Origin of the sequence: Bacillus nitratireducens (assembly GCF_001884135.1) — a bacterium.
Classification (GTDB): Bacteria; Bacillota; Bacilli; order Bacillales; family Bacillaceae_G; genus Bacillus_A; species Bacillus_A nitratireducens.
The window spans coordinates 1-85,092 of record NZ_MAOC01000009.1; the positions used below are offsets into that span (position 1 = coordinate 1).

Genomic DNA, 85,092 nt, shown 5'->3' on the forward strand with positions numbered 1-85,092 from the left:
AAAGAAGAAATTGAAGTCGTTGTGGAAGCGAACAAAGTAGTACAAGTACAAGTAGAAAACGCAAAAGAACTAGGAAGCTTACAAGTAATCAAGAAGGATGCAGAAAGTGGAAAAGTTCTAGCAGGTGCAGAATTTAAATTAAAGAACGAAGCTGGTCAAGTAGTTGGAGAAGCGAAAACAACAAATAAAGATGGTGTTGTGAAATTCGAAAACGTAGTACCAGGAAAATACACGTTAGAAGAAACGAAAGCGCCAGAAGGTTACAAAGCAGTAGAAGTAACAGTAGAAGTAAACATTGTTGCAAATGAAGTAGTAAAACAAGAAGTATTGAATGAAAAAGTGAAAGAAAAAATTACAGGCCAAGTAGAGATTACAAAGGTAGATGCTAATGATACAGATAAAACATTAGCAGGCGCAGTCTTTGAAATTTTGAAAGACGGAACAAAAATAGACACATTAACAACAGATAAAAATGGTAAAGTAACTTCGAAAGAATTGGAGCCAGGAGATTATATTTTAAAAGAAGTTCAAGCTCCAGAAGGATACACTTTATCTGATAAAGAAATCAGATTTACGATTTCTAATCAAAAAATTGAAGCTATAAAACTTCAAATTACAAATCAAAAAGAGCCAGGCGAAGGAACGGAAACACCAGGTGAAGGAACGGAAACACCAGGTGAAGGAACGGAAACACCAGGTGAAGGAACGGAAACACCAGGTGAAGGAACAGAAAAGCCAGGTGAAGGAACAGAAAAGCCAGGCGAAGGAACAGAAAAGCCAGGTGAAGAAACAGGAAAGCCTAATTTACCAGAAAAAGGACCGGGTTCTTCTAATAATCAACAACTGCCAGCTACAGGGCATGATATGAATTATCTTCCATTCGTCGGTTTTGTTCTTCTGTTATTAGGAATACGTTTAAGATTTATGACTAAAAATAGTTAATAGATGTATAAAAGGCATAAGAGGAATGTTATCTCTTATGCCTTTAAGTTATTAATAGAAGAAATAAGGTAAAACCTTCTGTATTGACCTGCAAACGCCCTTCAAGTAAACTAAAGAGAGTTTGCAAATGAAAAGGTGATAATGTTGTTAATTTCAATTAAAACGTTACAAGACGATCGTTTTTTACGTCCTCTACAAAATATTGGCGGTTTATTTTTTGAAGAGAGCACGATAGGGTTTGATAAAGAAGAAGCAAATCTTATCGTTGATATACAGATAGAAGGTAATGTGACAGCATCGGCTCGTTTAACAGATGTTGCGACTGGAAATGTATATGAAGAAACATTCTCGAAAGATTTATCTGCTTTCACAGAAGAAAAAGAACGTATGAAGCAAGTGAAACATGTTGTTTCTTACGTATATCTTTCTGTACTTCAACAGCTAACTGGACTTGAACAGAGCTGGGGAATTTTAACTGGGGTACGCCCAACGAAGCTTCTTCACAAACTGCTTCAAAATGGTATGTCAAAAGAAGAAGCGCACCAAGAACTTCGTGAAAGTTATTTAATTCATGAAGAGAAAATTGAACTTCTTCAGCGCATTGTTGATTGCCAATTAGCGGTGGTTCCAGATTTATACCGCTTGAAAGAAGAAGTAAGTATTTATATCGGTATTCCGTTTTGTCCTACAAAATGTGCGTACTGTACGTTCCCTGCTTACGCAATTAACGGACGCCAAGGATCAGTTGATTCGTTCTTAGGCGGGTTACATTATGAAGTTCGTGAAATTGGTAAGTTTTTAAAAGAAAAAGGTGTTACAGTTACGACGATTTATTACGGCGGCGGTACACCGACGAGTATTACAGCAGAAGAGATGGATATGTTGTATGAAGAAATGTACCAAGCTTTCCCTGATGTGAAAGATGTACGTGAAGTAACAGTTGAGGCGGGTCGTCCAGATACGATCACACCAGCGAAGCTAGAAGTGTTAAATAAATGGAACATTGACCGTATTAGTATTAATCCGCAGTCATACCATCAAGAAACACTAAAAGCAATTGGACGTCATCATACTGTAGAAGAAACAATTGAGAAGTATCATTTAGCACGTGAAATGGGAATGAACAATATTAACATGGACTTAATTATTGGTCTTCCTGGTGAAGGGTTAGATATCTTCAAGCATACGTTAGACGAAACTGAAAAGTTAATGCCAGAATCGTTAACAGTTCATACTTTATCATTTAAACGTGCTTCTGAAATGACGCAAAACAAACGTAAATATAAAGTAGCAGGTCGCGAAGAAATCACTGCGATGATGCATGAGGCGGAAGAGTGGACGAAGAACCACAATTACGTGCCATACTATTTATATCGTCAAAAAAATATTTTAGGTAACTTAGAAAACGTTGGGTATGCAATGCCTACGCAAGAAAGTATCTACAATATTGTTATTATGGAAGAAGTACAATCGATTATCGGACTTGGTTGCGGGGCATCAAGTAAATTTGTTCACCCACAAACAGGAGCAATTACACACTTTGCGAATCCGAAAGATCCAAAATCATATAACGATGGCTTTGTGAAATATACAGAAGATAAACTGAAAATTTTAGAAGAGCTATTCGTGTAAGAAGAAGGCTATCCCAATTTTGGGATGGCCTCTTTTTAATATAGGGGGCTATTGCCCACCATTTTTGTTGGTAACTCGATATATTTTGAATATCGACGACATAATTTCATTCACCAAGATACCGCACTGTTTGTAAAACTATGTCGATAATAATCAGAAAAATTAGTCGGATTATTAAAGGACAATGTCTACTTATAGACGAAATGATAGATTTATGAAAGAGAAAAGGGGGAAATTGTTGGCATGTACATGACGATAGGGAGAATTTTTGATTTAGCAGTTGGCAAGTATCCGAATAAAGAGGCGTTAGTAGAACCAGAAAAAAATATTCGCTGGACATATAAACAGTGGGATGAGCAAATAAATAAAACGGCGCAAGCTCTATTGAAAGAAGGAGTAAGAAAAGGAGACTCTGTATCTGTTTACTTATATAACTGTCGTGAATTTGTAAACGTTTACTTAGCCTGTGCCAAAATTGGGGCGATCTTTAACCCGATTAATTTCCGCTTAAAAGCAAAAGAATTATCGTATATCCTCCAAGATGCAGCCTCGAAAGTAGTTGTCTTTGAAAAAGCAGTCGAATCAACTGTTGCTATGATTGAACGAGATTTTCCAAGTACGTCTTTTTGGTATGTAGAAGACGATACACCTTCCTATGCGAGTTCTTACCATGAAAAAGTAAATGAAGCATCAGCTGAAAAAGTAGATATTGTAGTAGATGAAATGGATTATTGTTCTATGCTTTATACGAGCGGTACGACTGGTCATCCGAAAGGTGTACTACATCGCCATCGTGATATGGCTGAGCATAGTATGATTTGTACGTATTTCATAAAATATAACAGGGATAGCGCCGGACTTGTGGTAGCGCCTTTATATCATTGCGGCGAGTTAAATGCTGGAATCATACCGCGCATTCAAGTTGGCGGAAAGAATGTTATTTTACATCATTTTGATACGGATAGAGTGTTACATACAATTCAAGAAGAGAAGATTACGACGTTTTTTGCAGCACCAACGATGTGGAATATGTTACTGCAAAAAGATTTATCCCAGTATGATTTAACTTCGATGAAAATCGGTGTATATGGCGGGGCTGCGATGGCTCCGGCACTAGTGAAGGAATGTAAAGAGCGTCTTTATATTGATCTTGTCCAAATTTACGGAATGACAGAAATGGGACCGGTTGTTGCGTTTCTCGTGGAAGAGGATCAAATTACGAAAGCTGGTTCAGCTGGAACACCGTGCTTTAGCCATGAAATTAGAATTGTTAAACCGAACGAAGATGCACCAGCAGAGCCAGATGATGTATTGCCTCCTTATGAAGTAGGGGAAATTATTTTGCGCGGCCCGACTATGATGGCTGGATATCATAATCGAGAAGAAGCAAATGCAAAATCGATGTATAAAGGCTGGTATCATTCTGGTGATTTAGGCTATTTCGATAAAGACGGTTATTTATTCGTTGCAGATCGCGTTGATGATATGGTAATTAGCGGTGGTGTAAATATTTATCCACGTGAAATTGAAGATTTCCTTCATAGTCACCCTGGTGTATTAGATGTTGCAGTACTTGGTGAGCCAGATGAATTATGGGGAGAACGTGTTGTTGCGGTCGTTGTAAAGAAAGATGAAAATATTTCAGAAGCCGATTTAGAAACGTATTGTAAAGAAAGTGATGAATTAGCAGATTATAAACGTCCGCGTCATTACTTATTTGTAGATGAACTTCCTCGTAATGCGAGCGGAAAATTACAAAAATTTGTGCTAAGAGAGTCGTTGAAAGGCGCAAAACAATAGGGGGCTATCTTTACAAATAAGATTATCTTTCTTAATAAGGAAATAGTGTCAAGCTCTTCTGTTTTTAGTTTGAGAACGGGCTGTATATAAAAAGTGGAGACTATGTGTCTCCGCTTTTTATTATTCTTGTACGCATATAAGTTTGTTGATGAAAGATTTAATTTATACCTTTTAAAATCGCATGTTTTATTTTTTTGCGAAATCGAGTGATTAGCGTGATGATAATAATACCGAAAATAATTTTCCAAATGTGTTGTTCAAGTACTAGGAATATATTTTCTAAGTTTTCCCCTAACCAGTAACCACCGATTAAGAAGAATGATACCCAAAATAGGGCGCCTGCATAAATTGTCATCGCAAAGCGGCGAAACGGTAAGTTAATAATTCCTGCAAAGTAGCCTGTGAAGTGGCGAACGCCTGGAATGAAAAAAGCGATAAAGATTAGAAAATATCCGTATTTATCAAACCACATTTTCGTTAAATTAATTTTTCTTTCTGTTAAAAATACATACTTCCCGTATTTCTGAATGAAAGGCATACCCAGTTTATTCCCTAAAAAGTATTGGAACGTCATACCTGCGCTTGTCCCAATAAAGGATAAAACAATTAAAATTGGTAAACTTAAATCACCTTGATGTGATAAAAATCCTGCATAAGCTAATGTTGGCTCTCCTGGAAACGGAAGAGCAATATATTCTAATAGTAATCCGACAAGTACTACATAATACCCATATTGCTGAAATAATTCGTGAATCCATTCCATATTGTGCGCTCCTTTTTATATTGAAGTTGTTATACATCTTCCTCTCTTTCGCACTAATCGAACTGAACCAATAGTAGTAGAGTTTGGCTGGAGGATCTAGGTTAGTATGATTTTTGACAACTACTCACGATCATACTGAATATAGCTCTTTGCTAAGTAGCAAAGAGCATCGAAGTGTACATGCTACGATTAGTTAAAGTCATAGCGGTATAAAAATACGTTGAAAGCTTCTTCTTTTGGCCCGAAATTCACTGCTTTTTCTTGTATACGTTGGAAGTTTTGTTTGTCATAAAATGTATAGTTACATTCATTATCTGTATATAAATATAAAGATGTTACATCTTCTTTTGTCATGTATTGGAATAAATGGTTCAATAAATGTTTTCCAACTCCAAGACCTCTCGATTCTTCGGATACGATGAATAATTGTATACAGCCTTGAAAATGATCTTCTTTTCCTTGAATGAGTTCTTTATATGTTTTTTGAACCTTTATAAATGCCTTTAAAAATTCTCTATTCTCTTTATTCGTTATGAATAGTTTCATCGTGTTAAAGGCAAAGCTAACAGTATTATGGAATTTCTTTAAACGGTTTTTATCTTTTTCGGAATCGCCTAAAATGACACCGATAACTTTATTATCTTTTTCAGCTACCTTACTAAAGGAACTTCCTAAAATGCAACTGTGTAGATAGAAGTTTAATATTGAATTTAAAAATTTTTTATCTGTAATGAATTCATTAAACCCAAATGCCTCACCAATTAAATGTTTTATAGGCTCATAGTCTTCCTTAACAAGACTTCTATATTTTACTGTGTTCATAATTGTATACTCCCTTTATCAATATAAATGACTTATTATAAATAGTAAGGTCTCCTCTTAGGGGAGAGTCAATGGTTGCATGCGAAAAAATATAAGGGAAGAGATGCAAATGAAAAAGTTATTTTCTATTGGAGAAGTTGCAAAAATAAAGGATATTACGATAAAAGCGCTAAGATACTATCATAAGATGGGGATTCTTATTCCAAAACATATTGATGAATCAACGGGGTATAGATATTATTCTATAGATCAATTTATTCACATCGACATTATAAAAAGCTGTAGAGAGTTGAACACCAGTATAGTAGAACTGCAAGAGATTTTTAAGGAATGTAATACGGATAAATTGCTGCGATTTTTACAATTAAAGAGAGCGGAAGCGGAAGAACATATAAAGAAAATGAAAGAGGTAATGGAAACGATTGATGACTTACATGCGAAAGTAGGGAGTTCACAGGAAATATTAAAGAATGATGAAATCTCTATTGAATTTTTTGAACAGCGTTATGTCGTTGTTGCGCCTTGTAAAGAAGTAGGGAGTTTACAGGAATTACTGTATTATTCCGATTTAGAGAAAATCGTGCAAGATTATGAAGAGAAAATGGCAATGGAGATGGGGATTCTATACAATGTCAATGAAAAGTGGGATGTAGAACCAAAGTATGTTTTTAATAAGGTACAAGATCATGTACATATGGAAGAGATGCCAAATATAAAAGTATTACCAGGCGGGAAATATGTAACATTAGCGTATAGTAAAGAAAATGAAGAAGCACGTCGAAATTTTATAATTGAATATACAAAAGAAAATAATATAGAAGTGGAGAGTTTTATTGAAGTGGAGTTAGTTAGTGATATTTTTAATACGGAGACGTATAGTTGTCAAATTCAAATTTTTATAGGGGATAGTGAGAATAAGAAGTTTTGATGCCATAAATTTAGGGATGGGACGATCCCTAAAGCCTAACCTTAAATACATCGACTTAACTGCAAAATAAGATAACGATAGCCTACTTATTAATAAGAGAGACCATCCCAAAAAAATTGGGACGGCCTCATTGGATCATATTATTTACGTGAGAAACCTTCTTCATCAAGGTATTCTGCAGCTTCTGGATAAGAGTTGAATGTACCGTCTAAGTTTACGCCAGCGTAAACGTTCCACATGTCATCCTCTTGAATAAGAGTTAGGATATGACCGTCTTCGTTACGCCATTCTTCTTCGGCAGCAGGTTCCATTGGTGCTACAATTTCCTCTGGCTCCTGTGATAGACGTTCAATTACTTTTTCAATTAATGAACGCAGTTCTTCTTCTGAAAACTCACGGATGTTAATCATGCCTTTATCATCTGTTTTATAACCTTTAATGAAGTTTGCATATACAAATCCGTTTCCATTTGGGTGTAAATGATATACAACGTTCTTTTTATCTAAACGACTTTCTTCAAAGTGAAAGTTGACGCGTTTTAATGATACGTTCTTTCTTTCTAATTCTGGGAAAGATTCAATAATCGATAATTTTTCTTCAAAAGTTAGCATAGTGCCTCCAAGTATATAGTAAAAGATTTAATTTGTTCATTATAGCATAGTTGCAATTGTTTCCAAAGGTAAGGAGGAAACTTTTATTTGGATGCGTTTACGTCACGATACTGTAAAAAGTGGGCTAACGAATGTATTCTTTTAGGTGTACAATGGAACGTGGACTTAATGAGAAGGTGGTTATTTATATGTTTCAAAAAATAGCAAAGGAATGTTTAGCAGGGTTTACTGTTGCGATTGTTGCTTTGCCGCTAGCAATTGCATTTGGTATTGCCGCAACGGGAACGTCTGAGGGAGCGCTAGTCGGATTGTATGGTGCGATTTTTGCAGGTTTGTTTGCGGCGTTATTTGGTGGTACACCGGGGCAAGTAACGGGTCCTACTGGGCCGATTACAGTTATTGCAACAGGTGTTATTGCAACTCACGGATTAGAGGCGAGTTTTATAGCCTTTATGATGGCAGGGTTATTTCAAATTTTATTTGGTGTATGTAAGCTAGGCTCTTACGTTCGGTATATTCCGTATCCTGTTGTTTCAGGGTTTATGAATGGGATTGCACTTATTATTATTTTAGGTGAAATGAAGCACGTACAAAATAGCTTTCTGCTTGTGTTGTTAACGATCATTGTAATGATCGTTTCTGGAAAATGGATTAAGGCCATTCCATCAAGTTTAGTAGCATTAGTAGGTGTTACAGTAGCGTTGCCGTTGTTTTCTTCTATGCTACAAGGAATTACGGTAAACTTACCAGTTGTAGGAACTCTTTCTTTAAATAAGATGATTGAAAAGATAGGTGCAATTCCAGAGGCGATGCCATCTCTTCACGTACCAACTTTAGACGCAAATGGTATGTTAGCACTTGTATTACCAGCACTTAGTATTGCTTTACTAGGATCAATTGACTCATTACTAACATCTGTTGTAATGGATAATGTGACGGGAACGCGTCATAAAAGCAATAAAGAGTTAATCGGACAAGGTATTGGTAATATCGCGAGTGGTTTGTTCGGCGGATTAGCAGGAGCAGGTGCAACTGTTAGATCCATCGTCAATATAAGAAGCGGGGGGAAGACGGCACTTTCAGCTTGTATGCATAGTGTCATCTTATTCATTTTCATTATGGGACTTGGTTCAGTGGTACAATATATTCCGCTTGCTGTATTATCAGGTATTTTAATTTTAACTGGTATTGGAATGTTTGATTGGGAAAGTATGAAGAAGATGCATGTAGCACCAAGAGGTGATGTAGTTGTAATGCTCGTGACGATGTTTGTGACAGTGAAATTTGATTTAATGGTTGCTGTTGCGTTTGGCATTATTCTTTCTTTCATTATATACATGGTGAAGTGTAAAGAACGTAAAGCTTCTATTATAAAAGAAAAAGAAGCGACGTATACAATTCAGGGACCACTTTCATTTCTAACAGTAGATCGTATTTTTGCTTCTTTACAAGATGTGAAGTCACCAGTTATTTTACGGATGAAAGATGTACGCTATATGGATGTATCAGGGGCTATGGCATTATTAAACTTTGTTGAGCAATCGGATAAAGCAGGAGCGAGTGTGACACTTGAACATATACATCCGCATGTTGAAAAGACGATAGTGATGATGGCGAATAATGAGCAAAAAGAGAAATTACGATTTTTAGAAACTAAAGCGATGTAATAATAAGGACTTTCACATGGAATGCTTTGTAGAGTGTGAAAGTTTTTATTATTTTTACTGTGTTTGTTATATTTGGGATTCGTATATCTGGATGTTGCAAGCTTGTTGATAATTGATTTTCTACACATTATAGTAACATCTTAGATTAGCAATGTGCTATTATAATAAGGTATGTGAATTTTGAGATTCCTTTATATTTAGAAGGAAGAGCTTTAAGCTGGAGGGAATATTTGATGTACAAACAGTTACCACATGGAGTGAAGATCGGGGTTACACGATCAATTGTTGTTTCTTTTGAGAGATATATGAAAGAAATTGAATGGAATGAAGAAAAATTTGATATGCAGCAATTTCTTGAACAGTGGAAACAATATTTATACACAAAATCAACTTGGATTAATAAAGTAGACGACGAGTTGAAAGGACATCCAGATTTCCATCAAGCATTAGCGATGAAAGTAAATGAAAAAATTAATGAGCTTATTAGTGAGAAACCAAACGAAGAACAATTAGAGCAGTTAAAACAGAGCGACGTAAAGCATGTTGATGAAATGTGTAAACTAGAAGCGGAGTATCATATGGAACGTTTATTAGTAACGAAGTAGATTTTACATAAAAATAGAGCCTATCCTAAAGAGGTGATGACCATCTTTTAGGATAGGCTTTTTTGTATATTAGTCTTGTGGTACAAATGCTGTCCAGCTAGATAAATCCATATTTTGTTTCAAGATGGATGAAGCAGGGAAAACAAATGACCATGGTTTTGTAGTATTCGCTTTAATTTCAAGATTCGGTAACGTGAAAGCACCTTTAACAACGACTTCTCCAGAAGCGTCCTCAATATGAAGGGGAAGTTGTTCTAGTTGAATGTTGTCTTTATAGCCGTTACGAATTAGCAGTGTTGTATGTAAATCGCCGTTCTCTTTCAGTGCGGCTTGTAAACCTAGGAAGTTAATTTCACCTTCACTTGGAGGCGTTAAATTGTCTACAAAATTACGTAAAGATTCTTTGCTTGCTTCAGGTAACTGCGCTTCCCAAGATGGATCTAAATCTAGTTCATGCTTACTTTCAAGTTCGAAAGCTAATTCCCAATCTGATTGAGATAGTTCAGCTTCAGTTATTGTTTCTTGCTCAAATGTAAATATGAAAGGCATATTCACATTTGCAGGAATATCTCCAAGAGCAGACAGGTTAAATGTTTTACGTGCGCACAGCTTTTTATCTTTGTTTAATAGAAGTAATGTAACTTCTTCGAAAGAAATCGGTTTTGGGACACTGCTGCGAATGAACGCAGCTACATCGTATGCACCATCACGTTTTTCAATTTCAATTCCTGATAAAGAAATTTGATATTCTTGTAAAAGTGGTAATTCTTTATGTAAGAATTGGTAAATGTATTTTTGTTCTTGTGCTACTTCACCCCAGCTAGGATGGAAGTAAAGAACAGGCTTTACTGCTTTATTTTGAGAAGTAGTTTCTTCTTGTCCAAATAATTGATTACTAGAAACAGTAGTATCTTTTCCTTTTTTCTTTGCCTTTTTCAGGAATGATAACATAAATTTTCACCTCATGATTGTACGTTTTCTGGGACTGCTAAATGTCTCGCGATATAGCGGCACATTTCTTTTTCAAAATTACCGTAAGTGTATAAGAAAATATCCAAACCTTCTTTTTGGTAAAGGCGAGTTGGATCTTCTTGTTGATATTGTCTTAAGCCAATACCTTCTTTTAAGTGAGTCATTGCATCTAAGTGACTTACCCAGTTTTGATCTAGGAAGTGTAAACCAACGTAGCGCAGTGATTGTTGTAAATCCGCATGGTTATTTAATTCTTGTACACGTTCGATATAGCTAGAAATTGTATCTTTTAAAACGATTTGTAAATCCTCAGGCGAATGTACGTCGTTCGCAGATAATAGCGGCAAAGTTTCAGCCGGTAAAATTTCTTTAATAGATGCTGTTAAACTAGTGAAATCCCATTCTTCAGGAAGCATTCCTTCGAAAAGGTGCTGTTTAGCAATTGCATCTACAGAATGTCCAATCATTGGAATAACAAGTTCTATCATATTTGTTTCTTCTTTTAATAAATTGTTGCGCAGTGTATAGATAACATTACGTTGATCATTAATTACATCATCTAGTTTTAAATTATATTCACGCATTGAGTAATGACTACCTTCACAAATTAATTGTGTACGGTTAATGAAATCATGGACCTTAGATGTATGAATAAGTCCTGTTTTGTCAGTTTTTAGTGATTTTTCCAACTTTTCTACTTCTTCGTGTGCGAAGCGCTTTAGCATCTCATCCTCTAAAGATAGGAGGAATTGAGAGCTTCCCGGATCACCTTGGCGACCAGCTCGTCCTTTAAGTTGGTTATCAACACGGCGGGATTCATGACGTTCTGTTCCAATTACATGTAATCCACCAAGGGCGTGGACACCCTCACCTAGTAAAATATCAGTACCTCGGCCTGCCATATTTGTAGCGATTGTAATTTGACCTTTTTGTCCAGCAGTTGCGATCAAATCGGCTTCTTGTTCTGCACTCTTCGCGTTTAATAATTGATATTTGATGTTTGCTTCATCTAAGTAACGAGCAACTGTTTCAGATTGCAAGATAGACATCGTCCCAATTAAAATAGGGCGTCCTTGCTTATGGTGTTTTAGAACTTCTTCACGCACAGCTTTATATTTATCATCAGCCGTTACATATACTACATCATTTTTATCTTCACGAAGAACAGGACGGTTCGTTGGAATTGGAAGAACTTCCATATTGTATACACGGTTGAATTCTTTTTCTTCTGTTTTTGCTGTACCTGTCATACCTGATAATGCTGGATACATACGGAAGAAGTTTTGAATTGTAATAGAAGCTTGTGTTTGGTTTTCTTCTGTAATTTCTAAACCTTCTTTTGCTTCTAGTGCTTGATGCAAGCCGTCACTTAAAGAGCGACCATCCATAACACGTCCTGTGAAAATATCTACAAGTAGTATTTTTTCATCATGCACAATATAGTCAACGTCAAGCTGGAAAGCGACATTGGCACGTAATGATTGAATCATATAATGGTATAGAGTTTGATGCTCTAAATCATATAAGTTATCGATATCAAATAAATCTTCTATTTTTGTAATACCGTCTTCTGTAAAACTAGCTGATTTCGATTCTGCATCGTATGTATAGTGAAGGGTATCTTGGAACGATTTAATAACTTTTGCACATAAATAATGCAAATCAGAGCTACTGGATTTCTTCCCAGCAATGATAAGTGGCGTTTTCGCCTCATCAATTAAAACGCTATCAATCTCATCGATAATAGCAAAGTGATAGGGGCGCTGAACTTGATCATTTTGTGAAGCAGCCATATTATCGCGAAGATAATCAAAACCAAACTCTGTTCCAATACCGTATGTAATATCAGCTTCGTATGCAAGTTTCTTTTCAGAAGGATCGATTTGAGGAATATTTAATCCAACTTGTAAACCGAGAAATTCATGGACTTGGCCAATTAACTCTTTATCACGCTTTGCTAAATAGTCGTTTACCGTAATAACATGAACGCCTTTTCCTTCAAGTGCACGTACATATGTTGGAAGAGACGAAACTAATGTTTTTCCTTCACCAGTTGGCATCTCTGCAATATTACCTTCTAGTAATACTAGTCCACCAATTAACTGTACATCGTAATGGCGTAATCCAAGCACGCGTTTTGCGGCTTCGCGTACAACAGCGAATGCTTCTACTTTTATGTCATCAACTGTTTTACCATCTTTAAGCATACTTTTGAATGTGACAGTTTTGCGACGTAATTCTTCGTCAGATAAATCAGACATTTGTTTTTCCAAATTATTAATATCTTGAACGAGTTGTTCATATTTTTTTAGCTTTCTCTTTTGAGAATCTCCTAACAATTTCTTTACCGAATTCAGCATGTTGTAAACACTCCTCTTACTGACAATAGCTACATTATAGCACATGTTTATCTTGAACAAGTAGAAGTAGTAAATTGAAGAAAATACTGGATAAAAATACGTGTATCATGCACATATTATATTTAAAGCATAAAAAGAAAGAGAGTATTCAATATATAAGAAATTTGGTATGATAACTAAATGAGATAAAGTGATGATTCTCAAGATGAATGAATAATATGGATTTAATATTTTATGTAGATTATATATTGAAAGAAAAGAGATAGAAGATGAATAAGAAGTTTGTAAAAGGCGCTGCGATTTTAACCGTTACAACGTTTTTATCGAAAGTAGTGGGGAGTTTTTTTCAAATCCCATTGCAAAATATAGCAGGGGATGAAGTACTTGGGATTTTTCGCCTTGTTTTTCCTGTATATATGATAGCCTTAACTTTATCAGTAGCGGGAGTCCCGCTAGCAATATCCCAGTTAATAGCTGATCTTCATGAAAAGAATGATCGTGATGGAATAGCGAAATTGTTTACGTCCGCATCTATTATAGGTGTTATATTTGGGGTTCTCGGATTTTTAATTATTATTATTGGATCAAGTAGCATTGCAAATATGCTTGGTGGGCAAGAGACGAGGCTAGCATTAATTGTTACTTCGTTTGCTTTATTAATCGCACCATATATGGCAGTGTACCGTGGATATTTCCAAGGGTTCGGAGATATGATACCTACTGGTGTATCACAAGTAATTGAACAGTTGATACGCGTATTCTTTATGCTAACAATTGCTTATGTATTTGTATATTGGAATAAAAGTAGTGATATCATAACAGGCGGAGCGATGATTGGTTCTTGTTTTGGTGTTATTACGTCACTCATATATTTGCGAATGAAATATGTGAAAAGCATGTATCGCTATAAGAGCGAAACATATTCATTACAAGATTTTAAGACAAACGCGAAAAACATACTCCGTGTTTCAATTCCAATTGCAATTGGAGCGTTATCGATGCCTGTTTTAAATTTAGTTGATTCTATAACAATTCCACATGTATTACATGAATCTTCTACAACGATTCAGGAACAGTTTGGTATATATAGCCGTGGTTTTGCATTTACGCAATTAATTGTTGTATTTGCAAGTGCGATAGTATTTCCGTTAATTCCATTATTAACAGCGGCTTTAACAAAAAAAGATATAGCTTTAGCTAAACTGACAGTAAAACGTACAAATGAGTTTGCGCACGTTTTAACAATGCCGATAACGATATGGCTTATGGCGCTCACAGTACCGCTTAATGTTGCATTATTTACAGATACAAAAGGAAGTGGTATGTTAGCTATTTTAATTGGTAGCTCGTATTTCACATCACTTATGGTATTATCAATAGGAATCTTGCAAGGGATTAATCGTTCGATGCAAGCAGCATGGATTGTCATCGGTGCAAGTTTCGTAAAAATTATATTAAATATAGCGCTAGTAAACCAATTCGGTATAAATGGAGCAGCGTATAGCACCCTAATTATTTATATAATGATTTGTATCGCAAATCATATTTATATTAGAAAAGATCTTTCTTATCCAATGGATATAGGGAAGTTTTTGGCGGTCATTGGAGTATCTAGTATTTTAGGTATAGCATTATACTTTGTGTCTACATTAATTAATGTGACAGATTCCAGGATTCTAGCAATGATATATAGTGCTGTGGCGCTAAGTGTAGCATCAGTATTATATGGCATATGTGCACTTAAACTAAACTGGATATCGAAAGAACAAATTCCATTTTTACGTAAATAAAATCGTTTGTTATAGAAAATGAACAATATTATAAATGGGCATGACTTGTTAGATGTTTGTGAAAGAAATCAATTTGAAGTTATCAAACCTTCCTCGGCAAGGAATGGATAACAATTTGTTTAATTACAAAAAGAGTTGATTGCGAAATGTTGGAGGAGATTAAGAGTGCGGTTAGTTTTATCAGGATATTATGGTTTTTATAATGTTGGGGACGAAGCAATTTTGCAATCAATTATTAAAGCGCTACATGAAGAGGATCCTACTCTTGAGCTTGTTGTACTTTCAAATGACCCCGACTATACAAGGAAAATGTACGGTGTAGAAGCAGTAAATCGCTGGGATATAAGAGCGATTTACCGAGAAATAAAGAGAAGTAATGGTTTAATTAGCGGAGGCGGAAGTCTCTTGCAAGATAAGACGAGTATTAAAAGTATTTTATACTATACGGGTATTATGCGACTTGCCCGTTTTTTGAAAAAGCCGTATTATATTTACGCCCAAGGAATCGGACCTATTACGAAGAAGCAAAATCGTTTATTAGTGAAATGGCATGTATCAAAGGCTGAATATATATCAGTGCGTGATGAAGACTCTTTTTTGTACTTAAAAGAAATTGGTATTAAGAAAGATATCGAACTTGTTCCAGATCCGGTATTAGCTTGTCAGCCAGAAGAAAAGAAATCCAATTGGCTTCAAAAACATTCTCTGCAAGGAAAAGTCGTTGCGGTTAGTGTAAGGTACTGGGATGCAAAAGAAGATTATATGAAGAAGTTAGCAGATACGCTGAAAAAGCTTAAGCAAGAGGGATACCATATTTTATTTGTACCGATGCATGGACCATTTGATCAAAATGCATCAAGGGATATCATTAATTTGATGGGAGAAGAAGCGCACATGCTCCCTTATAAAATGGATATTCATGAGAAAATCTCTATTTTATCAGAATGCTCCCTTTTAATAGGGATGAGACTGCATGCTCTTATATTATCGGCAGTTGCAAACACGCCTATGATTGGAATTTCATATGATCCAAAGATCGATTCGTTTTTACAACAAGTAAATCAGCCGATTATTGGGAATGTTGATGGAGACTGGACGACAGAAACATTACATAGTATGGCGATTAAACAATTAGAGCAAACAGAATATGTACAAGAAACGTTAGGACAAAGGGTAGAGGAATTGCGTGAGCAAATTTCCATAGCGTCCAAATATATTATTAATGACTTACATGCAAAAGAGTCTATAAAAAGAGGAATGGAATAGAGGCCATTCCTCTTTTAATTCAATAATTGAGTAGAAAAAAGAACAGAGGTTGTCTGTTCTTTTTTTGCTATGTAAGTAAGGATTTGAAAGAGAAGCGTATGAAAGAAAAAATGTCGAAAAAAACAACAGATTGAAGTTTTAGTTGTTCCTGAATAGGTGGGTTTTATCTTAAAATCTTAACGTTATTATATAAATAATATCGGTATAATGCGTTTTATATGAAAATAATTGGATAATGATGTCGGTTTTCTTCAAAAAAGCGATCTTAAGAATTATGTCGAACGCCAGAGAAATATAGCGTTAATTAATTTTATTATCTTTATATTTAGATGTTGAAATTATAAGTGTTTTTCTGCTATAGTTGTAAATGGTTATATAAATATTGTACAAATGTAGTTCTGACGTATTGTTTCGTACATTTAAGATATTCCGATTTTAAAATCGGGTTATTTAAAATAAAAGTCGAAAAAAAATGAACGTTAGAATTATGAGAATTCACTTTTTTGTCGAATTTAAGGATTTAAATTCGGGTAAAAATGCTTTGATGTCGTTATTATTCTGTATTACGGAATAATTTATATATATAGGATCTTAACTACATTTATATTTACTAGTTTCAACATTAAATAGAATATCTATTTAAAATATTATGGAACTAGTATTACATTCCTGAAGGAGGAAATATATAAAATGGCAAAGACTAACTCTTACAAAAAATTAATCGCTGGTACAATGACAGCAGCAATGGTAGCAGGTGTTGTATCTCCAGTAGCAGCAGCAGGTAAAACATTCCCAGACGTTCCAGCTGGTCATTGGGGAATTGATTCTATTAACTACTTAGCAGAAAAAGGCGCAATTGCAGGTAATGGCACAGGAATGTTCGAGCCTGAAAAAGAAATAACTCGTGCAGAAGCAGCTACAATGATGGCTAAAATCTTAAACTTACCAATCGAAGAGAACGCTAAACCATCTTACCCTGACGCTCAAGAAGGCTGGGCTACTTCAATCATCGCAGCAGTTGAAAAAGCTGGCGTAGTTAAAGGTAAAGATAACGGCAAATTCGAGCCAAACGGCAAAATCGACCGCGTTTCAATGGCATCTATGCTTATAGAAGCTTACAAATTAGATACTAAAGTAAACGGTACTCCAGAAACTAAATTCAAAGACTTAGAAGATAGCTGGGGCAAAGCAAAAGCTAACATCCTAGTTGAATTAGGAATCTCTGTAGGAACTGGCGACAAATGGGAGCCAAATAAAACTGTAACTAAAGCAGAAGCAGCTCAATTCATTGCTAAGACTGACAAGCAGTTCGGACAAAAATCAGAAGCTAAAGTTGAGTCTATTAAGGCAATCAACGCTAGAGAGATCGAAGTTAAACTTGGCGCTACAGTGAAAGAAGAAGATGTGAAGAACGCGAAATTCACAATTTCTCAAGGTGGTACTCCAGTAGCAGTTCCTGCAAAAATCGGTGAAGATAAAAAATCTGTAATCTTAACTCTAGAAGATGCTGATATGCTTAAAAATAACAATGCTTATGTTGTGACTGTTGAAAAATTAAAAACTGCTGAAGGCAAAGAAATTCCAAAAGCATTAGAAGTTATCTTCTTTAATGATGAAGTAGCTCCAATTGTATCTACAGTATCTACTCTAGAAGGAAAACTTAAAGTTGTATTCAGTGAAAAATTAAATGCAACAAAAGGTGCAACTGTAGTAGTTAACGGCCAAAAAGTTGAAGGTAAAGTGGAAAACAATACATTCACTTCTAATAACGCTTTAAATCTTGAAAACGGTAAAGAATTCTCAATCATCGTAACTGGTGCTACAGATTTAGTTAATAACACTATGGAAATGTACGAAGGTAAAGCTACTTATAAAGTAGAAAAAGATGTTACAGCTCCAGAAGTTAAAGATGTTAAAGTGAAAGAACTTGCTAAAGGAAACGCTACATTAGAAGTTACATTCTCTGAAGAGATGACTAACGCGGACCTAGGTACTGTAACAGTTAAAAAAGGCAAAGAAACTTTAGTAGCTACAATTTCTGCTGATGCTCAAGATAAAACAAAAGCAGTTGTTGAAGTAAAAGACGCTCTTAAAGCAGATGAAACAGCCACAAATCTTACAGTTGAACTTGTTGGTTATAAAGATGCAGCTAACAACGTAGGTCAAAAAGTATCTAAAGAAGTAAAAGTTACAAAAGATGTTGTAGCTCCTAACTTCGTAAAAGCTGTAGCAGAAAAAGAACAAAGCGTAGCAGCTACATTTACATTTGACAAAGAAGTAAATGTTGAAACAACTAAATTTGATAAAAAAGTTGTTCGTATTATTAATCAAGATACAAGTGAAGATGTAACAGAACAAGTAACTGCAGCAGTAGTTAAAGATAATAAAAAAGCAATCACTTTAACATTCCCAGCTGCAGGTAACTACAAAGTTGCTGCTTCAAAAGGATTTATTCAAGATACAGCTGGCAATAATTCAGCAGCATTTACTGCAGATGTAAAAGTTGATAAAAAGAAAGATGAAGAAGTAGTAAACGTAGATAAAGTAGCTCCAAAGGTAACAAGTGCAGCATTTAATAAGGCTGAAAATACTCTTGTAGTGAAATTTGACAAGGTAGTAAAAGGTGGTCAAGGTGCAGAGTCAGCAGCTAATGTAAGCAACTACACATTAGCAGGTGCTAAATTACCAGAAGGTACACTAATCACTTTATCTGGTGATACTGCAACTATCGAACTACCAAAAACATTCACTTTCGAAAAATCAGAAACAGTGAAGTTTACAGTAGCTAACGTTGCAAATGCATCTGGAGTAAAAATGGGTACAACAAACCTATTATTAGATGTTATTGATACAAAAGCTCCTGAATTCAAATCAGCTAAAGTTACAAATGTAGGGAAACAAGAAGTAACTCTTACATTCTCTGAAGCTGTAAACGTTGATGCAACTGACTTTGTATTTGACTTAAATGGTGTGCCATTTACAGTAACAGAAGAATCTGCTAATAAAGCAAAAGAAAGTGCTTCTAAAGAAGTAGCACTTAAGCTAACAACTACAGAGAATGTTAACTTTGCAACTGGTACATTAACGCTTAAAGCTAAAGAGCTTAAAGCGAATGAAACTTTAAATACAGTTGACGGCCTAGCAAATAACAAACTTGTTGCTTTCAAACCAGTAACAGTAGCTCGCTAATTGAAATAAATTTCAATAGAAAGAGTCCACATTATGTGGGCTCTTTTTTTATGGTTTAATTTTTATAAAGAACGATTTTTGAAAAATAAATCATATTTTGAAGATTTATAGTTAGTTTTATTGAGAAATAAATTGACAACGTTTTCAAAAGTGGAAAAACACCCCATTAATATGTGAAACTTTTGTAAATTCACTGCGTTTTTCGTTAAAAAAACATTCAAAAAAAAGAAGAAAATGTCGAATTATAATAATTTAAGTCGAATATAGTCCGAAAATTGAATTTATTGTAAAAAACATTTAGGTGATGAAGTGGAAATATGTGCTATAATTCCAATTGTGTATTCGATATGAAAAATATACGAAGCGCAGTGAGAGTGATTTATAGGGAAACAGTTTGTTCATTTCTATATTTTAGTATTATTGATATCTAAATAATACAATTAGAAGACTGAATTATCAGAATATGTCGAATCTTCTTTTGAGAAAGTTCTTGATAACGAATAGTTTTGTATAGTATGATGAATTTGTTTCAGAAAATGGTATTTAAACCTTATATTTACATCTTCCGGTTTATATCATTTTATTTTGTGAACTACTTTTCTTATGGTATTTTATGCTTTTGTTAATGTTTTTTATTGTTTTATGGCTTTTCTAACTAGCTAGTTTTCAAATTACATATGATATGAAACTAGTAGCATATTCCTGAAGGAGGAAAATTATAAAATGGCAAAGACTAACTCTTACAAAAAATTAATCGCAGGTACAATGACAGCAGCAATGGTAGCAGGTGTTGTATCTCCAGTAGCAGCAGCAGGTAAATCATTCCCGGACGTTCCAGCAGGTGATTGGGCGGAAGATTCTATTAATTATTTAGTAGAAAAAGGCGCAATTGTTGGTAAACCAGATGGTACATTTGGTCCAGCTGAATCAATCGATCGTTCTTCTGCAGCAGTAATTTTCACTAAAATTTTAGGATTACCAGTTGATGAAAATGCTCAACCATCTTTCAAAGATGCTAAAAATATTTGGTCTTCAAAATATATCGCAGCAGTTGAAAAAGCAGGTATCGTTAAAGGTGATGGAAAAGAAAACTTCTATCCAAACGGTAAAATCGATCGTGCTTCATTCGCGTCTATGTTAGTAAATGCTTATAACTTAAAAGACAAAGTTAACGGCGAGTTAGTTACAACATTTGAGGATTTATTAGATCATTGGGGTGAAGAAAAAGCAAACATCCTAATCAATCTTGGAATCTCTGTAGGAACAGGGAAAAAATGGGAGCCGAATAAATCTGTATCTCGTGCAGAAGCAGCTCAATTTATCGCATTAACAGATAAAAAATATGCAAAACCAGATAGCACACAAGCATATGTAACTGATGTGAAAATTTCTGAACCAACGAAATTAACATTAACAGGAACTGGTTTAGATAAACTTTCTGCTGATGAAGTAACTCTTGAAGGTGACAAAGCAGTTGCGATTGAAGCAACCGCTGGCGGTACATCTGCAACTGTAACACTTGGTGGTAAAGTTGCTCCAAATAAAGAACTTACTGTAAAAGTGAAAAATCAATCATTCGTAACGAAATTCGTATACGAAGTTAAAAAATTAGCTGTAGAAAAATTAACATTTGATGATGATCGTTCTGGTCAAGCAGTTGCCTTCAAATTAAACGATGAAAAAGGTAACGCTGATGTTGAGTACTTAAACTTAGCAGATCATGACGTCAAATTTGTTGCAAATAACTTAGACGGTTCACCAGCAGAAATCTTTGAGGATGGAAAGTCAACTTCTGCTACAGGTAAACTTGGTGTTGGTCTTTCACACGGTGATTACAAAGTAGAAGTACAAGTTACAAAACGTGGTGGTTTAACAGTTTCTAACACTGGTATTATTACAGTGAAAAACCTTGATACACCAGCTACTGCAATTAAAAATACTGTATTTGCAGTAGATGCTGATAAAAATGGTGTAGTATACGGTAATACACTTACTGGAAAAGACTTCAAGTTAAATAGCCAAAATTTAGTTGTTGGTGAAAAAGCACAAATCCATAACGTAGTTGCTACAATTGCTGGAGAAGATAAAGTAGTTGATCCAGGATCAATTAGCATTAAATCTTCAAACCACGGCATTATCTCTGTAGTAAACAACTACATTACTGCTGAAGCTGCTGGTGAAGCTACACTTACTATTAAAGTAGGCGATGTAACGAAAGACGTTAAATTTAAAGTAACTACTGATTCTCGTAAATTACAATCAGTAAAAGCTAATCCAGACAAATTACAAGTTGTTCAAAATAAAACATTACCTGTTACATTCGTAACAACTGACCAATATGGCGATCCATTTGGTGCTAACTCAGCTTCAATTAAAGAAGTTCTTCCAAAAACAGGTGTAGTTGCTGAAGGTGGATTAGATGTAGTAACAACTGATGCTGGTTCAATTGGTACAAAAACTGTTGGTATTACAGGTAACGAAGTAGGCGAAGGTACAGTTCACTTCCAAAACGGTAACGGTAATACTTTAGGTTCATTATACGTAAACGTAACAGAAGGTAACGTTGCATTTAAAAACTTTGAACTTGTATCTAAATTAGGTAAATACGGTGAATCACCTGATACAAAACTTGACCTAAATGTTTCTGATACAGTTGAGTATCAATTATCTAAGTACACTTCAGAGCGCGTATACTCTGATGCTGAAAACTTAGAAGGCTATGTAGTAGAGTCTAAAAATCCAGAAGTAGCTGATGCTAAAATTGTTGGAAATAAAGTTGTTGTTAAAGGTTTAAAACCAGGTAAAGTTGATATTCACTTAACGAAAAATGGTGCAACTGCTGGTAAAGCGACAATCGAAATCGTTCAAGAGAAAATCGCTATTAAATCTGTAAACTTCAAACCAGTTCAAACAGTAAACTTCGTTGAGAAGAAAATTAACATCGGTACTGTATTAGAACTTGAAGGAAGTAACCTTGATGATATCGTTAAAGGTATTAACTTAACGAAAGAAACACAACATAAAGTACGTGTTGTAAAATCTGGTGACAACCAAGGTAAACTTTATCTTGATACAAATGGCAATGCTCACTTCGATTTATTCGATCAAGAGCTTGGTCATGTAACAGTAAATCAAACAAGTGATTCTGCACTTCCAAACTTCAATCCGGACATCTATAATACTTTAACTACTAAGTACACTGACAAAGGTACATTAGTATTCAAAGTATTAAGAGATAAAGACGTTGTAACAAGCGAAATTGGTTCACAAGCTGTACACGTGAACGTGCTTAACAACCCAAATCTATAAGTTGATTATAGATAGAGTGAAAAATCAGTGGGGATTGATTCCCACTGATTTTTTTTCGCAAATATCGCAAAGAAACCTCTTGTAATTTTCACAAGAGGTTTCTTTTATTTTTTAAACTTAAACATATCCCCACTCAAGTTCGAATCACTATACACAAACAATACCATGTTAATGTTGTTGTCTTTAATGTATTGATATACATCCTTTTCGTGATAGTGACGAAGGTCGAGGATGGATGTGTGATTGAAGCTTTGTGCTAAGTGAGGCATGATTGCGTTTGCGAATGAGTCTTTTAGGACTAAAGCTCGTACATCATTTGGTGCATTGTTATTTTCGATGACGATTTCTGGATAGTCGTTTGCGTAATAGCCTGCGTATGATGTTGTGTCTTTTTGTTTTTCTACGCCATATAGTTCATCTAATGTGCGATATACGGTGCCGTTTACATCTTTGGCGACTACGCTCGTAAAGTTGAAGCCGTCTTTTGGTGTGTAGTAGCATAGTTTTTCTCCAGTTGCATCGATTAGTTGGTATAGCTGGTTGTTAAAGCTTCCGACTAGATGTTTATTTGGAGCACACGTACGAGTGTAATTTTCTTTTTTTATTTCTTTTCCTTTATATATAGAAGATTGTTGCGCGATTGTGTTCATTATATATTGATAGCCTAAGAAGGCACCATCCATATTCCAGTGGTGGTCTGTTTTGAAGTACATACTTTGTATTTCTTCATTTGTATAGTTTTTCTTAAAGTGTTCCATGAGTTTAATTGGTTTTACGTCCGCTGGAAGTTTATCTAGAAAATAATTTAAATTTTCCTGTGCATATGTGTGAATATGGGAAGGTAATTTAAATGATAATGCATTCGTTTTGGACGGTGGTAAGGCAAAGTAAAACTCAACGTTTTGTTCTTTTAAAAACTGAGATAAATCGTTTATAGCAGGCATGGATTGATCGATTTCATTATATTTTGTAGTCCATGCTGGGTTTTTTAGAAGCCATTTATCATCAGTTAAAATAATATCGTTAATGAGAGACTTGTCCATTTTAATTTGAGCAAGCGTATAGTTTTTTATGAGTTCATCTCTTCCGATTAATTGATCGTTTGTATATATCTCAAAGTCTTTAAAGAAGCTACCATTTACGACAGCTTCTTTTGTAAGAGCTGGTTTTTGAGCGAGCGGACGATTTTCAACGGGCGAAACTGCTCGGTCAGTTTTGAGAAGCGATAATATGCCAAATGAAAAGATAATGGTGAGAAAACCGATAAATAGGACGATGTTCCCCAATTTTTTCATAATAACGTTTCCTTCCTACATAAAGTGAAACTTTAATCAGTGGGGAGTGTTCATCCCCACTGATTATCAGCCTTAACCAATCGGGCTTTTCCGGGCAGCCCGGAAAATAGCGGGATAAGTTAAAACCTGAAATAAATAAATGGATTATACGTCGAATTAATTAAATAGATAATCGAGATCATAAATAATGTTAGTAATAATATAGGACGTACAACTTGCATCGTGAACATATATGTTTTGGGCGCAAGTTCTAGTATGTTTTTAACTCTCTTTAAAATCGGTGTCGCTGCGATAAAGGCAATGATAAAAATAATAATGTATTCATGTACGTATAACATTGTGTTGTCATCGATGAAAGATTGCCCCCCTATGCCAAACATCGCTTTTAAATATTGGAACGAGTAAGCGAAGTTATCAGCTCGGAAGAAGACCCAACCGATCATAACGATGATTAGTACATATGCATGTTGCAGCGGTTTCCATAGTTTATTTAATATTTTCTCGAATCCAGCTTTTTCAATGGAGATAATAAAGCCGTAATATAAGCCCCAGGCGATAAATGTCCAGCTTGCTCCGTGCCATAAACCGGTTAATCCCCATACGATGAAGAGGTTACGGTAATTTGCTAGTTTGGAAACGCGGTTTCCACCAAGCGGAATGTATATATAGTCGCGGAACCAAGAACCTAGTGTAATATGCCATCTTCTCCAAAATTCTGAAATGGACTTTGAGATGTATGGATAATCGAAGTTTTTTGGGAAATCAAACCCGAACATTTTTCCAAGTCCAATTGCCATATCGGAGTATCCTGAGAAATCGAAATAGATTTGAAGTGTATAGGCGATAATCCCGATCCAAGCTGTTCCAGCACTTATCTCAGACGGCGGTAAGGCGAAGATTTTATCTGCGACAAATCCGACCTGATTAGCGATTAATATTTTTTTCGCTAATCCTAGAATGAAAATTTGGAGACCTTCTGTAAATCGTTCAAAAGAATGGATGCGCGTTTTAATTTGATCAGCAACGATATTGTAACGAACGATTGGTCCGGCAATAAGCTGCGGGAAAATTGATATATATAACGCTAAGTTAAGTGGATTCTTTTGAACTGCGCCATCTTTACGGTATATATCGATGACGTATGACATCGCTTGGAACGTATAGAATGAAATTCCAATTGGTAGTGGAATAGGTTCCACATGAATAGATAAATGAAAAGTTTGATTTAAAATGTCTGTGAAAAAGGAAATGTATTTAAAATAAGAAAGTAATAAAATATTTCCGACCACAGCCATAATTAAAAATGTGACTTTCATATTTTTTCGTTTATCATAATGATGCACGAGTAGGCCGAAGCAGTAGTTTAAAAGAATAGAAAAGAGCATTAAGAGGACGAATCGAGGTTCTCCCCATGCATAGAAAATTAAACTAAATGCAAGTAATACGAAATTACGTAGCTCGGCACGCACTATAAAATAGAAAAATAATACGAGAGGTAAAAAGATAAATAAGAAAACAGAACTACTAAATACCAAAGGACTCTCCTCACTTTTTTCAAAAATACATTTCGTGCAAAAAAAACGACATTTCTATTATATATTCTTTTATATAAAAGTGCCTTTAATATTTTATCATGTTAATAATTCCATTAAAATGATTAATATATATAATAGAAGAAACGGGGAGCGGAACCCTTTTGACACTCACTATTTGGATAAGATAAGATGAATAAGGTGTGATTTGTTTGGAAGGGAAGAGATGGTGTGTTATTTAACTCATTTGAGTTTATTTTTTTATTTTTACCGATAGCATTTCTTTTATATTTTCTATTAAATAAATTTGGACATGCTACATTAGCGAAAGCTTGGCTCGTTGCGGCCTCTTTATTTTTCTATAGTTATTGGAATGTGAAATATTTACCGCTTATGTTAGTGTCGCTCATTGTGAACTACTTTATCGGAATGAGGCTCGTAAAACATAAGAGTAAACTTCTTTTAACGATAGGATTAATATTTAATATAGGAATGCTTAGTTATTTCAAGTATTATGATTTCTTCTTACAAAATGTGAATTCATTATTTGGAACTCAGTTTACATTATTATCTTTAACGTTACCGCTTGCGATTAGCTTCTATACGTTTCAAAAGATCGCATTTTTAGTAGATACGTATCGTGGTGAAACGAAGGCATGTCATTTTCTTGATTACGCATTGTTTGTAACGTTTTTTCCGCAGCTTATTGCAGGGCCGATTGTACATCATGCGCAAATTATGCCGCAGTTTGCTGACGATAGTAAAAAGCGCTGGCAATCGAAGTATATCGTTCTTGGTATATTCGTATTTGCAGTTGGTATTTTCAAAAAGGTAGGTATTGCAGATGTATTATCACCCCTTGTACATGAAGGGTTTGATGTGCAGCAATCATTAACATTTGTTGAAGCGTGGCTTTCGTCGTTAGCGTTTACGTTCCAATTGTATTTTGATTTTAGTGGATATAGTGATATGGCAATTGGAATCGCTTTAATGTTTAATGTTAAATTACCGCAAAACTTTAATTCACCGTATAAAGCAGTGAATATACAAGATTTTTGGCATCGTTGGCATATGACGCTTAGCCAGTTTTTAACGAAGTATGTATACATTTCTCTAGGAGGAAATCGAAAAGGAATTACGCGTACATACGTAAATATTATGATTGTATTTTTAATAAGTGGACTTTGGCATGGAGCTGGTTGGACATTTATTTTTTGGGGATTCTTGCACGGTTTAGCTTCTGTTATTCACCGATTATGGAGTAAAGCAGGAGGGCGTATGCCGGCCTTTGCTGGTTGGCTCGTTACGTTTTTCTTCATTAATATAACGTGGGTATTCTTTAGGGCAACATCTATACATGATGCGGTGAAGGTGTTAAAAGGAATGTTCGGACTAAATGGAATCGAATTAGCAAATAGTGTATTCCCATCATTTATAATAGAGAAGTTACAATTTTTAAAAGAGTACGGTGTTTCATTTACAGAAGGATACCATGTCTCTTTATTAGATCCGAAAATGGTAGCGTATATTTTCGGAGCGTTATGTATTAGTTTCTTCTTAAAAAATTCAATTCAGTTAAAAGATTCATTCCGTCCAAATGTGTGGACTGCTTTATTTACTGCAATATTGCTTGTATATAGCGTGTTACATTTAACGAGTATTAGTGAGTTTTTATACTTTAATTTCTAGGTGGAGAATATGAAAAACAAACATTGGCTTATTTTCGTTTTTGTATGTGTTTTTGTTCCTCTCGCAGGTGTCGGGATATTTAATAGCTATATAGATTCTCTTTGGTTATTCCCGCATAAAAATAAGTGGAATGATGTGCAGTACGGGTTTAACGAGAGACAACAGAAAACGAATTATATAACGTACCGTCCGTTTACATATGATGGAGTTATACTTGGAAGTAGTAGAACGACTTTTATTAATGAGAATGACTTCACCGGGTTAAACGCATTTAATTATGCGGTAAGTAGTACAGACCCGCGTGAGTATGATGCATATATTGAATATGCAAAAGAACAAAAAGGTAGTGAACTCGCATCTATTGTACTTGGTTTAGATTTCCTTGGAACGAACAAAAATAGGGAAATTGGTTTTGATAAACCAGAAGTGTATATTAATCAGGCGCAAAGCCTATTGTATCCGATTAAATCGTATGTAAGTATGGACGGAATTACTTATTCAAAGAATACAATTGCGAATTCTACTCATCATAGTACGAACATTGATCGGTATGATCGAGAGAATATAAAATCGATGCGCGATTATACGAAAGAAGAGCGTGATGCGCAAGTTACAGCGCAAGTAGATAAGTTTAGTAAAGAGATTTATGGCGGGAATTATGAGTATCAAAATATGAAAGAAATATTAGGAACAGTAAAGGCTCATAATCCGAACACGAAGTTTTATATTTTTACAACGCCTGTTTCAGGGCCACTATTCCGTACGATGATTCAATCAGGGCGATGGGAAGATTATAAAAGATGGCTTCATGACGCTGTAGATGTATTTGGAGAAGTTCATCATTTCATGTATCTTAATTCCGTTACAACGAATTTAGACAACTATATGGATGGGCATCATTTCAGACCAGAAATTGGAAAGCTGGTTGCGCATAAAGTTGTGAATGAAGAAGATAGCAATGTCCCGAAAGATTTCGGTATTGTTATTACGAAGGATAATATTGATGAGGTGCTAGAAGAGATTTGGGCGTCTTTTCAATAAAAAATAGGTCATAAATGTGGTCTAGTCTTTGCCGAGTAGACTGTATAAAAAAGAAGCAGCCACCGAGATCTGATGGCTGCTTCTTTTTTTGTAATAAAACCCATTATCGTTACAATAATAACAAATATTTCTTTTTATTACTAGAATTGTATTTTTTCTTACAGCCATATAAAATTTGTTTAACACAGGAAGATATATGATAAAGCGGTTGTTTATTCTACTATTTATCCAAAAGGTATAATTTATTACAACGGTAGTTCTTTTACTATTAATACTTAATAGTGAATGGGAGTGATGAAAGATGGAAAGCGGACAAATGAATTATATTGTTGTTAATCCTATAGGTGTTGTGATTTCTGTAATTATGATAATAGCTATATGTTTTGCTGTTATCCGTTTGGTAAAGTATTTCAAAAAATAAATAGTTCCTACCTTAAACTAGAGGGTTATTTAAATAACAAAGTTTGATTGTGAGATTTTTCAAAAGAAGAAGCAGCATCCAAATGGATGCTGCTTCTTTTATTCCGCTTCTAAATCAACAATTAAGTAAGCGAGTATAACAACGAAGAAAATACTAACGGAAGGCGCTGTTAATACGTGGCCGGACATAAAGCCGATTCCAAGTGATAGTACAACGGTGCTAGCTAATAGCATATATTTCACGGTTATTATTTTCTTAAAGTTTGTTATGACGCGAATGAATAATTTAATACCGAAGTATAGAAGCGGTATTAAGTAAATAAGGAAGCCGACGATTCCGAATGCAAAGAATAGATCGTGGAAGTCCATTTCGATTAATTTAATTTTAACCGTATAGTTACCAGCATAGCCCATTCCGAATAATTTTTGTGATAGCGGTGCGTCTTTATAGTATTGTTTGTATACTTTTAAAAACTTATCGCGATCACTGTAAATTAAACTTTTGACCTCAGAGTCTGTTAGCTCACCTTTTGCATGTTTTTTCTCTGCGTCTAGATCTTCTTTAATTACTTTTCCTTCTTTTCTATCCTTTTCTTCTTGTACTGATTTTTTGTATTCGTATATTTGCATGTGGATGCCCATATTTTTTGCAATAGGAGTATGTGGTGTAAGTGCAATTAAACCTCCTAAAACAATAGCGGCAACAACTGTATTTACGAGATATGTGAATCCGTTACCTTCTTTTTTGCGATGAATCATATATTCAATGAATGAGAATAAAAGTGCCACGCCAAGCGTTAGAACAATTGCACCATATCCTACTTTCGTTCCGACCATAATACTTGCATACATCGCAAGTATTGTTGGAATCCAGTAATAGATTTTCGAGAAAGAAGTTGTTTTATGAATCGAATATAACACTACGATTGGGAACATAATTGCAAAAATAGAACTTAAATCATTTCCAGCAAAGAACCAACCTCTTGAACCAATCTTTGAGTGAGGATAGCTTGGGAAATCTGTACCAGTTTGCATTGCAACAATCAGTGTGATGCTGAAAATTAAAGTTGCATATAAGAAATATGTAATGATTTTATGAAATGTATATTCTTTATTTTTTAACTCTTTAAAGACGATAATATATCCAAACAGTAGCACAATTGGATATACGCTTTTTAAAATAAATTTCACTTCTTCGCCAAATGAAACTGGAGATTTGACCATCATATTATTTACAAGACCAATTGCTAGTACGATCCCGAGTAGGCATAAATAGAGAATGTACTTTTTCGCCCCATGTTGTTTTCTATGAAGAAGTAGATAACCTAATGCAAGAAGCATAAAGGCGAAACGGACTACGATTCCAACTGTTGCGCTCATGTGTAATACATAGATTGAAAAAGATGTTAATAAATCTAAAATTGGTTGAAACACAATGAATAGCAATAGGAAATGCGGGAAGTAGTTATCCGTTTGTTTCAACTTAGTAACCATATGTTCCTCCATTTCTTCATTCCTTTATTTCAACACCCGAGAGATGGGTATAAAAGCCTTTTTTTGGCATAGTAAGGTGAATGAATTTCAATGTTTGTTTTTTGCATCAAACTTAAGAATACACCATTTCATTGCAATGGTAAATAGATGAAAAGCAATGATAAACCGACTTTAATTTCTATATTTTTTAACGAAATTGTATGTTTTATACGGATATATATACAAATTACGAGAATATTAGACAGAAAATTAAGAAAAAAGAAGGGTTTTTAACATGCTTTCTATAATTATAGAAGTATAATCTTTATGTGGAAAAGAGGGGTATATATAATGGAAGTAACAAGTAAAACAGAATCTGTTGTTGTGAAATATGAAGGGCGCGTAGCAACGGTTATGGTCAATCGCCCAGAGGTTTTAAATGCATTAGATGAACCAACGTTAAAAGAGTTATTACAAAAGTTGAAAGAAGTGGCGGAAAGTTCTGTTCACGTTGTTGTGTTATGCGGCAGTGGCCGTGGTTTTTCTGCGGGTGGAGATATTAAATCAATGCTTTCAAGTAATGATGAAAGTAAGTTTGAAGGTATCATGAATACAATTTCTGAAATCGTGGTGACGTTATATACGATGCCAAAGCTTGTTATTAGTGCAATTCATGGACCGACTGCTGGACTTGGATTAAGTATTGCATTAACAGCTGATTATGTTATGGCAGATATATCATCAGTTATTGCGATGAACTTTATTGGAATCGCTTTAATTCCAGATGGTGGTGGCCATTTCTTCCTTCAAAAGCGCGTCGGTGAAAATATGACGAAGAAAATCATTTGGGAAGGGAAGAAATTATCAGCGACAGAAGCATTAGATATCGGTTTAATTGATGAAGTAATCGGTGAGGATTTCCAAACGGCTGTGAAGCAAAAAATTAATGAATGGTTACACAAACCAATCAAGGCGATGATTCAAACGAAACAAATTTTATGTGAAGTCAATCGTTCTAATTTAGAACAAACGCTTCAGCTTGAAAAGCGTGGTCAATATACGATGAGACAAACAGCGGACCATAAAGAAGGTATTGCTGCTTTTCTAGAAAAACGTTTACCAGCATTTAAAGGGGAATAAAGTGAAACATTAATCCGTGGGGATTTGTTTATCCCCCGCGGATTATTAGTTTTACTGCCCGTTAATTCGAGATAAAGGGAAGAAAGTGCTAACACATTTTAGTATAATTGTGTTAGCACTTTTTTTAGGAGTATAAATGAAGAAAATTATCGGTGTTATCGTTATGATTTTACTTACGTATTATGCTTTGCATAGTACACCATCTCTTGTGGTACGGACTGCATTATTCTTTGAGGGACATCCAACTGTTGCTTTCTCAGGTGAAGTGAAGAAAGAACGGGATGTGAAAAAAGAGGCGATTCCTGATGAGTACCGGACCTTATATGGCGATAAGAAAGAAGAACCAGAGCATTACTTCTTTCCTGTAGTAAGGGCGCGCGGATCAGGAATTGATATGTTAAGTGCTTGTGTGGAAAAAGAGTGGTTTTTCTATAAAGTAAAACTTTAATCAGTGGGGGTTTTGTTCATCCCCCACTGATTTAGCCTTCACCAATCGGGCGTTTATGGGCAGTTAATCTCCCACCTAACTTCTTTGCTCCATCCGAATTTTGAGGTGGGAGCTTTACTGCCCGGCAAATAGCGGGATAAAGCAGAGCTTGGGTGTTATTAAAAATAGGAGGAACAGTGATGTCAACTTATAACAAATTAGTAAGAGACCGTGTCCCGGAGAAAATTTTAATGTCTGGAAAAACATATACAGCACAAAAATTAACAGGACAAGCTTACATACAAGCGTTAGCGAAAATTGGTACAGAAGAAATTCGTGAATTTGCTTCGATGAAAGAGCGTGAACATGCGCTAGATTCACTTGCAGATGCACTTGAAGTTATTATTTCATTAGCTCGTGCAGAAGGTGCAACAATTGAAGATATAGAGCGTCTTCGTAAGAAAAAAGAAGAAGAGCGCGGCGGATTTACAAGAGGGATTTATTTGATGGACGTTTCGGAAGAGTAGTTTTATAGAAAAAGCACAGCTTACTCAGTAGCGCTGTGCTTTTTTCCTGCAATTAGGCTAACGATTAAGAAGATAGCTGTTAATGTCCAGCCGATTGCAATAGAAGTAGTAGTGTGAATGGCATAAGAAACTTGTAAACATAGTAATGATGATAAAAACCAAATAAGTGCAATATGTACATGTTTTTTCGTTACATTCATTTTTGTTATCTCCTTTTAACTTATTAAACTAAATTTTACTATAATTTAGAAAATTAAACTATATGAGTAGAGGTTTTATCGTAATTTCGCTATACTAAATAGTAGAGAGAATGAGGAGGAAACGACAATGGCACATCATGCAAAAGAAACGATGGAATTAATTAAAGAGCTTGTCTCTATTCCAAGTCCATCTGGAAACACTGCGAAAATTATTAATTTTATTGAAAACTATGTAAGTGAGTGGAATGTAGAGACGAAGCGTAATAATAAAGGCGCTCTTATTTTAACGGTTAAAGGAAAGAATGATGATCAGCATCGTTTATTAACTGCACACGTTGATACGTTAGGTGCGATGGTGAAAGAAATTAAGTCTGACGGTCGTCTTCGTCTATCTATGATTGGTGGATTTCGCTGGAACTCTGTAGAAGGGGAATATTGCGAAATTGAAACGTCAAGCGGTAAGAAGTATACAGGTACAATTTTAATGCATCAAACTTCTGTCCATGTGTACAAAGATGCAGGGGAAGCGAAGCGCGATGAGCAAAATATTGAAGTTCGTATTGATGAGCGTGTTTCTTCGGCAAATGAAGTACGCGAATTAGGAATTGAAGTAGGAGACTTCGTTTCATTTGATCCACGCGTTCAAATTACAGAGAGTGGATACATAAAATCACGTCATTTAGACGATAAAGTAAGTGTAGCAATTCTATTAAAATTAATTAAAAGATTGCAAGATGAAAAGGTAACATTACCGTATACAACACATTTCTTAATTTCTAATAATGAAGAGATTGGGTACGGTGGAAACTCAAATATTCCAGAAGAGACGGTAGAATATTTAGCAGTTGATATGGGAGCGTTAGGTGACGGACAAGCATCTGATGAATATACAGTATCCATTTGTGCGAAAGATTCTAGCGGTCCATACCATTACGCTTTACGTAAGCATTTAGTTGAATTGGCGAAAGCGAATGCTATTGAATATAAAGTGGATATTTATCCCTACTACGGATCAGACGCATCAGCTGCGATTCGCGCTGGATTTGATGTGAAACATGCATTAATTGGAGCTGGTATTGATTCTTCTCACGCATTTGAGCGTACGCATGAAAGCTCGATTGTACATACAGAAGCACTTGTTTATGCATATGTGTTATCAGAAATGATAGCAGAATAGTGAGAGGGTGGTTGATTCTATGAATCAGCCACTTTTTTGTGCATAAAAACTACTTTAATTGTATTTTATTGTACAATATTAAGAAAGTAGGTTTACTACAGAATTCTAGTATTATAGAATGATAGAGGCGCACTAATTTTTTTTTGCTCGCATTTGTTATAATTTGTATATTAAGATTACGCGTTATTGTAAATGATTTTTGAGAGGAGTATTATTTTTATGAAGTATCGTGCAGTCGCGGCTGGTATTTTAGCCGCAAGTTTATTATCGTCTCCAGTTAGTAGTTTCGCAGCAGGGAAAAAGTTTTCGGATGTTCCTACATGGGCGCAGGAATCGGTTGACTATTTAGTAGGGAAAAAAGCACTTGATGGAAAACCAGATGGAACGTTTTCTCCATCTGAAGCAGTAGATAAAGGATCAGCTGCAAAAATATTAGCGGTAGTTCTTGGTTTACCAATTGATCCAAAAGCGAAACCATCTTTTAAAGATTCGCAAGATCATTGGGCAGCACCATATATTGCTGCGGTAGAAAAAGCAGGTGTAATTAGTGGAGATGGTACTGGAAAATTCAATCCATCAAGCCAAATTAACCGTGCATCTATGGCATCTATGCTTGTACAAGCATATTCATTAGACAATAAAATTATTGGAGAACTTCCAACACAGTTTAATGATTTAGAACCTCATTGGGGTAAGAAACAAGCTAATATTTTAGTAGCTTTAGAGATTTCAATGGGTACAGGAAATGGTTGGAAGCCTGACGGTACTGTAAGTCGTGCTGAAGCAGCTCAGTTCATCGCGATGGCAGATAAAAATAAAACAAATACATCGAAAAGAATGTATATGAACAGAAACTTTATTACATATCATCAGGCATCGTTATCATCTGGTATTACTGACACTCAACATAAGCCACAAATGCTTGAAGTGAAAGAGCAAAGAGCGGATGGTTGGTTGAAAGTTGTAACAAGTAAAGGTGAGAAGTGGACGCCTTTAACAGAGAAAACAGATGCTATTAATGAAGGATTTACTGCGTATGCAGAAGCTTCGCATCAATCTAAAGTGTCAGGTACATATAATGCACAAAAAGTAACTGTTATTGAAGAGAATGGTAGCTGGATTCGTATCCGTATGGGAGCTGGCTTCCAATGGGTGGATAAAAATCAATTAAACCCAGTGAAGCAAGGTAACTTCCTAGAAGGTAAAGCGATTATTATTGATCCAGGTCATGGTGGAATTGACTCGGGGAACCCTGGTTATTATGAGAAAGAAAGTAAAACCGTATTAGATGTATCATTACGATTACAGAAAATATTTGAGAAAAAGACACCGTTTACTGTGTTATTCACTCGTACAGATGATACACGTCCAGGAACAAGTGGTCCTGATTCTTTAAAAAAACGTGTAGAATTTGCACAGCAAAATAATGGAGATATTTTTGTAAGTATCCATGCTAATGGTTCTGAATTGAAAAATGGACAAGGTACAGAGACATTATATTATGACTCAGCACGAGCAAGAGTAACGAATCCAAATGTAGAAGAGAGTCGTTTATTAGCAGAAAAAATTCAAAAACGTCTTGTGAATGCACTTGGAACAAAAGATCGTGGCGCGAAACATCAGGACTTATACGTAACTAGAGAAAATACAATGCCAGCTGTATTAACAGAATTAGCATTTGTAGATAATAAAAGTGATGCAGATAAAATTGCTACACCAAAGCAGAGACAAAGTGCAGCAGAAGCTATTTATCAAGGTATTCTAGATTACTATGAAGCAATGGGGAATGACGTATCTTCTTTCCGTTAATAAATAAAAGAGATTGCCATAGGCAGTCTCTTTTTATTTATAAAACAAATTATAAAGGTTTCTCTTTATTTCGAGCATATGATATCATTTAATTTTATATGAAAAAAGTATTCGAGTAATTGTAATCATAACAATTTTAAACGATAAAGGATGATAATAGATTGAGTAATCATAGTAAAACACCTGCATGTATATATACGTATGCATTTCGCGAAGAGGAGCGTGCTTTATGTTACTTGGAAATGCGCTCGTTCTTTGGGATGGAGTCTCACGTTAATATTTTAAAAAGTGAAGTCAAGATTGCTCCGAGTAGAAGTCCGTTTATTAAAGAGCGCGTCGAGGTTATGTATGAAGGGGACGACTTAGAAAGCATTTTAAAACAAGTGGAACAAATTGATTTAGCGGGAGCGACATTCAAAGTTATCTTCGTTAAAATCAATGATCTTGGTAAAGAAAATAAAATTGAATATGGAGAAAGACGCCTTATTGAACGAGACCTCGGTATGCATATTGAAGGAGAAGCGGATGTTCGTAATCCAGAGCGTGTATTCGGGATTGTTCCTCTTGGAGGACGCTGGTACTTCGGACACTATGTAGAAAGTGATCCGGTTTGGTATCATCACATAAAAAAACCGCATAGCTATTCGACATCACTGAGCACACGTGTTGCTAGAGCTGTCGCAAATATCGCTGTACCAAACCCAGATGGAGTACGAGCAATTGACCCGTGCTGCGGTATTGGAACAGTAGTAGTAGAAGCACTTTCTATGGGGATTAACATCGTTGGTAGAGATATAAATCCACTTGTGGTGCTCGGAACGAGAAAAAACATCGCACATTTCGGGTTTGAAGGAACAGTAACAAAAGGTCCGATTGAAGAAATTACTGAGAACTACGACGTCGCAATTATCGATATGCCGTACGACCTATTTACGCACGCAACACCAGAAGATCAACTCTCAATTCTTTCAAGTGCGCGCCGTATTGCAAAAAAAGCAGTCGTTGTCACGATGGAAACAATGGACGACATGATTCATGAAGCGGGATTTGAAATTACAGACCGCTGTATCACAAGAAAAGGATCATTTTCTAGACAAATTCTTGTTTGTGAATAGGAAAGGTCACCCGTTTATTAAATTAATAAATTACAGGATAGTTAGTCCATTATGAGGCTGATTATCCTTTTTTATTTAACAACAAATATAAAAACTCCATTTTGAATAAAGATTGATCAAAATGGAGCTACCCTTTTTAGCTAAGTATGAGATTTTTATAAAAAAGTTTGATTATTTTACTGAGCCTTAATGAATAACATTTCAAGAATACCAATAAAAAGCATAATCAGTCATAACTGAAGAATCACCCAACTGATGTAACATAGCTGAAATATTCCCTCTATGATAGGTTCCATGATTCACAACGTGTAAGACCATTTCAGATATACTTGTTTCTCTTAATCCTGCCCATGGATTATCCAACATTATTCTCTTTTCCATATCTTCCTGTCTGTTCAAAAAGGTTTTAAACCGGGATGTTAAAGTGTGAAATTCCGTTTCTAAGTCTTCAATGGGCAGTTTCTCAATCTTTTCTTGAATTTGAAATGAAGATTGCATTGCTTCATTCATACTCTGACCCTCAAGGGTATGAAGCCATCCATATTCCACCAAATAGAGATGAGATAAAACCTTTGAAACAGAAGAAAAGACACTTTTCATTTCCTTTTGATATTTCTCAGGAGAAAGTGTCTTAAGATGATCAATAATCCGTTGATTTGCCCATACATGATAGTTATATAGATTTTCTACATGATTTGCCATACAATCGCCTCCTTACCATCACGTTTTTTAATGTTCTTTATCAGAATGAATTATTCCTTTAAATATCATTACTTATTTGATGAGATCTTCAACTAAATGGCCCAATTGTTGAACAAAGGTCAAAGCAATCTTCAACTAACCTGCCCCGTTAGTTGAATTACATTTCTTCACAATGTTTATCGTTAGATTAACATAAATATCCAACAAGAAAACATCAAACCTCTAAGAAATCTATAGAGGTTTGATGTTTTTAATCAATCTTTTTTACAAAGCTACACTTGTGACAAAAAAGCTTATTTTTTCATTTTGTGGTGATTCTGAATTCTTAAGTTGATGGGCATGCCTGTGTAGGTGACCTTTTTTGGTTTGTATCAATGTGTGATTAGTTGGTAGTTTAGATGGGAGATTTGACGGGATTTGTTGAATAGACGATATATCTCGAGAGTTGTTTTGTTAGTAAATTACTCTTCTTTTGTCTTCTCTTGTTGTGCAATTAGTAAATTGCGTAATACGTGTCCGCGGTAACTTTCTAGCTTTCGTCCTTCATGATAGCGAACACCTAATTTTTTAAGCTCAGCTACGTACCAGCCCTTTGTTCCGTAATACATGAGACCACTTCCTTTTTTCTTTTGAACAGTATATGTGCCTGGGCGAGAGAATTTTCTTTTTTTATTCATGAAATTTGTAGAATTTAATATTGAATATTCAGTTTATTTTTATTATGATTAACTTATTATCGGATGACAGTGATTAGCCTCGCTGTAAGCCCGGATTTATGTTTGAAAATGAAGAGAGTAATTTCTTTCCACTTGAGCTTCTTTAGCAGAAGTACGAGCTATAAGGATAAGGGTAGTAAAATTCAATGCAAATGTGTACATTGTTTTTCTGGCTCTTAACATAGTAACGGAGGATGAAATATGCGTAAAGGGACTTTTTTTATGGCAGGACATTCGAGACTTCCGAAAGGGATGGCTGTTCGCAGTATGTATGAAACATTAACGATTACAATTGAGGCAGATCATAAATATCACGTCATTATTGAAGCGTCATGTACGCTTGCGACAGAGCACGGTAGAGACTTCGTTTCTCAAATTTTGAGAGGACATAGTTTGCAAGATGGTATTGAAGAAATCGTTCAAGATATTATGGACCATTATCAAGGAAAAGCGCAAAATGCGATCGTCAGTGCGGTAAAAGATTTACATCGCCAATATGTAAGTTATTTAAATGATGAACAGCCCAGAGGAGAGTACGAGGAAACGACACCATAAAAACTGTCTAGTTTACAACCATAAACGAGAGCCAGTTGTATTTCTTTTTAAAGAGATACGACTGGCTTTTTATATTGAGGAGGCAAGAACTATGAAAAAGTTAAGTGAAGTTCAAGTTGTAAAACAAGAGACGAAAAAAAGAGGGTGCGCAGAAAGTAAAGGGATTTGTAAAATGTGTAAAGTATGTCGAGAAAATAATAAAAAACGAATTGACAGTTAGAATATTTTGAATTATTATTTAATTAATAAGATCCATACGAGAAATTAGCCTTCTCTATATCCGATCTTGCTTTCCTGTTTTACAAATATTTTCATACAAACTGTCTATTATTATTGTACTTTAAGAGATTAAAGAACATTCGTAATTATGAGCCAGTTGTACGTTTCTACGATTTTATGTCGTGGTATGCGTATAACTGGCTTTTTCGTTGTTAGGACAGTAAGACCGAATCTCAGCATAAGAAGATAAGGATAACTGTCTGTAAAAAGCGTCAATACGTTCTTCATATTTAAATTAGGGAGGAATTGAAATGTCGATTATTACAGAACAAAATGTGAAGATGAAATTTGCAAAGAAATATGAGGGGTATGAAATTGCTCCTCATCCAGAGCATAAACGTTTATATCATATTACGCTAAACCAGCAATTGCTTAAGCAGTTTTTTGAAGAGGTAAAAGAGCATTCAGAGCAGTCACTGCAATACATTCCTTATTCTCGGTTTAATCTTGCGGATGGAATGAGAAAGATTTTTGGGCAATCATTTATGGATAACATTCGCGGCATTATTCATGACCGTGAAACGGGCGGATTTACAATTGGGGTGCAAGGTGAAACGGCAGATCCAGCAGACTACGTGAAATTTGCAACAGCATTAACACATTTAATCGGGGAGCCAAACTTTGATGCAATGACAGGAACGTATTATGCTAGATTTAATGTGAAAGATACAGATAGTAGTGATTCTTATCTTCGTCAAGCGTACCGATTGTTTACACTTCATACAGACGGTACATTCGTTGATGAGCCGACAGATTGGCTTCTTATGATGAAAATTGAAGAGCAAAATGCAGTAGGCGGAGAATCTCGTTTACTACATTTAGACGATTGGGAAGACCTTCAGAAATTTAGAGAGCATTCACTCGCATCTGTTAAAATTACGTATAAAGCGCCACCAAGTAAAAATGCGCAAGAAATCGTCTATCGTGAAACATTTTTTGACGTAAATAACGCACCGTGTATTTGCTTTATTGATCAGTTCGCTTATCCAGATAATATTGAGCAAGCAAACTATTTGAAAGACTTATCATATTCTGTTGAAAATTCACCAGCAACACATGCATTGAAATTACCAATTGGTGACTTAGTTCTTTTAAACAACTTATTTTGGATGCACGGAAGAGCTGCATTTGAGAAAAATAAAGATTTATATAGAGAACTAATGCGTCAACGTGGTTGTTTTTCTAAATAAGTTTGTACGGCGGGTCTTAAAAAAGGCCTGCCTTTCATCATATTAAGGGGGAAGTAGGATGTATGACTTTATAATTATTGGCGGAGGAATTGTTGGGCTTTCAACGGGAATGGCTTTAACGAAAAAATTCCCTCGTGCGAAAATCGCGATCATTGAAAAAGAAAAGGAACTTGCACATCATCAAACTGGACATAATAGCGGAGTAATTCACTCTGGAATTTATTATAAACCAGGGAGTTATAAAGCGAAGTTTGCCAAAGAAGGAAACGCAGCTATGGTTCAATTTTGTAAAGAAAATGACATCGCTTATGACATGTGCGGAAAAGTAATTGTCGCTACAGAAAAGGACGAAATTCCTCTTTTACATAACTTATATGAGAGAGGCTTACAAAACGATTTACATATTGAAAAAATAGATAAGGAAGAATTAGCTGAAATTGAACCGCATGTAAAAGGACTTGGCGCAATCCGTGTTCCTTCTTGCGGGATTGCTGATTATAAAGGAGTAAGTTATGCATTTGCCCGTTTGATCCTAGAAAGCGGGGGAGAAGTACATTTAGGAACAGCGGCGGAGCGTATTACTGAGAAGAAAGACGCTGTAACAATTGAGACAAACAAAGGCACATTTAAAACGAAATTTCTCATTAACTGCGCCGGCTTACATAGTGATCGCATTGCGAAAAAGACAGGCATATTAACGGATATGAAAATTGTTCCGTTTCGTGGTGAATATTATGAACTTGTCCCAGAAAGACGCTATCTCGTAAAACATTTAATCTATCCAGTTCCAAATCCAGAATTCCCGTTTTTAGGTGTTCATTTCACAAGAATGATAAACGGCGACGTACATGCAGGACCAAACGCAGTATTAAGCTTTAAGCGAGAAGGCTATACGAAAACAGACTTCGATATAAAAGACTTCATGGAAACAATGACATACACAGGCTTTTGGAAAATGGCGATGCCAAATATGAAAGAAGGCATAAAAGAAATGGTGCGCTCATTCAGTAAACAATCATTCCTAAAAAGCTTACAGCGCTTAATACCAGAGCTAACAGACAAAGATATCGTCCCAACCCATGCAGGTGTAAGAGCACAAGCCATTTTATCAAACGGAAATATGGTTGATGACTTTTGTATTATCCCTGGCATCAATTCTCTGCACATTTGTAATGCGCCATCTCCAGCTGCAACGGCTAGTATAAAGATTGGTGAGGAGATTGCTAAGCAAGTGCCGGATGTGGTGGCGGTTAGGGTTTGATGGGTCCCTCGAGTGATTTGAGTCATAAATCCGCCTCACTTTGAACGATAATATTACCGTAAATCATGAATTTGAAGAACCCCTTCTCATAAAGTAAACCTTTAATCAGTGGTGGTTTTTCTGCAGCATTAGGGCTACGAAATTGAAAACTATTTAAAGAAAATACGACATCACTTCTATTTCTAGTTTATTAAAATAGGATTTATAATAAGAATTTCTAAAAATATAAAGGAGGGATATGCTTTGTTTCCAGGTACTTTATATGAAACACATGTTAAAACAAAAAATTTAGAAGTGGCAAAAGAGTTTTATACTAAACTTGGATTATTTCATGCTCACACTATTGAAGAACGCCGTGTAGCATTCTTTTGGTTTGATAAAGAAAATAAGAAGGAACAAATGCTGGGTATTTGGGAGGTATCGGAAGAAACATTCCATACAAGTCACTTTGCATTCAAGGTTAACTATGAAGAAATCATTCATGCAAGAGAATGGCTTCTTAATAAAGGAATAAGCCCAAGGGCTGCTTTCGGTCTTGAACCTTCCGAGCCTATGGTTCAAACGTGGACACCGACTGCAAACCTTTATTTTTACGATCCTGACGGCAATTCTTTAGAATTTCTATGTTTACTTCCTGAAAAGAAAAACGTAAAACAAGATGTCATGTATTTGAGTGAGTGGGAAAGCTTGGAGAGTGAAGAATAAATTCGATTTTTAACTCAAATCCCGCAAATCTATGGCTTAAATCACCCCCTGAGTTTTCGGGGGATTTTTTTGTTTTGGGGCCAATAATCACCTACTGTATAAAAAAGTAGACAGTGGTGTGTATTTTTCAAAAAATGTATACAGATTTATCCCGCTATTTGTGGGCAGTAAGACCCCCACCTCAAAATTCAGCGAAAGCAAAGGATTTAGGTGGGGATCAACTGCCCGTAAAAGCCCGATTGGTGTGGGCTAATAATCAGTGGGGATGGACAAAACCTCCACTGATTAAAGTTTCACTTTATACTCTATGCGTTGGCATGATACTTGCAATAAAAGGAGTATCAACATATAGGGGAGAGATAGAAATGAAGGTTAGTAAAGTGTACACGACAATTGATGCACACGTAGCTGGGGAACCGCTTCGAATTATTACGGGCGGAGTGCCAGAAATAAAAGGAGAAACGCAGCTAGAAAGACGCGCGTATTGCATGGAACATTTGGATCATCTTCGCGAGGTACTTATGTATGAACCGAGAGGACATCACGGCATGTACGGTTGTCTCATTACTCCGCCTGCGAGTGCTCATGCTGATTTTGGTGTATTATTTATGCACAATGAAGGCTGGAGTACGATGTGTGGTCACGGAATTATCGCTGTTATTACAGTAGGAATTGAAACTGGTATGTTTGAAGTGACAGGGGAAAAACAAAAATTCATTATTGATAGCCCTGCTGGGGAAGTTATTGCGTACGCAAAATTTAACGGGAGCGAAGTAGAGTCAGTATCATTTGAAAACGTTCCTTCGTTCGTATATAAGAAAGACGTTCCTATCAAAATAGATGACTATGAATTCCAAGTAGATATCGCATTTGGCGGAGCGTTCTACGCTGTTGTAGATAGTAAAGAATTTGGTTTGAAAGTTGATTTCAAAGATTTAGCTGCGATTCAAACGTGGGGAGGTAAAATTAAGCACTACATTGAGAGTCAAATGGAAGTAAAACATCCACTTGAAGAAGATTTAAAAGGAATATACGGCGTTATTTTCTCAGATGAACCGAAAGGGAAAGACGCTAGCTTACGAAATGTAACGATTTTCGCTGATGGGCAAGTAGACCGTTCTCCTTGCGGTACAGGAACCTCCGCAAGAATCGCAACTCTTTTTGAAAAAGATGCCTTACAAAAGGGAGAGATTTTCGTCCACGAATGCATTACTGACGGCCAATTTGAGGGAGAAGTATTATCCGTAACCGCAGTAGATACATATGAAGCTGTCATTCCGAAAGTAACGGGGAATGCATTTATTACAGGGTTTCATCAGTTCGTTGTAGACCCGAGAGATGATTTGAATCGAGGATTTTTGTTAAGCTAAAAGGAGGAGGTGAAAGATATGCTAGTCATAAGCGCAAACGAACAAAGAAACTTAGTAAATATGAACGAAGTCATTGAATGCGCGGCGCTTGCTTTAAAAGAATTTTCCGCAGAAAGAACGATCACACCAATTCGCGGCTCATTACCATTTGCGAACGAGAAAAATACGGCATTAATTATGCCTTCAGTAGCGGAAGGACTTGAGGCACTTGGCTTAAAAGTAGTAACAGTAGTCCCCGAGAACAAAAAGATAGGAAAGAAAACGATAAACGGGATTGTGATGCTATCAGACTTTCAAACGGGAGAACCGCTCGCACTTTTAGAAGGATCATACTTAACGATGATTCGAACAGGCGCCTTATCAGGAGTAGCGACAAAACATTTAGCTCGTCATAATGCAAAAAACTTGTGCATTATCGGAACAGGTGAACAAGCGAAAGGAATTGCAGAAGCGGTATTCGCGGTTAGAGATATCGAAAAAGTAATTTTATACAACCGAACGGAAGAAAAAGCCTATGCATTCGCGCAATATATACAAGAGAAATTTAACAAACCAGCGTACGTCTATGCAAGTCCAAATGAAGCAATAAGCGAAGCAGACATCATCGTCACAACAACGAATGCATCCACACCAGTCTTCTCAGAAAAACTACAAAAAGGCGTCCACATAAACGCCGTCGGTTCATTTAGACCGAGCATGCAAGAACTACCATCTCACGCCATCGCGGGCGCTAACAAAGTAATAGTCGAATCAAAAGAAGCAGCACTAGAAGAAACAGGTGATCTTCAAGTGCCTATAAAAGAAGGGTTATTTGAGGCAAGTGCGATCCACGCCGAACTTGGTCAAATTATAAGCGGAGAAAAAGCTGGTAGAGAGAATGATGAAGAGATTATTATTTTCAAATCGGTTGGTTTGGCGGTAGTGGATATAATTGTTGCGAAGTATTTGTATGAGAAAGCGGTGGAGAATGGGGTAGGGAATAGGATTGAGTTTTGAGGGACTGCCTTTTGGTGGTCTTTTTAATTTTGGGATAAGTTACTTTATTTGGTAATTTATAAATTTTTGTATATGAAAGTGTATTGGGGTTGTGGTGTCCTTTTGGTTTATAATGCGCTTTTGCATCTCAAATGTAATGCAAAAGCTAGGGGTTAAATGACGTCATAGGCAGTTGTTGAGCTTCTTCGTATGGGAGAACTCGAACTATAAGGAAGCGGCCGACTTTTATATAAAGAGTCAGCTATTTTTCTGTGTACAGTTTGAAATATAAAAAGCTAATTTAAAGTTTCCTGTTATATGAATGATAATCATGCTTAGTATATAAGGGGGACCTCACCTAGGTTGTGGTGTCATTTTATTAACTGTAATGAATGAAAGGTAAATAAAACAATATGAGGAGGGGTTTATTGCTTACTAATTCTTATGTGTATAAAATACTTTATTTGCAGCAGTAAAAACAGTACATAAAAGGCAGTTCCGTAAGCTTGGAACTGCCCAGAAGATTAAAATTCTTCTTTATTTCTTCATAAGTTTGTCTAATCTCAATTGTTTTTTATTGAGAACGTAAGTGTAATAAAAAGCCTATGTAAACCATTATAGAATGGTATATTATCTTTTTGCTAAGAAAAATTTACAATGGTTTATGATCACTTACCTTAAGTTTGTTATTTTCATCAACTATAAGCGTGTATTTATGCTCACCCTTATCCGCAGGTTTCTTTTTCCCATGATTATAAATATCATATTCTTCGTATGTGTATACTACGTATTCATTGGGTTTTTTTACTTCTACCTCTGTAACTTCACTCTTTAGTAGTTCCTTTGTGGTTTTGTTGGTGTAGTTTTCATCAATCTCCTGAAGTTGTGCTGCTTGAAAACTTCCTTTAGAAGTTAGATAACCTTTAACTTCATCCAAATCATTGTCATTTAGGACCCTTACATTTGCACTGTTATTTAGAGCGTGTACACTTGCGCGGTTATAGCGACTCATAAATTCATTAATTTCAGTTTTGGAAAATTTTTTTGTTTTTGCTATAACTTCACTTTGCTGTTGTTGAGTTTCTTTGAAAGGATTTTTATCAAGGACTTTCCCAATAAAATCTGTACCGTCATTTAAAAAGCCAAATAGAGCAGCACCACCTAAGATAATACCGCCTAGCGTCATTGTGTTCCCCCGTTTTTTTCAGAACGCATGAATCTTTATCTCCCCTTTTGTAAATATGAATGAATAAATTCTAGTGTAATTCTAACATGTCAACTTAGAGAAAAATAGAACTTTAGTTATTTTATGCCAAGTATATCTTTGTAAGAGAAAGTGGTGTTTATTTGATTCTTATGTTGCAAAGGTTACACATATCAAATGTAATGCAAAGGCTAGTGTTAAAGGGGATTCACAAGTAATTGTTGAACCCCTTCGCATGGGAGGGCTCGAATTCTAAGAAAGCAGCCGACTTTTATACAAAGAGTCGGCTATTTTTCTACTTATTTAATACTTTAAAGATACACATCTTAAAGAATATAAGATATTCATGTTCAAAATGCCTTGGTAATTGATTAGAGAAATGAGTTTGGAAAATAGATTAATTTTAGTTAGAGAAGAAGAACTTAGAAAAATATCAGTATTTGACTTTATTGGAGTTGTTTTTGTTTGTCCCTCATTTTCTAATTGGAGAATAAGGGACAAAGTTTTATGAAGGAGTAAATTTAGACACCAAGTATGCAGCTTTTTTACCATTCTCGCCATTCTTCTGTTATGTCTTCTTCGGATTCTAAGCCAGCTATTCGTGCTCCTGTATCGATAAATTCATAGAGATTTTCTCTTTCCATTGTTTCGATAAAATGGTCATGTTCGATATTTAATTCATTTATTTTAATAACTACCTCTTTAACAACTTGCATTACTTCGACTTCGGTTGGATTCTCACCTAATTGCTCTAAATTGTTAATGTAAGTGTCGAGAACTTTATTTGTTGCACTTATATTTTCTTCAGTGAAAAATTCCCCATCTTCATCATACTCAACCCATGAGGTTGTTGGTTTGTTTTTTTTCAATTCATCAAATGTCATGATAACCTCCTAAAAATGTTTTTTTATCTTTAATCTCATTCTACATTTTCAATTATATATAACAACCACTTCAGAGAAACTTTCTGTAGGCTGCTAGTTTTCTAACTCATTTTGCTAGGCCAGCTATTCGTGGTCTTTTTATTTTCTCCTCCGCATAAATATATTTTATCCCGCATTAACGGGCAGTAAGACTCCCACCTCAAAATTCGGCGAATGCGGAGGAGTTAGGTGGGAGATCAACTGCCCGTAAAAGCCCGATTGGTGAAGGCTAATAATCAGTGGGGGATGGACAAAACCCCCACTGATTAAAGTTTCACTTTATCGCAAGAATTCATTGATAGATTTCAAACTTTCTACCTTTGCGAAAAAGTTTGACAATACATACGGGTAGTGGTAATTTAAAACCTATAAGAAAACTCGGTATTAATTCCGAGTTTTCTTATAGGTGTAAATAGTCGAGAGGGGTCGAAATATGAAGAAGAAGTTGTTTGCATTACCATTTGTCCTACTATTACTTATTGCATTAGCGGCTTGCTCAGGGGAAAAAGATTCTTCGAAGCAAGCAGGAACTAGTACGTCAGGGACTCCGAAAGATGGAGGAACGTTAACAGTTGGTGTTAGTGATAATCCAGATACGATGAACCCGCTTTATGCGAATGATCGTGTGTCGTTAACCGTACAGCAAGCTTTATATGCACCGCTGTATCATATGGAAGACGGTAAGAAAAAGTTTGTTCTTGCTGAGAGCTTTACGCCTTCAGAGGATCAATTAACATGGACTTTAAAACTAAAAGATAATTTGAAATGGCATGATGGTAAGAAAATTACATCAGACGATATTGTATTTACATTTCAATCTATTTTAGATGAGAAGCAAAATAGTTCAAGCCGTGAAAACTTTATTTTTAAAGGAAAGCCGCTTGAGGTGAAAAAAGTGGATGAGCTAACGACTCAGTTCGTATTACCACAAGTAAGTGCATCTTTCGAAGGGGTTATGAATGATTTCTTCCCAATTCCGAAACATGTATTTGAAGGTGAAGCAGATTTAGTGAAGAGTAAGAAAAACCTACAACCTGTTGGATCAGGTCCATTTAAGTTTAAAGAGTATAAATCAGATGAGTACGTTGCATTAGATCGATTCGATGATTATGTCGGTGGTAAAGCTAAATTAGACTCTATCGTATATCGTGTTGTAAAAGACCGTAATACAGCAAATGTTTCACTACAAAATGGTCAAATCAACATGAAGATGATTGAGCCGCAAGACTTTAAGAAATTAGATAGCACGGGGAACTTCTCAATGGTGACATTCCCTGAAGGTAGATTATTCTACTTATCTTATAACCAAAATACAGATCTTATGAAGAAAAAAGAAGTGCGCCAAGCAATTGCGCATGCATTAGATAAGAAAGAAATGATTAACTCAGCATTCGTTTCTAGTCAATTTGCAGAACCAGCAAATTCAATCTTAACGCCAGACGCTATGTATTATGCAAAAGACATTAAAGATTATAAGTATGATAAAAAAGAAGCGAAAGATTTATTAGCGAAAGCTGGTGTAAAAGATAAAGAAAAAGTACGCGTTATGTATGTAACGAATAATAAAATTATGGAAAGCTTAGCGCTTTATACACAACAAAAATTACAAGAAGTTGGCTTAGAAGTTGAACTGAATGCATTAGATGCTAGTGCAGCAAGTGAAAAAAGCTTAGATAAAGCGAATAAAGAATATGATATTACATTCGGTGGTTACATAATGGGACCTGAGCCAGATTCATATAAGAGCTTATTCTTAAGCAATGCTGAATACAATTATGCACGTTATAAAAACGCTGATTTCGATAAGTTATGGGAAGAAGCTGCAGTTGAAACAGATAAAACGAAACGCGCAGAACTATACCATAAAATTCAAGAGACAGCTAGAGAAGATTTACCTTATCTACCAATCGCATATCCGAAAGCAGTTATTGCAGTAGATAAAAAGTTTGATGGATTAAAAGAAGCAAAAGCAATTCCAGTTACAATGTTTGAAGATCTATCTAAGATTTATGAAGTGAAATAAGAAACAGTAAAGAAGCTGGTGGAAATCAGCTTCTTTATCAAGTTAAAGCCTGATTGATGTGGGCTAATGAAAGTTTCACTTTATCCCGCATTAACGGGCAGTAAGACTCCCACCTCGAAATTCAACTGAAGCAAAGAAGTGAGGTGGGAGATCAACTGCTCGTAAATGCCCGATTGGTTCGGGCTAATAATCAGTGGGGATGAACACCCCCCACTGATTAAAGTTTCACTTTATCTTGAGGGGGGAAGTTTGTGTATAAAGTAATTGCAAAGAGGCTTTTAAATGCAATTCCGCTTTTATTTGTTATTTCTATTATTTCTTTTCTATTAATAAAACTAGCGCCGGGCGATCCCGTTCGAAACTTTGTAACGCCGAATATGAGTCCGATTGACGTCGAGCGTATTCGCAAAAGTTTAGGACTAGATCAACCGATTTACATGCAATATATTTTATGGTTGAAAAATATTTTAACAGGAAACTTTGGATACTCACTTCAAAATCACCGTCCTGTTTTAGAACTTATTACAGAAAGATTACCTGCAACAATCGGGTTAATGGGATCATCTTTACTCGTTTCATTTGTAATCGCAATACCACTTGGACTATTTACAGGGGTGAAAAAGAATTCTATCTTTGATCGCATCGTGAACTTTATCTCCTATGTGGGAATCTCAATGCCAGTCTTTTGGTTCGCGTTACTATTAATCTACTTATTCTCTCTAAAGTTGAACTTGCTTCCGAGTATGGGTATGCGCACAGTCGGTCAAGATTCCTTCTGGGATATTGTCCAGCACGGCATTTTACCTTGCATGGTGCTAGCGTTCCAAAACATCTCTGTTTATATGAGATATATTCGTTCCAGCACAATTCAGCAATTAGAAGAAGATTACGTACAAATTCAATATGCGTACGGTGCTTCAAAGAAAACAGTTTTATTTAATCACGTACTTCGAAACGTATTAATACCGATCATTACAATTTTCGGATTATCCATTCCAAGTTTAGTAGGCGGAGCGTTCATTACGGAAACAGTATTCTCATGGCCGGGACTTGGTTCACTTGGGGTAAATGCTATTTTTAGATTTGATTATCCAATTATTATGGCAATCACATTATTATCATCGTTCATGTTAATTCTCGGTAATTTAATTGCTGATATTTTATATGGCGTAGTAGATCCGCGCATTCGAATGAGGGGGTGATTTGGAATGAATAATAGGAGATTTCAAACGATAAAAAATAGTTTTACGAAAAATAAGTTTGTACTAATGGGAGTTATTATACTTGCGGTTTTAACAATAGCGTCTCTTTTCGCATTCGTATCACCGTATGATCCTAGCAAAATGTCGATTCCAGATCGTTTACAAGAACCAAGTTTAAGTCATCCTTTCGGCACGGATGATTACGGAAGGGATTACTTAACGAGAGCGTTATATGGCGGACGAGTTTCGCTTGCGGTTGGTTTTCTAGCGATGGTTGTTTCTATTACAATCGGGACCGCAGTAGGAACAATAAGTGGATACTTTGGCGGAAAGTTAGATAACTTCTTAATGCGAATTGTTGAAGTTTTAATGTCGATTCCATCATTCTTTTTAATGCTGTTATTAAATGCTTATTTAAAACCAGGAATTACAACACTTGTTCTTATTATCGGATTATTAACGTGGATGGACACCGCGCGTATCGTAAGGGCAGAAACGTTATCTGTAAAAGAGCGTGAGTACGTTTTATATGCAAAAGTATCTGGACAAAAATCACTCATGATTATTGTAAGACACATCATTCCTAACATTTTATCGACCATTATAATCGCAGCGACATTAACAATTGCGACATCTATTTTAATGGAATCATCACTTAGCTTCTTAGGATTAGGTATTAGAGAACCAGATTCTTCTTGGGGCAGCATGCTAAATAATGCGCAAGGGTATATAGGTGAAGCTTGGTATTTAACACTCTTCCCAGGGTTCCTTATTTTATTAACAGTACTAAGTTTTAACGTAATCGGTGAAGCGTTGAAAAAAGCTTTCGCACCAAAAGGGGCTCATCATGAGAACTAATGCTTTAAGTGAGGGGGAGTGAAAAGCGTGTCTGAAAAACTATTAGAAGTAAAAAACTTAAAGACTTCTTTTTTCATAGAAGACGGCGAAGTAGAAGCGGTTCGCGGCGTTTCATTTAGTCTGAAAAAGGGTGAAGTCGTTGGGATTGTTGGCGAATCGGGAAGCGGAAAGAGCGTTATGGCGAAATCCGTTATGGCCCTCGTTACGCCTCCGGGGAAAGTGAAAGAAGGAGAGATTCTTTTTCAAAATGAAAACGTGCTTTCTAAATCGGAGAAAGAATTACGCTCTATTAGAGGGAATCAAATTTCACTTATCTCCCAAGATCCAATGTCGGCATTAAATCCAGTTGTGAAAATTGGAAAGCAAATGACGGAAGTAATTATTCGGCATCAAAAAGTGAAAAAGAAAGAAGCACAAAATATCGCGGTCAATTTGCTAAAACAAGTTGGTCTTTCTTCACCGGAAGAAAGGGTAAAACAATATCCGCATGAACTAAGCGGCGGAATGAAGCAGCGGGTTATGATCGCAATGGCGATGTCTTGTAACCCAGACCTTCTCATTGCGGACGAACCGACGACAGCACTTGATGTAACGATACAAGCGCAAATACTAGACTTAATGAAAAACTTAAAAAATGAAACGAATATGTCGTTATTGCTCATCACGCATGATCTTGGAATTGTTGCGCAAAACTGTACACGCGTCATCGTTATGTACGGCGGACTTATTATGGAAGAAGGGCATGTACTTGATATTTTCCAATCGCCGAATCATCCATATACGAAAGGGCTATTAAACTCTCTGCCAAAAATATCGAACGGCGTAAAAGAAAGACTAGCGCCAATTCAAGGTGTAACGCCAAACTTACTACACCCGCCGAAAGGTTGCCCATTCGCAGAGCGTTGCCCACATAAAATGGACATTTGTGAAAAAGAACGTCCACCATATTTTGAAATCGGAAACGGAAGACGCTCTATGTGCTGGCTAAACGATAGGGCGGTAGGTGATTCCCATGCATGAAGAAAACTTAATTGAAGTTCGGAACTTAAAAAAGTATTTTCCTATTAAAAAAGGACTATTCGGCAGAAAAACAGAGCAATTAAAAGCAGTCGATGACCTAAGCTTCACAATTAAAAAGGGTGAAACATTTGGGCTAGTAGGAGAATCGGGCTGCGGAAAATCAACGACAGGAAGAAGCATCATTCGCTTACACGATGTCACTTCAGGTAATATCCTATTCGACGGAAAAGATATCGCAGATCTAAAAGAAAGTGAACTAAAAGAATATCGAAAAAGAATGCAAATCATTTTCCAAGATCCATACGCATCATTAAACCCGGCAATGAACGTATTCCAAATTATTAGCGAACCGATGAACATTCACGGCTCTTACACAGCCGAAGAAAGAAAAGAAATCATTCTAGACCTTCTCAAAAAAGTAGGCCTAAAAGAAGAACACCTATATCGCTACCCGCACGAATTTAGCGGAGGGCAAAGACAGCGCATCAGCATCGCGCGCGCACTATCTGTAAAACCTGACTTCATCCTATGTGACGAACCAATCTCAGCACTAGACGTCTCAGTCCAAGCACAAGTCGTAAACATGCTGCAAGACATCCAAGAAGAAACAGGCGTCACATACTTATTCATCGCACATGACCTATCCATGGTAAGACACATATCAGATAGAATCGGAGTCATGTACTTAGGAAACATAGTAGAAATTGCCGAAAGCGAAGACCTATACACAAAACCGGCACATCCATACACACAAGCACTACTCTCATCCATGCCAGAACCAGATCCAACAAACACAGGCAAAGAACGGATCATTCTAGAGGGTGAAGTACCAAGCCCACTCAACTCACCATCCGGCTGCAAATTCAGAACGCGTTGTAAATTCGCCACTGAAAAATGCGCGCAAGAAGTACCGAAGATGGTTGAGATTGCGAAGGGGCATGAGGTGGCTTGTCATTTGTTTTAGAGGGAGAGCATCGGGGGAACCTGGTGGTATTTCAGTTGGTAATATGATAGCTGGTATGGCTTGTAGCGTTAAATAATTTATATAATAAACAATTGATCATCTATTTTTCTTTACATAATCTCCAGATACAGTCCATATCAACTATAGATTCTTGTCTTATGCTAAATGTAATCAAAAAGCAAGTAGATAAAGATAATGATTAAAACATTAACTCTAGATACTTTTTTGATGAATATTACAAATAAACAGGAGGTAATGAAAAATGATTAAAACATTATTAGCAGGAGCACTTTTAAGTACAGGATTGGTAGCGGGAGGTGCAGTAGGTGCAGATGATACGAAAATGGACAATTTAAAGTCAAATGAAGATAGTTCAAATCAAGTAATTACACAAAGTGCAGATGGAACAACGTCTTTCTCACAAAACTTTGATTTACCTAAAGATGCAGTGCCAGCAACTCCTAAAGGAGACGCAAAAACTGTTGAAAGAACAGAAGGTACAGGTTCTCAAGAAGAAAAAATGGTACCAACAAAAGAAGGTACAGATTCTCAGCCTGGATTTGAAATGGGAGCCCCTGAAAAACCAGAACATGCAAAAACTGTTGAAAGAACAGAAGGTACAGGTTCTCAAGAAGGAAAAATGGTACCAACAAAAGAAGGTACAGATTCTCAATCTGGATTTGAAATGGGAGCCCCTGAAAAATCAGAACATGCAAAAACAGTTGAAAGAACAGAGGGTACAGACTCTCAAGAAGGAAAAATGGTACCAACAAAAGAAGGAAATTAAATAATATATAGTTATAACGAAGAGCATCCAAAAAGTGGTGCTCTTTTTATATTATAGGGATCCACTGGTTTTACTCAATATAGAACTGTAGTGGGAATTCAAACTAGAATATGGGTTACTGTCTCTTCAAATTATGGTGTTTGAAGCACTAGTTTTGGTGGTAACGTTACAACATAAACATTTTATTAGAGATTTTTTAAATTTACATACACTCTAGATAAACTACATATCAACTTCAGATACTTGTTTTATGATACAAGTAATCAAACAAAAGGAGGGCAATACAAAATGATTACAACAGTATTAACAGGGCACTCTTTTAAGTACAGGAGATTATTAACGGGTGGAGAAAATGTTGAAGATGTACAGACAGATAAACATATTCCATATGAACAAAATGAATTGCAGCAAACTCTAGAAAAGTACGATTCGAAGAAATTTGAGTTATAAAAAGAAAATAGATAAATATAGTGAAAATAGATAAATTGACAAGAGAAAAGCACTTTGTGTATATCACAGGTGCTTTTTATTTTCATTTTGATATAGGGCTTGAATTAAATTTTTACACTAAAATATATACGGCAAAAAAGGGGGGAGTTCATTGCACAAAGTTATTTATGGAATATTAATTTTAATTTATACTTTGTATTCATTTTTTGTAAGTGATGGAAGTGAAGTAAGGTTTATTATGGTGTTAACTATAGTACTTATCTTTTCTGTGGTTTTAGAAAAAGGAAATGCAAACAAAACGACTGATTAAAGGTCTTTTTGTTTGCATTTTTTAGTTGGCTATTAAAGTCCAGATGTTTTAGGGATAGCACCAAATCGCCATCAAGCTTAAAGAACGATTTATCCCCAAACAATAAAAATGATCCTTTTATTACAAGTTAGCACCAAATTTCGTTTTTGGGACACTATTAAATTTTTAGTTGATGAAAACACCCGCCTAAAATAGAAAACTTTTAACCTATTATCATTTATTCCGTAGCTTTTAAGGTATTTAACACGACTTTGGTTGCGTCTGCAATAAGTTTGTCATCGTATTTAGCATCTTCTTTATCATGATTAGAAAGTATAGCAAGAACAATCGGCTTTTTATTTGGTGGCCAAATAATTGCGATATCATTTCTTGTTCCGTAAGATCCCGCGCCTGTTTTATCAGCTACTTCCCATCCTTTTGGTACGCCCGCACGAATCAATTTATCTCCAGTTGTATTTCTCTTCATCCAATCTACTAATAGTTCACGTTTTTCTGTTGGAAGTGCATTTCCTAATGTAAATGATTGAAGTGTCTTAGCTATCGCTTCTGGTGTACTGGTATCATGTGTTTCTCCTGGATGCACTTCATTTAATTCAGGTTCAAATCGTTCTGAAGTAGTAACAGTATCTCCCATTTCTCTCAAGATTTTTTCAAATTCAGAGGGCCCTCCTAACTGTTTAAGAATCAAATTATGTGCTGTGCTGTCACTATATCGAACAGAAGCATCTGCAAGTTCTTTTAACGTCATTCCTGTATCAACATGCTTTTCAGTAATTGGATTATAATTAGAAAGATCTTCATGAGTATACGTAATCCTTTGATCAAGAGCTTCTAATGAGTTCTTGCGTAAAAGAGCGCCCACAGCTAATGATTTAGATGTAGATGCAAATGCAAAACGATCATCGGAATGATAAGCAACAGTTTGATTCGTACCTGTGTCCAGTGCATAAATACCAAGCTTAGCATCATATTCTTTTTCAAGTTTAGCGAAAGATTGATTACCTGTATTTTCTTGCTTAATTTGAGTAGCTTGATTCGTTTGTTTAGGTGGTTCAGATTGAGTGTTACTATTGGAACAACCTATAAGTGATACACATGAAAGTAATACTACAGGCACAATCTTTTTGTAATGTAAAATGTTAAAGAACTTGTTTAAAACGAACATAAATTTTCAACCTCTTTCAAGAATATATGGATTTTGTCTAGGTATTCTAAATACCAATGCAATTAAAGATGGCATAGGGTAACAATACTACTGTAGCTAAAATTTCACAGGTTAAAGGACATCCAAAACGTTTATCCCGCTATTTGTGGGCAGTAAGACCCCCACCTCAAAATTCAGCGGAAGCAAAGAAGTTAGGTGGGGGTCGGGCTGCCCGTAAAATCCCGATTGGTGAGGGCTGATAATCAGCGGGAGATGAACAAAACCCCCACTGATTAAAGTTTCACTTTATATGATTGATAAGTCACGGTTTGGGCTGTTTCTTTTTTGTTTCCACTTGTAATGGTTCACCTGTGAAAGTATTACAATACATACTTTTTACTTTTGGGAATAATAAGTCCTTTCTTTTTTTTGTAATACATAAAAATAGATGTCAAACGGGATATGTTGTATCCAATCTGGACAACTAGTATTAGAAATACACTTATTAGACACTCTAAGGGATAGATTTGTTCCACTTTAAGATGAGGAAGAATTTGGGGTTTGTAAAATAACAATGGAACTACGCGTTTTTTCGTCATACAAAAACCTCTACATATAAGTAGAGGTTTTTAAATTGTATATTAATGAATTATGCTTTTTTAGATAAAGCAAATCGAATTCAGGTAAACGAAGAACATAGAATACATAATTTTAACTAGATTTATTATTAGCTAGTTTATCTCCACCACTAAGCTCCGCCTCAATCTGCGAAGTCTTCGATGACTCATCCATACGCCAATACGTAATAAAGCTTATCGCGATACATCCAGCTACGTAGAAATAGAATAGTGATTCCATTCCGATACTTTTTAGCCATAATGCGATGAACTCGGCTGTTCCGCCGAATATCGCAACTGTTAGTGCATATGGTAAACCTACGCCAAGTGCGCGAATTTCAGTTGGGAAGAGTTCGGCTTTTACAATTGCGTTAATGGAAGTGTAACCAGTAACGATAATGAGGCCGACCATCATGAGTAAAAATGCTACGATTGGTTCTGTCGTTTTTTCCATAAAGAAGAAGATTGGTGCTGTTAGTAACGTTCCGAGAATACCGAAAGCCATTAATAGTGGGCGGCGTCCAATTTTATCGGATAATAGCCCTGCAATCGGTTGAAGTACAACGAATATAAGTAGTGCGACAAAGTTAATCCAGCTTACAACTTCTTTCGGGAGACCGACTGTGTTTACCATGAACTTTTGTAAATATGTTGTGTACGTATAGAATGCGACAGTGCCTCCTAGTGTTAGACCGACTACTGTTAAGACTGCTTTCGGGTGCTTCATAAGAGTGCGAACGGTTCCTGCGCTTTCGCGGTTTTTCGATTCCATATTTGAGAACTGCTCTGATTCATCCATTGTACGTCGAAGCCATAATACAGCTACTGCTCCCATCGCACCAATAATGAATGGAATACGCCATCCCCAAGCTTTCATATCTGGTTCGCTTAGTAATTGCTGAAGAACAATTTGAACGCCTAACGCAACCATCTGTCCAGCAACGAGCGTTACATATTGAAAACTTGAATAAAAACCACGGCGTCCACTACTAGCCATCTCAGATAAATATGTTGCGGAAGTTCCGTACTCTCCGCCAAGTGATAACCCTTGCAATAAACGGGCAAGAACTAAAATAATTGGTGCCATAATACCGATGCTTTCGTAACTAGGTGTACAGGCGATAATTAAAGAACCACCGGCCATAACTGTAATGGAAAGCGTTAATGCTGCCCGGCGTCCGTGCCGATCTGCATAGCGTCCCATTAATAAACTTCCGATAGGGCGCATTAAAAATCCGACTGCGAAAATAGCTGCTGTGTTCAGTAACTGACTCGTTGGATCTCCTTTAGGAAAGAACTCTGCTGAGAAGTAAACAGCGAAAGCAGAGTAAACGTACCAGTCGTACCATTCAATTAAATTGCCGACGGAACCTTTAAAGATATTGCCAGCGACTCGGTTAGATTTTACTTGAGCCATAATAATTCCTCCTCTTGCTTATAAATAAAATGATAATTATGAAAGCGTGTTCAATATAGTTGAATTGTACTGTTCTCGAGTTGAAATCTCAATATTATGACAATTTTATTCTTTTTGTACTTTATGTACATGGAGATTTTTAATAGTTGCTTCATTATTAGTTTTGTCATAATAATAGAAAAAGGAGATTGATAGTTTTGAATATTTTATCAAAGGATATGAAGTATGAAGAGATCACGCAAAGTATCATTGCAAACAAAAATAGTAAGCTTAATTATTACGTTAATTTTATTTGTCGTTCTCCTGTTAGCAGGAATATTTGTTTACATTCAGTCCGTTGATACGAAGCGCCAAGTAGAACAGTTAGCTCTGCAAACGGCTAAATCTTTGTCTTTTATGCCAGCTATAAAAGATGCTTTTCAATACAACGAGCATAAAAGTACGATTCAATCCATTGCGGAACAAGTTCGTGAGCAAGCTGGTGCAGATTATGTAATTGTGGAAGATCGTTATGGGGTTATGTATTCACATTCTAATTCTGAGTTGATTGGAACAAAAAGTAACAATCCATATAACTATGAAGCACTCACTTTTGGTGGCTATTATACACTCGAAGGAAATGGCGAAAGTGGTCCGGCTTTAATGGCGAAGGCACCCATTATTGTTCATAACGGAGACTACGATCAAGTCGTAGGCGTTGTGACAGTAGAGTTTTTAATAAAGGGTATTGAATCTAACATACTGAGCAGAACGAAAGAAATTATACTCTTTTCCTTAGCGGTATTACTAGTTGGAATCATTGGCGGCATTCTTTTAGCACGTAGCATTCGTAAAGATACACTCGGTTTGGAACCGAACGAAATTGCAGCGTTATACCGGGAACGAAGCGCGATACTACTATCTATAAAAGAAGGGATTATCGCTATTGATCAAAATGGTTTTATTACAATGATGAATACGTCGGCAGAAGAGATGCTGCATGTAAATGATGATTATATGCAGCAGCACATTTCAAAAGTTTTACCGGAATTTAATATGGAGAGAGTACTAGAAAACGATCAAGAAATAGCGTTTCAAGATAAAGTGTTTATTTTAAATAGGACACCGATACTCGAAAATAACAGTACGGTAGGTGTTGTATGTAGTTTTAGAGATAAAACAGAACTGCAAAATCTAGTGAATACAATATCTGAGGTAAGAAAATATTCCGAGGACTTACGTGCTCAAACGCATGAATTTACAAATAAGCTGTTCGTTTTATCAGGATTACTTCAGTTAGGACATTACAAAGAAGCGATTGAATTTATTCAACAAGAATCTAATATTCATCAAAGCCAAAATCATATTTTATTCCATCAAATTCATGATGCGAAAGTACAAGCTATTTTATTAGGAAAAATCGGAACAGCATCTGAGAAGAAAATTGATTTTCATATTGAAGGAGATAGTGCGCTTCAGCCATTACCAGACCATATAAAAGTTTCACACCTCATTACGATTGTTGGAAACATAATCGACAATGCGTTTGATGCGGTGAGTGCACAAGAAGAGAAGAATGTTTCCTTCTTTGTTACGGATATTGGACACGATATTGTGTTTGAAGTGATAGATAGTGGAGCGGGAGTACCGACAGAAAAAATCGCAACTATTTTTCAAAAAGGATTTTCAACGAAAGGAAATGATCGTGGTTACGGACTAGCAAATGTAAAAGAAATGGTAGATCTACTACAAGGAACAATTGAAATTCAAAACGAGAAAAATGGGGGAGCTATTTTTACAATTTACCTTCCAAAAACATTGAGAGAAAGTACATGACAAACAGGGGGATGGGCATATGTTGAAGGTTGCAATCGCAGAAGATGATTTCCGCGTCGCGCAAATTCAGGAAGAGTTTTTATCAAAAATAAAAGACGTAAAAGTGATTGGAAAAGCATTGAACGCAAAAGAAACGATGGAACTACTACAAAGGGAAGAAATCGATTTACTTCTATTAGATAATTATTTACCAGATGGAATTGGAACGGACTTATTACCGAAAATCCATGCTGACTTTCCAAACGTTGACGTCATTATGGTTACAGCGGCGAATGAAAACTATATGTTAGAAAAGGCAATTCGAAACGGCGTAAGCAATTACCTTATAAAACCGGTCACGTTAGATAAATTTGTTCGAACCATTGAAGACTATAAAAGAAAGAAGCAATTATTACATAGTAACAATGAAGTAAATCAAGCACTCATCGATAACTTCTTCGGTACCTCGCAAGTAACAGATATGAAAAACTTACCGACAGGTGTTGATCCATTAACACTGCAAAAGGTGAAAGGGATTATAAAAGGATTCGATGAGGGCATTACAATAGAAGAAATGGGAGAACAAATGGGAGCCTCCAGAACAACCGCAAGAAGATACCTAGAATACTTAGTAGCAACAAACGAATGCACAGTAGAGTACACATACGGCATTATCGGACGACCAGAACGAAAATATCGCATAGGACGAGGACTATGAAAAAACGATTATTACTATGTATATGGATCATGACAGGAGTAATAGCTGGTTGTTCTTCGGAAAAAACTCAAACGAATACAGTAAACATAGACAAAGTAGAAATCGTTGCACCAAACGTTCAAGGAGCAGGATGGGACTTAACAGCACGAGCGATGCAAAAAACGTTGACAGAAGAAAAAATCTTCACAAAACCAATCACAGTCACAAATAAAGTAGGCGGCAGTGGTGATGTCGGATGGAAATATACGAAACAAAAAGGCGGTCACGTACTGGCGATTAACTCAAGCTTACTCATAACGAACAACCTACTAGGCCACAGTAAACTAACATATAAAGACTTCACACCGCTCGCGCTACTTGCATCAGATTGGGAAGTCGTTGTCGTATCAAAAGAATCGAACATAGAAAACGCAAACGAACTAATGGAACAACTAAAACAAGACAAGAAAAACTTCAAAATCGGCGTTGCCCCAGGCCTAGGAAACGACGATCACCTATCATTTGTACAAGTAAGCAAAGCCTTCGGCATAAATCCTGCCGAACTACAATTCTTCGTCTACGAAAACAAAGAAAAAATTATAAACGCCCTAACGAACAAACAAATAGGCGCGGCAACAATGACCCTATCCGAAGCCGAAAAACAATACAAAGCCGGCAAAATAAAAATACTAGCCGTATCCGCACCAAAACGACTAGACCACCTACCAGAAATCCCAACATGGAAAGAACAAGGAATCAACGTCATCTTCCAGCACTGGAAAGGGATTATGGGCCTGAAAGATATGACGGAAGAAGAGGTTGCTTATTGGGATAGTATCATTAAGCAGATGGTGGAGAGTGATAGTTGGAAGGGGATTTTGAGGGAGAGAGGTTGGAATTCTTTTTATAAGAATAGTGGAGAGAGTAGGGTGTTTCTTGAGGAGAGTAGTCAGGAGTATGGGGAGCTAGTGGGTAATAATGGAAATTATTAAATCATACGGTATGGCGTATGATTTTTCTTTTATACATAGTTTGGTAAAATAGTAGTAATTGTAATTTATTGTAACGGTGGGGATGAAAATGTTAGAGCAACTCATAATTGAATTGGCTAAATCAACGAAGCAAGTTGAAAATATCCAGGGTGATAAAAATTATTTAATTATAAACAAGGATGATGAAGGATTAGACGTTGAGATTAAACTTTCACGCGAGCAATATGAAAAAGAAGAGGAAGTGTCGTCTTATTTTAAAGTGAGCTTTGAACTTCTTAAGAATGCTTGGGGAAAATTTATCAATATGCGTACGGTAAAGAGTGAGGATTTCGGACAAGTAAGTGAAAGTAATACGTTCTTGGTAGCTTTCTTCTCACAGATTCTATTTGTGAATGGTATGGAATCGAGAGCTATTACATTTAAAGAATTCCAAACCGATAATCTACCAAGTGAAAAATATGATAAAGTTATGCTCTTTTTAGAAGAGATAATGAATGGTACATATAATCCAAGTACGTTACGTGAACAAACGGATGAGAATTTATATAGAGTAAAATCGAACGCACGCCAAGATTTGAGATTATTAGGCTTTTTGAATGAATCTCATGAAATGAATGAACTTCTATTAAACGAATATGTTCATTCGGAAGATAAGAATACTTATATTGCACAGCTAGTTTTAAAACAGGAGTATTTCCGAAATGCTTTATTTGTTCTTGGAGTGTTAGAGAACTACTCAAAGGATGAAAAGAAAGAGGCTTTAGTAGATTTAGGAATGGCGATTGTCCGAAATTCATTAGGGGATAATTTGATGGTTGAATCAGTAGCGAAGTGGTGTACGAATAACTTACTAGATTGGCTTGAACAAGTAGGGTTAGTTAATAGTGAATGGATTCCATCTGAACAATACATAAAAAAGGATGAAGAAAAGGGCGGTAGTATGAACAGTAATTTACGTGAAAAGTTTTTAACTGTTATGGATGAGTATTTACAGGCAAGAACAGAAAGATTTGCGGGTCATAAAATGGGATCGGTTGTTAGGCATGAAATGACAACAGAAATAACGAGGCTACCATTTATTGATCATAATCAGTATGTTGTCACAGGATCAGTTGGACAAGGGAATTGGGCTGCTGTTCCGTGGCTTGCGATTATGAATAAAGATATTACAACATCCACACAGAGAGGGTATTATATCGTTTATTTATTTAGTGAAGATATGGAGCGATTATATTTAACGCTGGCCCAAGGTGTAACAGAAACAACTAAAGAAGAGATGCAAAAAATTAAAGAAGAGATTCGTGAACAAATACATATGTCCCAAAAGGTAAAAAAAGATGATGAGATTTTCCTAGGAACAAGTCCAAAAGCGAAAGGATATGCGAATTCAACAGCGGCTTATATTGCGTACGATGCTAATAAAATGCCAAGTGAAAAAGAGTTAGTAGAAGATCTAGAAGAAATGCTTGGTTATTATGAGGGATTTATTGCTTACAAAGAGGAAGGAACGAAATATGAAATGATTTATGAGAGGAAAGAAGTGTATTTAGATCAACAATCCATTATCGATCATGTGTCTTCTTATATTCAAAGTAAAGGTTTCTATTATGAGAAAAAGGATCTTATTAATTTCTTCCTTTCATTAAAGACGAAGCCGTTTGTAATTTTATCAGGTATTTCGGGTACAGGGAAAACGAAAATTGTTCAGTGGTTTGCAGAGAGTTTAGGGGCTACGGAAGAGAATGGACAATTTACGCTTATTCCGGTTCGACCTGATTGGAGTGATAGCTCTGATTTACTTGGTTATGTGAACCTTCAAGGGGAGTTTCAAGAAAGACCGTTAATTAAAGTTCTTGAAACTGCAGATGCAAATCCAAATAGGCCGTATTTTGTAGTGCTGGATGAAATGAACTTAGCTCGAGTGGAATACTACTTTAGTGACTTCTTAAGTGTAATGGAAAGTCGTAAATGGAAAGATGGAAAAATTGTTACGTCACCAGTGCTTCCAGAATCAATTACGAATAAGCATATTATGATTCCATCAAATGTATATATTATCGGAACTGTAAATATGGATGAAACGACACATCCGTTAAGTAAAAAAGTATTAGATCGTGCGAATACAATTGAGTTTAATACCGTTAACTTAGATTATTTTAATTTCTTAATGGATGTAGAAGAGAAGGAAGCTGAAATTGTTTCTAATAGCTCTTTAGCAGCTAAGTATCTGCATTTAAAAGAATGCTTTAAAGAAAACGAAGATCTTGTGAGAAATATATCGAGCGTTTTAATAGAAATAAATAAAACACTTGAATCAGTTGGGGCTCAAGTTGGATATCGTATACGAGATGAAATTTGTTTCTATATGGCATACAACGAACAAGGGAAGTTATTGTTATTCGATGAAGCACTTGATTATCAAATATATCAAAAGATTTTACCGCGTCTTGCAGGGAGCGATGGCAGAACAGAAGAGGTATTAAAACAGTTGTATGTATTATGTGCAAATGAAGAATACGATAGTGGCAATAATGCCGATTCCTATGCGAAGTATCCTCGTTCAGCTAACAAGCTGTCTCATATGTTAAGGAGGTTCGAGTATGATGGTTTCACCTCTTTCTGGATCTAATAATGAGATAGAGCTAGTTAAGATTGAAACAGAGGAGCTATCATTAACGATTAAAGGAAATCCTTATCATGAAAAATACGAGAGTTTAAAAGAATATCATGCTATGAACGTGGATGAAATGATGTATTTTCATGTAGATGGGAAGGCAGAAGCCGTTTCTGTATTTGATGCGAGGTTGCAGAGGTTGGATGAATGGAACGAACATCCACCAATCTTTTTTGAAAATAGAAGTTATCAGCTTGTTATTGTTCCGAAAAAGAACCAACAGCTTTCCTTTTATCATGAACATCCGGGTTTTCGAAAACAAGTTAGTTCTATTCAAATGGGGTCACTTCATGTGTTAATGGGGAATCTTTCGTTTCCAAATGAAGTAGGAAATACAACGTTTGAAATTAAAGATGCTAATGAAACTTTATTAACCGTTACATTTGAAGTTTTCCCGGCAAAGCTTGATTATAAGGATGATTACAGAGCCTTATTAGATGAAGTAAATGATGAAATTTATAATTTAGCCTTTCATTTACTAAAGAGAACTTACTTAGGAGCATCTGCAATTTACGCTACCAATCCATCGAAGAGTGAATTTTATCGTATTTTAAATGATTCCTTTGAGCGATTTATGAAGTCGATCTCTCATATAAAAAGGCAACCGCATCATACGCTTATGACTAGGCATCAACTTGTACGAGGAGAAAAAATTCGTAAATTGGATTCTGTCGGAATGAACTATTTGCGAAAGCGACCGCACTTACTGCAAGGAGAAAACAGTATACCGACTAAAGGGATTACAGCTTACAAGGAAGTGTCGTATGACACACTAGAAAATCGATTTGTTAAATGGATGATTCAAAGAGTTGTACATAAAATAGAAGAGTTACTTAAGGCGCTAGAGCCAAAGTCTAGATATGCACGTAGTGTAACTGATGAAGATTTATTAGAGCGTGTAAAAAATATGAAGTATCGAATGAAAAATGAATTGAACGATCCATTTTGGAGAGGAATCGGAAAATTGGATCGCTCAGTCTTTTCACTCGTTATACAAATGGCGGCAGGCTATAGAGATGCGTATCAAATTTTCTTAATGCTATCGCGAGGATTAACATTAAGAGGACAAATTTTTAAAATGTCGGTAAAAGATGTCGCAAGGTTATACGAATACTGGACATATTTAAAACTTGGACAAATTCTATCCAAAAAATATACACCGCTCCATCAAGATGTTATCCAAGTTAAACAAGACGGTTTATACGTAACGTTAGATGAAAGTAAAACCGCCAAAAGAACGTTCAAACACCCAGAAACAGACGAGGTAATCGAGCTTTATTTCCAAAAACGAAACGGTCGACTACCAACAGTTACACAAAAACCAGATACGATGCTCGCTATTGAGAAAAAGGGAAAGAACTATCAATATCAATACATTTTTGATGCGAAATACCGAATTGATTTTGCTGAAAGCTCTCATTATAAAAGGAAGTATGGCGCCCCTGGCCCAATGGAAGAAGACATTAACACAATGCATCGCTACAGAGACGCACTAGTAGTAGAACAAGAAGGACCATTTGAACGAACAGCTTACGGAGCATACGTACTATTCCCGTGGAACCAAGAGGAAGCATATGAGAACCATCCATTTTATAAAAGTATCGAAAAAGTAAATATCGGCGGCTTCCCGTTCTTACCAAACGCAACAAGACTGGTCGAACAATTTCTAGATCATCTCATTGAAAAAAGCCCAGAAGAAATTATAAGAGAAGGCATTCTTCCAAGAGGAACAAAAGAAGAATGGCACTCTTCATTAGAAGAAAAAGTATTAGTAGGCAGTGTGAAAACTGAAAATGACTATGAAACATATAGAAAGAATGGTGTATATCAGCTACCAGTCATACAGTTAAAACCAGGATGGCAAGAAGCAAAGTACATAGCATTATATGCACCGAAAAAATGGCACGGAGAAAATGGTGGCATTCAATACGTAGCAAAAATCAAACACATTCAAATGCAACAAAACGATGAGTATATACATTTCGAACTAGAGCCATGGAAAAAACTAGACCATCTCATCCGCCCAGTAGGATACGGCATTCAAACATACACAATAACAACTATGTCGTTATTAAAAGAAGTACAAGAACTCCCGGAACTCTTCATGAAATCAAAAGAAGAACGAATTCTTTGGAAAACGCTGCGTCGTTTTACGAAGCAAGTTAAAGTTGAGCTGGACCATAACAACTTAGATGAGGCTTCTTCTATTAAGAGTTATTATGTGCAGGATGTTCAGATTTGGGTTGATTATGAGAGTGGGGTTGTTATGGTTGGGAGAGATGGGCTAGTTAAAGAGGTTGCTTTGGAGTTGGTTGTTGGTAGGAGTTCGGTGTTGTTTAGGGAGGTTTTAGGGGTGTTAAATGTTAAGGAATAGCACTTAGATACAAAGGTGATTAAGTCATGGATAAAGGCCAAATTTATTTTTGCATGGAACTAATGATTTTAGGTGAAGTGGAGAAACATTTAAATATTATAGATAAATATTAGTTGGATAAAGTGTATTGTTAGCTATGGGAAGAAGAGCATATGAGGTATGTGCTCTTCTTTTTATTTGTAAATAAAGTGGATGTAAAATTAAAATGATGACCTCCACCCTGTCAAGATAAAGGTCATATTTTATTTATATTGGTGTTACTAAATTTAATCTATATAATCCTCTTGCACCTCCCCCAACGTCACCCCCTAACCTAAAGAAGACAAATCAAAAAGGGGGGACCAAACCAATCATGAAAACCACCACAAAAGAAAAAAGAAATACCATCATCATGTTACTACTATCAGCCGCAATAGGAATTTTTTCACCACTATTCATGTACATCACACTGGCACGTAAAAATGAAGTGTACACATATCATTGCCGAAAGGCGTTCAACTTTCATTTGTTAATCTTTCTTCTATTTAATATTAGTTCGCGTATTAGTGATGTTTTATTTTGGATTGTATTTGCCTTAGAGGTCGTTCAAGTGATCATTGTTGCGTGGAAAGTAATACGCGACGAGCCATATCGTTATTTCATTCGAGTTCCTTTATTTAAAGAAGATAAGTATATAGTGGAAGGAGAATAGGTGATGAAACAAGAAGTGGAGATAAAAGGGAAGCAAATCTTTATTATGATTGCAGTGTTGTTTATTGCGAGTTATATCGTTTTACGAAGACGAAAGTATGAGTACTTCTATGATGGTATTAGTGAGTATGAAAATCGTTATAGAGGGAATATTCCTTTTTTGTTACTTGCTGTGGGTTTGTTTCAATATTATCGGAAGAATGAGATGAGTTTTTCTCATATGTTTCAGTATGTGAGAGAGAAGTTAGCGGAGTAGGTGATGATATGGCGTGGACGATTAGTGAGTTTGCAAGTGTTGGGGATGTTACGGTGCGGACACTTCGTTATTATGACAAGATTAATTTATTAAAGCCGAGCGATTATACCGAAGGCGGGCATCGGTTATATACGAAAGATGATTTGTATGCGCTGCAGCAAATTCAATCGTTTAAGCATCTCGGTTTTTCGCTTGGGGAAATTCAAAATATTATATTGCAGCGTAATATTGGGACTGAAGACTTTTTAAGGAAAATACACTTTCAAAGAGAATTACTGTTGGCAGAGCAAGAAAGAATTGCGAAGGTGCTTTCGCATATGGATGAGATGACGAAGAAGTTTCAAAAGGAAGAACGAGTGGATGTTGCTTTGTTTTCTTCTTTTTTGCAAACTTTTATATGGGAGAAAGAAAATAAAGAATGGTTAGAGGAACACTTTTCAAATGAGTGTGTTCAAGCGTTTTATAGTAATAAGGAAGTTAAAGAAAAGTTCGATCGGCGATTTATGGATGTGATAGGGAAGTTGAAAAAGTGTAAGGAAGAAGAGAAGGATCCGAGTCATCATGAAGTTCAAGTTATCTTGAAGGAATTTTTCAATGTAATAGAAGAGGTAACGAACTATCTTGATACACCTCAAGGTGATATAGAGGATATAATCCAAAAATCAAGCCTCCCGCTATCCGAATTCCCAACCCTCTTCACAACTGAAGAAGAAAACTATATAAAAGAAGCAATGGAGCAGTTTAACACCTAGTTAAACTGCTTTTCCATTATAATAGAAGAAAAAACCAACGGAGGAAAATCCCATGCCAACCTACAACAAACTAATCCGGAACAAAATTCCACAAATAATAAAAGCTAACGGAAAAACACCAACAACAAGAATCCTACCCGAAGACGAATACATAAAAGAAATCTGCAAGAAAACACAAGAAGAATTAACAGAATACATCGAAGCAAAAACAAAATCCCATAAACTCGAAGAACTATCCGACCTCCTAGAACTAATAAACGCCTTAGCCGAACACGAAGGCACAACACTAGAAGAAATCAACAACATCCGTAAAAAGAAAGCAGAAGAACGAGGTGGCTTTTCAGATCGAGTCTTTTTAATCGAAGTAATCGACAACTAGCCCCTCATAAGCCCCTTGAAAGCCCCTACCAAGTAATAAATCACTAAGAAAAAACACAACAAAACAAAAACACCAACAAACACCGTAGTAGTAGTCGAAAAAAATTTTGAAATAACACGCCAAAAACCCGTCCCTCCTTCCTATATATAGTACAAAGAGGAATTTTTCGTTTTTGAATGGAGACAGGAGGAATTTGGATGGCGGTGTATCGTACTGTGCAGGTGAATTTTTGGCAGGATGATTTTGTTTTGGATTTGACGCCGGAGGAGCGATATTTTTATGTTTACTTATTAACTTGTTCGAAGACGACGCAGTGTGGGATTTTTCCGTTTCCGAAGCGGTTAGCTGAGATGGAGACGGGTTATAATCGGGAGACGATTGATAAGTTGGTGCAGCGCTTCATCGATTATGGAAAGATTCTTTATGATGCGGAGACGAGGGAGTTATTCATTTTAAATTGGCTTCGTTATAATCCTGTGACGAATACGAATGTGGAGAAGTGTGTGCTTCGTGAGCTTAAGGGTGTGAAGAATAAGGAGTTTGTACATATGTTTCTTCAGAAGTGCGTAGAGGAGGAGCTGAATGTTCCGATGCTTTTAGCTCATTTCGGTATGCCTAGTGATTCGGCCGTTCATGATGTTGATCCGGTTTGTGAAGAGGCGGAAGAAGAGGTTATAGAGGAAGAAACGGGAAGTCGCGTGTTTTCTTTTTTCGAGCAACATTTCGGTAGTTTGTCTCCTCATACGGTGGAGGAACTGAGTGCGTGGATGGATGATTTGTCAGAGGAGCTTGTGCTTAAGGCTCTTCAAATTGCGTTTGAGAATAATAAGCGGACGGTTGCTTATGTGAAAGGGATTTTGAGAGGGTGGCACGGGAAAGGATTTACGAAAGTGTCTGAGGTTGATGCGGATACGTCGAAGTTTCGGAAGAAGGAGTCGTTTGTTAGTACTGGGGAGACAGAGAATTTTTTGGCGAAGTGTGACGAGTGGGAGAAGAATGTGCCGTCAGAGGAAGAGTTGCAGCGCTTTTTAGCGGAGCGCGGGTGGCGTCCATGAGTATTCAAAATGTGGAGGCGGAGAAGACGGTGTTAGGTTCTCTATTACTTGATGGAGAGCTTATTAAGGAGTGCCGTTTGACGGAGCAGTATTTTTCTATGCCAGTGCACAAGTCTATATTTCAGTTGATGCGAAAAATGGAAGAAGAGGGGCAACCGATTGATCTTGTGACGTTCATTTCTAGGGTAGATCCGAAGTTTTTGCAGGGGATCGGGGGAATGGAGTATTTTATAGGGTTAATGGATGGTGTGCCTGCGACTAGTAACTTCTCTTATTACGAGGGGCTTGTTCGAGGTGCTTGGAAAATGTATCAGGCTGGCGTTCTCGGGCACAAGATGGGAGAGCGTCTTATTGCGGAGAAGAATGAGAAAATTATTGGTGAGACGATTACGGAACTTTGTGAGTTAGAAGAAAAGGACTGTGTATGTGAGTTTGATTTGAAGGATGCGTTAGTTGGTTTGTATGAAGAGCTTCATCAAGATACGAAAGAGAATACTGGTATTGAGACTGGTTATATATCGTTAAATAAGATGACGTGCGGATTGCAGGAAGGTGATTTTGTTGTTCTTGGAGCGCGTCCTTCTATGGGAAAAACGGCGTTTGCGTTAAATGTTGGACTACATGCGGCGAAATCTGGAGCGGCAGTTGGATTGTTTTCGTTAGAAATGAGTAGTAAGCAATTGTTAAAAAGGATGGCGTCGTGTGTAGGTGAAGTGTCAGGAGGTAGGCTGAAAAATCCGAAGCACCGTTTTGCGATGGAAGACTGGGAAAAGGTGAGTAAGGCGTTTGCGGAGATAGGGGAATTACCACTTGAGATTTACGATAATGCAGGCGTTACGGTGCAAGATATTTGGATGCAGACTCGTAAGTTAAAGAGGAAGCACGGTGATAAAAAGCTTTTAGTTATTGTAGATTATTTGCAGCTCATTACGGGCGATCCGAAGCATAAGGGCAATCGATTTCAAGAGATTAGTGAGATTTCACGTAAGCTTAAGCTGTTAGCGCGTGATTTAAATGTTTGTGTAGTAGCATTGTCGCAATTGTCTCGTTCTGTAGAGTCGCGTCAAGATAAGCGACCTCTTTTATCTGATTTAAGAGAGACAGGACAAATTGAGCAAGACGCGGATGTCATTATGCTTATGTATCGCGAAGATTATTACGATAAGGAAACGATGCAGAAAGAGATGACGGAGATTCATGTGGCGAAGCATCGGAATGGACCTATTGGCAGCTTTCAGTTGAGATTTTTGAAGGAGTTTGGGCGGTTTGTGGAGATTGGGCATTAGTTGGAGGGGGAATCTATCTTTTAATTTGAAATTTCTCAACAACTAACAAAATAGGAATATAGTACTTAAAAAGTCCCTACAAATATCACTTGTGGGGGCTTTATTTATGAGCTAATGCATCATATAGACACACTGTACAGCAACATTTAATCGGTGCCATTTGATCCAAATATAAATGAGTATTGATTTTTTAACTTTTTTAATATAAAAATATTAAGGTGTTAGTATATTGAAGGAAAATGGGGTTCATGTTTATGAAAGAAAATATTGTATTTTTACACGGGATAACAGGGGATCGAAATGCATTTAAAACAGAGTACGAATACTTGAAAACTTCATATGATTGTTGGTGGTATGATTTCCCTGGTTACGGTCTTGATACTTTAGGAAAGGATATACCTTTTTTCTTAGAGATTTTGGTTGAGCAATTAAATAGTGAATACGAGAAGGCGGGTATTGCAATAGCACATTTATGTGCCCTTAGTTTTGGATGTTTGCCGGCTTTAGCATTTGCGAATAAGTACCCTGAAAAAGTAGCAAGTTTAACTTTCTCGGGTGGCTATTGCAATGTTCCATCAGAATTTCAGGCAAATCTAATGCAACTATTGGAGCAGAAGAGTGAATATACAGATCAAGGTTGGTTAAAGCAGTACGCCGTTCTCCAAAATCCAAATAAAAAAGAAATACCTGAAGACTCGCAGTCTATTTTCTATAACTATGGGCAATTATTGCATCCGAATGTATTTGAAAAAGCAGTTCGAATACAAATGGAGTTTGATTCGGAAAAAATGTTGATGTCGCTTAAGCAACCCGTTTTATGGGTGATGGGCGAGTATGATAATTTGTATAAAGAAACGTTGTACAATATAAACTACTGGATTCCTCATGTTACATATATAGAATTAAAAAATGCTGGGCACGTTGCTCATATACATGAGCCTAAACAATTTATGGATGTATTCGAGAGTTTTCTTAAGGGAATCAAATGTGGTTCTCCAGATGTTATTGAGGAATTAGTTATTTAATTTATTACATTAATAATGTGGATGTTCTTTAAAAAATAGGGAAGGGCAAGAATTGTTAGCGCTACTTCTTTTGAAAATAAAATTTTCTCCTTTTAAACACACTATTCGCTTAAGAAAAGGCATAGTACGATATGCTAGGTTAAGCGAATAGTGCAAATGAAGCTCCTTAACGTGGATGTGTGTTTAATACTTACTCCACATTCCTCTTAAAACCAACCCGCAACAACCCCTTAAAATCCACCTCAGCAATCAACACACTTAACAATATAAGCGTCGCCCCTAAATATCCTTTTCCTGTGAGCGTTTCGCCTGTGAAAACAAAGGCAAATCCTGCGGAAAAGACAGGTTCTAATGAAAAGATAAGTCCCGTATGTGTTGGCGTCGTGTATTGCTGGGCGATAACTTGCACGATGAATGCGACTGCGGTACAAAATATGCTTAAGGCTAATATGATTAGCCATGAGTTGATCGTGCTAGGCAGTTTTGGGGTTTCCATCACTAATGAAAAAATAAGACTAAATAGGCCGACGAAACCGAGTTGTATTACTCCAAGTGCAATCGAGTTCACGTGTTTCGTTACATTTCCAGTAATGATGACGTGAATGGCATAAAATAAAGCAGACAATATGCAAAATATATCGCCATTACCGATCTTGAATTCACTAGTTAATGTTAATAAGCCAATTCCTATTATCGTTAACACAATTCCTAATATAACTTTCTTTTCAGGAATGTGTTTTAAAAATATAGCTGATAATATCGGAATGAAAATGACTGTGAGACATAGTAAGAAACCGGCATTAGAGACACTTGTATACTTTGTACCGAATGTCGCAAAAATGTAAACGATAAATAAAACAGAAGCTAGTATAAAGGCATATTTTACAGTTTTAAAATCGACTTTGAATAAATGTTTGTAAAATATTAAACCTGATAAAAGAAAGGCAATAATAAATCGTAATGCGATTAAATTATATTCTTCTATGCCATCAAGTCCAAGCTTTGTAAGTAGGATGGATGCACCCCAAAAAAATGTAACTAGTAGTAGCATTAAATCAGCTTTTAATTGAATTTTCATTTCTATTCCCTCGTTATGTATAATTTATGATTCCATACCCCTATCCCTATCGTTTATTTTAATATCAATTCTGAATATTTGGAACAAAAATTTATCGACGCTTTTTTCTCTGCATAATAAAGAGGCTATTTTATAATCATAATCCGGTTCAATCGGTTTATCCCGCATTAACGGGCAGTAAGATCCCTACCTCAAAATTCAGCGAAAACTAAGAAGTTAGGTGGGAGATCCACTGCCCGTAAATGCCCGATTGGTTCAACTAATAATCAGTGGGGGATGAACAAAACCCCCACTGATTATAGTTTCACTTTATCCCATAAGAAAAAGGATATTGTATAATCCGGTTCAATCGGTTTATACAATAGCCTTTTTTACTTAAAAGTTCCTATCTAGCAACATTCCCAGTTGCTCCGCAACAACCTCCGGCGGATCAGGAAGTCCCTTCATAAAGTATGTCTCTACGACTCCTACGATAGCGGATCCGAAGAATGTAATGATCATGTCTTCACTAAATCCTTTGTTTATTCCTTCTTTAATATCTACGTCATCTTTTATTTGTTCGATGATGTAATCGAAGAAGTGTTTGCGGAAAGCGGAAGCTCCTTTTCCAGCTAGCATCGTTGAGAAGAAGAAGTAGTGCTGTTCCATGTTTTCGAACCAAGCGATGCAAGCTTCTCTAAAGCTTAAATCATGGAGGGGAGCGCATAGTGTTTTTAGTGCTTCTATACGTTCTATAACGAGTTTATCAAGTAAATCAAATTTATCGAGGTAATGAAGATAGAACGTTCTATTTCCAACGTCTGCTCCGCTGCAAATGTCCTTTACTGTAATTTTATCAAATCCTTTTTCGGCCATTAGTTCAATAAAAGCGTTTTTTATTGCTTCTTTTGATTTAATGATCCTTCTATCGACTTTTTCCATTGTCGTCACCAAACTTTCCTCATAGTTAATACACAATTTTTATGGATGTGTGTATTAATGCGTGAATTCACTAAAATTGACGTTTGAAAACATCTCTTTTTCATTTTATATTATACACACGGGAGAGATAATACATCAACGTGCATTAATTCTTCCGAGTGTCATTTCTCAATAAAAGTGGGGGATAGAAGTCACATTTCGTGCTCTAAGTAACTTTATTCAAAAGAACAAATAACAAAATAATGACAATTTTATATATGAAAAACAACGAGAAAGAGGTCAATTATGAATCCGAAATATAACAACTTATTTGAAGCATTTACATTTAAATCTGGCGTTACTCTGAAAAATAAAGTCGTGATGGCGCCGATGACAACTTGGGCGGGTAATGATGATTATACGATTTCAGATGAAGAAGTAACGTATTACAAAAAGAGAGTGAACGGAGTCGGGCTTGTGATTACAGGATGTACACACGTACAGGCGAACGGTATCGGTTTTACAAATGAGTTTGCAGGTTATGCTGATACGTTTATCCCAAGTTTACGTAAGTTAGCGGATGCGGCTAAGAGCGGCGGAGCTCCGGCTATCCTTCAAATTTTCCATGCAGGGAACAAAGCATTACCTGATTTCACGCCGGGTAGGGATGTAGTAAGTTCAAGTGCTTTAGAAACAGAAGCTTCTCCGTTTGCGCCATCTGTATTACCAAGAGAACTTTCGCACGATGAAATTTTAGAAGTGATTCGTGATTTTGGAGAAGCGACGCGAAGAGCAATCGAAGCTGGTTTTGACGGTGTTGAAATTCACGGCGCGCACGGATTTTTACTACAAAACTTTTTCTCACCATTCTTTAATAGACGTGAAGATGAGTGGGGCGGTTCTTTAGAAAATCGCTTACGTTTCCCGCTAGCAGTTGTTCGTGAAATTCAATCCGTTATTAAAAAGCATGCGAAGAAGCCGTTCGCATTAGGTTACAGATTCTCACCTGACGAACCGCAAGAAGGTGCTTTAAGAATGAAAGACACGTATGAGTTAATTAACCATCTTATCGAATCAAATATTGATTACGTTCACGCTTCATTAGCGAGTGCTCTTACTGCAAAACCAGTTGATAATCAGGACGAGAAAACGTACCTTGAGTTAATCGCCGAACATGTAAACGGAAGAACTCCGTTAATGGTAGCAGGTTCTATCGTAACGCCAGATGATGCTTCGTTAGCGCTAGAAAAAGGAATCACACTTACGGCGATTGGCCACGGGTTAATTATGAATCCAGACTGGGTAGAGAAAGTGCAGGACGGAAAAGAAGATGAAATTCAAGCGTCAATTAAGAAATCAACAGTAAGTGAGCTGGAGCTTCCAGAAAAGCTGTGGAATGTCATTGGGGCTTCAGGAGCATGGTTTACGATTGAAGATTAATTATGAAAGTGTATCAATAAAAACGAATATGAAATGGAGAGATTTATATGAAAAAGCAAGTAACGTTTAAAAAATATAATTTGAATATGGCTGGTAATCTTCATGTACCAAACGAAATGGATCCTAACAAGAAATACCCGGCTCTTATCGTTTTACATCCGGCTGGTGGAGTGAAAGAACAAACAGCGGGTCTTTATGCTCAGAAGTTAGCTGATGAAGGATATGTTGCGTTAGCTTTCGATGCTGCTTATCAAGGGGAAAGTGAAGGGCTACCGCGCTATCTTGATGATCCAACATCTAGAGTAGAAGATGTGCGAGCGGCGGTAGATTATGTAACGACACTTTCTTTCGTTGATTCAGAGCGAATTGGTGTAGTTGGTATTTGCGCTGGTGGTGGTTATGCGATACGTGCAGCACAAACTGAACGTCGTATTAAAGCTGTTGTAGGAATTAGCGCGGCAGATATGGGAAGAACGTTCCGCGAGGGCTGGACTGGTGAAGCGCCGATATCTAGTGCAATCCAGACGCTTGATGCAGTCGCAAAGCAACGTACTGCTGAAGCAAATGGGGCGGAACCGATGTATCTTTCTTACGTACCGCATGAAATTGATGAAAATACGGATTCAGAAACAGCTGAAGGATATGAATATTACAGAACAGCTAGAGCGCATCATCCGAATTCAGTAAATAAATTGCTGTTTTCAAGCTTTGATAAAATTTTAGCGTTTACGGCAATCGATGAAAAAATGAGCACTTTATTAACGCAGCCACTTCTATTAGTTGCAGGAAGTAAAGCAGGGACACTTTGGCAAAGTAAAGAAGCTTATGAATTAGCGAACGAACCGAAAGCATTAGTCGTTCTGGAAGGTGGATCTCACTTTGATTTATACGATATTCCTGAGTATGTCGATCAAGCGGTAGTGAAGGCAACGGAGTTTCTTGGCAAGCATTTGTAATTTGATTTTTGCGAGGCAGTAGAAACACTTTCTACTGCTTCATAACAAATAGGAAAGGGAGTTTTGAATATGACGAACGTATTAATTCTTGGAGCGAACGGACAAATTGCGCGTCATGCGATTGATATATTTTTAAATGAAACGGATGCAAAGTTAACGTTATATTTACGAAATGCAGATCGAGTACAGCAATACGCTTCTGATCGTGTACGTATTGTGGAAGGTGACGTTTTAAATCGCGAAACGTTAAAAGAGGCGATGGTAAATCAAGATGTAGTGTATGCAAATTTAGCTGGTGACGATTTAGAAGAGCAGGCGAAAATTGTTGTGAGTGCGATGGAAGAGACTGAAGTGAAACGTCTTATTTTCATTAGCGCACTTGGCATTTATGATGAAGTGCCAGGAGAATTTGGTAAATGGAATAACCGTACGATTGGTCAATATTTAGGGCCATACCGAAAATCTGTTGATGTGATCGAAGCTTCAAATCTTCATTACACCGTATTACGACCAGCATGGTTAACGGATTATGATGAAGTGGAATATGAAATTACGGAAAAAGGTGAGCAGTATAAAGGAACGGAAGTATCACGTAAAAGTGTTGCAGCTTTCGTCGTGAAATTGGCAGGGGCACCAGATTTACACGTTGGCGGAAACTTAGGTGTAAATAAACCGAATACAGACGGTGATAAACCAGCCTTTCTATAAGGAGGATGCAAATGAAAGTTATAATTTTTGGAGCGACAGGTATGGTCGGCCAGAGTGTATTACGAGAAAGCTTATTAAATGATGAAGTAAAGGAAGTCGTAACGATCGTTAGAAAACGTACGAATGCGATGCATGAAAAATTAACCGAAATTGAGCTTACAAATGTGGCTGATTTATCGTCCATTGAAGAAAAAATAACCGGATTTGATGCATGTTTCTTTTGTTTAGGAGTATCCTCTCAAGGGATGAAAGAAAATGAGTATACAACAGTTACGTATGACCTAACGTTATCTACCGCAAAAACATTAGCGAAGTTAAATCCGAACATGACATTCATTTACGTATCCGGTAGCGGCACAGATAGTACAGAATCAGGACGTACGATGTGGGCGAGAGTGAAGGGACGAACGGAAAATGAGTTATTGCGTTTACCGTTCAAAGCTGCGTATATGTTCAGACCAGGATTAATCATCCCGGCAAACGGTGTGAAATCAAAAACGAAATCATATCAATTGATGTACGATGTGATGAAGCCATTTAACCCTCTTTTGAAGCGATTCGGCAGTGTTATAACTTCTGATCAATTAGGAAGAGCGATGGTACGAGTTGGGAAAGCTGGGTATACCCATTCGATTGTTGAAAGTTCGGATTTGAAGAAAATCGGTATGTAATATGTACAAAAACGCCTATTTCATATAGGCGTTTTTTGATGGTGAAGTTATTCCTCTTCAAACTGAAAAATATCCCGGTTAATAAGTTGGTGAAGATACCTATCCATTTCAGCAGCAGAAACTTTTCTTTCATTTTTAAACCACCATGCGCTTAATGAGGTAATTGCCCCTGAATAAAATTCAATGATTAAATCATTTGGCATCGTATGGTTTTTGCAAAGTTGATTTAACGCTTCTATTTCCTGTTTTCTCGTTTCGTGACTTAAATACTGTGTCCGGCTAATAAATTGTGCATCAGACATTTGCGTCTCTAATATTTTACCGATTTCTTCATGATGTAGAAATTGTTCCATTACTTGAAATGGTTTGCTTAATCGATCTGAAACTGGTATTCCCGCAATCATTTTGCTGTATCGTTTAAATCCAAATGCTAATAAAGCATCTTTATCCTCAAAGTGTTTATAAAAAGTTGTTCGATGTACCATCGCGCGATCACATATTTGGTTAATTGTGATGGTACTATATTTTTGTTTTGATTGCGTCATTAATTCAAATAAGGAATCCCAAAGTAATTTATGTGTACGTCTAATACGTAAATCAAGTTGTTGTTCATTATCGTTCATCTACAATTCTCCTTTTTTGTAGATTAAATATACAATGGCTGAAAATTGATTCTCCCTTTTTAATCTACATATGTATATTATATTACATGTGTTCCGGCGTATTTAAAACTTTTTAAGTAAGAAACAGGAGGAGAATCTGCAAATGAATATAACAACTAAGAGCCCTGCAAGTGGCAAAGTTGATACTTCTAATATGAAACATACCCCGATTTTAATTGCATTACTTTTAGGGGCAATGGTTGCATTATTAAACGAAACATTACTTGGTAATGCGTTAACGGTATTAATGAAAGAATTTAACGTAACAGCTTCAACTATTCAATGGCTTTCTACAGCTTACATGTTGGTGGTTGGTGTTTTAGTCCCAATTACAGCGTTACTTCAGCAATGGCTCACAACGAGACAAATGTTTTTGATCGCTATGGTAACGTTTTTAGTCGGTACGTTAATTGCGGGATTCGCACCGACATTTTCCGTTTTATTAGTCGGCCGTATCGTCCAAGCAGTAGCGACGGGGTTAATTTCACCGTTATTAATGAATACGATTTTAATTATTTGTCCGCCTGAAAAACGTGGTGCCACAATGGGATTAATCGCACTCGTTATGATGTCAGCTCCAGCAATTGGTCCTACATTATCTGGAGTAATCGTTGATTCACTAAATTGGCGCTGGTTATTCTACATTGTTATTCCGATCGTAATCATTTCCATTGTAATTGGAATGAAGTACATTCAAAATGTTTCAGAGTTAACAAGGCCAAAAGTAGATTATCCATCAATCCTTTTATCAACATTAGGATTTGGCGGGATTGTGTATAGTTTTAGTGCATCAGGTGATTTAGGATGGTCCGATACGAAAGTGTACGGTGCTTTAATTGTTGGGCTTATATCACTATGTATTTTTGTCGTGCGACAATTAAAAATTGAGAATCCAATTTTAGAATTACGCGCATTTAAAGTTCCGATGTTTACAATATCAGTTGGATTAATTGTCATTGTTATGATGTCGTTATTTTCAACGATGACTTTATTACCGATGTTTCTGCAAACAGTTTTACTCGTGACAGCCTTTAAATCAGGATTAATAATGCTTCCAGGAAGTATTATTAGCGCTATAATGGGACCAATCGCAGGTAAACTATTTGATAAATTTAGTCCGAAAGTTGTTATCGTTCCTGGTATTGTGTTAGTAGGGATTGCAATGTTCTTATTTAAAGGCATTACTCCTGATACATCAATGCTACAAATTATTGTCATGCATAGCGTATTAATGGTTGGACTCATGTTTGTCATGACAGCACAAACATATGGTTTAAATCAATTAACACCAGATCTATATCCGCACGGAACAGCGCTGTTTAATACGTTACAGCAAGTAGCTGGCGCAATTGGTACAGCTATCTTTATTTCGAAAATGTCTTCAGGAACAACTAAGTATATGGAAAGCTCCGCAAATCCAATGGATCCAGTAGAGAAGTTAAACGGTTTAACATCGGGATTCCAAGGTGCATTTACACTAGGGTTAATCTTTATCGTTATTGCTTTTATCGTATCGTTGTTCTTAAAAGAAGAGAAAGAGGAAGTAAAGGCAGCAGGGATTTTACAGAACGAAAATTAAGCTTCATATTAAAAAGACATCTTTACAAAATAAAGATGTCTTTTTACATTTCTTTCGTAATGTCATACTGCAGCAATTGCTTTTGATCGTAAAACTTTTCGAAAATAATACCCATTACGTAGAAGAACAATAGTCCGAAGCAAATGTGAATGAGTGTAAATGTAGCTCCGAATGAAGAAAATTCATACACCATAATTGGTAATTTCGCAGTTGTCCAAACGCCTAAGAAAAATACGATGTACCTAATGCTTGCGCCTTTTTTTAATAGTAGTGCTGCAATCGGAAAGGCAACATAGAGGGGACCAGCTGCAATTCCGCCTAATAATAGAGAGAATAAGATTCCATATATGCCGGACTTTTCTCCCATGTATTTCATGAGCGTCTCTTTCTTCACCCACTGATCGAGTAACCCTACAAATATTAGGACAGGGGGGAGTAGAAATAGCATATCTAAAATACTATTCCCTGTTAGTTGTAATGCGCTCCATCCTAAAGATTGGTTTATAAAAGTTAATAAGAGAAGCCCAAGCAGTAATATGAAAAAGAAGCGATATCTTTTTAGTTCTTTCATACCATCACCACCCAAATGATATAGGAGAATAGGAGTGACATGAGTAATGCAGATGCATTACGTGCGTAAGCAAAGCTTCGTCCGAATATCTTTTGTTCCATCGGCAAGGTTGTAATTCCTACTGACATGAGTGTAGACATAAGTGCCGCAACTTGAGGAAGGCCTGCACCGTGCTCTACTAACGTATTACCAAGAGGAAATACGACAAAGCTAGGGATAAGTGCCACAGAGCCGAGTATTGCAGAATAAATAACACCTAAAAATCCAGACTGTTCTCCAATGATGGAAGAGATGAAGGACGGCGTTAAGATAGAAAGTGATAGTCCAACGAAAAGCATGATGGAGAGCATGGCAGGGAGAAGGTTTTGAAATATTTTCCATGATTTTAATAGGGCAGCTTTCGTTTTATTCCGATCCTTCATAAAAGAAATCCCCGTAAGAATAATGGCCAAAGTGTAAAGAATAGCGCCATTAATCATGATTAGATTCCTTTAAGTCTTTATATTTGTTTAGGAAAAAGGTTAAGTTTTTCATTTTTTCCTCAATATCTATTTGAAAATCCGCCAATTGTTCCTTTCCAGCAGGCGTAATTTTGTATATCTTTCTCGGTTTGTCTTGATGATCTGTACTTACATAAGATTCAATAGCACCTTCGTTTTCTAATTTCTTCAGCGTGCGGTAAAGGATGGCACTATCGATTGGATTGACTGGAAGTTCTTCTTCACATTTCTGAAGTAGCTGTCCGCCATAGTTATCACCTTCTGCTAAAAATAACAAAAGAAATGCACCTGTATGTCTTCCTGTATGTTTCATGAATATACCTCCTAGAATTTATACTGTTAATGACAGTATACTATTAATAACAGTATATGGTGCATGAAGTGCTATGTCAATTTTAAAATGGTACGGAGGGGAAATGGCAATTCCTGTTTTAATCTTGTTAAATAACAAAATAAAAGCCACTGTTTTCTTGTGACAGTGGCTTTCATAGTTGGTAAACTACTATATTACGCTTAGGGAATCTCGCCTCTTGATAGTAACACATATATGTTAGCCCTATATTGAGAAATAAAAAAAGACACTCTCAAGAGTGCCTCTTATTAGCAGCTGATTCCGCCGCCCCAACAGCTAGCGCCAACGATGATTAATAAGATAAAAAGCACAACAAGTAAGGCGAATCCACCGCCAAAACCACAGCCTCCACCACAACTACCGCCATAACCCATATTAACTCCTCCTTCCATAAAGTCCATATATTAATGGATTTATATCACTTTATGTTTTTACGGATAAACTTGAGCAGGTCCCTTTGAAAAATAAAAGTACTCGGTATTTTAAGAGAGTTGACGAGTGTATTTTTGTCACGAGTATTCCGCTGATTACATATGTTATTTTATTCTGTGTATTGGGGGAAGGAGGATCTTTATGGCTAATTCTGAGATGATTTTACGTTTACTTACGGATTTAAAGATTGAACAGCAAGCTTTAAGAGAACAGCTAGAGAAAATGCAAACAGCTTTGACTATTCTTGAAGAAAAACAAACTACTCCTGAAGAGAAATCAACTATTCTTGAGGAAAAACCAGCTGCTCCAAAGCAAAGAGCTTATTCTGGACGCCCAACATCGTTTCGTGATTGGAGAGCATCTTCTCAAAAGAATTAAGGGATCCTGTGATAGTAAGTTACACAAAATCACAAATGAAAAAGTACAGTCTACTGTAGTTAATACAGAGGCTGTACTTTTTGTTGTGTTAGTAAAAGTGGTTTATCTATTTTATCCCGCATTAATGGGCAGTAAGACCTCCACCTCAAAATTCAGCGAAAGCAAAGAAGTTAGGTGGGGGATCAACTGCCCATAAAAGCCCGATTGGTTCAACTAATAATCAGTGGGGGATGAAGAAAACCCCCACTGATTAAAGTTTCACTTTATATTTTCTTTGACTATTCCACTTTTAACTCGATCCCTTTACCCAACATATCTCCATGAACTTTTAAAGTTAATCCTTGCGTATTTTTCGGTACATCGAATACAATGTTCCCTTCCGAATTTTCATGAGGATTAAGAACACCAAATTTAAAAGTAGCGGTATTAGCAGCTTTAAGTACTAATTGATATTCATTAGAAATGTGATATTCTCTTCCGGTTCCGTCAATTAATGTAAAGTTGTCGCTATGTAGTGTAATGGGTTCTTCTTTATCATTATGCACTCTGACGTCTAATACTTTAAATACACCTTGTGCTTGAACTTCTCCATTCCCTATAACGTCTAATGAATCGACAGGGCCTATAGAGATGTATACATCAGAAGAATTTCCACTAGTTGGAAATTCTTTTTGAGGATCCTTGTCGCTAAGGTCATCATTCTTTGTTTCTTTAGAAGTCTCCTGTTCGTTTTTCGTGTTACTGCTGGATGTATCATGTGAACCGCAAGCTGATAATCCAAATAAGAATGTGCTACATAATAATGATGTTAATAACCTTTTGTTCATAGTTTGTTCCTCCGAAATAAAAGTACTTTCATGGGTGCCATAATGATTTAATAAATCTGTATTTTTCTTTATATGTATTAAATGTTACATTTTATTATATTTATTTTGGAATAAAAAGGAAACTTGATACAAATAAACAAGACACTTTGCAGTGTCTTGTTTATTTAAGTTATGCGCATTACTTAATAAGACGTTAGTTGCTCATCCTGAACATGAGTAACTATGTAGGATGGTTTAATTATAACATTTTAACCAGTAATGGGTCTATATGGAATTTAAATAATGGGTACGTTTTGTTATTTGGAATGCGAGATGTTGTATATTATGTTGGGATTTGATCCATTAAAAGCAGTAGACAAGGTAAATGAGCATACCTTATTTCATAATTTACACAAATTGTGTAGAAAAGTATGGAGCTATATTTCCCTTTACACGAACATAAAGGTATAATATAGTTTAGTTAAGTTAACTAAACTAAACTATATTACGAAACGAAATAACAGCATGACTGGAGGAAGAATGCTATGACTAGATCGTATAAAGAAGTAATTAATGAAATGAATCGAGCCTACAATGACTTCTACATTTTACTATTTCAGGAGTTAAAGGATGAGTTCGGTCTTACAGGGCAGCAAGAGAGCATGCTATTTTATATCAATTTAAATGAAAACACGACAGCAAATAACATTGCGACTACTTTTAATATATCGAAAAGTGCTGTGAGCCAAGTATTATCGAAATTGGAAAAACAGAAGATGATTTCGAAACAAGTAAACCCTAATAATAAACGGGAGTATTTCCTTACACTTGGTACAAACGGTAGTAAGTATATAGAGCGGTTGTCTGAGTTAGATGACGTATTAATTGAGAAATATTTTTCTAAAATTGATATCGAAGCTTTAGAGCAAATGACTGATACGTTAACGAAAATAAATAAAGTGATATTGGAAGAAAAACAGAAGGGCATTAATCCAAATGAGTAAGAAAGTCCATATGAAGGGATTAGTAGAAAGGAGGAGAAGCGTGTTATGAGTTACATACCAAATATGATTACGATAGCAAATTTTGTATGTGGGCTTTTGGCTATTTATGCTGTTTTCGTTCACGATATGTATTTGGGAGCAGTTTTTATTATTACAGGAATGTTATTTGATTTTTTTGATGGCATGGTCGCTCGGAAACTTGATGCTGTTTCGGAAATTGGCGGAGAGTTAGACTCATTTGCGGATTTAGTTACCTTTGGTGTAGCACCGTCTATTCTTGCATATAGTGTCGCTTTAAAAGACTTACAGTTTATCGGGATGATATGTGCGCTTGCTTACAGTATTTGCGGAATGCTGCGGCTTGCGAGATTTAACACACAACAAAGTAAACTCCCGACATTTATAGGCATGCCCATTCCATTTGCGGCAATGTGTCTTCTCATTTTATGCTTTTTGAATAATCCAGTTTCCGTGGCGTTGGGTACATGTATACTCGCATATTTAATGGTGAGCAAAATCAAATTCCCACATTTTAAAAAAGATATATCGGAAAAATTGGAGTCTGAAAGATGGAATTAGTACAGCAGGTTATAACAGACTATGGTTACCTCGCTATTTTTTTGATGCTTCTTCTTGGGATTGTAGGATTACCAATCCCTGATGAAGTCATAATGACAGTAGTAGGTTACTTTACAAATATTAATGTCCTAAATTATGAACTTGCCATTTTAGTCAGTTTTGTAGGAGCGTTGTTGGGTACGGTGATCAGCTACATGATAGGCAAAAAGGCAGGGCGTCCTTTCATTGATAAGTATGGAAAATGGATTGGTTTGAAGGAAAAGAGAATGAACAAAGTTGCAAAATGGATGGAGAAATATGGACCCTATTCTCTTGTTTTTGGGTATTTCATTCCAGGCATTAGACATATAACATGTTACCTTTCAGGCGTTAGCAAAATGAATTTGAAAACGTATATATTGTTCGCTGCGATTGGTGCATTTTTATGGTGCTTCACTTTTATTACTATCGGCAGAGGTGTAGGAATTATTCGTGAATAAGAAGACGTTGAATGATCGAAAAGATTCTAACTGGAAAAATTAACTTTAAAATGTTTCAAGACAGTTTTGACAACATGGAACTGAATACTTGTAAGTTAGGGTTCTCACAAACTCCCCCGTGTTATTGGGGAGAGAGATAAAAGATGAATAGTAGCAGACATAATTAATGATACGTAAATACAATGAGAGAGGTAAAGGAGCATAACATGATTCGTATGGCACTAAAATCATTTAACATACAAATATATTGTTTGCTAGGCGTGATTTTATTGGGGTGGTTTATGACACCTTTCTCAGCCCAGTTTGTAGGGATAGGTATTGGCCTTTTGGTGAGTATGTACTGCGCATGGATTTTAGGAAGGCGTATTGAAAAGTTTGGAGATAGCATTGTAAAAAAAGAAAAAGCACCGATGCTTGGAATGATGAATCGATTTGCAGCCGCGATACTCGGTGCGATTATTATGTATGAAATTGAACATCATGATTTCATGTGGACATTTGCTGCTGGAATTATGGGTGGGTATTTCTTGATTATTATTAATTTAGGATATTACAGTATGAGAGATGCGAAGAAATAAAGTGTTGTGTAAATAACTAATTTGGATGACTTGAATGTATAAACCTAAAAACTTTCCTTTATGGAGAGCTTTTTTATTATAAAGAAAAGACACCCATATAAGAGTGTCTTTTCCAATAGTTTTTTAGCAGAAGCAAGAAGCTCCAACAATGATCAATAATATAAACAATACAACTAATAAAGCAAAGCCGCCGCCACAACTACTACAACTACCACCAAATCCCATAATAGTTCCTCCTTTAATAAGAGGGGAAAACAAGGGGTCACTCATGT

The 85,092-nt window shown here is 36.2% G+C and carries 79 protein-coding genes; 55 read left to right on the plus strand and 24 right to left on the minus strand.

The features are described from left to right. The 3 genes from BAU23_RS03900 to BAU23_RS03910 all read left to right on the plus strand — a co-directional run. Window positions 1-942 (plus strand): MSCRAMM family protein (locus BAU23_RS03900; RefSeq protein ID WP_116733272.1); only part of this gene is annotated, 942 nt, incomplete at its 5' end. A gap of 141 nt (window positions 943-1,083) precedes the next feature. Then, on the plus strand, window positions 1,084-2,574 hold the full coding sequence (locus BAU23_RS03905) for a coproporphyrinogen III oxidase (RefSeq protein ID WP_002074694.1): 1,491 nt from the start codon (window positions 1,084-1,086) through the stop codon (window positions 2,572-2,574). A gap of 243 nt (window positions 2,575-2,817) precedes the next feature. After that, a complete protein-coding gene (locus BAU23_RS03910) occupies window positions 2,818-4,374 on the plus strand; it encodes a fatty acid--CoA ligase (RefSeq protein ID WP_000281966.1) in 1,557 nt (518 codons plus the stop codon). A 157-nt stretch (window positions 4,375-4,531) separates the two neighbouring features. Here BAU23_RS03910 and BAU23_RS03915 read toward each other — a convergent pair whose 3' ends face one another. Then, window positions 4,532-5,137, minus strand: coding sequence for a DedA family protein (locus tag BAU23_RS03915; RefSeq protein ID WP_000454768.1), 606 nt, complete (start codon window positions 5,135-5,137; stop codon window positions 4,532-4,534). Between the two features lie 189 nt (window positions 5,138-5,326). Continuing rightward, a complete protein-coding gene (locus tag BAU23_RS03920; RefSeq protein WP_016128785.1) occupies window positions 5,327-5,959 on the minus strand; it encodes a GNAT family N-acetyltransferase in 633 nt (210 codons plus the stop codon). A gap of 79 nt (window positions 5,960-6,038) precedes the next feature. Here BAU23_RS03920 and BAU23_RS03925 point away from each other — a divergent pair, with 79 nt between their 5' ends. Beyond that, on the plus strand, window positions 6,039-6,887 hold the full coding sequence (locus BAU23_RS03925; protein ID WP_016128786.1) for a MerR family transcriptional regulator: 849 nt from the start codon (window positions 6,039-6,041) through the stop codon (window positions 6,885-6,887). 140 nt (window positions 6,888-7,027) lie between these two features. On the opposite strand, the gene BAU23_RS03930 is transcribed toward BAU23_RS03925, so the two are convergent. Next, window positions 7,028-7,498 carry a hypothetical protein gene (locus BAU23_RS03930; protein ID WP_000955001.1) on the minus strand — a complete coding sequence of 157 codons (471 nt, stop codon included), beginning with the start codon at window positions 7,496-7,498 and terminating at the stop codon, window positions 7,028-7,030. A 188-nt stretch (window positions 7,499-7,686) separates the two neighbouring features. On the opposite strand from BAU23_RS03930, the gene BAU23_RS03935 reads away from it, so the two are divergent. Both BAU23_RS03935 and BAU23_RS03940 read left to right on the plus strand, forming a co-directional pair. Next, window positions 7,687-9,165 (plus strand): SulP family inorganic anion transporter, encoded by a 1,479-nt coding sequence (locus BAU23_RS03935; RefSeq protein ID WP_000486674.1) that lies wholly within the window; start codon window positions 7,687-7,689, stop codon window positions 9,163-9,165. 233 nt (window positions 9,166-9,398) lie between these two features. Then, the gene (locus tag BAU23_RS03940) at window positions 9,399-9,770 is read left to right on the plus strand and encodes a hypothetical protein (protein ID WP_071733544.1); all 372 of its coding nucleotides are present in this window, start codon (window positions 9,399-9,401) and stop codon (window positions 9,768-9,770) included. A 69-nt stretch (window positions 9,771-9,839) separates the two neighbouring features. Here the strand turns inward: BAU23_RS03940 and BAU23_RS03945 are convergent, their stop codons facing one another. Continuing rightward, complete coding sequence (locus BAU23_RS03945) at window positions 9,840-10,721, minus strand: accessory Sec system S-layer assembly protein (protein WP_071733547.1); 882 nt, start codon at window positions 10,719-10,721, stop codon at window positions 9,840-9,842. 11 nt (window positions 10,722-10,732) lie between these two features. Further along, complete coding sequence (gene secA2 / locus BAU23_RS03950; RefSeq protein ID WP_000935168.1) at window positions 10,733-13,102, minus strand: accessory Sec system translocase SecA2; 2,370 nt, start codon at window positions 13,100-13,102, stop codon at window positions 10,733-10,735. A 269-nt stretch (window positions 13,103-13,371) separates the two neighbouring features. Between secA2 and BAU23_RS03955 the strand changes: the two genes are divergently transcribed. From BAU23_RS03955 to BAU23_RS03970, 4 genes are all read left to right on the plus strand, one after another. After that, on the plus strand, window positions 13,372-14,892 hold the full coding sequence (locus tag BAU23_RS03955) for a putative polysaccharide biosynthesis protein (protein WP_001034596.1): 1,521 nt from the start codon (window positions 13,372-13,374) through the stop codon (window positions 14,890-14,892). Between the two features lie 165 nt (window positions 14,893-15,057). Next, the gene (gene csaB, locus BAU23_RS03960; protein WP_001241612.1) at window positions 15,058-16,158 is read left to right on the plus strand and encodes a polysaccharide pyruvyl transferase CsaB; all 1,101 of its coding nucleotides are present in this window, start codon (window positions 15,058-15,060) and stop codon (window positions 16,156-16,158) included. 690 nt (window positions 16,159-16,848) lie between these two features. Then, on the plus strand, window positions 16,849-19,347 hold the full coding sequence (locus BAU23_RS03965; RefSeq protein WP_071733551.1) for an S-layer homology domain-containing protein: 2,499 nt from the start codon (window positions 16,849-16,851) through the stop codon (window positions 19,345-19,347). A gap of 723 nt (window positions 19,348-20,070) precedes the next feature. Further along, window positions 20,071-22,656, plus strand: coding sequence for an S-layer homology domain-containing protein (locus BAU23_RS03970; protein ID WP_016128791.1), 2,586 nt, complete (start codon window positions 20,071-20,073; stop codon window positions 22,654-22,656). A 104-nt stretch (window positions 22,657-22,760) separates the two neighbouring features. Here the strand turns inward: BAU23_RS03970 and patB1 are convergent, their stop codons facing one another. Further along, a complete protein-coding gene (gene patB1, locus BAU23_RS03975; RefSeq protein ID WP_071733553.1) occupies window positions 22,761-23,951 on the minus strand; it encodes a secondary cell wall polysaccharide O-acetyltransferase PatB1 in 1,191 nt (396 codons plus the stop codon). Between the two features lie 119 nt (window positions 23,952-24,070). Beyond that, window positions 24,071-25,486, minus strand: a complete 1,416-nt coding sequence (locus BAU23_RS03980; protein WP_071733555.1) for an MBOAT family O-acyltransferase — start codon at window positions 25,484-25,486, stop codon at window positions 24,071-24,073. A 228-nt stretch (window positions 25,487-25,714) separates the two neighbouring features. Between BAU23_RS03980 and BAU23_RS03985 the strand changes: the two genes are divergently transcribed. Both BAU23_RS03985 and BAU23_RS03990 read left to right on the plus strand, forming a co-directional pair. Next, window positions 25,715-27,172: an MBOAT family O-acyltransferase gene (locus BAU23_RS03985; protein ID WP_071733557.1), complete on the plus strand. Its 1,458-nt coding sequence runs from the start codon at window positions 25,715-25,717 to the stop codon at window positions 27,170-27,172. A gap of 9 nt (window positions 27,173-27,181) precedes the next feature. Next, window positions 27,182-28,213 carry a hypothetical protein gene (locus tag BAU23_RS03990; RefSeq protein WP_071733559.1) on the plus strand — a complete coding sequence of 344 codons (1,032 nt, stop codon included), beginning with the start codon at window positions 27,182-27,184 and terminating at the stop codon, window positions 28,211-28,213. Window positions 28,214-28,732: 519 nt separating this feature from the next. Here the strand turns inward: BAU23_RS03990 and BAU23_RS03995 are convergent. Then, window positions 28,733-30,127: an O-antigen ligase family protein gene (locus BAU23_RS03995; protein WP_000256716.1), complete on the minus strand. Its 1,395-nt coding sequence runs from the start codon at window positions 30,125-30,127 to the stop codon at window positions 28,733-28,735. A 330-nt stretch (window positions 30,128-30,457) separates the two neighbouring features. Between BAU23_RS03995 and BAU23_RS04000 the strand changes: the two genes are divergently transcribed. From BAU23_RS04000 to BAU23_RS04010, 3 genes are all read left to right on the plus strand, one after another. Further along, window positions 30,458-31,246, plus strand: a complete 789-nt coding sequence (locus BAU23_RS04000; protein WP_000454184.1) for an enoyl-CoA hydratase — start codon at window positions 30,458-30,460, stop codon at window positions 31,244-31,246. 136 nt (window positions 31,247-31,382) lie between these two features. Further along, complete coding sequence (locus BAU23_RS04005) at window positions 31,383-31,694, plus strand: hypothetical protein (RefSeq protein WP_071733561.1); 312 nt, start codon at window positions 31,383-31,385, stop codon at window positions 31,692-31,694. 179 nt (window positions 31,695-31,873) lie between these two features. Continuing rightward, window positions 31,874-32,200, plus strand: a complete 327-nt coding sequence (locus BAU23_RS04010) for a nucleoside triphosphate pyrophosphohydrolase (protein WP_000109207.1) — start codon at window positions 31,874-31,876, stop codon at window positions 32,198-32,200. A 20-nt stretch (window positions 32,201-32,220) separates the two neighbouring features. Here the strand turns inward: BAU23_RS04010 and BAU23_RS04015 are convergent, their stop codons facing one another. After that, complete coding sequence (locus BAU23_RS04015; protein ID WP_001103321.1) at window positions 32,221-32,400, minus strand: hypothetical protein; 180 nt, start codon at window positions 32,398-32,400, stop codon at window positions 32,221-32,223. Between the two features lie 127 nt (window positions 32,401-32,527). Between BAU23_RS04015 and BAU23_RS04020 the strand changes: the two genes are divergently transcribed. From BAU23_RS04020 to BAU23_RS04030, 3 genes are all read left to right on the plus strand, one after another. Beyond that, complete coding sequence (locus tag BAU23_RS04020; RefSeq protein WP_000930031.1) at window positions 32,528-33,577, plus strand: M42 family metallopeptidase; 1,050 nt, start codon at window positions 32,528-32,530, stop codon at window positions 33,575-33,577. A gap of 219 nt (window positions 33,578-33,796) precedes the next feature. Further along, complete coding sequence (locus BAU23_RS04025; RefSeq protein ID WP_071733563.1) at window positions 33,797-35,386, plus strand: N-acetylmuramoyl-L-alanine amidase; 1,590 nt, start codon at window positions 33,797-33,799, stop codon at window positions 35,384-35,386. 161 nt (window positions 35,387-35,547) lie between these two features. After that, complete coding sequence (locus tag BAU23_RS04030; protein WP_071733565.1) at window positions 35,548-36,501, plus strand: methyltransferase domain-containing protein; 954 nt, start codon at window positions 35,548-35,550, stop codon at window positions 36,499-36,501. A 201-nt stretch (window positions 36,502-36,702) separates the two neighbouring features. On the opposite strand, the gene BAU23_RS04035 is transcribed toward BAU23_RS04030, so the two are convergent. After that, a complete protein-coding gene (locus tag BAU23_RS04035; protein WP_001273686.1) occupies window positions 36,703-37,203 on the minus strand; it encodes a DinB family protein in 501 nt (166 codons plus the stop codon). Window positions 37,204-37,664: 461 nt separating this feature from the next. Next, on the minus strand, window positions 37,665-37,880 hold the full coding sequence (locus tag BAU23_RS04040) for a YflJ family protein (protein WP_001036193.1): 216 nt from the start codon (window positions 37,878-37,880) through the stop codon (window positions 37,665-37,667). Between the two features lie 240 nt (window positions 37,881-38,120). Between BAU23_RS04040 and BAU23_RS04045 the strand changes: the two genes are divergently transcribed. From BAU23_RS04045 to BAU23_RS04070, 7 genes are all read left to right on the plus strand, one after another. Then, window positions 38,121-38,474, plus strand: coding sequence for a DUF3870 domain-containing protein (locus BAU23_RS04045; protein WP_071733567.1), 354 nt, complete (start codon window positions 38,121-38,123; stop codon window positions 38,472-38,474). A gap of 91 nt (window positions 38,475-38,565) precedes the next feature. After that, window positions 38,566-38,694 (plus strand): hypothetical protein, encoded by a 129-nt coding sequence (locus BAU23_RS30770; RefSeq protein ID WP_276327593.1) that lies wholly within the window; start codon window positions 38,566-38,568, stop codon window positions 38,692-38,694. A gap of 310 nt (window positions 38,695-39,004) precedes the next feature. Then, the gene (gene glaH / locus BAU23_RS04050) at window positions 39,005-39,943 is read left to right on the plus strand and encodes a glutarate dioxygenase GlaH (RefSeq protein WP_071733569.1); all 939 of its coding nucleotides are present in this window, start codon (window positions 39,005-39,007) and stop codon (window positions 39,941-39,943) included. Between the two features lie 58 nt (window positions 39,944-40,001). Then, on the plus strand, window positions 40,002-41,204 hold the full coding sequence (lhgO, locus tag BAU23_RS04055) for an L-2-hydroxyglutarate oxidase (RefSeq protein WP_071733571.1): 1,203 nt from the start codon (window positions 40,002-40,004) through the stop codon (window positions 41,202-41,204). Window positions 41,205-41,447: 243 nt separating this feature from the next. Beyond that, a complete protein-coding gene (locus BAU23_RS04060; RefSeq protein WP_071733573.1) occupies window positions 41,448-41,909 on the plus strand; it encodes a VOC family protein in 462 nt (153 codons plus the stop codon). A 365-nt stretch (window positions 41,910-42,274) separates the two neighbouring features. Next, entirely contained in the window at window positions 42,275-43,279 is a 1,005-nt protein-coding gene (locus tag BAU23_RS04065; RefSeq protein ID WP_016128803.1) for a proline racemase family protein, read from the plus strand. Between the two features lie 18 nt (window positions 43,280-43,297). After that, complete coding sequence (locus BAU23_RS04070) at window positions 43,298-44,275, plus strand: ornithine cyclodeaminase family protein (RefSeq protein WP_071733575.1); 978 nt, start codon at window positions 43,298-43,300, stop codon at window positions 44,273-44,275. A gap of 631 nt (window positions 44,276-44,906) precedes the next feature. Here BAU23_RS04070 and BAU23_RS04075 read toward each other — a convergent pair. Together BAU23_RS04075 and BAU23_RS04080 are read right to left on the minus strand one after the other, a co-directional pair. Beyond that, window positions 44,907-45,440 (minus strand): TcaA NTF2-like domain-containing protein, encoded by a 534-nt coding sequence (locus BAU23_RS04075; protein ID WP_071733577.1) that lies wholly within the window; start codon window positions 45,438-45,440, stop codon window positions 44,907-44,909. Window positions 45,441-46,003: 563 nt separating this feature from the next. Continuing rightward, on the minus strand, window positions 46,004-46,342 hold the full coding sequence (locus BAU23_RS04080) for a hypothetical protein (RefSeq protein WP_071733579.1): 339 nt from the start codon (window positions 46,340-46,342) through the stop codon (window positions 46,004-46,006). Between the two features lie 472 nt (window positions 46,343-46,814). Here BAU23_RS04080 and BAU23_RS04085 point away from each other — a divergent pair, with 472 nt between their 5' ends. The 8 genes from BAU23_RS04085 (at window position 46,815) to BAU23_RS30105 (ending at window position 53,995) form a co-directional block, all read left to right on the plus strand. After that, a complete protein-coding gene (locus BAU23_RS04085) occupies window positions 46,815-48,404 on the plus strand; it encodes an ABC transporter substrate-binding protein (RefSeq protein ID WP_071733581.1) in 1,590 nt (529 codons plus the stop codon). 251 nt (window positions 48,405-48,655) lie between these two features. Next, complete coding sequence (locus BAU23_RS04090) at window positions 48,656-49,606, plus strand: ABC transporter permease (protein WP_000278765.1); 951 nt, start codon at window positions 48,656-48,658, stop codon at window positions 49,604-49,606. Between the two features lie 6 nt (window positions 49,607-49,612). After that, window positions 49,613-50,464, plus strand: a complete 852-nt coding sequence (locus BAU23_RS04095) for an ABC transporter permease (protein ID WP_001065300.1) — start codon at window positions 49,613-49,615, stop codon at window positions 50,462-50,464. A 27-nt stretch (window positions 50,465-50,491) separates the two neighbouring features. Beyond that, window positions 50,492-51,484, plus strand: a complete 993-nt coding sequence (locus BAU23_RS04100) for an ABC transporter ATP-binding protein (RefSeq protein ID WP_002087306.1) — start codon at window positions 50,492-50,494, stop codon at window positions 51,482-51,484. Beyond that, window positions 51,477-52,448, plus strand: coding sequence for an ABC transporter ATP-binding protein (locus BAU23_RS04105; RefSeq protein WP_071733583.1), 972 nt, complete (start codon window positions 51,477-51,479; stop codon window positions 52,446-52,448). The genes BAU23_RS04100 and BAU23_RS04105 overlap by 8 nt, the downstream gene beginning before the upstream one ends. 262 nt (window positions 52,449-52,710) lie before the next feature. Then, complete coding sequence (locus tag BAU23_RS04110) at window positions 52,711-53,235, plus strand: hypothetical protein (RefSeq protein WP_071733585.1); 525 nt, start codon at window positions 52,711-52,713, stop codon at window positions 53,233-53,235. A gap of 288 nt (window positions 53,236-53,523) precedes the next feature. Then, the gene (locus BAU23_RS30100; protein ID WP_002150223.1) at window positions 53,524-53,685 is read left to right on the plus strand and encodes a hypothetical protein; all 162 of its coding nucleotides are present in this window, start codon (window positions 53,524-53,526) and stop codon (window positions 53,683-53,685) included. Between the two features lie 151 nt (window positions 53,686-53,836). Further along, entirely contained in the window at window positions 53,837-53,995 is a 159-nt protein-coding gene (locus tag BAU23_RS30105) for a hypothetical protein (protein WP_002087303.1), read from the plus strand. Between the two features lie 217 nt (window positions 53,996-54,212). On the opposite strand, the gene blaIII is transcribed toward BAU23_RS30105, so the two are convergent. Then, window positions 54,213-55,160: a class A beta-lactamase BlaIII gene (blaIII, locus tag BAU23_RS04115; protein ID WP_016128807.1), complete on the minus strand. Its 948-nt coding sequence runs from the start codon at window positions 55,158-55,160 to the stop codon at window positions 54,213-54,215. Window positions 55,161-55,850: 690 nt separating this feature from the next. Continuing rightward, window positions 55,851-57,173, minus strand: a complete 1,323-nt coding sequence (locus BAU23_RS04125; protein WP_071733587.1) for an MFS transporter — start codon at window positions 57,171-57,173, stop codon at window positions 55,851-55,853. 225 nt (window positions 57,174-57,398) lie between these two features. On the opposite strand from BAU23_RS04125, the gene BAU23_RS04130 reads away from it, so the two are divergent. The 12 genes from BAU23_RS04130 to BAU23_RS04185 all read left to right on the plus strand — a co-directional run bounded on the left by BAU23_RS04130 (window position 57,399) and on the right by BAU23_RS04185 (window position 71,147). Then, window positions 57,399-58,988 (plus strand): ATP-binding protein, encoded by a 1,590-nt coding sequence (locus BAU23_RS04130; protein ID WP_071733589.1) that lies wholly within the window; start codon window positions 57,399-57,401, stop codon window positions 58,986-58,988. A 19-nt stretch (window positions 58,989-59,007) separates the two neighbouring features. Then, the gene (locus tag BAU23_RS04135) at window positions 59,008-59,685 is read left to right on the plus strand and encodes a response regulator (protein WP_071733591.1); all 678 of its coding nucleotides are present in this window, start codon (window positions 59,008-59,010) and stop codon (window positions 59,683-59,685) included. Further along, window positions 59,682-60,656 (plus strand): tripartite tricarboxylate transporter substrate binding protein, encoded by a 975-nt coding sequence (locus BAU23_RS04140; RefSeq protein ID WP_071733592.1) that lies wholly within the window; start codon window positions 59,682-59,684, stop codon window positions 60,654-60,656. The genes BAU23_RS04135 and BAU23_RS04140 overlap by 4 nt, the downstream gene beginning before the upstream one ends. 88 nt (window positions 60,657-60,744) lie before the next feature. Next, window positions 60,745-63,285 carry an MrcB family domain-containing protein gene (locus BAU23_RS04145; protein WP_071733594.1) on the plus strand — a complete coding sequence of 847 codons (2,541 nt, stop codon included), beginning with the start codon at window positions 60,745-60,747 and terminating at the stop codon, window positions 63,283-63,285. Then, window positions 63,260-65,704 (plus strand): restriction endonuclease-like protein, encoded by a 2,445-nt coding sequence (locus BAU23_RS04150; RefSeq protein WP_071733634.1) that lies wholly within the window; start codon window positions 63,260-63,262, stop codon window positions 65,702-65,704. Before BAU23_RS04145 ends, BAU23_RS04150 begins: the two co-directional genes overlap by 26 nt. Before the next feature lie 352 nt (window positions 65,705-66,056). Beyond that, window positions 66,057-66,395, plus strand: a complete 339-nt coding sequence (locus BAU23_RS04155) for a magnetosome magnetite crystal formation protein family (protein ID WP_071733596.1) — start codon at window positions 66,057-66,059, stop codon at window positions 66,393-66,395. 3 nt (window positions 66,396-66,398) lie between these two features. Then, window positions 66,399-66,650, plus strand: coding sequence for a hypothetical protein (locus tag BAU23_RS04160; protein ID WP_071733598.1), 252 nt, complete (start codon window positions 66,399-66,401; stop codon window positions 66,648-66,650). 8 nt (window positions 66,651-66,658) lie between these two features. Next, on the plus strand, window positions 66,659-67,402 hold the full coding sequence (locus tag BAU23_RS04165) for a MerR family transcriptional regulator (RefSeq protein ID WP_071733600.1): 744 nt from the start codon (window positions 66,659-66,661) through the stop codon (window positions 67,400-67,402). A gap of 52 nt (window positions 67,403-67,454) precedes the next feature. Beyond that, window positions 67,455-67,781: a nucleoside triphosphate pyrophosphohydrolase gene (locus BAU23_RS04170; RefSeq protein ID WP_071733602.1), complete on the plus strand. Its 327-nt coding sequence runs from the start codon at window positions 67,455-67,457 to the stop codon at window positions 67,779-67,781. Window positions 67,782-67,978: 197 nt separating this feature from the next. Further along, on the plus strand, window positions 67,979-68,836 hold the full coding sequence (locus tag BAU23_RS04175) for a DnaD domain-containing protein (protein WP_071733604.1): 858 nt from the start codon (window positions 67,979-67,981) through the stop codon (window positions 68,834-68,836). Then, on the plus strand, window positions 68,833-70,122 hold the full coding sequence (dnaB, locus tag BAU23_RS04180; RefSeq protein WP_071733605.1) for a replicative DNA helicase: 1,290 nt from the start codon (window positions 68,833-68,835) through the stop codon (window positions 70,120-70,122). The genes BAU23_RS04175 and dnaB overlap by 4 nt, the downstream gene beginning before the upstream one ends. Before the next feature lie 254 nt (window positions 70,123-70,376). Continuing rightward, window positions 70,377-71,147: an alpha/beta fold hydrolase gene (locus BAU23_RS04185; protein WP_244159704.1), complete on the plus strand. Its 771-nt coding sequence runs from the start codon at window positions 70,377-70,379 to the stop codon at window positions 71,145-71,147. 190 nt (window positions 71,148-71,337) lie between these two features. Here the strand turns inward: BAU23_RS04185 and BAU23_RS04190 are convergent, their stop codons facing one another. Together BAU23_RS04190 and BAU23_RS04200 are read right to left on the minus strand one after the other, a co-directional pair. Beyond that, window positions 71,338-72,225, minus strand: a complete 888-nt coding sequence (locus tag BAU23_RS04190) for a DMT family transporter (RefSeq protein ID WP_071733608.1) — start codon at window positions 72,223-72,225, stop codon at window positions 71,338-71,340. Between the two features lie 375 nt (window positions 72,226-72,600). Continuing rightward, the gene (locus BAU23_RS04200) at window positions 72,601-73,146 is read right to left on the minus strand and encodes a TetR/AcrR family transcriptional regulator (protein WP_071733610.1); all 546 of its coding nucleotides are present in this window, start codon (window positions 73,144-73,146) and stop codon (window positions 72,601-72,603) included. A gap of 285 nt (window positions 73,147-73,431) precedes the next feature. On the opposite strand from BAU23_RS04200, the gene BAU23_RS04205 reads away from it, so the two are divergent. From BAU23_RS04205 to BAU23_RS04220, 4 genes are all read left to right on the plus strand, one after another. After that, window positions 73,432-74,565 (plus strand): NADH-dependent flavin oxidoreductase, encoded by a 1,134-nt coding sequence (locus BAU23_RS04205; RefSeq protein ID WP_071733612.1) that lies wholly within the window; start codon window positions 73,432-73,434, stop codon window positions 74,563-74,565. Between the two features lie 47 nt (window positions 74,566-74,612). Next, window positions 74,613-75,521, plus strand: a complete 909-nt coding sequence (locus BAU23_RS04210) for an alpha/beta hydrolase (protein ID WP_071733614.1) — start codon at window positions 74,613-74,615, stop codon at window positions 75,519-75,521. A gap of 69 nt (window positions 75,522-75,590) precedes the next feature. Further along, window positions 75,591-76,229 carry an SDR family oxidoreductase gene (locus tag BAU23_RS04215; RefSeq protein ID WP_071733616.1) on the plus strand — a complete coding sequence of 213 codons (639 nt, stop codon included), beginning with the start codon at window positions 75,591-75,593 and terminating at the stop codon, window positions 76,227-76,229. Window positions 76,230-76,240: 11 nt separating this feature from the next. Then, a complete protein-coding gene (locus tag BAU23_RS04220) occupies window positions 76,241-76,900 on the plus strand; it encodes an NAD(P)H-binding protein (RefSeq protein ID WP_071733618.1) in 660 nt (219 codons plus the stop codon). 47 nt (window positions 76,901-76,947) lie between these two features. Here BAU23_RS04220 and BAU23_RS04225 read toward each other — a convergent pair whose 3' ends face one another. Beyond that, window positions 76,948-77,523, minus strand: coding sequence for a TetR/AcrR family transcriptional regulator (locus BAU23_RS04225; RefSeq protein WP_071733620.1), 576 nt, complete (start codon window positions 77,521-77,523; stop codon window positions 76,948-76,950). A gap of 142 nt (window positions 77,524-77,665) precedes the next feature. On the opposite strand from BAU23_RS04225, the gene BAU23_RS04230 reads away from it, so the two are divergent. Then, window positions 77,666-79,141 (plus strand): MDR family MFS transporter, encoded by a 1,476-nt coding sequence (locus tag BAU23_RS04230; protein WP_071733621.1) that lies wholly within the window; start codon window positions 77,666-77,668, stop codon window positions 79,139-79,141. Between the two features lie 43 nt (window positions 79,142-79,184). On the opposite strand, the gene BAU23_RS04235 is transcribed toward BAU23_RS04230, so the two are convergent. The 4 genes from BAU23_RS04235 to BAU23_RS04250 form a co-directional block, all read right to left on the minus strand. Then, entirely contained in the window at window positions 79,185-79,712 is a 528-nt protein-coding gene (locus tag BAU23_RS04235) for a permease (protein ID WP_000661316.1), read from the minus strand. After that, on the minus strand, window positions 79,709-80,191 hold the full coding sequence (locus BAU23_RS04240; RefSeq protein WP_016128829.1) for a hypothetical protein: 483 nt from the start codon (window positions 80,189-80,191) through the stop codon (window positions 79,709-79,711). Before BAU23_RS04240 ends, BAU23_RS04235 begins: the two co-directional genes overlap by 4 nt. Further along, window positions 80,184-80,525: a PadR family transcriptional regulator gene (locus BAU23_RS04245; RefSeq protein WP_071733624.1), complete on the minus strand. Its 342-nt coding sequence runs from the start codon at window positions 80,523-80,525 to the stop codon at window positions 80,184-80,186. Before BAU23_RS04245 ends, BAU23_RS04240 begins: the two co-directional genes overlap by 8 nt. Window positions 80,526-80,812: 287 nt before the next feature. Next, complete coding sequence (locus tag BAU23_RS04250; RefSeq protein ID WP_016128830.1) at window positions 80,813-80,938, minus strand: YjcZ family sporulation protein; 126 nt, start codon at window positions 80,936-80,938, stop codon at window positions 80,813-80,815. Between the two features lie 199 nt (window positions 80,939-81,137). Between BAU23_RS04250 and BAU23_RS04255 the strand changes: the two genes are divergently transcribed. Next, entirely contained in the window at window positions 81,138-81,374 is a 237-nt protein-coding gene (locus BAU23_RS04255; RefSeq protein ID WP_000013685.1) for a hypothetical protein, read from the plus strand. A gap of 278 nt (window positions 81,375-81,652) precedes the next feature. On the opposite strand, the gene BAU23_RS04265 is transcribed toward BAU23_RS04255, so the two are convergent. Continuing rightward, window positions 81,653-82,201, minus strand: coding sequence for a DUF4352 domain-containing protein (locus tag BAU23_RS04265; RefSeq protein ID WP_071733628.1), 549 nt, complete (start codon window positions 82,199-82,201; stop codon window positions 81,653-81,655). Between the two features lie 524 nt (window positions 82,202-82,725). On the opposite strand from BAU23_RS04265, the gene BAU23_RS04270 reads away from it, so the two are divergent. The 4 genes from BAU23_RS04270 (at window position 82,726) to BAU23_RS04285 (ending at window position 84,820) form a co-directional block, all read left to right on the plus strand. Then, on the plus strand, window positions 82,726-83,184 hold the full coding sequence (locus tag BAU23_RS04270) for a MarR family winged helix-turn-helix transcriptional regulator (protein ID WP_000198620.1): 459 nt from the start codon (window positions 82,726-82,728) through the stop codon (window positions 83,182-83,184). 45 nt (window positions 83,185-83,229) lie between these two features. Further along, entirely contained in the window at window positions 83,230-83,763 is a 534-nt protein-coding gene (pssA, locus tag BAU23_RS04275) for a CDP-diacylglycerol--serine O-phosphatidyltransferase (RefSeq protein WP_000120448.1), read from the plus strand. After that, window positions 83,754-84,242 carry a DedA family protein gene (locus BAU23_RS04280; RefSeq protein WP_000424600.1) on the plus strand — a complete coding sequence of 163 codons (489 nt, stop codon included), beginning with the start codon at window positions 83,754-83,756 and terminating at the stop codon, window positions 84,240-84,242. The genes pssA and BAU23_RS04280 overlap by 10 nt, the downstream gene beginning before the upstream one ends. Before the next feature lie 206 nt (window positions 84,243-84,448). Further along, on the plus strand, window positions 84,449-84,820 hold the full coding sequence (locus tag BAU23_RS04285; RefSeq protein ID WP_071733630.1) for an ATP synthase subunit I: 372 nt from the start codon (window positions 84,449-84,451) through the stop codon (window positions 84,818-84,820). Window positions 84,821-84,943: 123 nt separating this feature from the next. Here BAU23_RS04285 and BAU23_RS04290 read toward each other — a convergent pair whose 3' ends face one another. Further along, a complete protein-coding gene (locus BAU23_RS04290) occupies window positions 84,944-85,045 on the minus strand; it encodes a YjcZ family sporulation protein (RefSeq protein ID WP_000505688.1) in 102 nt (33 codons plus the stop codon). Window positions 85,046-85,092: the final 47 nt, after the last annotated feature.

What these genes read in the sequence shown, in the direction of transcription:
- BAU23_RS03995 (WP_000256716.1), bottom strand. Translation starts at nt 30,127, where the DNA reads ATGGTTACTAAGTTGAAACAAACGGATAACTACTTCCCGCATTTCCTA.
- BAU23_RS04125 (WP_071733587.1), bottom strand. Translation starts at nt 57,173, where the DNA reads ATGGCTCAAGTAAAATCTAACCGAGTCGCTGGCAATATCTTTAAAGGT.
- BAU23_RS03915 (WP_000454768.1), bottom strand. Translation starts at nt 5,137, where the DNA reads ATGGAATGGATTCACGAATTATTTCAGCAATATGGGTATTATGTAGTA.
- BAU23_RS04085 (WP_071733581.1), top strand. Translation starts at nt 46,815, where the DNA reads ATGAAGAAGAAGTTGTTTGCATTACCATTTGTCCTACTATTACTTATT.
- BAU23_RS04265 (WP_071733628.1), bottom strand. Translation starts at nt 82,201, where the DNA reads ATGAACAAAAGGTTATTAACATCATTATTATGTAGCACATTCTTATTT.
- BAU23_RS03920 (WP_016128785.1), bottom strand. Translation starts at nt 5,959, where the DNA reads ATGAACACAGTAAAATATAGAAGTCTTGTTAAGGAAGACTATGAGCCT.
- BAU23_RS04215 (WP_071733616.1), top strand. Translation starts at nt 75,591, where the DNA reads ATGACGAACGTATTAATTCTTGGAGCGAACGGACAAATTGCGCGTCAT.
- BAU23_RS04005 (WP_071733561.1), top strand. Translation starts at nt 31,383, where the DNA reads ATGAAGAAAATTATCGGTGTTATCGTTATGATTTTACTTACGTATTAT.
- BAU23_RS04040 (WP_001036193.1), bottom strand. Translation starts at nt 37,880, where the DNA reads ATGAATAAAAAAAGAAAATTCTCTCGCCCAGGCACATATACTGTTCAA.
- BAU23_RS03905 (WP_002074694.1), top strand. Translation starts at nt 1,084, where the DNA reads ATGTTGTTAATTTCAATTAAAACGTTACAAGACGATCGTTTTTTACGT.
- dnaB (WP_071733605.1), top strand. Translation starts at nt 68,833, where the DNA reads ATGAGTATTCAAAATGTGGAGGCGGAGAAGACGGTGTTAGGTTCTCTA.
- BAU23_RS04165 (WP_071733600.1), top strand. Translation starts at nt 66,659, where the DNA reads ATGGCGTGGACGATTAGTGAGTTTGCAAGTGTTGGGGATGTTACGGTG.
- BAU23_RS04210 (WP_071733614.1), top strand. Translation starts at nt 74,613, where the DNA reads ATGAAAAAGCAAGTAACGTTTAAAAAATATAATTTGAATATGGCTGGT.
- BAU23_RS04170 (WP_071733602.1), top strand. Translation starts at nt 67,455, where the DNA reads ATGCCAACCTACAACAAACTAATCCGGAACAAAATTCCACAAATAATA.
- BAU23_RS04035 (WP_001273686.1), bottom strand. Translation starts at nt 37,203, where the DNA reads ATGGCAAATCATGTAGAAAATCTATATAACTATCATGTATGGGCAAAT.
- BAU23_RS04145 (WP_071733594.1), top strand. Translation starts at nt 60,745, where the DNA reads ATGTTAGAGCAACTCATAATTGAATTGGCTAAATCAACGAAGCAAGTT.
- BAU23_RS04130 (WP_071733589.1), top strand. Translation starts at nt 57,399, where the DNA reads ATGAAGAGATCACGCAAAGTATCATTGCAAACAAAAATAGTAAGCTTA.
- BAU23_RS03935 (WP_000486674.1), top strand. Translation starts at nt 7,687, where the DNA reads ATGTTTCAAAAAATAGCAAAGGAATGTTTAGCAGGGTTTACTGTTGCG.
- BAU23_RS04045 (WP_071733567.1), top strand. Translation starts at nt 38,121, where the DNA reads ATGCGTAAAGGGACTTTTTTTATGGCAGGACATTCGAGACTTCCGAAA.
- pssA (WP_000120448.1), top strand. Translation starts at nt 83,230, where the DNA reads ATGAGTTACATACCAAATATGATTACGATAGCAAATTTTGTATGTGGG.
- BAU23_RS04135 (WP_071733591.1), top strand. Translation starts at nt 59,008, where the DNA reads ATGTTGAAGGTTGCAATCGCAGAAGATGATTTCCGCGTCGCGCAAATT.
- BAU23_RS04190 (WP_071733608.1), bottom strand. Translation starts at nt 72,225, where the DNA reads ATGAAAATTCAATTAAAAGCTGATTTAATGCTACTACTAGTTACATTT.
- BAU23_RS04205 (WP_071733612.1), top strand. Translation starts at nt 73,432, where the DNA reads ATGAATCCGAAATATAACAACTTATTTGAAGCATTTACATTTAAATCT.
- lhgO (WP_071733571.1), top strand. Translation starts at nt 40,002, where the DNA reads ATGTATGACTTTATAATTATTGGCGGAGGAATTGTTGGGCTTTCAACG.
- patB1 (WP_071733553.1), bottom strand. Translation starts at nt 23,951, where the DNA reads ATGAAAAAATTGGGGAACATCGTCCTATTTATCGGTTTTCTCACCATT.
- BAU23_RS30770 (WP_276327593.1), top strand. Translation starts at nt 38,566, where the DNA reads ATGAAAAAGTTAAGTGAAGTTCAAGTTGTAAAACAAGAGACGAAAAAA.
- BAU23_RS04155 (WP_071733596.1), top strand. Translation starts at nt 66,057, where the DNA reads ATGAAAACCACCACAAAAGAAAAAAGAAATACCATCATCATGTTACTA.
- BAU23_RS03910 (WP_000281966.1), top strand. Translation starts at nt 2,818, where the DNA reads ATGTACATGACGATAGGGAGAATTTTTGATTTAGCAGTTGGCAAGTAT.
- BAU23_RS30100 (WP_002150223.1), top strand. Translation starts at nt 53,524, where the DNA reads ATGATTACAACAGTATTAACAGGGCACTCTTTTAAGTACAGGAGATTA.
- secA2 (WP_000935168.1), bottom strand. Translation starts at nt 13,102, where the DNA reads ATGCTGAATTCGGTAAAGAAATTGTTAGGAGATTCTCAAAAGAGAAAG.
- BAU23_RS04250 (WP_016128830.1), bottom strand. Translation starts at nt 80,938, where the DNA reads ATGGGTTATGGCGGTAGTTGTGGTGGAGGCTGTGGTTTTGGCGGTGGA.
- BAU23_RS04105 (WP_071733583.1), top strand. Translation starts at nt 51,477, where the DNA reads ATGCATGAAGAAAACTTAATTGAAGTTCGGAACTTAAAAAAGTATTTT.
- BAU23_RS03965 (WP_071733551.1), top strand. Translation starts at nt 16,849, where the DNA reads ATGGCAAAGACTAACTCTTACAAAAAATTAATCGCTGGTACAATGACA.
- BAU23_RS04010 (WP_000109207.1), top strand. Translation starts at nt 31,874, where the DNA reads ATGTCAACTTATAACAAATTAGTAAGAGACCGTGTCCCGGAGAAAATT.
- BAU23_RS03930 (WP_000955001.1), bottom strand. Translation starts at nt 7,498, where the DNA reads ATGCTAACTTTTGAAGAAAAATTATCGATTATTGAATCTTTCCCAGAA.
- BAU23_RS04140 (WP_071733592.1), top strand. Translation starts at nt 59,682, where the DNA reads ATGAAAAAACGATTATTACTATGTATATGGATCATGACAGGAGTAATA.
- BAU23_RS04220 (WP_071733618.1), top strand. Translation starts at nt 76,241, where the DNA reads ATGAAAGTTATAATTTTTGGAGCGACAGGTATGGTCGGCCAGAGTGTA.
- BAU23_RS04075 (WP_071733577.1), bottom strand. Translation starts at nt 45,440, where the DNA reads ATGACGCTAGGCGGTATTATCTTAGGTGGTGCTGCTCTATTTGGCTTT.
- BAU23_RS03945 (WP_071733547.1), bottom strand. Translation starts at nt 10,721, where the DNA reads ATGTTATCATTCCTGAAAAAGGCAAAGAAAAAAGGAAAAGATACTACT.
- BAU23_RS03955 (WP_001034596.1), top strand. Translation starts at nt 13,372, where the DNA reads ATGAATAAGAAGTTTGTAAAAGGCGCTGCGATTTTAACCGTTACAACG.
- BAU23_RS04285 (WP_071733630.1), top strand. Translation starts at nt 84,449, where the DNA reads ATGATTCGTATGGCACTAAAATCATTTAACATACAAATATATTGTTTG.
- BAU23_RS04290 (WP_000505688.1), bottom strand. Translation starts at nt 85,045, where the DNA reads ATGGGATTTGGTGGTAGTTGTAGTAGTTGTGGCGGCGGCTTTGCTTTA.
- BAU23_RS03970 (WP_016128791.1), top strand. Translation starts at nt 20,071, where the DNA reads ATGGCAAAGACTAACTCTTACAAAAAATTAATCGCAGGTACAATGACA.
- BAU23_RS03990 (WP_071733559.1), top strand. Translation starts at nt 27,182, where the DNA reads ATGAAAAACAAACATTGGCTTATTTTCGTTTTTGTATGTGTTTTTGTT.
- BAU23_RS04235 (WP_000661316.1), bottom strand. Translation starts at nt 79,712, where the DNA reads ATGAAAGAACTAAAAAGATATCGCTTCTTTTTCATATTACTGCTTGGG.
- BAU23_RS04070 (WP_071733575.1), top strand. Translation starts at nt 43,298, where the DNA reads ATGCTAGTCATAAGCGCAAACGAACAAAGAAACTTAGTAAATATGAAC.
- BAU23_RS04150 (WP_071733634.1), top strand. Translation starts at nt 63,260, where the DNA reads ATGGTTTCACCTCTTTCTGGATCTAATAATGAGATAGAGCTAGTTAAG.
- BAU23_RS04185 (WP_244159704.1), top strand. Translation starts at nt 70,377, where the DNA reads ATGAAAGAAAATATTGTATTTTTACACGGGATAACAGGGGATCGAAAT.
- BAU23_RS04200 (WP_071733610.1), bottom strand. Translation starts at nt 73,146, where the DNA reads ATGGAAAAAGTCGATAGAAGGATCATTAAATCAAAAGAAGCAATAAAA.
- BAU23_RS04065 (WP_016128803.1), top strand. Translation starts at nt 42,275, where the DNA reads ATGAAGGTTAGTAAAGTGTACACGACAATTGATGCACACGTAGCTGGG.
- BAU23_RS04230 (WP_071733621.1), top strand. Translation starts at nt 77,666, where the DNA reads ATGAATATAACAACTAAGAGCCCTGCAAGTGGCAAAGTTGATACTTCT.
- glaH (WP_071733569.1), top strand. Translation starts at nt 39,005, where the DNA reads ATGTCGATTATTACAGAACAAAATGTGAAGATGAAATTTGCAAAGAAA.
- BAU23_RS04095 (WP_001065300.1), top strand. Translation starts at nt 49,613, where the DNA reads ATGAATAATAGGAGATTTCAAACGATAAAAAATAGTTTTACGAAAAAT.
- BAU23_RS04225 (WP_071733620.1), bottom strand. Translation starts at nt 77,523, where the DNA reads ATGAACGATAATGAACAACAACTTGATTTACGTATTAGACGTACACAT.
- BAU23_RS04175 (WP_071733604.1), top strand. Translation starts at nt 67,979, where the DNA reads ATGGCGGTGTATCGTACTGTGCAGGTGAATTTTTGGCAGGATGATTTT.
- BAU23_RS04240 (WP_016128829.1), bottom strand. Translation starts at nt 80,191, where the DNA reads ATGATTAATGGCGCTATTCTTTACACTTTGGCCATTATTCTTACGGGG.
- BAU23_RS04015 (WP_001103321.1), bottom strand. Translation starts at nt 32,400, where the DNA reads ATGAATGTAACGAAAAAACATGTACATATTGCACTTATTTGGTTTTTA.
- BAU23_RS04020 (WP_000930031.1), top strand. Translation starts at nt 32,528, where the DNA reads ATGGCACATCATGCAAAAGAAACGATGGAATTAATTAAAGAGCTTGTC.
- BAU23_RS04245 (WP_071733624.1), bottom strand. Translation starts at nt 80,525, where the DNA reads ATGAAACATACAGGAAGACATACAGGTGCATTTCTTTTGTTATTTTTA.
- BAU23_RS04025 (WP_071733563.1), top strand. Translation starts at nt 33,797, where the DNA reads ATGAAGTATCGTGCAGTCGCGGCTGGTATTTTAGCCGCAAGTTTATTA.
- BAU23_RS04280 (WP_000424600.1), top strand. Translation starts at nt 83,754, where the DNA reads ATGGAATTAGTACAGCAGGTTATAACAGACTATGGTTACCTCGCTATT.
- BAU23_RS04110 (WP_071733585.1), top strand. Translation starts at nt 52,711, where the DNA reads ATGATTAAAACATTATTAGCAGGAGCACTTTTAAGTACAGGATTGGTA.
- BAU23_RS03925 (WP_016128786.1), top strand. Translation starts at nt 6,039, where the DNA reads ATGCGAAAAAATATAAGGGAAGAGATGCAAATGAAAAAGTTATTTTCT.
- BAU23_RS04160 (WP_071733598.1), top strand. Translation starts at nt 66,399, where the DNA reads ATGAAACAAGAAGTGGAGATAAAAGGGAAGCAAATCTTTATTATGATT.
- BAU23_RS03940 (WP_071733544.1), top strand. Translation starts at nt 9,399, where the DNA reads ATGTACAAACAGTTACCACATGGAGTGAAGATCGGGGTTACACGATCA.
- BAU23_RS04000 (WP_000454184.1), top strand. Translation starts at nt 30,458, where the DNA reads ATGGAAGTAACAAGTAAAACAGAATCTGTTGTTGTGAAATATGAAGGG.
- blaIII (WP_016128807.1), bottom strand. Translation starts at nt 55,160, where the DNA reads ATGTTCGTTTTAAACAAGTTCTTTAACATTTTACATTACAAAAAGATT.
- BAU23_RS04270 (WP_000198620.1), top strand. Translation starts at nt 82,726, where the DNA reads ATGACTAGATCGTATAAAGAAGTAATTAATGAAATGAATCGAGCCTAC.
- BAU23_RS04080 (WP_071733579.1), bottom strand. Translation starts at nt 46,342, where the DNA reads ATGACATTTGATGAATTGAAAAAAAACAAACCAACAACCTCATGGGTT.
- BAU23_RS04255 (WP_000013685.1), top strand. Translation starts at nt 81,138, where the DNA reads ATGGCTAATTCTGAGATGATTTTACGTTTACTTACGGATTTAAAGATT.